Raw genomic sequence first — 113738 nt, forward strand, 5'->3', positions numbered from 1 at the left:
CTATGCGATCGACGCGGGGCTGGTGATCAGCTGTATCGGTTATCAGACCCCGCCGATCCCCGGCGTCCCCTATGAGCACGGCCGCGGCCGCTTCGCCAACGACGAGGGACGCATCCTGCCCGGCCTCTATTGCGTCGGCTGGGCGCGGCGCGGGCCGACGGGGACGATCGGCACCAACAAGCCCGACGGCGCGCGCGTTGCCGAACTGGTGCTCGGCGACATCGGGCGCGGCGCGGGCAAGCCGGGGCGTCCGGGGCTCGACGCGCTGCTCGCGAGCCGCGGCGCGACGCCCGTGACTTTCCGCGACTGGCGGCGGATCGAGGAGGCCGAGGTCAGGGCCGCGATCGAGGGCGCGCCGCGCGAAAAATTCGTCAGTATCGAGGCGATGCTCGCCGCGATCGGGCGCTGAAGTGATTTCGAGTGAAATGAAACATTTCACGGCTCGGAAATCACGGAAAAACAAGACTCTAGAGTGCCGGTTTTGATTCCATCAAAACCGAACGCACTCTAGTCGGCGGCCTTGTCCGCGACCGGCGTCTCGATCGGCGGGTGACCCGCCTGCGTGTCGGCATAGGCTTCGACCATCTTCAGCACACGCAGCATGTTGCCACTCGTGATCTTTTCGAGGTCGGACCGGCTGTAGCCGCGCCGCGCCAGTTCGGCGAACAGCGCCGGATAGCCTGTGACATCCTCCATCCCGACCGGGGTGGCGTCCATCCCGTCGTAATCGCCGCCGATGCCGATATGGTCGATGCCGATCGCACCCTTGATATGGTCGATATGGTCGGCGGCGCGCGCGATCGGCACCTGCGGCGCCGGGTGCGCCGCGTCCCACGCCTTCAGCGCCGCCGCCGCACCCGCCGGGTCGCCTAGATGTTGCGCGTCGAACCGCGCCTTCGCCGCCGTCCGGTCGAGCCCGTGCGCGCGCAGCTCGGGATCGAGAAAGGCCGCATAGAGCACCACCATCACGATGCCGCCGTTCGCCTTGACGAGCGGCAGCACATCGTCGGGGACGTTGCGCGGATGGTCGGCGACGCCGCGCGCGCCCGAATGGCTGAACATCACCGGCGCCCTTGCGACCCGCAGCGCGTCCTTCATCGTCGCGGGGCTCACGTGGCTCAGATCGACGATCATGCCGATGCGGTTCATCTCGCGCACCACCTGCTCGCCGAAAGGGGTGAGCCCGTCGTGCGCCGGCGCGTCGGTCGCGCTGTCGGCCCAGGGTGTGTTCCTGCCGTGGGTCAGCGTCATATAGCGCGCGCCGAGCGCATACATCTGGCGCAGCACCGCGAGCGACGAGCCGATCGAATGCCCGCCCTCCATGCCGAGCATTCCGGCGACCTTGCCCGCCTTCATCGCTTGCTCCAGCTCGGCGGCGTTCGACGCGAGCATCATCTGCTTCGGGTAGCGCGCGATCAGCCGCTTCGCGACGTCGATCTGTTCGATCGTCTGCTGCACAGCTTCGGCTTCGTCGTCGTTCGACGGGACATAGACCGACCAGAATTGCGCGCCGACATGCCCCTTGCGCAGCCGCTGGAGGTCGGTGTGCATCGCAGCGCGCGGCGGATCGCCATCGGGCGTCGCGGTGTCGGTCGTATCGACGAAATCGAAATCGTTGATGACGTTATGCACCCGCCCGCGCAGCGCCCACGGCACGTCGTTGTGTCCGTCGAACACCGGCGCGGCCCGGAGCGCGGCTTCGGCCACCGCCTCGGGCGATTGCTGTGCTGCGGCGGAGCTGGCGAAGAGGGCGAAGGCGGCGAGGCCGGCGAGCTGATGAGGTCTTTTCATGGACGGCGAACCTAGCCGGTCGGCGGCGGCGCGCAAGCCCGCCGCCGCCGGGGCCGAGACCGACAGGTCGCGTCAATAGGATTCACGCGAAGGCGCGAAGAAGAATAATCTCGCACAAAGACACAAAGGCACAAAGAGGGCATCGAACAGCGCGCGCGACCCTGTCGCCGCAGGCGATTAACGAAGTGGCGCGTCGCGCGGGTCGCCCACAACAGGCCAGGCGCAATCCACCCTCTTCGTGCCTTCGTGCCTTTGTGCGAGTCCTCTTTTTCTTTCTCCTTTGCGCCTTCGCGTGAGACCGAAACGGCGCCTCAGGCGCGGCCCAACTTGACGTTAACGTCAATCGCGCGCAGCATCGCGCGCATGACAGCATTCGACGACTGGCGCGCCCGCTCTCCCTATTATGACGAAACCCACGACGCGCTCGCGCAGAGCGTCCGCCGCTTCGTCGAACGCGAGATCGCGCCCCATATCGACCGGTGGGAAGCCGAGGGGGAGCTTCCGCGCGAACTGCACCGGAAGGCGGCCGAGGCGGGCATATTGGGGCTGCGCTATCCCGAGCAATATGGCGGACACAGCGAGGGATTCGACAATTTCCACAGCCTCGTCGTCACCGAGGAGCTGGCCGCGGTCGGCGCGGGCGGGCTCGGCGCATCGCTGATGACGCATGGCATCGGCCTGCCGCCGATCCTCGCGCTCGGATCGGAGGAGCTCAAGCAGCGCGTTGCGCCGCCGGTGCTCGCGGGCGAGAAGATCATCGCACTCGGTATCACCGAAGCGGGCGGCGGCAGCGACGTCGCCAACCTCAAGACGACCGCAGTGAGAGAAGGCGATCATTATGTCGTCAACGGCGGCAAGATGTTCATCACCAGCGGCATGCGCGCCGACTGGCTGACCTGCGCGGTGCGCACCGGCGGGCCGGGCGCGGCGGGCATCTCGCTGCTGCTGATCGACATGGGCACGCCCGGCGTCGAGCGCAGCCGGCTCGACAAGATGGGCTGGCGCTGCAGCGACACCGCGGCGATCCATTTCAGCGATGTGCGCGTGCCGGCGGCAAACCTGATCGGGCCGGAGAATGGCGGCTTCATCGGCATCATGCGCAATTTCAATTCGGAGCGGCTCGGCATGGCGATGGGTTGCTGCGCCTACGCCCGCGTCGCGATGGCCGAGGCGGCCGAATGGGCGAAGAACCGCGAGACCTTTGGGCGTCCGCTCGTCGGCCATCAGTCGATCCGCATCAAGCTCGCCGACATGGAGCGCCAGATCGAAGCGACGCAGGCGTGGGTCGACCTCTGCGCGTGGCAGGTGAAGGAGGGCAAGGATCGCCCCGCCGACTTCGCGATGCTCAAGGTGCAGGCGACCCGGATGCTCGAGGCCGTCGCGCGCGAGGCAGCACAAATCCTCGGCGGCGCGAGCTACATCACCGGCAGCAAGGTCGAACGCATCTACCGCGAAGTCCGCGTCAACGCGATCGGCGGCGGCAGCGAGGAAATCATGCTAGACTTGGCCGGACGGCAATTATTCGGCGGAGGAAAGACGTGAACGAAATGACTGCAAGCTGGCCCGCCGAGGCCGAAACGCTTTTGGGCGACCTGGTGACCCTGCGCCGCGCGATTCATCGCGAGCCCGAACTCGGCCTCCAGACCCCCAAGACGCTCGCGAAGATCAAGGATGCACTCGCCGGGCTGCCGCTCGAATTGCGCGAGGGGCCGTCGACCACGGGGCTGATCGCGATCCTGCGCGGGCCCGCGAACGGGCGCACCGTGCTGCTGCGCGGCGACATGGATGCGCTGCCGCTGGTCGAGGATACGGGGCTCGACTTCAGCTCCGAGACCAGCGGTGCGATGCACGCGTGCGGGCACGACACCCATGTCGCGATGCTCGTCGGCGCGGCGAAACTGCTGTGCGCCGCGCGCGACCGTCTGCCCGGCACGGTGATGTTCATGTTCCAGCCGGGCGAAGAGGGGCATCATGGCGCGCGCTTCATGCTGGGCGACGGGTTGATCGACCCGCTCCCCGACGCCGCCTTCGCGCTCCATATCATGCCCAACGCGCCGCACGGCATCTTCGCGGGGCGCGCGGGGCCGCTGCTCGCCTCGTCCGACGTGCTCAACATCTCGGTCAAGGGCGCCGGCGGCCACGCCTCGATGCCGCAGGATACGATCGACCCGATCCCCGTCGCGTGCGAGATCGTCTCGGCGATCCAGACGATGGTGACGCGCAAAATCTCGGTCTTCGATCCCGCGGTCGTCACCATCGCGAAGATCGCGGCGGGGACGACGAACAATATCATCCCCGAAAGTGCCGAGATGACCGGCACGATCCGCACACTGTCGCCCGAACGCCGTGCGATGGTCGCGCGCGAGTTGAAGCGCCTCGCCCCCGCGATCGCCGAAGCGCATGGCTGCACCGCCGAAGTGCAGATCGAGGAAGGTTTCCCCGTCACCGTCTGCGACGCCCGCGCGGTCGCCTTCGGGCAGGGGGTCGTCGAAGAAACCTTCGGCGAGGACGCCTGGCTGACGATGGACAATCCGGTGATGGGGGCGGAGGATTTCGCCTATGTCCTCGAAAAAGTCCCCGGCGCGATGTTCTGGCTCGGCGCGAGCGAGGCGGGGAGCGACTGGCGAAGCTGCTGCGGCCTCCATTCGAACCGCATGGTCCTCGACGAGAGCGTCATGGCCCGCGGCGCCGCGCTCCATGCGGCGTTGGCAGAGCGGTTTTTGACTGAGGGGTTTGGATAGGAAATGATCTCACGCAAAGGCGCAAAGGCGCAAAGAAGGGAGCTTCAGCAGCGATGATTGTTAGCCACGCGCCGGACCCCTTCCTTGAAGGTCTCGCCACCAAAGTTGATGAGTAGTCCAAGCGGCAAATCCAGCAGGCGAAGATAGGTCAGGACCTGCTTTCCATGGAGCGGCGAAAGCCGCTCGACCGATTTTAGAGCAAATTGCGCGAAATCTGAATCATCCGCATCCCCGAGCGAAGACGAGGGGCTCGTTCGAGCAGAGCGAGAACCGCAGCGTCGCAGCCTCGACTTCGCTCGGCAGAGCCCCTCGTCTTCGCTCGGGGAAACGGTGCAGATTTCCGGCACGATGCTCTAGTTCAACGAGCAATTTCCCCTCGATCAGAAGGTCGGCGCGAAAGCCCTCGGGCAATTGCACGCCGTCATAACGGATCGGGATCGGCGCTTGCCGCTCGATAGTCAGCCCGCGGCGAGCGAGCTGATCGGCCATGATCGCTTCGTAAACCGATTCAAGCAGACCCGGCCCCAGATTCTTGTGGAGATGGAAGCCGCAGTCGACGGCCATGCGGGCCAATTCCTCGATCTCCAACACGCCCCCTTCTTTGCGCCTTTGCGTGAGATATTCTCTACTCGACCCTCACGGCACCAGCACCGTATCGGCCGCCTCCGGCAGCGTGTCGGGATAGTCGAGCGTGTAGTGGAGCCCGCGGCTTTCCTTGCGGTGGAGCGCGCTTCTGACGATCAGGTCGGCGCATTGCAGCAGGTTGCGTAGCTCGATCAGGTCGGTGGTGACGCGGAAGTGGCCGTAATAATCCTCGACCTCATCGGTCATCATCTTGATGCGGTGCTGCGCGCGTTCGAGACGCTTGGTCGTGCGGACGATGCCGACATAATTCCACATGAAGCGGCGGATCTCGGTCCAGTTCTGCTTGATGACGACTTCCTCGTCCGAATCGGTGACACGGCTTTCGTCCCACGCGCGGATCGCGGGCGGCGGTTCGAGCGCGTCCCAGCGCGCGACGATGTCCTTCGCCGCCGCCTCGCCGAAAACGAAGCATTCGAGCAGGCTGTTCGAGGCAAGGCGGTTCGCGCCGTGGAGACCGCTTTCGGTCACTTCGCCCGCGGCATAGAGGCCCGGCAGGTCGGTGCGCCCGGCGAGGTCGATCAGCACCCCGCCGCAGGTATAATGCTGCGCCGGCACCACCGGGATCGGCTGTTTCGTCATGTCGATGCCGAGGCCGAGCAGCTTGTCGTAGATGTTCGGGAAATGCCCCGCGACGAAATCGGGGTCCTTGTGACTGATGTCGAGATGGACATAGTCGAGGCCGTAGCGCTTGATCTGGTCGTCGTTCGCGCGCGCGACGATGTCGCGCGGGGCGAGTTCGGCGCGCGCGTCATAATCGGGCATATAGCGGCGCCCCGTCACCGGATGCCTGAGCAGTCCGCCCTCGCCGCGCACCGCCTCGGTAATGAGGAAATTCTTGACCTCAAGATTATAGAGGCAGGTCGGGTGGAACTGCATCATCTCCATGTTGCTGACCCGCGCACCCGCACGCCACGCCATCGCGATGCCGTCGCCCGTCGCGCCCCTCGGCGCGGTCGAGAATTGATAGACGCGCCCCGCGCCGCCGCTCGCGAGGATCGTCGCGCGCCCGACATGCGCGTGGACCTTGCCGCTCGCCTCGTCGAGCGCATAGACCCCCCACACGCGCCCCGACCCCGAGTAGCGCGCCTCGTGGCGCCCGGTGATGAGGTCGATGCACGCCTGCCCGGGAAGCAAGGTGATGTTCGGATGCGCCTCGGCGGTCTGGAGCAGCGCCGCCTGCACCGCCCAGCCGGTCGCGTCGTCGACATGGACGATCCGCCGGTGCGAATGCCCGCCCTCGCGCGTCAGGTGGAGCGCGCCTTCCTCCTTGTTGAAGGCGACCCCCATCTCGATCAGCCGCTCGATCGCGTGCGGGGCGTTCTCGACCACGAACTCGACCGTCTCGCGCCGGTTGAGCCCCGCGCCCGCGACCATCGTATCCTCGATATGGTTTTCGAAGGTGTCTCCCGCGTCGAGCACCGCGGCGATGCCGCCCTGCGCCCATGCCGTCGAGCCGCCCGTCAGATTGCCCTTGGCGAGCACGAGCACGCGGCAATGGTCGGCGAGGCTGATCGCGGCGGTCAATCCTGCGGCACCAGAGCCGATGATGATGACGTCGTGCTGCGCGATATGGGTAGGCAAGGCAGGTTCCTCTCGGCCTTCGAAGCGCGCACCTATACGCGAAAGCGGCGGCGGTTCAATTCGATGTGCGCGCTTGCCGCAGGGTCGTCCGCTCGCCTATGCCAAAGCCGTTTTGAGCGCAGCGTGTGCTCCCGCGAAGGCGGGAGCCCATCTCCCATCGGTTCCATTTTGCGCCGAGCGGAGATGGATCCCCGCCTTCGCGGGGACACACCGTCAGGAACAATCCGCGCATTTGCGCTGCCAATTGGGATGTCTCGATGCCCCTTTTTCTCCTGTTTTCCCGCCTCGCCCTGTTCCTCGGCCTCGCCGCGCTCGCCGCGCCCGCGCTCGCGGCGCCCGCCTGCCCCCTCGGCGCGCCGGGAACGACGCAGCGCGTCGCGGTCGCGGGCACCGGGCGGTCGATGCTGATCCATATCCCGGTCGGCGTGCGCCATATCCGCGATCTGCCGCTCGTTTTCCTCCTCCACGGCAGCACGAGCAACGGGCAGGAAATGCTCGACTATTCGGGACTCGCCGCGACCTCGGACCATCATGGCTTTCTGCTCGCCGCGCCCGATGCCGGCATTCCCGCGGGCAAGGGCTTCGTCTGGAACATCCCCGGCGTGCCCACCGTCACCGGCGCGGTGCCGGCCGCCGACGATCCCGACGACGTCGCTTACCTGACCGCCGCGATCGACTGGCTCGCGGCGCAAAAGTGCATTGATGCCGCGCGCGTCTATGCGACCGGCCTGTCGGGCGGCGGACGCATGACCTCGTGGCTCGGCTGCGTTGCGGCAGACCGCTTCGCGGCGATCGCGCCCGTCGTCGGGCTGCGCGCGGGCAATCCTTCGGCGGACGATCCGCAGCGCCCCGACCCTGCAACCTGCCGGCCGAAGAAGGCGGTTCCCGTCTATGCCTTTGCGGGCAGCGACGACACGACCAACCCCGTCGCGGGCGGCGGCGCCGGCTATTGGCAATATTCGATGGCGACCGCGCTCGCACGCTGGGCGGAACTCGATGGGTGCCGCATCGGCCCGCAGATCTTCACTGTCTCCGGCACCGCCGAAGAGCAAATCTATTCGAACTGCCGCGGCGACGCGCGCGTCGCGGGGCGGATCGTCGCGGGCCGCGGCCACGAATGGGTCGCCGACAATGAAGCGATGTGGACCTTCTTCGCGCGCTACCGGCGGTAGGGCGAATCTTACGCCGCGCTGCGCGTCAGGTTGAGGAACACATCCTCGAGGTCGGCCTCGCGCGTCGACACGTCGACGATATGGTGCCCCATCGCACCCACTGCGGCGAGCACCTCGCCGGCGTTCATGCGATCCTTGTTATAGCTGATCGCGAGGCCGCGTGTCCCCTCGCGCTCGATCTTGTCGAAAGCGGGATGCTCGGGCAGCATCGTCACATCCTCGTCGAGCGTCACCACGACGATTTTCTCGCGCGCCATGTCGACCAGTTCGCGCGTCGGCTTGTTCGCGATCAGCTTGCCGTGGTTGATGATCGCGATGCGGTCGCAAAGCTCCTCGGCTTCTTCCAGATAATGCGTCGTCAGCACGACGGTGACGCCGCGGTCGTTGAGGCCCTGCACATAGTCCCACAGCTGCTGGCGCAGCTCGATATCGACCCCCGCGGTCGGCTCGTCGAGGACGATGATCGGCGGCGAATGCACCATCGCCTTGGCGACGAGCAGGCGGCGCTTCATCCCGCCCGACAAGGTGCGGGCATAGGCATCGCGCTTGTCGGTCAGATGCACCGCGGCGAGCAGCGCGTCCGAAATCCGCTTGTCCTTCGGCACGCCATAGAGCCCCGCCTGATTCTCGAGCGTCTCGAACGGCGTGAAAAAGGGATCGAAGACGATTTCCTGCGGCACGATGCCGATCGAATATTTGGCGTTGCGCGGATCGGCGTCGATGTCGAAGCCCCAGATGCTCGCGTGCCCGCCGGTCTTGTTGACGAGCCCCGCGAGGATGTTGATCAGCGTCGACTTGCCCGCGCCATTGGGGCCGAGCAGTCCGAAAATCTGGCCGCGCGGCACGTCGAAGCTCACATCGTCGAGCGCCTGCTTGCCGCCTGCATAGATTTTGGAAACGGAGTCGATGCGGATCGCGGCTTCGGTCATGGCGGCTCTCATAGCGGCGGCGGCGGCGGGACGAAAGAGGCTCGCGCCTTTCGGGTGTGCGGCCCCCGCGTTAAACATATTTTTGCGCCTCGCCGCTAGCAGGGGCAGCGTGAGGACCAGACACAGCAAAATCCCGCAGCGCCTGCTGCACGGCATCGCCGCCTGCGCGCTTCCGACGGCGATCGCCGTCGGCGCGCCGGCCCATGCCCAAACGGCAGCCAATGGCGACGCCGAGGCGATCGTGCTGCGGCCGCTCTCCTTCTTCAAGGTCAACGACCTCGACTTCGGGAGCATCATCGCGTCGAACACCGCGGGCACGGTGCGTATCGCGCCCGACGGCACCCGCAGCGCGAGCGGCGGAGCAGCGCTTGCAGGCGGCAACGCCGAGCCTGCGCGCTTCGCGGGGCTCGGCACCTACAACCGCCAGGTCAATATCGCGCTGTCACCGCACAACATCTGGATCACCGGGCCCGGGCAGCGGATGCGCGTCCGCGATTTCGAGATCGGCAGCACGCCGACCGCGATCCTGTCGACCAGCCCCGTCCGCTTTCGCATCGGCGCGCCGCTCGGCAACTATAATTTCCCGGTCGGCGCGACGCTCTACGTCAACGCGAATCAGGCCCCCGGCGACTATAGCGGGACGTTCACGATCACCCTGAACTACCTGTGACGGCCCCGCAGCGCAGGCTCTGTCCGCAGCCGATTGCCGAGGCGCGAGCCGCTTGCTATGGGCGCCTTCGATGACCCAGCCTGTCCCCGCCCCCGCGCCCGAAACGCTCCGCGTCACCCAGACCCGCATCGCCTGCGACGGCACCGGCGACGGGCTCGCCGATGTCGCGCTCGGCCACCCGCGCGTCTGGCTCGAAATCGACCCCGAAGACGGCTTCGTCGACTGCGGCTATTGCGACCGGCGTTTCGTCCTCATCGGCGGGGTCGCCGACCACGAATGAGCGCGTGAGCCGTCAAAGGTAAAGCGCGCCTTTACCATAGCCGTGCATCATCGACTCACCCGCCGCTGGCATAAGCTGTGCCAGACAGGAGCGGAATCGTGGGGATTCAAGGGACCAGCGGCCGCGGCGCGACGATACGCCGCCTCGCCTTCATTGCAGCGCTCGCAGCCGGCACCATCGCGGCGCCGGCGCAGGCGGCCGACCAGAGCAGCACCGCCAATGCGGCAGTGATCCGCCCGAACACCCTGATCAAAACCGGCGATCTCGACTTCGGAACACTCGCAAGCGGCGCGACCGGCGGCACGGTGACGATCGACCCGGTCACCGGCGCGCGCAGCACGAGCGGCAGCGTGACCCCGGTGGGCGCCGGCGAGCAGCGCGCAGTGTTTCAGGGAACCGGCGGCTTCCTGCTGCTCTTCGTCAGCGGCAGCAATTCGGCCACATTGGCGCGCGCCGGCGGCGGTGCCGCGCCGATGACCGCGACGCTGACCCGCGCCGCGACGACGAACGGCGGCGGCACCGCCTTGCTCGGCGCGAGTGCGATCTTGTTCCCGAGCGGCGTGCAGACCTATTATGTCGGCGGCACGCTGACCGTCCCCGCCAACCAGCCCGCGGGCGACTATAGCGGCACCTTCACGCTGACGGTCAATTATCTGTAGGTCCGGGAACGGGCGATTGCGGTCGTAAAGGTCCTCCCCGGCACGGGAGGGGGAGGACCGTCCGCTCCCCATCCCAATGCCTTCGTCCGACTACCGCCCGACAATCCGCGCACTCAATGACGAACGCCGTTTGCGCACACCACGGCACGCCCCTATATCGACCCGATGAACAGCCCCACCGATCCCCGCAGCTTCCTCTACCGCGCCGACGCGCTCGACCCCGATCTTGCGCAGGCACTTGCGCGCGACGCGCTTGCCAAGGCCGACGACGGCGAGCTCTATCTGCAATATCGCGCGACCGAGAGCTTCGGCTTCGACGACGGGCGGCTCAAGACCGCCGACTATTCGACCGACGCGGGCTTCGGGTTGCGCGCGGTATCGGGCGAGATGACGGGTTTTGCCCATGCGAGCGACATCAGCGCGCCGGCGATCCGCCGCGCCGCAGAAACGCTCGCGCTGCTCGACCCGGCCAAGGCGCCGCCCGCCGGGCCGCCCGCGCGCACCAACCGCCATCTCTACGACGAGGCGAATCCGCTCGACCTCGTGCCCTTCGCGAAGAAGGTCGAGCTTTGCCAAAAGATCGACGCCGCCGCGCGCGCCCGCGACCCGCGCGTCGCGCAGGTGTCGGTCGCGCTCGCCGGCAGCTGGTCGGTGGTCGAAATCGTCCGCGCCGACGGCTTCCTCGCCACCGACATCCGCCCGCTCGTCCGCCTGAACGTCTCGATCGTGGTCGAGGAGAATGGGCGGCGCGAGAGCGGCTATTTCGGCCTCGGCGGCCGCTATATGTACGATCATCTCTTCGAAGAGGGTCAGTGGAACCGCGCGATCGACGAAGCGCTGGCGCAGGCGCTCGTCAACCTGCGCGCGGTCGATGCGCCCGCGGGCGAAATGACCGTGCTGCTCGGCCCCGGCTGGCCCGGCGTGCTGCTCCACGAGGCCGTAGGCCACGGGCTCGAGGGCGATTTCAACCGCAAGGGCACGAGCGCCTTTTCGGGCCGCATCGGGGAGCGCGTCGCCGCGCCCGGCGTCACCGTGATCGACGACGGCAGCATCCTCCAGCGGCGCGGTTCGCTCAGCATCGACGACGAAGGCACGCCGACGCAGGAGAATATCCTGATCGAGGACGGCATCCTGAAGGCCTATATGCAGGACCGCCTCAACGCGCGGCTGATGGGGGTCGAGCCGACCGGCAACGGCCGCCGCGAGAGCTTTGCCCATGCGCCGATGCCGCGGATGACCAACACCTTCATGCGCGGCGGCGGCGACGATCCCGCCGAGCTGCTGAGCCGGGTCAAATCGGGCATTTTCGCAAAGAGCTTCGGCGGCGGTCAGGTCGATATCGTCTCGGGCAAATTCGTCTTTTCCTGCACCGAGGCCTACAGGATCGAGAATGGCAGGCTCGGCGACCCGATCAAGGGCGCGACGCTGATCGGCGACGGGCCGAGCGTGCTCACCAAGGTGACCGGAATCGGCAACGACATGGCGCTCGACGAGGGCATAGGCGTGTGCGGCAAGGGCGGCCAGAGCGTCCCCGCGGGCGTCGGCCAGCCGACACTGCTGGTCAGCGGGCTGACGGTGGGCGGCACGGCGTAATATTCGCTTTCGCGACGCAAAACGGGGGAGTGTGATCGACGTCATTGGCTTGGCGCTCCCGCCGCGCCAGCGTATAGGCGCATAACGACAACAACAGATTCGGGCCGCACATCCGCCGGAGCTTTCCGGCCACAGGGGAGGATTGCATGCGCTCGATTCTGCGACTGGTTTCGCTTTCCGCTCTCGCCGCCACGCTCGCCGCCGTTCCCGGCTCGGCGCAGAGGACGACGGGGCCGAAGGAACGCTATGAAATGGATGCCGCGACCGCCTCGGGCTTCGCGGCGATGACTGCGGGCGGAGGAAAGCCGGGGCTCGGCAGCGCGATGGGGATGATGTTCGGCGGCGGCCCCGAGGGGAAAGTCGTCCATACGCTCGACCTCCGCCTCGGCTCGAACCAGGCGCCGTCGAACCCGCCGGTGCGCGGCGAGCATTATTTCGAGCCGCAGGCGAAGCTCGGCAAGTCGGTGCCGCTGCTCGGCCCCGAGCCCGGCAAATATATGCCGCGCGAGGAAAGCGACGAAATGCCGCAGAATTTCGAGCGGCCCAAGGGGCGGATGCTGCTCTTCTGGGGCTGCGGCGCCAAGGCAGGGCCGGGCCAGCCCGTCATCATCGACTTTTCGAAGCTCGCGGCGGGGCAGATGCCGCCGAACCTCTTCACGACGACGGTGCCGCGTGTGCGCGAGGTTATGACAACGAACAGCAAGAGCTATGCCGCCTGGCCGAACAACAAGTCGGCAAAGGTGCCGCCCGCCGATGCCTCGCTGCTCGGCGCGCACCGTGTCGCGAGCAACGTCGGATCGGACATCAGCTTCACGCTCGCACAGGATTATATGCCCGCGCTCAACGCGCAGACCACGATGCAGGGCGACGGATCGGTGCTGCTGCGCTGGAACCAGCTCGCGCCCGCGACCGGCTATGTCGCCTGGGCGTTCGGCGGCGTGGACCGCGGCGACGCCGGCGGCGATATCGTCTGGTGGACGAGCAGCAACGCACGCGAATTCGGCGGCGGCCTGTGGGACTGGCTGCCGCCCGCGACGGTCGCGAAGCTCGTCGGCCAGAAGGTCGTGATGCCGCCGACGCAGACGAGCTGCGCGATTCCCGCCGAGGTCAGGAAGGCCGCAGGCGAGATGATGTTCGGCAATTTGAACGCTTTCGGCCCCGAGGCCAATTTCGCCTATCCGCCGAAGCCTGCGGGCAATGCCGTGTGGGACATCGACTGGACCGCGAAGGTCCGCTTCCGCTCGCACACGGCGCTGATGATCGGCGCCGACTTCGCGGGCATGGGTTCGGGCGGTGGTGACGCTGCGACGCCCGCCGAGAAACCCAGGAAAAAGAAGTGCAAGGGCCCGCTCGGCATCCCGCTGCCGCCCGAAGCCTGCTGAGCGCGCGGGGTATCGGACCGCAAAATAATCAGCAACCACTCGCTGCAACATGATATGCTCGCCGCAAGGGTGAGACCATTTTGCAAGGGAGTCGAACCATGCGTCCGATAATCGCTGTTCTGTTGTCCGCTTCGCTGTTGGGAGCGTTGTCGGCACCCGCCGCGGCAAAGGAAAAGCTCACCGGCGAAGCGAAGTTGAGCAAGATGCTCGAGGGCCGCGTCGCCGGCGAACCGCAGGATTGCATCTCGCTGCCCGCCGCATCGAGTTCCGAGGTGATCGACAAGACGGCGATCGTCTATCGCATCGGCAGCACGCTGTGGGTCAATCGGCCGAGAAGCGGTGCCGAATCGCTCGACGACGACGATATTCTGGTCACCAAGCTCAACAGCACCCGCCTGTGCTCGATCGACACGATCGAACTGCACGACCGCAACAGCCATATGTACACAGGCTTCGTCTCGCTCGGCGAGTTCGTGCCCTATCGCCTTGCCGACAAGGACAAGCCCGCTGGCTAGATGTTTGATCCCGGCATTTGATGGTGCGGATTTAGGTTGAAGCGATCTGGCTGGGGTGTTCAGCATTTGCAGATATATTCGCATGGGGTGAGGCCTTGGGGAGTCTTCAGGCGTCGCCCGCCGCTCGGGCGCGCGTCGCGGGCCGGCGAAGCGGCGGCGATGGAAGAGGGCCGCAATTGGTGATAGGGCGGGAGCCGAACCTGCCGGAGCATCGACCATGGCCGAATTTTTCGACGCGCTGACCGACAAGCATATCGCCTTCATCGAGGCGCAGCCGGTCTTTTTCACCGCGACCGCGGCGGCCGAAGGGCGGATCAACCTGTCGCCCAAGGGCTATGCCGACAGCTTCAAAATATTTTCGGAGCGCCGGGTCGCCTATCTCGATCTCGGCGGGTCGGGGAACGAGACGCACGCGCACCTCGCCGCCGACGGGCGCATCACGATCATGTTCTGCGCCTTCGACCGCAGCGCGCTGATCCTTCGCCTCTATGGCCGCGGCCGCGCGGTGCTGCCGCAGGATGCCGAATGGCAGGAGGTCGCGCGCGCCTTCACCTTGCTTCCGGGCACGCGTCAGATTTTCGTGATCGACATCGACAGCGTGCAGACGAGCTGCGGCTGGGGCGTGCCGCGGATGGAGCTGGTCGAAGAGCGGGGCACGCTGCAGAAATATCACCGCCAGGCCGATCCCGCCGAATGGACCGAGAAGTTCAAGGCCCGCAATCGCAGCATCGACGGGCTGCCGACGCGCCCGACCGACCGCTATATCGCGGGTGAGACCGAAGGCGCCGACGCCTGATGCCGCTGGTCGAGCTGGTGCGGCTGCCGAACGGGGTCGAGGCCGAGTTGCTGCGCGGCCGGCTCGAAAGTGCGGGCGTCCACGCGGTCTGCTTCGACGCGGGGATGAACATCGCCGAAAGCGTCGGACTGATGATCCCCGTGCGCGTGATGGTGCTCGACGAGGATCTGGCCGAGGCGCAGGCGTTGATGGAAGAATTCGGCGCGGGCTGAATATCCGTCGTCATTGCGAGGAGCGAAGCGACGAAGCAATCCAGGGTTGCGTAAACCGCTCTGGATTGCTTCGCTGCGCTCGCAATGACGGGCATGGAGGCAACCCGGTTTCCTCCCGTTCGTCATTTGCATCGGAACAGCCGAAGGACAGTCCTTTCTCCCCATGATCAAGGTCGCCAGCTATAATATGCGCAAGGGCATCGGGCTCGACCGGCGCCGCGATCCGGGGCGCGTGCTCGCGGTGCTCGGCGAACTCGACGCCGACATCGTCGCCTTGCAGGAGGCCGACCGCCGCTTCGGCACGCGTGCCAGCGCGATTCCGCCCTATATGTTCGAAGAGCATAGCGACTATGTGCCGGTCGATCTGCTCGATGGTCGCGCACATGCGATAGGGTGGCACGGCAATGCCCTGCTCGTTCGCAAGGGGGTGGAGGTCGAGGAAAGCCATGCGCTGCACCTGCCGACGCTCGAGCCGCGCGGTGCGGTCGCGGCGACGGTGTGCGTCGATGGCACGCGGCTGCGCGTCGTCGGGATGCACCTCGACATTTCGGGACTGCGCCGCCGCCATCAGGCGCGCGCGATCCTCGATCATGTCGACGCGGGCGAAAATCTGCCGACGATTCTGATGGGCGACTGCAACGAATGGCGCAATCGCGGCGGCTGCCTCGCCGATTTCGGCACGGATCACCGCCTCGTCGACACCGGGCACAGCTTTCACAGCCGCCGCCCCGTCGCGCGGCTCGACCGGATCTTCGCCTCGCCCGAGCTCGAGCCCGTCGACGCGGGGGTGCATCAGAGCGCGCTCGCCCTGCGCGCGTCCGACCATCTGCCGATCTGGGCGCGCTTTCGGACCGAAACGCACAATGCCTAAAAATTGTGCAAAATGGCGCGCGCCCTGCCTATAAAGCGAACGATTCTTCGTCTATCAAGCTCGCTTACGTCATAAAATATTAATATTCGCAACCCGCTGCATCAATTGGCACGGCTGTTGCAGCGCAGCACGATGCCATTAGCAAAAGGGGGCATCATGAAGCTGATCCTGGCTATCATCAAACCGTTCAAGCTCGACGAAGTGCGCGAAGCGCTGACCGGGCTGGGTATCGCCGGCATGACCGTGACCGAGGTCAAGGGCTTCGGCCGGCAAAAGGGGCAGACCGAAATCTACCGCGGCGCCGAATATGCGACCAACATGGTGCCGAAGGTGAAGATCGAACTCGTGTGCGACGATGCACTCGCGCCGCGGGTGGTCGAAACGCTGCAGCAAAGCGCCGGAACCGGGTCGATTGGCGACGGCAAGATTTTCGTCCTCGACGTCGGTCAGGCCGTGCGCATCCGCACCGGCGAGACCGGCGAGGCGGCTCTGTAATGACGAAGGGGGAAAATATGACGTTCGCAAAGAAAATTGCGGCGAGCGCCGGGGCTGCCGGCCTTGCGCTGTTCGCCGCGCTGCCCGCCTGGGCGCAGGAAGCGGCCGCGCCCGCGGCCGAAGCCGCGGCGCCGGTCGCCAATCCCGGCAACAATGCGTGGATGATGACCTCGTCGCTGCTCGTCCTGCTGATGACCCTGCCGGGCCTCGCGCTCTTCTATGGCGGCCTGACGCGCACCAAGAACATGCTCTCGACGATGACGCAGGTCGGCGCCGCCGCCTGCCTCGCGATGCTGATCTGGGTGATGTACGGCTATGGCCTCGCTTTCGGCCCCGAAGGCAATGCCTTCATCAGCTGGGGCAAGTTCTTCCTCGCCGGTGTGACCCAGGATTCGACCGCCGCGACCTTCACCGACGAGGTGATCAGCGAATATGTGTTCATCTGCTTCCAGATGACCTTCGCCGCGATCACGCTTGCGCTGGTGCTGGGCTCGGTGGTCGAGCGCATGAAATTCTCGGCCGTCATGATATTCGGCATCGTCTGGCTGACGATCGTCTATTTCCCGATCGCGCATATGGTATGGGCGGGCGGCGGCTTCCTTTTCGAAGGCGGCATGTTCGGGACTTCGCTGCCGGCGGCACTCGATTTCGCGGGCGGCACCGTGGTGCATATCAACGCCGGCGTCTCGGCGCTCGTCGCTGCGCTGATCCTCGGCAAGCGCATGGGCTATCAAAAGGAAATCATGGCGCCGCACTCGCTGACGCTGACGATGGTCGGCACCGGCATGCTGTGGGTGGGCTGGTTCGGCTTCAATGCCGGCTCGGCGCTGGAGGCCAATGGCTCGGCGGGTCTCGCAATGATCAACACCTTTGTCGCCACCGCGTCTGCGGGCCTGTTCTGGATGCTCGCGGAGCGCCTCAACGGCCACAAGGGCTCGGCTCTCGGCTTCTGCTCGGGCATCATTGCCGGCCTCGTCGCGGTCACGCCTGCCGCGGGCAACTCGGGACCGTTCGGCGCCATCGTCCTCGGCGCGGTCGCCTCGGTCATCTGTTTCTATGCGGTGACCGTGCTCAAGACCAGGCTCGGCTATGACGACGCGCTCGACGCCTTCGGCATCCACGGCATTGGCGGCATGGTCGGCGCGATCGGCACGGGCATCGTCTATGCACCCGGTCTCGGCGGTCCCGGCGACGGCAGTGTCGGCATCGGCGCGCAGGTTGCGACGCAAATCGTCGCGGTGCTCGTTGCGATCGTCTGGGCCGCCGTCGGCACCATGATCGCCACCTACATCGCCAAGGCGGTCACCGGACTGCGCGTCAGCGAAGAGGTCGAACGCGAAGGCCTCGACCTCGGCGAGCATGGGGAGCGCGCTTACAATTATTGACGAGACAGGACACCCGCCGCCGCACTCTCTCCTCTTTCAAACGGGCGGCGGGGTCCTACCGAGGTTCCTCCTGCGAACCACTGAAAGGCCGGGACCGACCAGTCCCGGCCTCCTTTTTTGTGCAGTCGCGCCGTGAAACCGTTTGCACAAATTATGAGCAGCGGTGCCGCCAATTTAGGCCTTTTCATCATGACATTAATATGGCATTCATTGGGTCAACAGTTTCAGGAGGGGAGAGCCTGAAAGGCTGGGCCGGGACGCAAGTCCCGGCCCTCTTTTTTTGCCTTCACGCCCCGACGGCAGCGCAGACGCCGGAAAAGCGTGCGTTCGCAGCGCGGTCCGGACCCTCGGCGAATCTTTGCAGGTGCGAATCGCCGCGTGCGAATCATCATGTCCGCTTGCGGGAAGCGGCCCTGGAACGCAGACCATCAAGACGATGCAGAGCGCGGCGGCTTTCGGGTAATAGCAGCCGCGAAGCTGATGGAAGAAAACGGCGGAGGAATGCGGAGGCGGCGCGGCAAGCGAGCGACGCGCTGTGCCGCGGGTGCCGGTGAGATTTGTTTCGCGCGAAGACGCGAAGGCGCAAAGGGGGCGGTTTGCGGCCGCCAGGCCGCCTTTTCCTTCATCGCCGCGTCCACCGCAACGCGAAAAGGGAAAAGCCGCTTCGCGGCAAACGCGACATCTTCGCGTCTTCGCGCGAAACGAAAAATCCCGACCCGCCGGTGCCGACCTGCGCGCGCTGCATGCACGGCTTTTCGCGGCGCAAGATGCCCGAGCCGCCGCGCTCTTCACGGCTTGGCGACACGCTTGAGGAAGCGGGGGGATGCCTTACGCCAGCGCCATTTTGACGAAATCGGCCGCGCGCTCGCCGATCATGATGCTCGGCGCGTTGGTGTTGCCGCTGACGAGGCGCGGCATGATGCTCGCGTCGGCGACCCACAGCCCTTCGATCCCATTGAGCTTCAACGCCGGATCGACCACGGCATCGGCGTCGCTGCCCATGCGGCAGCTGCCGACGGGGTGATAAACGGTGTCGGCACGGTCGCGGATCAGCGCGTCTAACGCCGCGTCGTCGTCCAGATCGACCGGATGACGGTCAACCCCGCCATAGTCCGCCAGCGGCGGCGTCGCGACGATGCGGTGCATCATCCGCACGCCGGCGCGCAAGGTCGCCATGTCGCGGTCGTCGGTCAAAAAGCCGGGGTCGATCAGCGGCGCCGCGGCGGGATCGGCCGAGGCGAGCGTCACGCTGCCGCGGCTTTCGGGGCGCAGCACACAGGCGTGACACGAAAAGCCGTGCCCCTTTACCCTGGTGCGCCCATGATCCTCGAGCATCGCGGGCACGAAATGATATTGCACATCGGGCGCGGGCAGGTCGGGGCGCGATTTCCAGAAGCCCCCCGCCTCGGCGAAGCAGGTCGTGAGAATACCGGTGCGGTGCAGGCGATGCTCGAAAATCGCCTTCACCATCCGCCAGGTGCCGCCCAGGCTGTCGCCGAACGGCTCGGTCGAACGCGTTTCCCAGCTCGACACATAGTCGATATGGTCCTGAAGGTTCGCGCCGACCCCGGCACGGTCGCGCACGACCTCGATCCCATGTTCGCGCAGATGCGCCGCAGGGCCGACCCCCGACAGCATCAGGATCTGGGGCGACCCGAACGCGCCCGCCGACAGGATCACCCCGCCCGCGGCGCGCAGCGTTTCGCGCCTGCCGCCGCGGCGGATCGCGACCCCGACCGCGCGGCCCTTCTCGATCAGGATCTTCTCGACCAGCGCGCCGGTGCGGATGTCGAAATTGGCGCGCCCGCGCAAGGGTTCGACATAGGCGCGCGCCGCCGACCAGCGCTCGCCGCCCTTCTGCGTCACCTGATAGAGGCCGAAACCCTCGTTGTTCGGGCGGTTGAAGTCGGGGGTGCGCGGCAGTTGCAGCGCCGCCGCGCTCTCGACGAAGCGCCGGCTCGTCACATTGGGCCAGCGCTGGTCCATGACGTTGAGCGGCCCGTCGGCGCCGTGCCATTCGTCGGCGCCGCGCTCATTGCCCTCGCTGCGCTTGAACCAGGGCAGCACATCGGCATAGCTCCAGCCGGTCGCACCGAGTTCGGCCCATTGGTCGTAATCGAAGGCGGTCCCGCGAATATAGACCATCGCGTTGATCGCGCTCGACCCGCCGAGCCCGCGCCCGCGCGGCTGATAGCCGATGCGGCCGTTCAGCCCCCTTTGCGGCACCGTGTCATATTGCCAGTTCGACGCCTTGGGAATGAAGGGCATGAACCCCGGCGTCTTCACCCGAACGATGTCGTTCGTCCCGCCTGCCTCGACCAGGCAGACGCGCCGCCGCCCGTCCCCGGCAAGCCGCCCCGCCGCCGCGCTCCCCGCGCTGCCGCCGCCGATGACGATGATGTCGAACTGATCCATGATTGCGCTCTCCCTCGTCCCGCTGACATGAATGTCATCAATGCCGAGGGCAAGGGAGAAAGAGCTTCGCGCAGAGACGCAGAGAATTGATTCACGTGGAGACGCGGAGAGACGCGTTACCGCGAGGCGGCTTCTTTTCCGTTGGTCGCGCCAAGAGGAATCGGTGCAGGAAAAATGGGGCCTGTCGGCCCGCACAAGTTCTCCGCGTCTCCGCGTCTCCGCGTGAATCCTATCGTGCTTCTCTGCGCGCTCTGCGGCCTCTGCGCGAAATGATTCCCACGTCGCCCCCGCACGGGCTGGGGTAGCCGTCGGTGTTAGGCTATTTCTTTCTCCAGCGGCCCCCGCCTTCGCGGGGGCGGCAATTGTTATTCCGCCGCATCCTCCACCGCTCGCCCCGCGCGCCAGCGCGCCTTGATCATCGCGCTCGTCAGCCGGCTGCCGTCGTGGCTCCAGCCGGGTTCGCGCCACAGATAGGCGAGCTTGTGCCGCCACGGCGCGCGCCACACATCCTTCGCGATCCCGACCCATTCGTGGACCGCGGCCCACAGGATGTTGAAGCTGCCGAGCTGCCTGACGATGCCATAGCGCACCGGATCGTCGTCGCGTTCGGCGACGAAGCTGCCGAACATCCGGTCCCAGATGATGAACACCCCGGCATAGTTGGCGTCGAGGTAGCGCGGATTGACGCCGTGGTGGACGCGGTGGTGCGACGGCGTGTTCATCACCGCCTCGAACCATTTGGGCATCCGCCGAATCGCTTCGGTGTGGATCCAGAACTGATAGATCAGGTTGATCCCGGCGCAGAAGAACACCATCGCGGGCGGAAAGCCGATCAGGAAGAGCGGCAGGCGAAAGATAAAGCCCAAGCTGAAGAAGCCCGTCCATGTCTGCCTGAGCGCGGTCGAGAGATTATAATGCTGCGAGCTGTGGTGGATGACATGGCTCGCCCAGAACCAGCGCACGCGGTGCGCGCTCCTGTGAAAGACATAATAGGCAAGATCGTCGAGGATGAAGCACAGGACCCACGCCCACCACCATTGGCGGAAGGCGATGCCGATGTCGAACAGGCGGAACTGATAGACCCACAGCGCCATGCCGACGACCGCCGCGCCGACGAGCGCGCCCGCGACCTGGCTGCCCGTGCCGAGCATCAGCGAGGTCAGCGTGTCGCGCGCCTCGTAACGGCTCCTGTCGGCGCGCAGCGAGACGATCATCTCGACGATAAGGAGCAGGATGAAGGCCGGGACGGCATAGACAACGGGATCGGGCAGCTTATCCATGCGCGACGCTCCGCATCCGCGAGGCCCATACGCCCGCCTCTTTCCCGAGGTGCAGCGTGACCGCCCCGAAAGTCCGTTCGGGCATCCTCAGCGTCAGGAAATCCTTGTCGAGCCGTCCTTCGACTCCGGCATCGACGGGGCGCGCCGCGAAATGATTGCCGTGCGCGCGGATCAGCAGCATCCGCCCCTCGGCATTGCGCACGATCGCCGCGAAACCCGCGCGGTCGCGCGCGACCTCGACCCCGCCGAACCCCGTCTCGGCCTCGTCGGCGAGGCGGATCGCGTGCGCGTCGTCGGCGATGCGCGGATCGGCGCCGAGGCCCATTCGTCCCACCAGCCACGCGATGAAGAGCACCGCGACGAGCGATGCGCCGAGCTGGATCAGGACGGCTGTGGTCACCGCGTCCCGGCCAAGGCGTCCATCATCGGACGCAGCGCCGACAGGTCGTAGCCGCGCGCCGAGGCTGCGTTGCAGATCGCATCGAGATCGTCGCCCGCGCGAGCCCTTGCCAGCGCCCACAGGTGCGTCGAGCGCGTCCCCGAGCGGCAATAGGCGAGCACCGGCCCCGTCGCGTCGCCGAGCAGCGTGTCGAGCGCGTCGAGCTGCGCGTGGCTGAAGCCCGCATGGCCGACGGGAATCGCAGCATAGGCGAGCCCCTCGGCGGCGCAGGCGTGCGCGATGTCGGCGCCCTGCGGCGCTGCGGGGTCCTCGCCGTCGGGACGATTGTTGATGACGAGCGCATAGCCCGCCGCCTTCGCCGCCGCGACATCCTCGAGGCTGATCTGGGGCGAGACGCTGTAGCCGGCGGTCAGGGGACGAAAATCGCTCATGGCTGCGATGTATAGAATAGCCGGCTTTGCTGACAAGCGTGAAAGCGGCCCCGCGAGGACAAGCCATTGCCGTGGCCTCCTTTTTGTTCGCACGAAGCCACGAAGCCACAAAGAAGCTTTCCTGCCTCCGTTCGCCCTGAGCTTGTCGAAGGGCCGTTTTTCCAGCAGGCGGCGAACAAAAGAACGGTGCTTCGACAAGCTCGGCACGAGCGGATGAGAGAATTCTTTGTGGCTTCGTGGCTTCGTGCGAAAATACTTATTCTAGAACCGCCGGATCACGTCCAGAAACGCATCGCCCCACGCCTCGAGCTTCTTTGCGCCGACGCCGGGGATCGCCGCGAGCTCGGCGCGCGAAGCCGGGCGGTCGGCCGCCATCGCGCGCAGCACCGCGTCGTGAAAGACGACATAGGGCGGCACCCCCGCCTCATTCGCGAGCTCGCGCCTTACGCCGCGCAGCGCTTCGAACAAGGGATCGCCGACCGGGTTCGCCGCGGCGCGATCGGCGCGGCCGCCGCGGCGCGTGCGCCGCGCGGGCGGCTCGGCGATCAGCACCGGCACCTCGCCCTTCATCACCGCGCGCCCCGCGGGACCGAACATCAACCCGCCATGCTCGGTCGTGCTCAGCGCCTCGCGCGCCATCAGCGTGCGCACCAGCGGCTTGATCAGCCGCGCCTCGTCGCCCTCGACGATCCCGAAGACCGACAGCTTGTCGTGGCCTCGGCTTGCAATCCGCTCGTCGCTGCGCCCGGTGAGCACCGCCTCGACATGCCCGGCGCCGAAGCTCTGTCCGGTGCGATAGACCGCCGAGAGCAATTTCTGCGCGAGCACCGTCGCGTCGAGCTGTTTCGGCGGATCGAGGCAATTGTCGCAATTGCCGCAGCGTTCGGGCGGATGCTCGCCGAAATGGCGGAGCAGCAGCGCGCGGCGGCATTCGACCGTCTCGACGAGCGCGCCAAGCGCATTGAGCCGCGCGCGCTCGCCCGCAAGGCGCGCCTCGGGCAGCTCGCCAAGCCGCATCCGCGCGCGCGCGAAATCCTCGGCGCCCCACAGCATCAGCGCCTCGGCGGGATCGCCGTCGCGCCCGGCGCGGCCGGTTTCCTGATAATAGCTTTCGATCGACTTTGGCAGCCCGGCGTGCGCGACGAAGCGCACGTCGGGCTTGTCGATCCCCATGCCGAAAGCGACCGTCGCGGTGACGATCCCGTCCTCCGACGCCACGAAGTCGTGCTGCACCCGCGCGCGCCGCTCGGCGTCGAGCCCGGCGTGATAGGCGGCGACGCTGCGCCCCGTCGCCGCGGCGAGCCGCGCGGCCATCCGCTCGGTCCCGTCGCGCGTCGGGCAATAGACGATCCCCGGCCCCGGATTGGCGGCGATGAAGTCGGCAAGCTGCTTCGCCGCGCCGATCCGCGGGCTGACCCGATAGCGGATATTGGGGCGGTCGAAGCCCGCGAGCACCAGCCCCTCGGCGGGGATGCCGAGCTGGACGAGGATATCCTCGCGCGTGTGCCGGTCGGCGGTCGCGGTCAGCGCGAGGCGCGGCACCTGCGGGAAGGCGTCGAGCAGCGGACGCAAAAGCCGATAGTCGGGACGGAAATCATGTCCCCATTCGCTGACGCAATGCGCCTCGTCGATCGCGAAGAGCGCAGGCACGCGCGCTTCCATCAGCGCGCGAAACCCCTCGCCCGTCGCGCGCTCGGGCGCGATGTAGAGAAGGTCGAGCTGGCCGTCGCGATAGGCCTGGCGCGTATCGGCGAAATCGGCATCGACGCTGGTGAGCGACGCGGCACGAATCCCCGCCGCGCGCGCACCGCGCAGCTGGTCGTGCATCAGCGCGATCAGCGGCGACACGACGACGACGCAGCCGCCCAGCGCCACCGCGGGCAGTTGATAGGTCAGCGACTTGCCCGCCCCCGTCGGCATCACCGCCAGCGTGCGCTCGCCCGCCATCACCCGCGCGACGACGTCGGCCTGGCGTCCACGGAAATGGTCGAAACCGAAGGTCGATTTCAGAAGCGGGAGGAGAGCGTCGGCAGCGGACATCGTGCGGCCGCACTAGAGTGATTTCGAGTGAAATGGAACATTTCACGGCTCGGAAATCACGGCAAAACAAGAATCTGGAGTGCCGGTTTTGGTCATCGAACCCGGCACTCTGGCGGGGCGGGCGCCGAAGATGCAACCGCCCGCACCAACGAAAGAGCCCGGCGAATCGCTTCGCCGGGCGCCTTCGAATTCCGGTCTGTCCCGTCGCCTCAGTTGCGGGTGCTGCCCATCAGGCGGAGGAGGAACATGAACATGTTGATGAAGTCGAGATAGAGGTTCAGCGCCCCCATCACGACCGATTTTCCCACAAAGTCGGTGCCGCGGACGTGGAAATACATGCTCTTGATCTTCTGCGTGTCATAGGCGGTAAGGCCCGCGAACACGAGCACGCCGATCACGCTGATCGCGAGGCTGAGCGCGCTCGACTGCATGAACATGTTGATGACCATCGCGACGAGGATGCCGACGACACCCATGATCAGGAAGGTGCCGAAACCCGACAGATCCTTCCTGGTCGTATAGCCATAGAGGCTGAGACCGAGGAAGGCCGCGGCGGTCGCGAAGAAGGTCTGCGCGATCGACGCGCCCGTATAGACGAAGAAGATCGACGCCATCGACAGGCCCATGACGACCGCGAACGCCCAGAACAGGCCCTGCGCCGCCGCGGTCGACAGCCGGTTGATCCCGAAGCTCAGCACCATGACGAACGCCAGCGGTGCCAGCATGATCACCCATTTGAGGATGCCGGGACCGAACAGCAGGGCGGGGGCGCCCGACCAGTTCGAAAAGAGCAGCGCGACGATGCCGGTCAGCAGCACGCCCGACGCCATATAATTATAGACCGACAGCATGTACGACCGCAGGCCGGCATCGACGGCTCCCTCCGCCGGACGGGCGGTGCCAAAGCCGGACGCCGCCATATTGGGGTCGTTCCAATTAGCCATTTCAAATCTCCATCACCGGCCAGAACATACCGGCCGTGCGGACAATATCGGTGTTTTGGCGGCCGCTTTCAAGCGAAACCGGACAGCCGCGCGCGGGCGGGCTGGAATCGCGCGCGCGAGCGCCTATGCTGGCACCGCCATGTCCACGCATCGCCTGTTCGTCGCCCTGCGTCCGCCGCGCGCCATTCGCGCGCTGCTGACCGGTGCGATGCACGGCATCGCCGCGGCGCGCTGGCAGAGCGACGAGCAGCTTCACCTGACCCTGCGCTTCGTCGGCGAGGTCGACCGCCACCGCGCCGAGGATATTGCGGCGGCGCTCGGCACGCTGCACGGCCATGTGGTCGCGGCGCGGATTGCCGGCGTCGGGTTGTTCGAGCGGCAGGGGCGGCCGCACATGATCTGGGCGGGGATCGAGCCTGCCGAGCCGCTCGCCGCGCTTCACCGCAAGGTCGACCAATGCCTCGCGCGCGTCGGCATCGCCCCCGAAACGCGCGCCTTCGTGCCGCACATCACGCTCGCGCGCCTCAATCGCGCCGCGGGTCCGGTCGCGCCCTTCCTCGCCCTCAACGGCGATCTCGCGAGCCCGCCTTTCGTTTTCGACCATGTGATCCTGTATGAAAGCGAGCTGGCGCACGGCGGCTCGCGCTATCACCCCGTCGCGCGCTACGTGCTCGACGCAAATTCGGACACCAACGCCGAGGCGACTGCGCTGACGTCGTCCCACGTCGCCGCAAAGCCGTGATCGGCGCCATAATAGGGATCGGTCACGCTTTCCCCCGCGCGCCCCGGCACCAGATCGAGCATCAGCAGCAGCCGCGCGGTCGCATCGGCGGGGGCGATGGCGCGCGCGTCGCGCAAATTGGTCTCGTCGGCGGCAAGGATCAGGTCGAAGCGCCGGAAATCCTCGGGCACCAGTTGGCGCGCGCGCAAATCGCCGATGTCGATCCCGCGCCGCCGTGCCTCGGCCTGCGCACGGGCATCGGGCGGATGGCCGACGTGCCAGTCGCCCGTCCCCGCCGAATCGAGCGTCGCCGCGAAGCCCGCGGCGTCGAAGGCCGCGCGTGCCGCACCCTCGGCGAGCGGCGAGCGGCAGATATTGCCGAGGCACAGGAACAGGATCGCAGGGCCGTCCGCCGTTACGGCATCGCGGCGCGGAGGAGAAACGGGCAAAAGGTGAATCCTCTTTCAACTTGCGCGCACGTCGCGCTCTGCTAGCCATGGGCCCCGAGACGGACGATAACGGGTCAGGGAGAGGCTTGCCAATGGCGGATCGCGAATTTGCAGCAGCGCCGGGATCGGAAACGCCCGGCGCGCCGGTGGCCGCGACCCGCGCGACGCCCTATGCCTGGTACGCGCTCGGCATCCTGTTCCTCGTCTATGTGCTCAATTTCATCGACCGCCAGATCATCACCATCCTTGCGCCCGACCTGAAGCGCGACCTGGGGCTCGACGACGCCGACATCGGCTTTCTCTATGGCACCGCTTTCGCGGTCTTCTATGCGCTGTTCGGGGTGCCGCTCGGACGGCTTGCCGACGCGTGGCACCGCGTTCGCCTGCTGACCGTCGGCCTGTCGGTCTGGTCGGCGATGACCGCACTGTCGGGGCTCGCGACCGGAAAGCTGCAACTGTCGGCGGCGCGGATGGGGGTCGGGGTCGGCGAAGCGACCGCCGGGCCGGCGGCCTATTCGCTGATTTCGGACCTGTTTCCAAAGCATATGCGCGCAACCGCGCTCGCCATCTATTCGGCCGGGCTCTATTTCGGCGGCGGCATTTCGCTGATGATCGGCGGCTTCATCGTTCAGGGGTGGAACCGCACCTGGCCCGGCGGCGGCCCGTTCGGGCTCGTCGGCTGGCAGGCGGCGTTCATGGCGGTGGGCATTCCCGGCCTGCTCCTCGCGGCGTGGGTCGCGACCTTGAAAGAACCGGTGCGCGGACTCGTCGACGGCGTGCCGACCAAGCCCTCACCGACCCCGTTCAAGGGCTTTTTCGAAGAGCTTTATGCGATCATTCCGCCCTTCACCCTGCTCGCGGCGATGTCGCGCGGCGGCCGCGCTTTGGCGATCAATCTTGCCGTCGCCGCACTGCTGGCGCTGGGCGCGCTGGCGATGATCCGCGTCACCGGCGCGGCGCTGCAATGGTGGTGCATCGCCTTCGGCTATTACGCCGTCTTTTCCTGGGCGAGTTCGCTCAGGAGCCGCGATGCGCCGGCCTTTCATCTGATCTGGGGATCGCGAGCCTTCATCACGACGATCCTCGGCTATGGCACCGTCGCCTTCATGTCCTATGCGTCGAGCGCCTTTGCGCCCGTCTATGCGCTCGAGGTGCTTGGCGAAGACCCCGCCACGGTCGGTTTCTGGGTCGGCGGCATGGGGGCGCTGGCGGGCTTCCTCGGGGTCATCCTCGGCGGTCGCATGTCGGACTGGCTGCGCCAGCGGAGCGAAGCGGGACGCCTGCTCGTCGTGATGTTCGGGCTGCTCGCGCCGATCGTGCCGATCGTCATCGCCTTCACGACGAAACCGGAACCGGGGAGCGCCGACTTCATCCGCTTCACCGCCTTTGCCTCGCTCGCCGGGCTGCTCGCGTCGAGCGCGCTCGGCGCCGCGGCGGCGACGACGCAGGATCTGGTGCTGCCGCGGATGCGCGGCACCGCTACCGCGACCTTCTTCCTGTCGACGACACTCGTCGGGCTCGCGCTCGGTCCCTATATGGCGGGACAGGTGTCGGCGATGACGCACAGCCTGTCGACCGGCGTGCTGTCGACGCTGGCGATCGTGCCCTTCGGCCTCGCCATGCTGGTCATCGCCTATCGCCGCGTCCCGGCCGCGGCCGCAAACGTCGTCGAGCGCGCCCGCGCCGCGGGGGAAGCGATCTGAGGCCCTATTGGGCTGCCGGAACGTGGAGCACGCCGCAGGCGACGCGCCCGCCGCTGTTGCCGCTCGGGTCGGTCATCATGTCGTCGGGGCCGGCGTGGATGACGAAGGCGGCGCCGTCGGCGTCGAGAATGCCGTTCGCGCCGCTGAGCGGCGTGCCGACGAGCTGGATCGACGCCTGGCCGATCGTGCCATCCTCGACGACAAGGTTCGGCAGGTCGCCGTGATGCGCGCCCTGCGGATTGTTGCGGCCGTGCTGGGCGCCGGTCGGGTTCCAGTGGCCGCCCGCGCTGGAGAAATCGGGGGGCGTGCATTGGCCGGTGGTGTGGATGTGCATGCCATAGGTGCCGGGGGCAAAGCCGCGCGCGACGACCTCGATCGTCAGGCCGCTGCCGTCCTTGAAGATGTCGACGCGGCCGCGGTCGGCGCCGGCGGCGTCGGCGAGCTGCGCGGTCGCGTCAGGAACCGGGAGGGTGGTGACGGGCGCGCCGCCCGATTTGGCGCAGCCCGCGAGCGCGAGCGCCCCGAGCGCAGTCAATCCGAGAAAAATCTTGCGATGCGATGCGATCGTCATGCTCTGCTCCCCATTGCCGGTTGGACTCGCAGCGCCCGGCGAGTCCGATGCACGCCATGATGACGCGCTTCCGGTGCAGTTCCAAGGGCTAAGTGAAACAAGGGTTTGGGGCGCGCGGCGGGAGCATGAAAAAGGGGCCGCGAATCGCTTCGCGGCCCCGTTCGTCCGGTCGTCGGATCAGCGATCAGAAGACGCGGGCATATTGCTCGTTGCCGACGAAGCCGAGCTTGCCGACGCCGCTGCGCTTGATCACCGCCATCACATTGTCGACGACGAAATAACGCGCGAACGGATCGGGCTGCACCTGCAGCTCGGGCTCGACCGGCATCGCCTTGGTCTGTTCGAGATATTGCGCGAGCTGCGCAAGATCGACCGCCGAGCCATTCCAGGTGATCGTCCCGTTGGCGAGGATCATCACCTTGTTCTTTTCCGGATCGACATTGTTTTGCGAATCGGTCGGAACCGGCAGGTCGATCTTCACCGCGTGGGTCTGGACCGGGATGGTGATGATGAACATGATGAGGAGCACGAGCATGACGTCGATCAGCGGCGTCGTGTTCATTTCCATCATCGGTTCATTTTCGTCCCGATCGCCAACTGCCATGGCCATAGGATTATTCCTTCATAACTGAGCGGACCGACGCCTTAGAGGCGGCCCAGCGTGCCCGACCCAGGCGCGGGTTCGGAAATGAACCCGATCTTCTGGAAACCGGCATATTGCATCGTATAGATGACCCCGCCGATGCACTGGTACGGCGTGTTGATGTCGCCGCGGATATGCACTTCGGGGAAATTCTCTTCGGTAATATTCTGCGGGCCGCCGATATCCTCGAGCAGCTTTTCCAGCTTGTTCTGGCCCATTTCGAGCAGCTGGCGCGAATCGACCGGCGTCTGGCCCCAGAAAACCTCGCATGCGGTGCTTTCGGGGTTGGGTTCGCCGTCGCCGTCCGTGTCCGCCGAGCGCACCGAGATGTTGACATTCTCGGGCTTGGTGGTCGTCGGTTCGAAAACCACGTCGGGCAGCTTGAGGTTCACCGTCTCCAACACCACCGGAACCGTGATGAGGAAGATGATGAGCAACACCAGCATAATATCCACGAGCGGCGTCGTGTTGATGTCGGACATCGGGGCATCTTCGCCCTTGTTGCCTGCACTCATCGCCATAGGATTAGCATCCTGTCACAAAATTTCTGTCATGGCCCGTGAAGGGCGCACCGCGCCCGCCACGTCCGCGGACCCCGCGCCGGCCGGTTGCCCGAACGGCGCGGAGACCCGGAAAATCAGGCCTTCTTCGGCGCCGCGGCCGGAGCAGCGGCCTTTGCCGGCGCAACGCTCGGCTTCACCTGGCCGCCCGACATGATCGAGCCGAGAACGTCGTTCGAGAAGGTCGACAGACGGCGGGCGATCGCCTTGTTGCGGCTCTGCAGCCAGTTGAACGCGAGCACCGCGGGAACCGCGACGATCAGACCGATCGCGGTCATGATGAGCGCTTCACCGACCGGACCGGCGACGGTGTCGATCGAGGCCTGGCCCGACGCGCCGATCTTCACGAGGGCGCGCAGAATACCGATAACGGTACCGAACAGACCGACGAACGGCGCGGTCGAACCCACCGTCGCGAGGAAGGCGAGGCCCGAGTTCAGCTTCGAGTTGATGTGGTTCTGCGACCGCTCGAGCGTGCCGTGCATCCAGTCGTGCGCCTCGACCGGGTCGGTCAGCTTGTTATGCTCTTCGGCGGCGCGCAGGCCGTCTTCGACCACCTGGCGATAGGCGCTGTTCTTTTCGAGCTTCGCGGCGCCGTCGGCGAGCGTCGGAGCGCGCCAGAAATTGACGTCGACGGCCTTGCCCTGGTTGATCACCTTATTCTGCTCGAACAGCTTGGTGAACAGGATGTAGAGCGTGCCGACGAACATGATCAGCAGCACCAGAAAGGTCACCTGCGACACGATCCCGCCCTCGCACAGCGCCGGAACGAGACCATAGGGGTTCTCGCCTTCGCTCTTCACGCACATCGAAGCGGGCATGAGGGTCATGCCGACATCATGGCCACCCGCCGCAGCAGCGGCATTTGCGATCAGATTAAACATATTGGAAATTCCCTCTCAAAATAATCGTAAGATCAAAAACCGTGAAAATGGAAAATCGTAACCGTCGGGCGGATCACTTCGGGATCTGCCAGCGGATGCGATTGCTGTAGCTTCCCGTCGTGGGGTTGCCCGCCTTGTCCTTCGCCGGGTTGAACCGGGCGCGGCGCGAGATCAGCTTGCACGTCTCGGCATCGAGGTCGGCATGCCCGCTCGACGAGGTGATGTCGCACGAGGTCACGCGGCCATCGGTGCCGATGGTGACGCGGAAACCGGTCGTGCCTTCACGCTCTTCGCGCATCGCGCGCGCCGGATAGTCGTCGTTGGTCGCCCAGCGGCCCGGATTGCCCTTCGGCGACGCGGCGGCGCTGTTGTCGACGACCGGCGCCGGGGGCGCAGGCGGAACATAGATCGGCGGCGGCGGCGCGGGGGGCGCCTTCGGAACCGACTGGACCGTGTTCGTGGTCACCGGCGGCGGGATCGGCGACGGAGGCGTCACGACCGGCGGCGGCGGCGGCAGCTTATTGTCCGGCGGCGGCGGCGGCGGCGGCTCCTCCGGCGGCGGCGGCTCTTCGACGTCCACCACGTCCAATTTTTCGGCGATCTTCTTGACGATGCTGATATTCAACCCATTTACCAGGCCGTAGCCCAGCAATGCGGTAAACAGACCGACCAAGACAATCGCCACTACCCTGTTTTTAGGGTCGACATTATCACCATAAGCCATTCAGGGACGACGCTCCTTGCTAGATCATCCTGACACCAAATCCATGCCGACGGGTTCGGTTGCGCACATGCCCGGATGATTTCCGATGCGTTCCGCGAGACCCGGCGGTTAGCTTCCGGCTGTTATGTTCTTCCGGGCGCTTCGCCGGACGTCCTATCGCGGTGGCGACAAGTTCGCAAACCCTTTATCGGCGGTTAATGTGCGGTGCCCCATGATGGGGCTGATCCGCCCCCACGAGCCCAGACCGCGACAGAAAGTATATTGCCGATGCGCTTCCCTCTCGCCGCCGCCGCCCTTGGCCTTAGCCTTCTAAGCATTGGAATCCCGCCCGTTTTCGCGATGCAGGATGACGATGCCGCCGCGACCGGGGCGCAAAGTCCCTATAGCTATTCGGACCTCGCCGACCTGGCCGTCGCGGCTCCGATCGTCATCCGGGCGCAGATAAAAGACAGCGCCGGGGTCGAGTCCGAACGCGCCCCCGGCCTCGCCGCAGGGCATAGCCGCTTCTATGTCGAAGCCGATATTGTCAGCCTGATTCGCGGCTCGGCGCCGCTGGCAAAACGCATATCCTATCTCGTCGACCTGCCGCTCGACGCGCGCGGCAAACCGGCGAAGCTCAGGAAGAAGCAGCCCGTCCTGATCTTTGCCCAGCCCGTCGCGGCCGGCGGCAGCGGTTCGGCGAGCACCAGCAGCATCCGCCTTGTCGCGCCCGACGCACAGCTCGCGTGGGACGCCGCGACCGAGGCGCAGCTTCGGGCGATCCTGACCGAATTGGTGAAGCCCGGCGCGCCGCCCAGGATCACGGGCATCGCCAACGGCTTCCATGTCCCCGGCACCCTGCCGGGCGAAGGCGAAACGCAGCTGTTCCTCGACACCGCGAACGGCGATCCGGTTTCCTTGACGATCACGACGCGCGCCGACGGGTCGCGGCGCTGGTCGGCCGCCTTTGGCGAAATCGTCGAGGGCGCCGGGATTCCGAAGCGCAACACGCTTGCCTGGTATCGCCTCGCCTGCGGGCTGCCCAGAACGCTGCCGCTGTCGAAGCTCGCCGGCACCCCGGCCGCCGATCGCCAGAAGGCGGCATCGGATTATGCCGCGGTGCTGGGCGCGCTCGGCGAATGCGGGCGCACGCGCACGCCGCCGCCGGGCGCCTGATCGCCGCGGCCCGCCCGCCGGCTTTCGGCAGGCAAAGGATAAATAGCCCGCCCTCCCCTTGTATCGGCGCGAAAAGGCGATAGGGGCGCTCGCATCCGGGCCTCGCCCCTTTTTGCCAGCTTCGACGGAGTGCCGCCATGTCGCCCCATCCCGCCCCCAGTGCCGCCCGCGCCCCGCTTCGCGTCGCGCTCGCCGGAATCGGCGTCGTCGGCGGCGGCGTCGTCCGCCTGCTCGAAGCGAACCGCGACCTGATCGCGCGCCGCGCGGGCCGCCCGATCGAGATCGTCGCCATTTCGGCGCGCGACCGGCAGAAGGATCGCGGCATCAACCTTTCCGCCTATCGCTGGGAAGACGATATGGGCGCGCTGGTCGCGGCGGACGACGTCGATGTCGTCGTCGAGATGGTCGGCGGCGCCGACGGTCCCGCGCTGACGCTGGCGCGCCAGGCGCTCGGCGCGGGCAAGGCGCTCGTCACCGCGAACAAGGCGATGATCGCGCACCACGGCCTCGACCTCGCGCGCATTGCCGAACAGGCCGACACCCCGCTCAAATATGAAGCGGCGGTCGCGGGGGGCATTCCCGTCATCAAGGCGATCCGCGAAGGCGCGTCGGCAAACCAGATCGCGCGCGTCTATGGAATCCTCAACGGCACCTGCAATTATATCCTGACCTTGATGGAACGCGACGGCGCCAATTTCGCCGACGCCCTCGCCGCAGCGCAGGCCGAAGGCTTTGCCGAGGCCGATCCGAGCTTCGACGTCGACGGGATCGACGCCGCGCACAAGCTGTCGATCCTTGCCGCGCTCTGCTTTGGCGCGCGGCTCGACATCGACGCGGTTGCGGCGGCGGGCATCCGGAACGTGATCGCTGCGGACATCCGCGAGGCCGAGGCGCTGGGACACCGGGTGCGACTGATCGGCATGGCCGAGCGCGACGACGGAGCGAACGGCGGCGGCCTCTATCAGAATGTCCAGCCGTGCCTCGTTCCCGCCGACCATCCGCTCGCCTATGTCCCCGGCGCGCTCAATGCCGTCGTCGCCGAGGGCAATTTCGTCGGCCGCCTGTTTTTCGAGGGCGCCGGCGCGGGGGCGGGACCGACGGCTTCGGCGATCGTCGCGGACATCATCGACATTGCGCGCGACGAATATGGCCCCGCCTTCGCGATGCCGGTCGACGCACTCGACGAGGCGCCGGCGGCGGACGCGGGCGCGCGCGTCGGCAAACATTATATCCGCCTGATCGTCGAGGACCGCATCGGCGTGCTCGCCGAAATCACCGCCGCGATGCGCGATGCGGGCGTCTCGATCGAAAGCTTCATCCAGCGCGGCGACGAGGAGGGCGGCGGCGTCGTGATCGCGCTCGTCACCCACGAAGCGCCCGCGCGCGCGATCGACGCCGCACTCGCCCCGCTGCGCGCCTCGGCGCATCTGGTCGGCGAGCCGATGCATATGCCGATCCTGGCGCTTTAAGGGCATGACTGTCTTTGGCTGAACAGGCTTGTGTGCTCCCGCGAAGGCGGGAGCCCATCTCCCCGGCGCTTCCTTTTGAACCGACCGGAGATGGGTCCCCGCCTTCGCGGGGACACTCGGTCTTTTCAATCATAAGGACAATCAGGATCTATGGCGTTCCCGCGCCTTCTCCCTCCTCCGCCGTGGCGTCCGCGCCAGGCGCGGTGCGTTCCTTCGCCAGTTCGTAGAGCGGATTATATTCGGGGCCGGGCGGATAGCCCTTGCCGATCGAGATCCAGTTGTAGGGCAGCCGGTCGAGGCTCATCGCCTTTGCCTCGGCGCGCGGCAGCGGGGCTTCGGCCTTCTGCCCGACACCGGCGATCGCGCGCTGTTCGGGGGTCAGGCGATAGCGTTCGGTGTCGCTGCCGCAGACGGTGATCGAGCCGTCGTCGGCGGGTTTGCAGCGCTTGATCGGATCGACGAGTTCGCGCGTCCGGGCGATCGCCTCGTCGGCGTCGCGCACGGGTTGGTCGGAGGGCTGCGCCGCGGCGCCGGGCAGCGTCACGCCGCCGACGCACAGGAGCGTCACCAGTGCCCCGAATCGGACGAAGCCTTCTCGACAAGCGGCGCGGGCGACCATATGGCGCACCATGCCGGCCGGGCGGCACAAGTAAAGAGTGGAGAGCGGAAATGACGAAGAGCGGCAGCAATCTCGATCGCGTGCTCGTGCTGGAAATGGTCCGCGTCACCGAAGCCGCGGCGATCGCCGCCGCCAAGCTGATCGGCCGCGGCGACGAAAAGGCCGCCGACGCCGCGGCGGTCGAAGCGATGCGCGCCGCGTTCAACGACCTTTATATGGACGGCACCGTCGTGATCGGCGAAGGCGAGCGCGACGAGGCGCCGATGCTCTATATCGGCGAAAAGGTCGGCGGCGCGCCGGGCAAGGGGCCGAAGATCGACATCGCGCTCGACCCGCTCGAGGGCACGACGATCACCGCGAAGGCCGGCCCCAACGCGCTCGCCGTGCTCGCGATCGCCGAGGAAGGCTGCCTGCTCAACGCCCCCGACGTCTATATGGACAAGCTCGCGGTCGGCCCGGGCTATTCGCCCGACATCGTGACCTTCGACAAGAGCGTGCGCGAGAATGTCGAGGCGGTCGCGCGCGAAAAGGGCTGCGCGGCGCATGACATCATCGTCTGCGTGCTCGACCGCCCGCGCCACGAGGGCATTATCGCCGAGCTGCGCGACATCGGCTGCGGCGTCGCGCTGATCCCCGACGGCGACGTCGCCGGCGTCATCGCGACGACCAACCCCGAGACCAATATCGACATCTATATGGGATCGGGCGGCGCCCCCGAGGGCGTGCTCGCCGCCGCGGCGCTGCGCTGCGTCGGCGGCCAGTTCAAGGGCCGCCTGCTCTTCCGCAACGACGACGAGCGGCTGCGCGCGAAGAAATGGGGCATCGAGGATCTCGACCGCGTCTATGACCTTCAGGATCTGGCCAAGGGCGACGTGATCTTCGCCGCCACCGGCGTCACCGACGGATCGCTGCTGCGCGGGGTCAAGCACCGCCGCGGCGGCGTGCTGACCACCGAAAGCGTCGTGATGCGCGCTTCGTCGGGCACCGTGCGCTGGGTGAAGGGCGAGCACCGCATCGGCTGACGGCCTTCGGGCGGGACGGGACATTCGAATTTTCAGAAAATCCCCGCCGCCAGTCCTTCGGCGAGCGCCGCGCCCAGGTCGCGCGCTTCGGCGAGGCGGGCGGGCGGAATCGTCTTCGGCGCGAGGATCGCTTCGGGGGTCTGGGCATCGGTGTTCACGATCATCGGGTCGGCGACGCGCTTTAGCCGCCAGCCGGTCGCGATCCGGTCGAGCTGGCGCTGCGCATTCTCGCCGTCGCTGCCCGCGCAGATGATCGTCGCATAGGCGCGCCCTTCGAGGCGGCCGAGGCACGGGTAATAGCAGCGGTCGAACATCTCCTTCATCGCGCCCGACAGCGCGGCGAGATTTTCGGGGCCGACGAACAAATAGCCCGGTGCCGCGAGCAGGTCCGCAGGATCGACGTCCGCCGCCGGCATCAGCGACGCCGCATCGCCCGCCCCTTTCGCCGCCGCCGCGGCGAGCGCGCGGCTGCCGCCGGTCCGGCTGTGCCAAATGATAAGCAGCTTGCTTTTCGCCATCGCCAAATCCCCTATCGTGCCGGCGCAGCGCGGCGCGGCCCCGGCTTGCCAAGCCGGGGCGCGGGACGCAAGCTGGCCGAACCGGGGAGGATGCGATGAAACGCGCGTGGACGATGATGGCGATGTTGCCGTGGGCGGGCGCCGCCGCGGCACAGGATGCGGCGAGCGAGGCGACGCGAACCGCGCAGGCCGAACTGGCGGCGCGGCTGCCGCTCGACGACCCGCAGGATTTCGCCAACGCCGCGCGCGGCAAGATCGCCGAGATCAAGGACGGACTGATCGTGGCCAAGGACGGCAAGGTCATCTGGGACCGCCGCGCCTATGATTTTCTGAACGGCACGGCGGCGCCCGATACGGTCAATCCGTCGCTGTGGCGGCAGGCGCGGCTCAACGCGATCCACGGATTGTTCGAGGTCGTTCCGGACAAGATCTGGCAGCTGCGCGGCTATGATCTGTCGGTGATGACGGTCATCCGCGGCAAGACCGGCTGGATCGTGGTCGATCCGCTCTTGTCCGAAGAAGCCGCCGCGGCGGCGTGGAAGCTGTTCGCCGATACGGTCGAGGCGAAGAGTGGCAAACGACCGATCAAGGCGATCCTCTTTTCGCACAGCCACAGCGACCATTTCGGCGGCGTCGGCGGCATCGTGACGCCCGAGCAGGTGGCGAAGGAGAAGATCCGCATCATCGCCCCGCACGGCTTTTCCGAAGAGGCGACGTCGGAAAATGTCCTCGCCGGCGGCGCGATGAGCCGGCGCGCGCTCTATATGTTCGGGTCGATTCTGCCGCCCGGGCCGAAGGGCCAGGTCGACACCGGGCTCGGCCCCCGGCTGTCGGCCGGCACGATCGGCTATATGGAGCCGACCGAGACGGTCCCGGCGACCGGCGCCACGCTGACCATCGACGGATTGGAGTTTGACGTCATGGACGCCGGCGGCACCGAGGCGCCGGCCGAGATGGTCCTTTATATCCCCGCCTACAAGGCGCTGCACACGACCGAGGTCGTCACCCACAATCTTCACAATATCCTGACCTTGCGCGGGGCGCAGGTGCGCGACGCGCTGCGCTGGTCGAAGGTGATCGACGCGATGCTGCTGAAGTGGGGCGGCGAGGCCGAGGTCGCGCTCGGGTCGCATCACTGGCCGACGTGGGGCGCGGACAATGTGAAGGCGCTGCTCACCGATCAGCGCGATGCCTATCGCTATGTCCACGACCGCACGCTGTTCCTCGCCAATCGCGGCGCGACGCTGCACGAGCTCGCCGATCAGACGCCCGAAGCGCCGGTGCAGGGCCGCAACTTTTCGACGCGCGGTTATTACGGGACGCTCAACCACAATATGAAGGCGACCTATCAGCGCTATTTCGGCTGGTGGGACGGCAATCCCGCCAATCTGAACCCCCTGCCGCCCGAGCAGAGCGCCGCCAAATATGTCGCGCTCGCGGGCGGTGCCGACCGGCTGCTCGCGGCGGGACAGGCGGCGATCGCCGCGGGCGATTATCGCTGGGCGGCCGAGCTTTTGAACAAGCTGGTCTTTGCCGAGCCCGACAATGCGGCCGGTCGCGAGGCGCTCGCTTCGGCCTATGACCAGCTCGGCTATCAGGCCGAATCGGGGGCGTGGCGCAACTATTATCTCGCCGCCGCGGCGACGCTGCGCGGCACCGAAATCGATACGGTGTCGGGCAACGGGCAAAGCCGCTCGTTCATCAGCGCGATCCCGACGCCGGTCTTTTTCGATGCGCTCGCGACGCGCTTCGACGCCGCAAAGGGCAAGGCGCTCGCCGGCACCTTCCAGTTCGTGCTGCCCGACAGCAAGGAAGCGGTCGCGGTCGTCGTCGAGGGCGGGGTCGAATTCCCGCGCTATGGCGTCACCGATCCGGCGCCGGTCGCGACGATCACCGTCGACCGGGCGACGCTCGACGACGTGATGCTGGGCCAGGCGCAATTTCCGGCGCTGCTGCAATCGGGCGCGATCCAGATCGAGGGCGACCGCGCCGCCTTTCTGTCGTGGTTCGCGCTGCATCCGCCGGCCGATCCGCGCTTCAACGTGGTGGTGCCCTGAAGCCGGTTCAGGGCGTCCAGCCGGCCCAGTCTTCGAGCAGATAGCGCGCGATCGCGAGCGGCGGCGGCACCATGAAGGGCGCCTCCATATCGCCGCCGAGCGCCGCGCGCACCTCGGCGCGGTCGACCCACATCGCCGCCTCGATCTCGGTTTCGTCGAGCGTCAGCGCGGGGTCGGTGGCGACGGCGCGGCAGCCGACCATCAGCGACGAGGGAAAGGGCCAGGGCTGGCTCGCGACATAGGTGACGTCCGACACGCGGATTCCGGCTTCCTCGAAAAGCTCGCGCGCAACCGCTTCCTCGAGCGATTCGCCGGGTTCGACGAAGCCCGCGAGCGCCGAGAACATGCCCGGCGGGAATTGCCGCTGGCGCCCGACGAGGACGCGGCCGTCATGTTCGGCGAGCATGATAACCACCGGATCGACGCGCGGAAAATGCTCGGCGCCGCAGCCGCCGCAGCGACGCCCCCAGCCGGCGCGGAAAATCCCGGTCGGGGACCCGCACACCGCGCAAAAGCCGTGGCGCGCGTGCCAGTCGACGAGGCTGCGCGCGCCGCCATAGAGCGCGAGGTCCTGAGGCGACAGCAGCGGCAGGAGCCGCATCACTGTGCGCGAGCGCGCGTCGATGCGCGCGCCGCGCGGCGCTTCGCGCACGAAATAGGGGATGCCGCGATCGTCGCGGCCGAGCAGCATCAGTGTGCGGTCGTCGGCGGGATCGAGCGGCTCCCAGCGCAGCCCGCCGCCGTCGCCCGGCACGAAATCGACGCCGTCGAGCGCGAGGCAGCGCGCGCGCGGATCGACGCACGCCGCGGCGAACGCCTGCGGATCGGTGCGAAGCTGGTCGGCGCGGTCGAGCCACGCCCCGACAAAACCCAATGGATTGGGCATCAGCTCATCACATCCAGGTAGAAATTCTTGCCGAAATCGGCCTGAAACGGCAGCGCGTTCGACGGCATATATTGCGTATAGCCGCCCACGCGATAGCCGCGCCTGCGGTCGACGAAGCCCACCGTTCCCGCGGCGCCCGCCCAGCCGTAAAGCCCCTCGCCGGTCGGCGAGGTCGGCAGCGAGACGCGCCCGCCCGCACCGAAGCCTTCGCCGTCGATGAACGTGCCCTTGCGGTCGATGCTGTCGTCGATCAGGTTCGACATGGCGAGCCGCGCGGTTTCCGCTTTCATGATGCGCACGCCGCCCGTCGCGCCCTCGCCGAGCAGCATCGCGAGGAAGCGGTCATAGTCGCGCGCGCTCGAAACCAGCCCGCCGCCGCCATAAGGCACCGGCGGCTTGTCGAGATAGATCGAGCTGGTCGCGGGGTCGATCGGGATCAGCGCGCCGGCAACGGGCGCATAGTTGGTGGTCAGCCGCCCGACCTCGCTCGCGGGAACCTGGAACCAGGTGCTCGTCATGCCAAGCGGATCGAAAAGGCGCGCCTTGAGGAAGGCCTCGAACGGCTGGCCCGAGACCAGCTCGATCACCCGCCCCATCAGGTCGAGCCCGACCGAATAGCTCCAACGCGTGCCGGGCTCATAGACGAGCGGCAGTTCGGCGAGGCGGTCGGCAAAGGCCGCGAGGCTGGGCGCGGGCGTCGCATCGGCAAATCCGGGGATCGGGAACCGGCTGACCTGCCCGCCGAGGATGCCCGCCTTGTTATAGGCGTCGCGGATCGGCCCCTTCTGGATGATGCCATAGCCGAGCCCCGCGGTGTGGGTGAGCAACTGGCGCACCGTGATCGGCGTCTTTGCCGGATGCACGGCGGTGATCGACCCGTCGGGCGTATCCTGAACCTTCATATTGCGGAAAGCCGGAAGGAAATCGGCGATCGGCTGGTCGAGCCCCATCTTGCCGTCCTCGATCAGCAGCATCGCCGCCATCGCGGTGACCGGCTTGGTCATCGAATAGAGCCGCCACAGCGTGTCGGGGCCGACCGGCCTCGTTGAATCCATCGCCTGCGTCCCCGCGCCGAAATAGAGCGGCGCCTCCTGCCCCTTGCCGATGCAGGCGAGCGTGCTCGCAAGCTCGCCGCGGTCGACGAAGCCCGTGATGAAGGCATTGGTCGCCGGAAAGAGCGCCGCTCCGTCGGCGCGGAACGCAAAGGCCGCGCCGGGCAGAAAGGCCGCGGCGCCGCCGAGCGCCATGCCGCCGAGCAACGTCCGGCGCGAAACCATCCGATTCATTCCTTTCTCTCCCGCATCTTGTCGACGAGCTTGCGATAGAGCGTCGGCAGGCCCGCCGCGTCAAGCGTCGCGAGCGGCCACCATTCGCCTTCCGCTGCGGCAAGCGGGGCTTCGCGCCGCACCAGCGTCAGCCGAAGATCGAAATGGGTGAAGCCGTGATCGACCTCGGCAATCCCCGACTCGGCGGGCGGCATTGCCGCCCACTCGCCGCCGGGCAACGCGCGCATCCCGCCGAGCATGCCCTTCTCGGGACGTCGCACGAGCCACAACCGATCGTCGCGCTCGATCCAGTGGGCGATCCCGTAACGCTGCGGCTTCGCCTTCTTCGCAGGCTTGACCGGCAGGCGTTCGATGTCGGCGCGCCCGCGCGCACGGCAATCGGCGCCGACGGGGCAGCGGTCGCAGGCCGGAGCGCGCGGGGTGCAGACGCCCGCCCCGAGGTCCATCAGCGCCTGCGCGAAATCGCCTGGCCGATCCGCGGGGACCAGCGGCGCCAGTTCAGCCTTGAACGCGCGCTTGGCTGCGGGAAGCGGGGTTTCGATCAGCCGATGACGCGCGATCACCCGCTCGATATTGGCATCGACGACGACCGCGGGCCGGCCGAAGGCGATCGCCGCGACCGCGGCGGCGGTGTAGTCACCGACCCCCGGCAGGCTGCGCAGCCCCGCTTCGCTGTCCGGAAAACCGCCGCCATGATCGCGGACGACGGCGCGCGCGCAGGCGAGCAGGTTGCGTGCGCGGGCATAATAGCCGAGCCCCGCCCACGCCGCCATGACGTCGGCATCGTCCGCTGCTGCAAGGTCGGCGACCGTCGGCCAGCGCGCGGTGAAGCGCTCGTAATAGCTCGCGACCGCGGCGACGGTCGTCTGCTGGAGCATCACTTCGGCCATCCAGACGCGATAGGGATCGGGCACCCTTCCGCTTCCCGGCGGCACCCGCCATGGCAGCGCGCGCGCCGACCGGTCGTACCAGTCGAGCAGGCGGCCGGCGAAATCGTCGCACGCGGCATCGGGGGGCTCGGAAGTCTGGACGCTCACCCCCCGCCTATGGCATGGCGGCGCGCATGGCGAAAGCAGGCAGCGAGGATAAGCCCGCCAAAAAGGCGAAGGCGAAAACGGGGACGAAAATGGCCCCCGCGCGCCCCTATGAGCGTCCGCGCGGCGGCGAGCCGCGTGCGATCGCCGACCTCGTCCCCGAGATCGGCCGCGCCGCCTTTCGCAAGTTCGGCTTCATCCAGTCGTCGGTCGTCAGCCGCTGGCGCGAGATCGTCGGCGACCGGCTCGCCGACGTGACCCAGCCGGCGATGATCCGCTTTCCCACGGGGCAGAAGGCCGGCGGCACGCTGCACCTGACGATCAGCGGCGCGCACGCCCCGATGCTCCAGCATGTCGCGCCCGACATCATCGCCGCGGTCAATCGCTTCTTCGGCTATGCCGCGATCGCGCAGGTTCGCATGACCCACGGCCAGATCGAACGCGCGCCGCCCGTTCAGCCTGCCGCAATGCTGAAGCCCGTACCCGCCGAGCTGGGGGAGAGTCTGCGCGACATCGGCGACCCCGAGCTTCGCACCGTGCTCGAACGCATGGCGGCGGGGCTCGCGGCACCGCCGAAGCTCCCCAAGATCAGCTGAACGAAAGACCCGATGGCCCGTCCACCCGTCCACATCCCCAGGTATCTTCTCGCCGCCGTGCTGCTGCCGCTGTCGAGCATCCCGCTGCTCACCGCAGCCGCCCCTCCGGCCGCCACCGCCTGGTCGGCGACGATCGGCGAGAGCGGCATCGGCGCCTACAGCGTCGGCAACCCGCAGGCTAAGGTGAAGCTGGTCGAATATTTCAGCTACACCTGCTCGCACTGCGCCGAGTTCGCGAAGGAAGCGGGGGTGCCGCTCAAGGCGCAATATATCGACAAGGGCAGCGTCCTTTTCGAATATCGCAACCTGATCCGCGACCCCGTCGACATGACCGCGGCGATGCTCGCGCGCTGCGGCGGGGCGAAGGCCTTCGCCGCCAATCATCAGGCGATCTTTGCCGCGCAGCCGGTCTGGCTCGCCAAGGCCGCGAAGCTGACCAAGGAGCAGCAGGCGCCATGGTATCAGGGCGCGCTCGGCGAACGCACGGCGCGCATCGCCGCCGATGTCGGGCTCGACGCGCTGATGCGCGGGCGCGGCTATAGCGCGGCGCAGATCAAGGCCTGCCTTTCGAGCGGCGTTGCCGAGGCCGAACTGATGGGGATGACGAATATCGGCCTCAATGCCGACCGCGTGAAAGGCACCCCCACCTTCTTCATCAACGGCCGCCGCGCCGAAGTCGGTCATTGGCCCGAACTCAAAACCCTGCTCGACGCCGCGATCAAGGGCTCCTAATGATTCTGCATCGACGAATGTTTCCGGAGAATGACGTGAAGACCCAGCCCCTTCTGCGCCTCGCCATCCTGTCCTCGCTCGGCGCGCTCGCGCTCGCCGCCTGCGGCGACAGCAAGACCGACACCACCGAAGAGCAAGCGGTGATCGCCAAGGTCGCGCCGCCCGCCGGCAAGAGCTGGTCCGACGTCGTCGCCGTGACGCCCGAGGGCGGCCGCGTGATGGGCAACCCCGACGCGCCGATCAAGATCGTCGAATTCGCGTCGCTGACCTGCCCGCACTGCGCCGATTTCGCGACCGAAAGCCATGAAGAGATGAAGCGCGACTTCATCGACACCGGCCGCGTCAGCCTGGAGCTGCGCAACTTCATCCGCGACGGGCTCGACCTGACCGCCGCCGCGATCACCCATTGCGCGCCGGTCGAGCGCTATTTCCCGCTGACGCAGAGCACCTTTGCCTCGCAGGCGCAGATTTTCGAAGCCGCGCAGGCCAATCCGCAGGGCTATGAGGCCGCGATGAAATCGCCGCCCAGCGTCCGTTTCCAGCAGCTCGCCAAGGCGATGCAACTCGACCAATTCTATCAGTCGCGCGGGATGACCGGCGAACAGGTCAATGCCTGCCTCGGCAAGGTCGACGATATCCAGAAGCTCGAGGATGCGACCAACGAAGCGGTCAAGAAATATGACGTGCGCGGCACGCCGACCTTCCTGATCAACGGGCAGGTCACCGAGGGCGTCGCGACCTGGCCGCTGATGCGCGACCGGTTGCGCACGATGGGCGCGCGCTGACGCCGTCAGATTTGAAGCGCAGAGCGCGCGGAGAAAGAGTTTCACGCGGAGGCGCGGAGAAATCGTGCAGGCCGCGAAGCGGCCCTCCGCCCAGCGATTGGGCCAAACCGAACCGCGGCGAAAGAAGGGCCTTCGGCCCCGAATGCCTTCCTCCGCGCCTCCGCGTCTCCGCGTGAACCTTTCGACACCTCTTGCGACTCCCCCGCCCGCGCGGCATGACGGCAGCAAAGGGGGATATGTGACGCCGACGTTACACGGCCTGCGATTCGACCGACTGCACGGGGGGTTTTCGTGCAGATAAAGCGGCTGCGCCTCACCGGTTTCAAAAGCTTCGTCGAACCCACCGAGCTGCGCATCGAGCCCGGGCTGACCGGCGTCGTCGGCCCCAATGGCTGCGGCAAGTCGAACCTGCTCGAAGCGATCCGCTGGGTGATGGGCGAATCCTCGCCCAAGTCGATGCGCGGCGGCGGGATGGAGGATGTGATCTTCGCGGGCACCTCGTCGCGCCCGCCGCGCGATTTCGCCGAAGTCGCGCTGCACTGCGACACCGGGGGCGCGATTGTCGCCGGGCTGGCGGGCGAGAGCGACGGCGACGAGCTCGAGGTCATCCGCCGCATCGAGCGCGGCGCGGGCAGCGCCTATCGCGCCAACGGCCGCGACGTGCGAGCGAAAGATGTCGCGCTGATCTTCGCCGACGCGGCGACCGGCGCGCACAGCCCCGCGCTCGTCAGCCAGGGAAAGATCGCGGGCGTCATCGCGGCGAAACCCGCCGACCGCCGCGCGATGCTGGAGGAGGCGGCGGGGATCGCCGGCCTCCACGTTCGCCGCAAGGACGCCGAGCAAAAGCTGCGTGCGACCGAGACCAATCTCGCACGCCTGTCCGAAATCGTCGCCGACATGGAAGTGCGCGCGAACGCGCTGCGGCGGCAGGCGCGCGCGGCGGAGAAATATAAAAGGCTGAGCGACGAGATCCGCATCGCCGAGGGGCGGCTGATCTATGCGCGCTGGCGCGACGCCGCCGCCGCCGCCGATCAGGCGCGCCGCGACGCCGACGCCGCCGACGCCGCGGTGAAGGCCGCGCAGGACGAACTCGAAGCCGTGTCGAAGGCGCAGGCCGAAGTCGCGGCCCGCGTCGCCGCGGCGCGCAGCGAGGCGCAGGCGCAGCGCGACGCGCTCGCCGAGGCGACCGCGACGCAGGTGCGGCTCGCCGGCGAGGAGCGGGCGGCGCGGCAGCGGCTCGAAGATCTGGCGGCGCAGCAGGCGCGGCTTGCCGACGACCGCGCGCGCGAGGGCGACCTGGCGCGCGACGCCCACGCCGCGCTGACCGCGCTCGACAGCGAAGCCAAGGAACTGGCGCGGGAAATCGCGAGCCACGATGCCGGCAAGGCGGCGCTCGTCGAGGCGAGCCAGACGGCGCAGACGCGGCTGCGCGACGCCGAAGTCTCGCTCGCGCAGGCCCGGGCGAAAGCGGCGAGCGAAGCCGCCGATCGCCGCGTCGCGATCAACGCCCGCGACGCCGCCGAAGCGGCGGTGCGCCGCGTCGAGGGCCAGCGCGCGAGCGTCGAGGCCGAAGTCGCCGCGCTCGGCGACAGCGACGCGCTTGCCGAAACGGTCGAACGCAGCGCCGGCGCGGCCGCCGAGGCCGAGGCCGCGATTGGATCGGCCGAAGCCGCGCTCGAAGAGGCCGAAGCCGACCGCGAGGCCGCGACCGCCGCGCTCGCCGAAATCGACACCGCACTCGCCGAAGCGCGCGCCGCGCTCGCCGCGCTCGAAAGCGAGGCGGCGACGCTCGAACGCGCGCTCGCCGCCGCGCGGAGCGATGCGGCGCGCATTCTCGACCGGATCAAGGTGAAGCCCGGTTACGAAGCCGCGCTCGCCGCCGCGCTCGGCGACGACCTCGACGCGGGCACCGAGGAAGACGCTGCGCGCAGCTGGCGTGGGGCCGGGAAGGGCGAGGCCGACCCGGTGCTCCCCGCCGGCACGCGCGCGCTCGCCGAGGTCGTCGACGCGCCGCCCGCGCTGGCACGGCGGCTCGCGCAGGTCGCAGTCGTCGAAAGCGACGCGGGCCAGCCGCTCGCGGCCGGCCAGCGGCTCGTGACCATGGGCGGCGTGATGCGCCGCTGGGACGGTTTCGTCACGCGCGGCGACGGCGCAACCGCGAGCGAGCGATTGATGCGCCAGAACCGCCTCGACGCGCTGGCGGCGCAGCGGCCCGACGCCGAACGCGGGGTGCAGGCGCTGCGCGACCGGCGCGACGCAATGGCGGCCACACTCGCCGAGCGGACCGAAGGCGCCGCGACCGCGCGCAAGCGGCTCGCCGACGCCGACGAGGCGCGCCGCGCGGCGCTGCGCGCCGCCGATCAGGCGCAGGCGGCGCTCGACCGCCACCGCGACGCCGCCGCGCTGTTCGACCGGCGGCGTCAGGAGATCGCCGCGGCCGCGAGCGAAGCCGCCGAAGCGCTCGCGGCGCAGGAAGCGGCGCTCGCCGCGCTCCCCGACGAAAGCCTCGCCCGCGCGGCGCTCGACACTGAGGAACAAACCGCCGAAGGCGCGCGCGCCGATGCCCATGCCGCGCGCGACGCGCTCGCCGCGCACGAGCGCAGCCTTGCCGGCCTCTCCGAACGGCAAGCGGTCGTCGCCGCCGAGATCAAGAGCTGGAAGGCGCGCGCCGGCGAGGCGGCGCGGCGCGTGACCGACATGGACAATCGCGGCGACGCGCTCGCCGCCGAAGCCGCGAAACTCGCCGACCTGCCCGAAAAGCTGGCCGCCGAGCGCGCCGCCGCCGAGACGCGGCAGGCCGAACTGCGCGAGCAGGCGGCCGCCGCCGAAGCGCGCGAACGCGAAGCCGAGGCGGCGCTGCGCGAAGCCGAGACGGCGCTGACGACGATCCGCGAGCGCGTCGCCGCAGCGCGCGAAACGCGCGCCGGCGCGGCCGCGCGCTCCGAAAATGCCGAGCAGCGCCGGATCGAGATGGGGCGCGTGTCGGGCGAACGCTTCGAATGCCCGCCGCCGCTGCTGCCGCAAAAGGCCGGCTTCGCAAGCGACAGCGTCGGCGACACGGGCGCCGAATCGGCGGCGCACGACCGGCTGATCGGCGAGCGCGAGCGGCTCGGCCCGGTCAATCTGGTCGCCGCCGACGAACTCGCCGAACTCGACGCCGAGCGCGAGAAGAGCGCCGCCGAGATCGACGAGCTGCAACAGGCGGTGAACCGGCTGCGCGGCTCGATCGGCAATCTGAACCGCGAAGGGCGCGTCCGCCTGCTCGCCGCGTTCGAGGCGGTGAACGGCCATTTCCAGCGGCTCTTCACGACGCTGTTCAACGGCGGGCAAGCGCATCTGGAGCTCGTCGATTCGGACGACCCGCTCGAAGCGGGGCTCGAAATCATGGCGCAGCCGCCGGGCAAGCGGCTCGGCTCGCTCACCCTCCTCTCGGGCGGCGAGCAAGCCCTGACGGCCGTCGCGCTGATCTTCGGCCTCTTCCTCACCAACCCCGCGCCGATCTGCGTCCTCGACGAGGTCGACGCGCCGCTCGATGACGCCAATATCGAGCGCTTCTGCGACCTGCTCGACCGCATGACGCGCGAGACGAACACGCGCTACCTGATCGTCACCCACAATGCGGTGACGATGGCGCGTATGCACCGGCTGTTCGGCGTGACGATGGTCGAGAAGGGCGTCAGCCGCCTCGTCTCGGTCGACCTTGGCGGCGCCGAGGAACTGCTCGCGGCCGAATAATCAACCCGCGCTTCCCACCACCAGCATCGCCGCGAACACCAGCAGCCCGGCGAAGCGGTTGCTGCGAAACTTGGCGAGCGCGTCGGCGTGGTTTGCCGGATCGAGCGTTGCGACCTGCCCGGTCAGGTGCAAGGCGGCGGGGATGAGCGCGACGAGCACCAGCGGGTCGGGACGGACGTGCCACAGCGCCCCCGCCCACAGGGCGAGCGCCGCCGCATAGCAGAGCGCGACCCCGCCGCGGACATGGCGCCCCAGCGCGCGCGCGCTCGACTTGACGCCGACGAGCGCGTCGTCCTCGATGTCCTGAAGCGCATAGATGGTGTCGTAACCGATCACCCACGCGATGCAGCCGGCGTAGAGCAAAGGCAAAGCGAGGCCCTGCGATCCGCCGACCGCGATCCAGCCGACGAGCGCGCCCCAGCTGAAGACGAGCCCGAGCCACGCCTGCGGCCACCAGGTGATGCGCTTCATGAACGGATAGGCGGCGACGAGCGCGAGGCTTGCGAGCGCCACGATCTGAGCAGGCAAGGAAAGCTGCAGCAGCACGACCAGCCCGACGAGAGCGAGCAGCCCCGTCCAGGCAAGCGCCGCCTTCACCGGCACCGCACCGCTTGCCACGGGGCGCGACGCGGTGCGCGCGACCTTTGCGTCGAGGTCGCGGTCGACGATGTCGTTATAGACGCAGCCCGCGCCGCGCATCGCGATCGCGCCGAGCAGCATCCAGAAAAAGAGCGTCCAGTGGCTTCGCGCCCCGCCGCCGAGCGCGAGGCCCCAGGCGCACGGCCAATAGAGCAGCCACCAGCCGATCGGCCGGTCGAAACGCGCGAGCAGCGCATAGGGCCGCGCGCGCGCGGGCAGCAGCGCGAGAAAGCCCTGATGCTGGCTGTCGGGAGGATGGATCGCCGTCATCACGCGCGCGAGCGATAGCAGCCGCGGCGCCGGGGATAAATGGGCGATTGCGTCAGTCGCAGCTCGAAACCGCAGCGCCCGAAGGATTATAGATCTGCGTCAGATCGCGCGCCTCGCGGATGTTGAACGCCGCGGTCGAGTGCATCCGGCGCGGTCCGAGCCATTTGCCATAAAGCAAGGGCTGATAGTCATAATAGATTTCGACGAACATCACCGCCGTGCCCGCAACCGCCGTGACCTCCGCGCCCTCGGGTCCCATGCCGGAGAAGTCGGTGCCGGTTGCACCGTCGCCCGCGACGCCATAGGTGGATGCAACGCCGAGATCGCCATAGCAACGCTGCCAGTGAATCCATTGTCCACCCTCGCCGTTGCGCTCGAGGCTCGACAGGATGATCCGGCCGTGCTGCTGGAAATCGAGTTTTCCCGCCTGTTTTTCGACGCCCGCGAACACTTCGTTGATATCGGCCTCGCGGATTTGGGGAAGCGCCAGATTGCTGCCGGTCGCAATTCGGGAGGCGTTGTCGGCGGCGTTCAGGCCGATCTGGCTGATCCGTGTCTGCGTCAGCGTAAGATTCGCAATCTCCATCCCGCCAAAGCCGACAAGGACCAGAAAGGGAATGGCGAAAGCCATTTCGATGAGCACGGTCGCCGCCACGTCGCGCGCGAGGCGAGCGATCGCGAACCGGACGCGTCGACGAAGGTGAGCGAGGCGGGTCATAGACATTCATCCGGTGGAGCGTCGCTGCCGGTCGCGAAGGGCTGGTTGCGCAGCACCGTTGTAGAGGTCAGCGTCGTCGATTGCGGTTGGCCCAGCATCCGCCATACGGGCAGGACACGGTCGAAAGTCATCGACGCGGTATAGAGAATGACGTCGTCGGCACCGCCATTGCCCTCGCTTCCCCGATCGGCATCCCACTGGCCGTTGCCGTTGCTGTCGTCATAGCATTCGCCAACGTCATAGCTGTCATTGTGATTCGAGTCGGTGTAGCGCTCCTCGACGCCGACCTGATCGAAGCGATCGTAGCTCTTGCGACTGAACGTCACGACGGCATTCGAAAACACATTCTGCACCTGCTCGCGAACGCGATCGTCGAGCGCAGACGGATCGTTCACATAGGTTTCGATCGTCGAATCGCGCCCGGCCTTGCTGACCGCGCCTTGCAGCACCTGCTGCGCATATAGCTGCCAGCTATAGTCGAAGATTCCCATCAGGATGAGCAGGAAGACCGGCGCCGTGAGCGCGAATTCGACCAAGGCGACCCCGCGTTCGCTTTGGCGCAGCCGGCGCAACAGACGGATAGGCCGCGTCATTTCGACAGTCTCAGGCGCGAAATTTGCCGCGCAATCGACTGGAACTGCTCGGTGAGCTGCGCCGTATTCTTCGCCGCAAAGGCCGCGCCCGAGCTAGCGCAGCTGTCAAGCTGAGCATTGCTGTCGATACCGAAAGAGACAACCCAGATAGTGATGCCTTTCTCCCGCGCGCGCTCGCACAGTTGGAGAAAGCGGTTGTTGTGGCGGTCGTCGGAATCATTTTTGTCGGTGGCACCCGTTCGCGACATCGAGGCTTCGACTCCCTGATGCGACAGATAGTCGAGCCTGGTGTCCATCTGGCCATCGGTCATAAAGACGATATGGCGGTCGATCGGCCGGCCGCTTGCATCTACATTCTCGCTCGCGAACAGGCCGTTCGGCGAGATCAATCGGGCTCCCCAAGCCATGCCGACGTCGTGATAGGTCTGACCGGTCGGTTGCAGCTTGTCGATATAGGAATCGAAGCCCGCCTGGTCGACTTCGGTCTCCGAGCCGGCGGCCGCGCTGTCCACGACCTTCTTGAGCTTCATCGCCTTATAGGGGCAGGCCGACCGGCCGTTCATATCGTTTAAGGTCGACTTGGTCTCAAGCGGGGCAACCTGTCCGCGGTCATAGGTCAGGCCCGGAATATAGAGCTGCCATTTGGTCGCCTCGTCCGACGTCGGAACCATGTCGATGTCCATGTCAAAGGCGTCGTCGGGCGCGGTCTCGCTGGGGCCGAATGGCGTCGTTTTCCGTTCGATGATGCAACCGGACCAGGTGGCTGTGACGTTACCGCCGTTCGTGCCCGTATTCGCCGTTATCTGCCCGCCCGGCGCTAGTGATCCGACCGCGAAGCTGCGATCCTCGTAGCGATAGAAATATCGGCTTTTCGTTTCGCACACCCATTGCCGATTCCATTTCGGCCCCTGCCATCCGCACTCCTCGACATCCCTCCAGCCTATGCCGGTGCGCGATGGCAAAAGCGCCGATTGCGACAGCCACGAAGAGTCCGCCTTGCGCAGAATTTCTCCGACATTCACCGTCGCGCTATAGGGCACCACGCCGAAGCGAAGTTGGCCGTCGCCGATGTCAGCCCCCGCAAGCGTGGCGAAGAAACTCTTGGCCGCGGCGCGCAGGCCGACGATCTTGCTGTCCGTATCGCCGTCGTTGGTCCAAGCCATCGAACCCGTCACGTCGAGCACCATCATCACGTCGACATTCGAAATTTCGAGCTTGGCGCCGCAATTCACCGACAGGTTGAACGCGTCCTTGCCGAAAATATACATCAGCGCGGTCGGCAACGTCGCGCTCGCGACGCCGACGACATTGGATTTCCCGCTCGTCTCCGATGCGAAGCTGATCCCGCTGCTGCCATAAATGCCGTCGGGGAAGTTGAAGTTGAACATCTTGTTCGCTTCGGCCTCGGCGGCGTCGGTATAGGTGCCGCCGGCCATCGCGCGGCGGCCCGCGAGCACGCCCGCGTCGCACGCCTGCTGCAAGCGAAGCTGGGTCATATAGGCGCGGCCGATATCGACCGCCGAGCCGACGATACCAACGAGCGGCACCACTGCGGCGGCTGTCAGCATCAGGGCGTTGCCGCGCTGGTCGCGAAGAAGTTTCCCGGCGCCCGAGCGGAAGCGGCGAATGATGGTCCCACGCATGGTCACTGACCCCCTCTAGGACCAGGCGCGCGGCCCACTCAGATGCGCGTCTGGCACAATGCACCTAAGGCCAAACTGCTTACCAAATGGCTAATCGCCGCAGGGCAATAGTCGCCGCGCCGCACCGGATTCGGCCCAAAGCGGGACGGTTCGGCCGCACCGGCGAAACTATGGGCGCGCGGGCGTCCTTCTGCTATCGCTCCGCCATGCCCGCCACCCCCGCCTGGCCGCCCGCCAGCACCCCCCGCCTGTTCGTCGACCAGCCGCTCGGCCCCGACGCCGCGCCGGCGCTCGACGGCGCGGCCGCCCATTATCTGCTCAACGTGATGCGCGTGAAGCCGGGCGATCCGCTGTTGCTCTTCGACGATCGCAGCGGCGAATGGCTGGCGACCGTCGCGGACGCGAGCAAGCGCGCGCTGACCCTGCGCGTCGAGCGTCAGACGCGCGACCGCGAAACCGTGCCCGACCTCTGGCTCTGCTTCGCGCCGGTCAAGAAGGCGCGGCTCGACTGGATCATCGAAAAGGCGACCGAACTCGGCGTCCGCCGCCTGCAACCGGTGATCACCGAGCGCACGATCGTCGAGCGCGTCAAGCGCGAACGGCTCGAGGCGCAGATCGTCGAGGCGTGCGAGCAATGCGGGCGCACCGCACTCCCCGAACTCGCCGATCCGGTAAAGCTGCCCGCGCTGCTCGCGGACTGGCCCGCCGGCCGCGCGCTGCTGTTCGCCGACGAGGCGGGCGGCGCGCCACTCGCGCGCCTCGACGCGCCCGCGCCCGCGGCGATCCTGACCGGACCCGAGGGCGGCTTCACGACCCGCGAGCGCGAGCTGTTGCTGCAAGCGCCCGCCGTCCGCCGCATGACGCTCGGCCCGCGCATCCTGCGCGCCGAGACGGCGGCGATCGCCGCGATGGCGGCGTGGATGGCGGCGCACGGCGACTGGCGGGCGGCCGGCGAAGGCGCGGATGCCGGGGCGGCCGACACCATTTGAGGCGGCGATCGAATCCCCCTCTGGTCAGATGCGCCGCCGCTCCCTAAATGGCGCCATGAGCACGCGAACGGTTTCGGATCGAGACGATCCCATCATCGAAAGCCGCGACCAGCTCGCGGCGCCCATGATCAAGGGGGAAAAACCGCGCGAGGCCTGGCGCATCGGCACCGAGCACGAAAAATTCGTCTATCGGACGCGCGACCACCGCGCCCCCTCATACGACGAGCCCGGCGGCATCCGCGACCTGCTCATGGCGCTCACCCGCTTCGGCTGGGAGCCGGTGATCGAGGGGGGCAAGGTGATCGCGCTTTCGGGCAGCGACGGCACGGTCAGCCTCGAACCCGCGGGCCAGCTCGAACTTTCGGGCGCGCCGCTCGAAAATCTGCACCAGACCTGCGCCGAGACGGGGCGCCATCTGAAACAGGTGAAAGAGGTCGGTGCCGAACTCGGGCTCGGCTTTCTGGGTCTCGGCATGTGGCCCGACAAGACGCGCGGCGAGCTGCCGGTGATGCCCAAGGGGCGCTATGACATCATGCTCCGCCATATGCCGCGCGTCGGCTCGCTCGGGCTCGACATGATGCTGCGCACCTGTACGATCCAGACCAACCTCGACTATTCGTCCGAAGCCGACATGGTGCAGAAGTTCCGCGTCAGCCTCGCGCTCCAGCCGCTCGCGACCGCGCTCTTCGCCTCCTCGCCCTTCACCGAGGGCAGGCCGAACGGCTATCTTTCCTATCGCAGCCATATCTGGACCGACACCGACCCCGCGCGCACGGGGATGCTGCCCTTCGTGTTCGAGGACGGGTTCGGATATGAGCGTTACGTCGACTATATGCTCGACGTGCCGATGTATTTCGTCTTCAGGGACGGCAAATATATCGACGCCGCGGGGCAGAGCTTCCGCGATTTTCTGTGCGGCGAACTCCCCGCGCTTCCCGGCGAATTGCCGCGGCTTTCCGACTGGACCGACCATCTCTCGACCGCCTTTCCCGAGGTGCGGCTCAAGAGCTTTCTCGAGATGCGCGGCGCCGACGGCGGGCCGTGGAACCGCATCTGCGCCCTCCCTGCGCTGTGGGTCGGGTTGCTCTATGATCAGAGCGCGCTCGATGCGGCGTGGGATCTGGTCAAGGGCTGGAGCATCGCGGAACAGCAGGCGCTGCGCGACGCGGTGCCCAGGGACGGCCTCTGCGCCCCGGCGCCCGGCGGCGGCAGCGTCGGCGATCTCGTTACCCAAGTTCTCGACATCGCCGCGCAGGGCCTTGCGGCACGCGGCGAGGTCAATTCGATGGGCGACAATGAGGTCGGCTTCCTCGAGCCGCTGCGCCGGATCGCCAAGAGCGGCAAATCGCCGGCGCACGACCTGCTCGACCGCTACGAAGGCCCGTGGGGCGGCGATCTCTCTCATATTTATGAAGAATTGAGCTTCTAGGCCCGTTTCGGCGAGTCGCTGCGGTGCAGCAATTCTGCAACACTGTCGTCACGAAACTCAGCGGCGGCGCGCTCGACCGTTGACCGCGCGGCGCGCGCGCGGCAACGCCGGGGCATATTCTCAACTTCACCGCTTCGCTTTTCAAAGGATATGCCATGCGCCATCTTCCTTCCGCCCTTGCTATAAGCTTTGCACTCGCCGCCGGCTGGACCGCCCCCGCCGCCGCGCAGGACGCGCCCGCCGCCGAAGCGGGCGGGCTCGGCGACATCATCGTCACCGCGCAGCGCCGCGAGGAGAATCTGCAGGACGTGCCGATCGCGGTCAGCGTGCTCGCGGGCGACACGCTCGGCGCGATCACCTCGACCGGCGCCGACATCCGCGCGCTCGCGGGCCGCGTCCCCAGCCTCAACATCGAAAGCTCCTACGGTCGCTCGTTCCCGCGCTTCTATATCCGCGGCCTCGGCAACACCGACTTCGACCTCAACGCGTCGCAGCCGGTCAGCCTCGTCTATGACGACGTCGTGCTCGAAAACCCGATCCTCAAGGGCTTCCCGATTTTCGACCTCGACCGCGTCGAGGTGCTGCGCGGGCCGCAGGGCACGCTGTTCGGCCGCAACACGCCGGCGGGCATCGTCAAGTTCGACACCGTCAAGCCCGGCAAGACCGGGGGCTATGCCCGCGTCAGCTATGGCCGCTATGGCACCAGCCAGGTCGAGGTTGCGGCGGGCGCCGCCGACGACAGCGGCTTTTCGGTCCGCCTCTCGGGCCTCTATCAGCACCGCGACGACTGGGTCGACAATATCGCGACGACCAAGAGCGACGACCTCGGCGGCTACGACGACATCGCCGCGCGGCTCCAGCTGCAATATGAAAATGGCCCCTTCACCGGCCGCGTGATCGGCCAGGTGCGCGTCTATGACGGTTCGGCGATCATCTTCCGGGCGAACACGCAGGTTCCGGGCAGCAACCATCTCGTCGGCCTCGGCGGCGCGGGCACCGAGTTCGAGCGCGACAAGGTGTGGCAGGACGGGATCAATTTCCAGAAGCTCAATACCTACAACGCCGGGCTCAACCTCGAATATGATTTCGGACCCGTCACGCTCTATTCGATCACCTCTTACTGGAACGGCAATTTCCGCAGCCGCGGCGACATCGACGGCGGCTTCGGCGCCGTTTTCCTGCCCGAATCGGGTCCGGGGCTCATCCCCTTCCAGGCGCAGAGCCAGGACAATGTCCCGAGCCTCGACCAGTTCACGCAGGAAATCCGCGTCGCCTCGAACAATAACGGCGGGTTCGGCTATCAGGGCGGCGTCTTCTACTTCAACGAAGACCTCGACATTTCGAGCTATGAATTCGGCGGCCCGACCGACGCGACCCCGTCGGCGATCGCGATCCAGCGCCAGGAGAGCGAAGCCTATGGCATCTTCGGCTCGCTCAACTATGCGTTCGACAATGGCCTGACCTTGCAGGCCGGCGCGCGCTACAACCACGACACGCGCGATTTCGTCGCGTCGCGCCCGGTCGAGACGCGCCCCGACTTCGTCGTCAACCCGAACACGCCGGTCCCGCCGCAGGCGGCCAAGGTCAAGGGCGAGCTGGTGACGTGGGACGCGAGCGCGACCTGGGAAACGTCGAACGATGTGACGCTCTATGCCCGCGTCGCGCGCGGCTATCGCGCACCGTCGGTGCAGGGCCGCCTGACCTTCGCGCGGACGATCTCGACCGCCGATCAGGAAGAGACGATGTCGTATGAAGCGGGCATCAAGACCGCGTTCCTCGACGATCGCGTGCGCTTCAACCTCACCGGCTATTATTTCGACACCAAGGATCTGCAGCTGACCGCGGTCGGCGGCACGTCGAACGTCGCGAGCCTGCTCAACGTCGATGCCAAGGGTCACGGGATCGAGGCCGAATTGCAGGCGGCGCCGGCGCGCGGGCTGACCTTCAGCGTCGGCGGCGCATGGAATGTCGCCGAGATCGACGACCCCAATGCCTTCGTCGCCGGCTGCGGCTCGGCGACGCCTTGCACGGTGCTCGACCCGGTGCGCGCGGGCAGCCCCGGCATCTATTCGATCGACGGCAACCAGCTGCCGCAGTCGCCGAAGTTCACGGCCAACTGGACCGCGGGCTATGAAGTCCCCGTCGGCAATGGCGCGCTCTATGCCTTCACCGACTGGTATTACCGGTCGAAGGTGCAGTTCTTCCTCTATCGCTCGGTCGAATTTTCGGACGACGAGATGATCGAGGGCGGGCTGCGCGTCGGCTATCGCACCGACCGCTATGATTTCGCGGCCTTCGTGCGCAACATCACCGGCGACGCCTCGCCGACCGGCGGTATCGATTTCAACAATCTGACCAGCTATGTCAACGAACCCCGCATCTGGGGCGTCGAGGCGGGCGTGAAGTTCTGACGAATGAAAAGCCCCTCCTCTTCAGAGGAGGGGCTTCAGGAATCCTCACGCCACCGGCCCGACGCGCGGATCGGGCTCAAGGCGGATCAGCGGCACCGTGCGCCCCGTCAGCTTCGCGAAGAATCGCGGCACGGGTGCATTGGCCTGCGCCCAGTTCCAATAGGCCCGATAGGCGGGGTCGCCGAGGAGGTGCTTCTCCTCGGTCTTCGCGCGCCAGTAATAGACACCGCTGACGAGCCCGAGCAGCACCATATTGCGCAGCGCCTCGACCCAGCTTCCGCTCGTCACGAGAAAGGGCATCGAGCCGACCCACCAGCTCAGATTCTTCGCAATATAGGCGGGGTGGCGCGTGAGGGCATAGGGGCCGTGGGTGATGATGCCGCGGTGCGTCAGGTTTGAAAAGCGGATGCCGAACGCCATCGTCGCCCACGCATAGACGGCGATCAGCAGGGCGAGCACGATGCCCCAGATCGTCATCAGCGTCTCGTGCCCCTGCAGCCAATAGCCCCAGTCCGCGCCGCCCACCTGATAGTCGAGCGGGCCGCCGTTCATCAGGATGAAGGGCGGATAGCAGATCAGCGCCGCGACCCACGCCATGCCATAGGGATTGGCGGTGCGGATATGCGCGTCGAGCGGCTTCAGGGTCAGGATATAGCCGACGGTCGCGATGTGGACATCGACCAGATAAAGCAGGTTGATCGTCCACAGCCCGGTCATATAGGGATTGGCGAGCACCTCGCTCATTTGCACCGCGACGAGCGCGGAGAAATTCCCCGGCACGATCGACAGCATGAAGGCGGTGAAGAAGCCCTTCACCGTCCACGCGCGCAGATGGTGCGCGATCGCGCGGGCATCGACCGGTGCCCCCGGTGCGATCAGCCAGCGCCCGAAGGCGTAGCAACCGTCGCGCGGCTCGATCATGCGCCGGTCGAGCCACAGCATATAGGGCACCGACGCGAGCAGCAGCCACGGCGCCGCATGCGCGAGCAGGCTCATCGCAAAGGCATAGGGGCCCTGCCAATAATAGCGCATCACGAAATAGGCGAAGGCGATCAGCGCCCAGGTCGCCCACAGGCCGGCGAGCTTGGTGAAGCTGATGTCGAGTGTTTCGCGCCACGGCCGGCGCCGCGACCAGTCGATGCCGGTGGACGGATTGCGATGCACCTTGTCGACGAACACCGACCACAGCACCATTGGCAGGCCGCAGGCGAGCACGCTCGCGACCGCCGAGGCCGGCCCGCTCATCGGCCCGCGCCCGCCCCAGTCGATACCGAACGCGCCGGCGATTTGGGGGGCGTAGCGCGCGATCAGCAGATAAGCGAAAAGCCCGATCAGCCCGACGAGGCCGACCCCGGCGCTGACCGCCGAACGCGGCCGCGCGCGCCGCTCCGGATCGGCGTCGGCGGCGGGAAGGGATGCGGCTGTCGATGGATGCGTCACGCGGTCGATCTAGTCGAAAATGGTAAGCAAGGCGTCAATGATAATCGGCCGATTCGCCTACCTCTTTTTCGGCGAAAAAGCCGCCATTCTGGCACTGTTCCACCGTTCATCGCGTGCATGGTTCGACTCACCCCGACTCGCCCCTTCAGGATTCGCGCTTCACTGACACCGCTGTTAAGTGCGCTTCCCAGTCGGGGCGGAGGGGCTCCAACAAAACAACGAGACGGGGTCGTAGCTTGTCTTCGCAATCGACGGGTCTGCGCCATTGGCGGCAGCGCTTCAATGCGCTGTTTCAGGACCATGAAATTTTTATCCGCACGCACGGTCATGTGCGTTTCCTGCGCATCAGCGCTGTCTGGCAAAAGCGCGTCGCGCTGATCGCGGGGATCGTTCTCTTCGCGTGGGCGGGCGTCACGCTTTCGGTGTTCGTCAACCAGCTGCTCACCGCCGGCGAGCGCGCCGAAGTCGCGCAAAAGGAAGCCGCGGCAGAGGCCGCCGAAGCGCGCATCGCCAAATATCGCGACCGCGTCGCCGAAATCGCCGCCGACCTCGACGAGCGCCAGGCACAGCTCGAGGATTGGCAGAAGACCTATTTCGGCAACGAGGCGCTCCCCGAGGGCGCCAAAACCGACGCCGCCGCGGCCGAAGCCCCCAAGCCCGTCGAAACCAGCGCGATCGACCCGCGCCTGCCCCCCGAGGCGCAGGCGCTCGCGCGCATCGAGGCGCGCCAGGAATCGCTCGCCGCGCGCCTGCTCGCCGCGGTCGATGCCCGCGCGACCAAGGCCGAAACCGCGGTCGCCGAACTCGGGCTCGATCCCAAATCGCTCGTCCGCAAGGCCAGCATCGGACAGGGCGGTCCCTTCATTCCGTGGCGCGGGCGCACAGGCCGCGCGGGCGCGCTCGGCAAGAGCTTCGCCGCGCTCGAAGGCGCGCTCTTCCGGGCTCTGTTGCAAAGATTGGCGGCAGTCAGAGGTAGGCTGTCGCTCTGCGCCGATCAGGCGGCTGCTGCGAAATGGTGGTTGAGCATGCCCATGGCCTCCGTCAGCGCCGAGGGCCCAATGCCAAAAGCTCTCTCCACAAGGCGCACCTCGCCCCTGATGCCGGGCTGCAGGCACCAGGGGCGAGCCTGTCCTTTGCGCAGGGCTCGCATGACTTCGAATCCCTTGATCGTGGCATAGGCCGTGGGGATCGATTTGAAACCGCGCACCGGCTTGATCAGTATCTTGAGCTTTCCGTGATCGGCCTCGATCACGTTATTGAGATACTTCACCTGCCGGTGGGCCGTCTCCCGGTCCAGCTTTCCTTCGCGCTTCAATTCGGTGATCGCTGCACCATAGCTCGGCGCTTTGTCGGTATTGAGCGTGGCAGGCTTTTCCCAGTGCTTCAGGCCTCGCAGGGCCTTGCCCAGGAACCGCTTCGCTGCCTTGGCGCTGCGGGTCGGCGACAGGTAGAAATCGATCGTGTCGCCCCGCTTGTCGACTGCCCGGTACAGGTAGGTCCACTTGCCCCGCACCTTGACGTAGGTTTCATCCAGGCGCCAGCTCGGATCAAAGCCACGCCGCCAGAACCAGCGCAGCCGCTTCTCCATCTCCGGGGCGTAGCACTGGACCCAGCGATAGATCGTCGTATGGTCGACCGAAATGCCGCGTTCCGCCAGCATTTCCTCAAGGTCGCGATAGCTGATCGGATAGCGACAATACCAGCGCACCGCCCACAGGATCACATCACCCTGGAAATGGCGCCACTTGAAATCCGTCATCGTTCCGTCCGTCCAATCTCCGCCAAGCATGCTCAAGCTTCACGATTTTTGCAACAGAGCCGGCAGGAGGAACAGGAGGGTGCATGCTTGGTGATAACGGCAATTCCGGGAGTACCGGCGGCTGATCTGTCTGGAGCGGATTTGCTCAAAGCGTGGCCGTCAATGGGGCAGCAACTTGGCGCTGTTCACAGCCTATCGGTTGATCAATGTCCGTTTGAGCGCAGGCTGTCGCGAATGTTCGGACGCGCCGTTGATGTGGTGTCCCGCAATGCCGTCAATCCCGACTTCTTACCGGACGAGGACAAGAGTACGCCGCAGCTCGATCTTTTGGCTCGTGTCGAACGAGAGCTACCGGTGCGGCTCGACCAAGAGCGCACCGATATGGTTGTTTGCCATGGTGATCCCTGCATGCCGAACTTCATGGTGGACCCTAAAACTCTTCAATGCACGGGTCTGATCGACCTTGGGCGGCTCGGAACAGCAGATCGCTATGCCGATTTGGCACTCATGATTGCTAACGCCGAAGAGAACTGGGCAGCGCCAGATGAAGCAGAGCGCGCCTTCGCTGTCCTATTCAATGTATTGGGGATCGAAGCCCCCGACCGCGAACGCCTTGCCTTCTATCTGCGATTGGACCCTCTGACTTGGGGTTGATGTTCATGCCGCCTGTTTTTCCTGCTCATTGGCACGTTTCGCAACCTGTTCTCATTGCGGACACCTTTTCCAGCCTCGTTTGGAAAGTTTCATTGCCAGACGGGACTCCTGCAATCGTCAAGGGATTGAAACCTATAGAAGACATTGCTGATGAACTGCGCGGGGCCGACTATCTGGTATGGCGCAATGGGAGGGGAGCAGTCCGGTTGCTCGGTCGTGAGAACAATCTGATGTTGCTCGAATATGCCGGGGAGCGAATGCTCTCTCACATCGTTGCCGAGCACGGCGACTACCAGGCGACCGAAATTGCAGCGGAACTAATGGCGAAGCTGTATGCCGCATCTGAGGAACCCCTGCCTTCTGCCCTTCTCCCGATCCGGGATCGCTTTGCAGCTTTGTTTCAGCGGGCGCGCGATGATCAAAACGCAGGTTGTCAAACTGACTACGTCCACGCGGCGATTATAGCCGATCAAATGATGAGCAATGCCTCGGAACTGCGTGGGCTACATGGCGATCTGCATCATGAAAACATCATGTTCTCCAGTCGCGGCTGGCTGGTGATAGATCCCGTCGGTCTGGTCGGTGAAGTGGGCTTTGGCGCCGCCAATATGTTCTACGATCCGGCTGACAGAGACGACCTTTGTCTCGATCCTAGACGCATTGCACAGATGGCGGACGCATTCTCTCGTGCGCTGGACGTCGATCCGCGTCGCCTGCTCGACCAGGCGTACGCTTATGGGTGCCTTTCCGCAGCTTGGAACGCGGATGGAGAAGAGGAGCAACGCGATCTAGCTATCGCGGCCGCGATCAAGCAGGTGCGACAGACGTCATACTAGATATCAAGCGACTTCTCCTATCCCCTGGGAACACATCAATCTTACCGGAGAATATCGTTGGCCAAAGCCTTAGCGTAGGATTTCGCCCTCTCCCGCAAACGACCCCATTTTGTCGCAAAAATCAGGAATTTCGCGACAAATTGATCGCGCCCCGGAATGCGAAGCCCCGCTGTCGGCCATTGTCTGAAGTTCCTCACGGGCAGGCGCTTGATACTTTACTAAGCATTTCCTCCAATTTCTGAATGCGTCTGCTCAAAGACGGTTGGCCAACGCCAATAGCCTCTGCCGCTTTGCGAATGCTACCTGCCTCGCAGACAGACAGAAAACACTGCAAGTCAGATATACAAAGAGGTATGCCAGAACTCGGTTCCCCTGCACCTAATTTAAGGCGTCGAGACACGATGCAATCCCGCAACAAATACTAACTCCACCCCGTTGCTGCACGACTGGGGAGGGTGGCAGGACGCGACGACTCTAGCTAGGAGATGCGCCACGTCACCGGAGCGAGTGGCGCGCGCTCTGAGTTTCGCTGCCACGATCAAACGACCCCGAGGATGACCAAGGCCAGCACCACTTGGACGACCCACCCAAGGGCGAAGGTCAATGTCCGAGCGACCGGGATACCCAGCGTGTAGACGACAAAGTGCGCCAGACGGGCGAAGAAGTAGAGCATGCTGAGTGTGATCGTGAGGCTGGAGGACAAATTCAGGGCGACGACTCCCAACACCAGAGCCGCGAAGATCGGAAAGTTTTCCATCGCGTTTTGATGGGCCGCCGTCGCGCGCTGCGCCCAGTCCGACAAGGGCTTATGCTCAGGGTTCGGATTTCCCAGCGATGCTGGTATCCCGATTACGGCAAAGCGGTTCAAGACATAGACCATCCAAAACAGGGCGGTCATGAGGCCAGTTGCGGCCATCCAGTGGATTTCAGTCATTATTGTTTCCTTTCGATGACGAGATCAGCCTGAAATGCGGGTCGCTCTAGCAACCCGCTTTCAGGGCGGCGTGTTATTCGGCCGATCAGGTGAGATGCCCCAAGTGGCCCCGCTTGGCCCAGATGCGACAGCCTGACGGGGATTGGATGGGCAATTCTTCCCCAGCCGGGAACCGCAGCCATGTGCCCGCGCCGCATAGGGTGTCGCCGTAAAGCAGCTCCCCTTCGATGACGAAAATCTCTTCGCCGGAAAGATCGCCGCGGTCAGCCCAATTGGTTCCTGGCGCAAGCCTCTCTGAAACGACCGTCTCGGACGCATCCCGATGGAGCTGCGCGCGGGTCAGACCGTCCGTTCCGGTTGGCTCATATGCGAGGTCATCAATATGCTTGTGGACGGTCTGGCGATCATCTTCTTGGAACTGGCGCAGCTTCACAAAAATTGTGCATCCATCCTTCGTGAAGGGCGCGTGCTTGCTGCCCGGAGGGTTGCGCACGTAACACCCGGTGCGGAAATCTCCGTCGCCATCAGAAAACACGCCTTCAAGAACCAGATATTCTTCGCCCATGTCATGGGTGTGTTCCGGAAACGCACTTCCCGGCGCATAGCGGACCACCGAGCTTGCCCGGGCAACTTCGGCCCCGTCGCGTTCCAGAAAACGGCGGTCAACCCCGGCTGTCGGAGAAGGCGACCACTCTTGTTCAGCAGAATGAACGATGGCCGGTTGAGAAAGATCAGTGTTTACACTCTCTGGTACACTGTACGTCATGATGAAGTCCTCAGAATTTCTCAGTCGCAGGGCGCATGTCGAATTCATGTGTCCAGGCTTTGGGGGATTGATTGACCAGCTGCAGATAGGCCGTCGCGATCGCGTCAGCGTCGAGACAATCTTCTTCCTTGATGTTGAAGCGTTCCTGGGCTTGGGGTCCCCAGATGATGCCATCGAGCACGGAATGCACGACGTGAATCCCTTGCGGGCCAAATTCGCGGGCAAGGGACTGTGCCAGGCCACGCAGCGCGAACTTCGCTGATGCGAAGGCTGCAAAGCGCGGATTGCCTTTGAGAGCCGCTGTTGCGCCGGTGAAGATCACTGTGCCGCTACCTGCAGAAACCATGCCGGGCAGCACGGCCCGCGCCGTGATCATTGCACCGAAGCAGGTCGACACCCAAGACGCCTGGAACTCCTCTGGTGTCAGTTCCAGAAAGGGTTTCGGGATGAGCTGCATCGCGTTGTAGATCAGCACCGTTGCAGGGCCATCCTGCCCGTCAATCAGCTCAATCGCCTTTTCGACACGCGCCTGATCGCTCAAGTCGCAAGGCAGGTGGGTGTAAGACGCGCCGAGGTCTTCTCCCTCAAGGCTGCTTTTCCGGGATAGGCCGTACACGTTGTAGCCATCCGCGATCAGCGTCTTTGCAATCGCTGCTCCAAAGCCCGGCGCCATACCGGCAATGATCGCAGATTTCTTTTGTTGTGAATCGTTCATGTTATTTCTCCTTGATCAGTTTCAGGCCTTGGCGCTCGGACGTTCAGAGACGCGCGCGTGCCACGCCGCGAGACGCGTGCAGTCAGCCGGGATCGAAATGCCAAACAGACCCGCAAAATCGACACCGCAGAGCGCCGTAATGTCGGCAAAGGTGAACGTGTCGCCAGCGACGAAGTCCCGTCCCTCCAGCTCTTGGTCCAACCAGCGCATGGTCTCTTCAACGCGAGGTTTGTTCGCCTCGCCCCATTCTTTATTGCGATAGCGATCCGCCTCGCCCAAACCGTCAGTGGCGTGATGGAAAAAGGTCGTGGCCGCCCCGATCAGGCCTTCTTCGACCCGCCGTTGCCACATCGCGACCAAAGCCTGGTCTTTCGGTGTTTTGCCAAGCAAAGACGGCTCAGGCTGCGTAGCCTCGAAGTAACGGGCAATCGCAACAGCCTCAGATATGACCGCGCCGTCGTCGAGCTCGAGGCAGGGTACGGCTTTGAGCGGATTGAGCTTGGTGAAGTCCTCACTGTACTGCTCGCCTTTGAACATACATTCCCCAAGTGGCATGCCGTCTGACGTGAGTTTCGCCTGAATCCGACCGCAGGACAATCATTTTCCGTCCCGAGCGGCGTCGTCGGGCGCGCAAGGCGCTGAGACAGGGCAGATCGGCCCGCGAAGCCGCCGTGTTGTGCCCTGGTGGCGGTGTTTTTCAGCGCAGCGGACAGACCCATCCTGCCGTTTTCGTTCAGTTTGGGCGTGGATGGCGGTCATGCGCATAGCGGAGGCGCTCGCAATCGGCGGATGGCGGCGAGGATGGCGCGGACCATCGGACCGGTGACGGCCACCTCGGCCAGCTGGAAGGTGATGGCGCGGGCATGGCGGACGACACGTGCCCCGATCTTGATCAGCTTCAGTTGCAGGCTGGTCAACGACCAGTCGGCCATCGTCTCGGGCAACTCGATGCAGCGCAAGAAGATGGCCAGGTTGTAGGCCAGCGCATGCAGTTGCAGTCGCACCTCATTGTCGCGGAACTTCCGGCATGACAGCCGCGTCCAGTGGAAGGCATATTTACCTTCCTTGATGTGCTGCTCGGCGGTGCCGCGCTGGTTATAGAACCGCACCACCCAGTCGGGCTCCATCGGCAGGTTGGTGACGATGAAGCCGACACGCGGGAACAGTTCGCCCGGATGCCATTCGATCTTGGCGATCACCCGGCGTTCCTTGTCCCAGGATGCCGCCTGATACTCGAAGTCTTCGTAGAAGCGCTTGACCTTGGTCAGCGAAGGTCGCCCGACAGGGCGCGTCAGCCGATGCGCGATCTTCTCGCGCAGGACGTTGTTCGCAGGCAGCCGGATGGCGTAGAAGAATCGGGCTTCTTCCAGCCGCTCATAGATCGCGGGGATCGCGTAGGCGGCGTCAGCCCGGAAGAACCGGCCGCAAAGGTCGCGCTCCGCGTAGCGGGCGATGACGGGGTCGAGAACGTCCCGCCAGCCATCGGCGCTGTGGACGTTGCCATGGCGCAAGGCGCAGCGCTCCAGCATGCCGAACTGGTTGAACAAAAAGTTCGGGTGATAGCAGGTGCAGTCGAAATGCCCGTTCCAGGCCGCGCCCTCCTGATCGCCATGGGTGGGGCTGACCGAACTGTCCATGTCCAGAACGATGTACTTCAGCCCGTTACGGTCATGGAACCGGTCGATCCATTGGCCATTCAGGTCGGCCAGCGCGGCACGGTTCTCGGGCTGTGCCAGTGTCTCGGTCTCGAACCGTCCCATCTGCGAGGCCGAGGCCGCTTGCGCATCGACAGCCCTTCCACCCACGACCTGGCGCATCACCGGATCGAGGGCCAGGCGGTCGGCGTCGTTCACATCCTCGTATCCGGCCAGTCGCCCGAACACCGATTGCCGGAACAACCCGTCAAGCCGGTGGACCGTGTTCTTGCCGCGCCGGGTGTCGCGCAATGCTTTTGCCGCCAGATCGGACAGCCCGAGCGCGTCATCCAGCTCGCGCATCACCAGCAGGCCGCCGTCGGAACTGAGCTGCGCACCTCGGAACTCCACATGCACCCGGCGGTCGAACTCGACCCGATCTGCCCGCTTCGAACCCGCACCCTCTGGGTGATCCATCAAACGCGCCCCTCACGGCCATCAACACCATGATTTATATCGGAAATATTGAGATCCTGACAGCAAAATCAGCGATTTACTTGGGGAATGTGGGTACTAACTTGTCTGTAAAGTTTGGCTACTCTCACTGAATGGTGCTATCATGCCTGCCGCCCACTCGAACCGCTGGGTTCTTCTGGTGACCGTCGCCGCCGGTCTCCTGCTTATCGTTCTGGACAATTCGGTCCTCTACACGGCCCTGCCTACCCTGACGCGCGAGCTTGGCGCGACGGCAACGCAAGGGTTGTGGATCATCAACGCATACCCCCTCGTCATGGCCGGCCTGCTGCTCGGCACCGGGACGCTGGGTGACAGGATCGGTCACCGGCGCATGTTCCTCATCGGCCTCGTGCTGTTCGGTGTCGCGTCGATTGTGGCGGCCTATTCGCCTACAGCGGAAATCCTGATCGGGGCGCGGGCCTTTCTGGCGGTCGGCGCGGCGGCGATGATGCCCGCGACACTCGCCCTCATCCGCGTCACCTTCGAGGATGACCGGGAACGCAACATCGCCATTGCGATCTGGGGGTCGTTGTCGGTCGTCGGCGCTGCGCTCGGACCGATCATCGGCGGTTTTCTGCTCGGCCATTTCTGGTGGGGGTCGGTGTTCCTCATCAATGTGCCGGTAGTGGTCGCTGCCTTCATTTCGGCGCTGATCGTTGCGCCGAAGGTGGCCGGCGATGCGACCAAGCCTTGGGACGTGGTGTCGTCGTTTCAGGCATTGGTGGCGCTGTCGGCTTTTGTGATCGCGATCAAGGAATCTGCCCATGCCGGGCAGTCGTGGGCCGTCCCCGCTATTTCGCTGCTGGTTGCCATCCTCGCCGGAGCGCTGTTCGTCCGCCGGCAACTGCGCCTGCCGTTCCCGCTGCTCGACTTCTCGATCTTCCGCAATGCCGCGTTCACATCGGGCGTTCTAGCGGCCGCGTTCTCCCTGTTCGCCATCGGCGGTGTTCAGCTTGCTACGACGCAACGCTTCCAGCTCGTTGCGGGCTTCACGCCGCTGGAAGCCGGGATGCTGGTTTCGGCGGAGGCGCTCGGATCATTGCCGACTGCGCTGCTCGGTGGTGCATTCCTGCATCGTATTGGCCTACGTATCCTTATAGCTGGCGGGCTTGCGGCGGGATCGCTGGCGGTCCTGCTTGCGACATGGGGCATCACTCATGGCCTTGGCTGGCTGATCGCCGGTCTGGCGCTGACCGGTGCCGGCGTAGGTGCAACAATGTCGGTGGCATCAACGGCTATTGTGGGCAATGTGCCTGTGCATCGCGCCGGCATGGCGTCGTCGGTCGAGGAAGTGTCCTACGAGTTTGGCAGTCTGTTCGCTGTCACAATTCTCGGAAGTCTTTTGGCCTACCTCTATACGGTCAACGTCGTGTTCCCCGCCGGAACCTCGGAAGCGGCCCGCGACAGCATGGCGTCGGCGCTGGTCTTTGCCAACGAGGCGGGGGCCGATGGTGTTGTCGTGCGTCAAGCGGCAGGAATCGCATTCGACCACGCCTATACGGTCGTCATGTACGTGGCGGCGGGTGTTCTGGCCGTGGGTGCCCTGATCACCGGCATCCTGTTGCGGCGCTACGGTCCCGGCTCGCAATCGTCAGCCTATCCCACACAACACTAAGGAAGCCGACATGGCGAGAGCCAGCAAGCGCCTCGAAGTGCTTGAAGCCATTGTGAGCATCATCGAGCGTGACGGCCTCACCGCCGTCACCCTCACCGCCGTCACCCTCGACGCCGTAGCGCTCGAAACCGGCATGACACGCGCCGGCCTTCTGTATCATTTCCCGTCGCGCGAAGCCCTGATCCTCGCCACCCATGAGCATCTGACTCGCTCATGGGAACAGGAGCTGGAAGCGAGCGCCGGCAACACCTCGGACAGGGCGACAGACGCCGAACGACACGCCGCCTACATCAACACCTGCGCAAGAGCTGCCCGGCGGGTCGAACTGCTGCTCATGCTGGAAAGCTCCGACAATCGGCAGCTTGGCGATCTGTGGCAACAGGTCATCGACCGCTGGGCACCTCCTGCGCCGATTGGAAACGACGCTGCCGAGTTGGACAGGTTCATTTCGCGCCTTGCCGCCGATGGGCTGTGGATTCACGAGGCGCTGTCGTCGCGCCCGCTCCCCGAGCAACTGCGCAAGCGTATCGCGGCGCGCCTCGTCGCGATGGCCGCCGGACCTGTTGAGGCGGAAGAAAACCTCCCGAAATAACTGGTGTCCCCCCACAACCCTACTGCGCCGGTGCTGCCGGCGCTTTCACGGTGATGGTGCATTGCTGATCTGAACCGGCCGTGCGCGCGGCCTCGGCGCATTGCCCGATCGCCTCGGCATTGTCGCGCACGAGCTGCGAGGAATCGGCCACGCCGCGCCAGCTTCGGGGATCGGCCACCCGCATCATGGTGACGCCGGCGTTCCATCGGTCCTGACCTATGACGGTCGCCGCAACATGGGTGTCGGCCGAGAAGGGCAGGAAACGCGGCAACAGCAAAATCAGGAATATGCCGACGAACAGCCCGACAAGGCCGGCCATCCATATGCGGAAATCCTGACTTTTCCGGTCGTAGGCGCTTTTCGTATGAGCGGCGAGGTTCCGGCCGGCGCGCTCGAGGTCGGACGCCTGCCGCTCGAGCTGCTGCGCGGCGGTGCGTATCAGGGCCTCGCCGCTGCGCTCGAGGAGCGCCGCATAGTGTGTCGCACCCTGCCGGAGAATAGGCGATTGCTCTACGCCGTGCAGCCGCTCCGCAACATTGTCGAGCGCCTGCACGAGCTGGGCGAGCTGGGGCTTGTAGTCCTGCGCCGGCTCGATCTTTTCGAGCTGGTCGAAAGCCGCTTCCAGCCCGCGCCGCATCACGGTCATTTCCGCGCCGATCTGCGCGCCCTGCGTCTCGATCGTGCGCCGGAGCGCGTCGAACGCGGCGGCCGGGTCGCCGGCGTCCTCGTCCAGTGCTTCCGGCTCGATTCCTTCCCTGTCGTCGTCCAGCTCCGCCATATTCTCCGTGCCTACCTTCCCAAACCGATGCCCCGGCTAAGTTGCCGGCTGCGTGACATTTCCTCTTGCAGCTCGTGGGCGATGCTCTGCCCCCGGCGCTGCTGCTGCCCGATTCCGAGTTCCTGACGGCGATTGCGCAGGATGGAATCTACCTGCGGGTCACGCTCAAGGCTCTTGGTCATGCCGTTCATCTGGCTTTCGACCTTGGCGCGGGCATCGTCGTGCTGCCAGCCGCGAAGCTCCCGGCGCTGGCCCTGTAGCTCCTGCCAGCGTTCAACGAACCGCTCGGCCCTGATATTCGGGTCTTGCAGCGCCGCGTTTTCGCGCTTCATCCCGTCGATAACCTGCGCGACACGCTCCCGGCCGGAAAGCTCGGTCATGGCGCGCACCGTCGCCGGGTCGTTTTGCAACGTCGAGCGCAGCAAATCTTTCATGCCGCCCTGCACCTGGTCGAGCTGCCGGCCGGCATCGCCTATTTCCTGCCGCTGCATGTCGAGGACCGGCAAGCCCTCGCGCCGGTGCTGGTCGATCGACTGATAGGCCCGCGAATAGCGGTCAACGGCGGCCTCAAGCGGCGACTGCCCCCGCGCCCGCTCGGCCAGCCGGTCGGGCGCAGGCGCCTGCCGCAAGCTCCCTTCCCTTTCCGGCCGCTCTGTGCGCTCCTGTGAGGGGGCAGGACGCGCATTGAGCTTGAGGCCGGCGAACATACCGCGCCGCTGCTTCTCGGCCTGCTGCGGCCGTTTCTGGTCGATCTGCGGGCCGTCCGCGCCGGCGCGGTCTGGCTCGCGGCTCTCGGGCGCGGCGCGGCGGCCGAGTTTCAGGCCCTCGAACGGCCGTTGGCGCTGCTGTCGATCGCCGGCGAGATCCTCGCGCGGATCTGCACGAAGATCCTGCGCGAGATCCGCGCGAACTTTTTGCGAGGATCTCCGATCAAGGGCATGATCCCCGGCCGTCGACTCCCGTTCCGCACGTAGCCCGGTGCGCTCGGCCGGAATCTCGATCTCGCTGCGGACGCCCATTTGCTCCGCGATCCCGCGCCGCTCGGCAAAGTCGCGGGTATAGTCGAGCGTCGTTTCCTTCACGCCCGACCGCGACAGGCGGCGCTCTAGCTGGCTATAGGCCAGCTCGCCGGCGTCCTGAACCTTCCATGTGTTGCGGTGCGTCTGCGTCCCATCCGGCAAGGTGACGGGGGTGGAACCCTCATGCTGTAGGCCGATCTTCTCCCCGATCTCGGGCGCGGCCTCCTTCATGGCGCGCTCAAGATCGACGCCCCATAGGGTGCGCTGCTCGCCCTTGTCGTTTTCCAGCGTCACGAAATAGCTGTCGGACTTCTGCGGGTCATGCTCATAGGGCGCGGCCCCATGCTCGACCAGCCGGCCGGCATTGGTGAACTCGTCCTGTGCCGCGTAGAGCTGCACCCCGTCACGATGCCGGGTCATGGCGACATAGGTTAGATGCCGGTCCATCGTCCCCGACGCCATCACATAGGCGCGGTCCACCGTCGCCCCCTGATTTTTGTGAATCGTCGTCGCATAGCCGTGGTCGATCGCCTGATAATCGCCCATCGGCACGGAAACACTATCGCCGCCCCGGCCGTCGAGCGTGGCAATGATGCGGCCCGGCTCGACATGATCGACCGTGCCTAGCATCCCGTTTTTCACGCCAAGGTCGCGGTTGTTCTCCAAGAACACGATGCGGTCGCCGGGCGCGAACTCCCGCTTGCCGTCATTGGTCTGGAAGGTCAGCGCGCCGGCGTCCTCGCCCTGCGCCAGCTCGCCCCGGTCCTGTAGCTCGGCCCGGATCGCGTCGTTGATGGCGCGAACATCGGCCCGGCGATGCGCCATCGCTACGCGGGTGCCGTCCGGGCGCTCGTCGCGATCGGCAAGGTAGTCGCGCACGATCTGGCCCCGCGCGTCCTCGCCGGTTTCGGCAAAGCTGATATTGCCGCGATCCCGATAGGCCGCCAGCCCCTCGGCCGTCCGGTGCGTGGCGAAGTCAACCGACGCCTCCCGCTGCCAGTCCACGCGCTGCCGGCGAATCTCGGACAGCTCGGCATGGCCGATTTCCTCCGTGATCGCCCTAAACGGTGCGCCCGCCCCGATCGCCTGCAACTGCTCATGGTCGCCTACAAGGACGATCTTCGCCCCGCGCGCCTCGGCCTCGCCAACGAAGCGGGCGAGCTGGCGGCTCCCGACCATGCCCGCCTCGTCGATCACGAACACGTCGCCGCGGCCGAGTGTGCCGCGGTCGTTCTCCCAACCGCGGGACCATGACGCGAGGGTGCGGCTCTGGATGCCGGAAGATTCCTCCAAGCCCTCGGCCGCCTTGCCCGACAGCGCCGCGCCGTGGACCTGATAGCCCTCGGCCTCCCACGCCTCGCGCGCGGCCGCGAGCATGGTGGACTTGCCAGCGCCGGCATAACCGACAACGGCCGCGATCCTCTCCGGCCCGGTGATATGCTCGATCGCCCGGCGCTGCTCGTCCGACAGCCGGGCGGAAGCATCGCCGGCGCTGCGCTGAATGGCGGCGTCCTGCCGATCTATCGCCCGCTCGACATGCCGGCGATCGACGCCATGACCATGCGCGCCGTGCATCCGCTGCGCGCTCTCGATCATGCCGGATTCGATCTCGACCATTTCCCGCGTCGAATACCGCGCAAGCTCGATCTCGCCCGTTGCCGGGTCCGCGCGCTCGGGCTGCAACTCGACCAGCGCCGGCGAGGCCATCACCTTCGCAAAGGCGCTCTGGAACTCCTGCGGGTCGTCGTTGATGTAGCGATGCAGCGCCCGCGCAACGTCGTGCCGGTCGAACACGCTCTTTTCGCCGGTGATGAGGGTTAGAACCTGCTCGGGCTTCTCTCGGATCAGCTCGGCATTGCGCCGGGCCGCTTCCTCGTCCAGCCGCGACCGCGACACGTCGAGGCCGCGCCGCTCCATCTGCGTGGCATGGACGCCCATATGCTCGGTCGGCGCGATCTCTAGCCCGCGCTCCATGTGCGAACGATGGTCAATGCGAATATCTAGCCCGGCCATCGCAAGGCGCTCGTTGGCGATCCCCTCCCACCTCTGGCGAAGGTCGCGGAGCTGCATATCGGTCGTCGGCAGGTCGTGCGCCAACAGCCATTTGTTTTCGCGCTCAAGATAGGTCTTGTCGCCTAACCCGCCCTCCGTCACCTGCCGCGTGGTCATAAGCAAATGGGCATGGTGATTGCGAACGTCGCTCGCCTCGTGCGGCGCATGAATGGCGAAGTCCACGGCCGCGCCGTAGCGGTCGGCCAGCTCCTGCGCCATCTCCCGCGCCGCCTCTAGCCGCTGCTCGGCCGAAAGCTCATGCGGCAAGGCAATCTCGAACTCCCGCGCAACGCGAGCGTCCTTCCGCTTCTCGGCAAATTCGGCGGCGTTCCACAAGTCCGACCGATCCCGCGCCCAATCGGCGTTCACGCCTTCCGGCAAGACGATCTCGGCATGTTCAACACCCTGCTTGGCCGTGTAGTCGTGCGTGATCCCGTCGCGCTCGTTGGTCAGCTTCTCCCCGGCACGATAAGCCATTGAGGCGACGGCGCTACGGCCACCCGCCCGCGAAACTGGCTTCATGCTGAAATGGTAGATTGCCAACCCGTTGCCTCGATCCCGTTTCCGCCTTTCCCGCCAGCCTCCAAGCTGGCGGCGCGCTGAGTTACGCAGTAACTCGTAAGTGCGCCCTTCTCAACTCAATCGCTACGCTCTTTCGCTGATCGGTGTGGCGCTCGCGGCAAGGTCGATGCAATGAACTGAGGCCGGAATTGTGCTGCAAAACCGCTGAAAACTCAAGCGCAACAGGCAAACGCTGGAAAAGACGGTCGGGAATGATAGTCTAGGCGAACAACCGGAAAAGGAGATTTGAGGAATGGCGCGCAAAACGATCGAACAACGCTTGGCCGAACTGGATGCGCAGCGCGCCACGCTCAAGGCCCGTCTGTCGAAGCAGGAACGCGCCAACGACACGCGCCGCAAGGTGCTGCTCGGCGCGCTCGTCCTGCATCGCCTCGAACACGGCAAGGATGAAGAATTTTCCCGGCGCTTGGGCGAATGGCTCAAGCGTGAGCTGCCCGACTTCCTGACGCGCCCCGGTGACAAGGAACTGTTTGCCGACCTGATCGACAACGCGCCGGCCGGGGAGACGACAGGCAGCGCCGGGGGGACGGCCGCATGAGTCAGGCGAGACTTGCATGGGGTGCGTTCAAGAACATGGTGCGGCAGGCCGCGCGTGATCCGCTATGGGCGTTCGTCGCTCTGCTCGCCGCACCTTTCCGCATCTGGAAACCGCTTCTCGGGCTTCTGTTCCTCCTTGTTATCGTCCTGTTCGTCGTCGGCTTCGGCGGCCGCTTCGCTCTCGAACAAATCGGCTTTCGCGTCGGCTCGGTTCCGGTTCTCCTGCTCGATCTCGTCACGCTGCTGGTGCTGCTGGCGCTCGCCTTCCGCTTCCTCACCAATCCGCTGATTATCCATTTCGGGGATATGGACGGCGAAACCCACGGCTCGGCCCGCTTCGCCACCGACAAGGAAACCGCCGCCCTCGCCCGCGCCGATTCCGGCCTGCTGATCGGCCGCGACGGCAAGACCGGAAAGCTCCTGCGCTATGACGGCCCGGCCCATCTGCTGACGATGGCACCGACGCGCACCGGCAAAGGGGTGGGAACCATCATCCCCAACCTGCTCACCGCCGACCGCTCCGTGATCTGCATCGACCCCAAGGGCGAAAATGCCAAGATCGCCGGCCGCGCCCGCCAGCAATTCGGCCCGGTCCATGTCCTCGACCCCTTCGGCGTCACCGGCCAGCCCTCGGCCGCCTTCAATCCCCTCGACCAGCTCGACCCGGCCGGCCTCGATGTCGCGGAAGATGCAAGCACCTTGGCCGACGCCCTCGTGTTCGATGAACCGGGCATGGCCGGCGAAGCGCATTGGAACGAGGAAGCCAAGGCGCTCATTGCCGGCCTGATCCTCCATATTGCCGCCAGCGCGCCGCGCGACAGGCGGAACCTCGCCACCCTGCGCGAATATCTCACCCTCGCCCCTGAAGCCTTCGCGGCGCTCCTGAAGGACATGCAGGCATCAACGGCCGCCTCCGGCCTGATCGCCCGCGCTGCAAACCGCCACCTCGGCAAATCCGACCGCGAGGCGGCCGGCGTCCTCTCGGCCGCGCAGCGCCATACCCATTTCCTCGACAGCCCGCGCATGGTCGCCGTCCTCGACCGATCCGATTTCGGCTTTGCCGATCTCAAGCGCCGCAACGTCTCGGTGTTCCTCGTCCTGCCGCCCGATCGGCTCGCCACCTATTCCCGCTGGCTGCGCCTGCTCGTCGCGCAAAGCCTCACCGACATGGCCCGCGATCCCGCCAAGCCGGCCGTGCCGGTCCTCTATCTGCTCGATGAGTTCGCCGCCCTCGGCCATCTGGCCCCTGTGCATTATTCGGACACAGATTCACGGTAGCCGCGTAACGATCAGGAACGATTGGCCAGTTTGAGCGGCATTAGCCCATCGGCGTCGAGTTCGATTCCATCTGACCAGACATAGTCGCCGGTGAGATTGATCCGGTCCCAGCCCAACGGAGAAAGTTGCGAAATCAGAGTGGGATCGAGTTTTGTCCCGCGCTTTTCCAGTTCGGCTAAGGCGCGACCGAGATAGCGGCAGTTGAAAAGAATGATGGCGGCAGTGACAAGATTGAGGGCGGCGGCTCGCATTTGCTGGTTTTCCAGGCCACGATCGCGAAAGCGTCCGAGCCGGTGAAACGCTACCGCGCGCGCTAGGCTGTTGCGTGCTTCGCCCTTGTTGAGTTCACCGGTGACGAGCTGGCGAAGCGCCGGGTCCTGAAACCATCGCAGCGTGAACAGCGTGCGCTCGATGCGTCCGACCTCACGCAGTGCGGCGGCAAGACTATTCTGTTGCCGGTAGGCCCCATCGGAAGGTTTCTTCGTAGAACCACGCTAAGGTGAGAACGGCGGAGCAATATTCGACCACGGTAGCGGCGGGATAGTCCTGCTGCGGGCGGCGTAAAAGTCGTCCACCTTGAAGCCTTTCTGCCGAGTCAGGGAGGTGTGGGGATCTACAGCGTGGAACTTTATCTTCAGGTCCGTCTGGCTTGCGCGGATGGCATGAGCCAACGGGCGGCGGCGAAGCGTTTCAATGTGTCGCGCGATACGGTACGCAAGATGCTGTCGTTTTCATCGCCGCCGGGTTACCGGCGCCAGTCCGTACCGCAGCGCCCGAAGCTGGACGGGTTTGTGGCGATCATTGATGGATGGCTTGAGGGTGACCGCAGTGTCCCGCGCAAGCAACGCCATACGGCGAAGCGGGTATTCGACCGTTTGCGCACCGAGCATGGTTTCACCGGCGGCTATACGATCATCAAGGATTACATCCGGGAGCGCGAACAGCGCAGCCGGGAGATGTTCGTGCCGCTGGCGCACCCTGCGGGAGATGCGCAGGCCGATTTCGGGGAAGCGCTGGTGGAGATCGGCGGGGTGGAGCAGAAGGCCTACTTCTTCGCGCTCGATCTGCCGCACAGTGATGCCTGCTATGTGCGGGCCTATCCGGCGGCGGTGGCGGAGGCCTGGGTGGACGGACACGTGCATGCCTTCGCGTTTTTCGGCGCGGTACCGCGCTCGATCGTCTATGACAACGATCGCTGCCTTGTGGCGAAGATCCTGCCCGACGGCACGCGGCAGCGTGCAACATTGTTCAGCGCTTTCCTGTCACATTACGTGATCCGCGACCGCTATGCTCGCCCGGGCAAGGGGAACGAGAAGGGCAATGTGGAGGGGCTGGTAGGCTATTGCCGGCGCAACTTCATGGTGCCGATCCCGAAGTTCCCGACCTGGGAGGCGTTCAACCTGTGGCTGGAGGAGCAATGCCGCGAGCGCCAGCAGGACAAGGTGCGCGGGCAGAGCGAGACGATCGGTGAGCGGCTGCAGCGCGATCTTGCCGCCATGCAGCCTCTGCCCGCTACACCCTTCGAGGCCTGCGATCAGAAAGGCGGGCGGGTCTCCTCGCAATCCCTGGTGCGCTACAGGACCAACGATTATTCGGTTCCGGTGGCCTGGGGCCATCAGGAGGTCTGGATCAGGGCCTATGTCGATGAGGTGGTGATCGGCTGCCGCAGCGAAGTCATCGCCCGTCATCCTCGTTGCTATGCCCGCGAGGAGGTTGTCTTCGACCCGCTCCATTATCTCCCGCTGATCGAGCAGAAGATCAACGCATTCGACCAGGCTGCGCCTTTGCAGGGCTGGGACCTGCCCGAAGCGTTCACGACACTGCAGCGGTTGATGGAAGGGCGCATGCACAAACATGGCAAGCGCGAATATGTGCAGGTACTGCGCCTGCTGGAAACGTTCACCCTCGCCGATCTCCAGGCGGCGGTCGAACAGGCCATCGATCTTGGCGCCATCGGCTTCGATGCCGTCAAGCACCTCGTCCTGTGCCGGATCGAACGCGTACCGCCCAGGCTGGACCTGGACGTCTATCCCTTCCTGCCACGCACCACGGTCGAGAAGACCTTTGCCAGAGCCTATCTGAGCCTGCTCTCCGACCGGCAGGAGGCCGCATGAGCGATCAGGCCCCGGAGATCCTTCTCGCTCACCATCTCAAGGCGCTCAAGCTGCCTACGTGCCTGCGTGAGCATCACAAGCTCGCGCGGCAATGTGCCGCTGAAGGCGTCGATCATATCCGCTTCCTCGCCCGCCTCGTCGAGATGGAAATGATCGACAGGGAGCGTCGCATGGTCGAGCGGCGCATCAAGGCCGCGCGCTTCCCCGCCGTCAAAAGCCTCGACAGCTTCGACTTCGCCGCCATCCCCAGGCTCAACAAGATGCAGGTGCTCGAGATGGCGCGCTGCGAGTGGATCGAGCGGCGTGAGAACGCCATCGCTCTGGGGCCATCAGGCACCGGAAAGACGCACGTAGCGTTGGGGCTCGGACTGGCAGCATGCCAGAAAGGACTGTCGGTGGGCTTCACCACCGCGGCAGCGCTGGTCAGCGAAATGATGGAGGCCCGCGACGAGCGCCGTCTTCTGCGCTTCCAGAAGCAGATGGCCGGATACAAGCTGCTCATCATCGACGAACTGGGCTTTGTGCCGCTCTCCAAGACCGGCGCCGAACTGTTGTTCGAGCTGATCTCCCAGCGTTACGAACGCGGCTCCACCTTCATCACCAGCAACCTGCCCTTCGACGAATGGACCGAAACCTTCGGATCTGAGCGTCTCACAGGCGCGCTCCTCGATCGCCTGACCCATCACGTCAGCATCCTCGAGATGAACGGCGAAAGCTATCGCCTCGCGCACAGCCGGGCCCGCAAGGCCAAAACCAGACCCTGAAAATTACACCAATGCCGGGGGGAGTGGCCCTCGGGCTACGCCCTCACGCCACTACCCCCGGCATGTAACACGATGGCCTGGTTTTACGCCGCCGAATGGCCGACTTTTGCTCCGCCGTTGACACACGCGCCGCAGCCTGCCATCAGGTTCTAAAGCGCAGCGAGCGTTCCTGCTCGCATGGCTGATGCGGTCTGTTTCGGCCGTCAAAACCATTGAGGAGATAAAGGATGAAAAAGATAAGTGTACTGGCGCTAGGGGAGACTGTCTTCACTAAACTGGATAGCCGGACGTTTTTGCCAGCCATGGAAGGCGTGGGCGCGGCGCCGGTTGTGGGCGACTTTACGAAGGGTGCGCATGGCACACTCATTCGTCTTGATGCCGGTGTCCGGCTTCCGCTCCATCATTACACCGCTCCGCTAACAGGGATTGTGATCAGTGGCGCAGTGGCGCACCCGGTCCCTGGAAACGCAAAGACCAACGATACGCTTGGCCCGGGGGATGTCTTTTCCTTCGCGAAAGACGAGCCCCACGAGACGAACAATATGAGTGATGACGAGCCCGCGCTGTTCTTCATCTTCCAGGATTCGCCTTGGGTGTTTGAGCTGGACTGAGCGCAAAACCCAAGGGCGCGGACGCCGGCAGCTTGGGCCTGATCTTCATGGTCCATGGCCAGGCGATACACAGCTGCGCTCCTGGGGCTGATGAAATCAACCGTAGGATATGGAGCTACTAATGAGACTTACAAAGTAAGCGGTGCTCTGCTCCCACCTTTTGTGCATAGCTCTGATCTGAGATTCTGCGTTTTTTGTGGATCTGGGATTGGAGTTTATCCATGGAGCGCTCAGCGGAGTTTATCACAGATATAGATCTGCTTAGTCCCAAGGGGCATCGTCGCTGGCCGGATGCGCTTAAGGCTCGGATTGTTGCCGAGACGCTGGTGCCTGGCTCGAGCGTTGGATCGGTTGCGCGGCGGTATGACTTGCGTGCGAACCACCTGTCGGCATGGCGAGCGATGGCGCGGGCGGGCAAGCTGGTTTTACCCGCATTGGCCGAAGGTCCCGGGACCGAATATCCCGAGTTTGCACCTGTGGTTATGCGCGAGGAGATTGATAGCGATCCGGCGTCACCTGTGAGCGGCATGCTGGATATCCTGTGTGGTGGCGTTACGGTGCGATTGGACGCGGCCACCCCGGCGCGGCGGATCGCAGAGATTGCACATGCTCTGGGCGCAGATTCATGATCTTCCCCACCAACAGGGTACGGATTGTTGTCGCGACGAAGCCGGTAGACTTCCGTAAAGGCCATGATGGGCTGGCGGCACTGGTGAAGAACGAGCTGCACAAGGATCCGTTCACGGGCACGGTGTTTGTGTTCCGGTCGAAGCGAGCAGACCGGCTGAAGCTACTCTTCTGGGATGGGACGGGTCTTGTGATGGCCTACAAGCGGCTGGAGGAACATAGCTTCACCTGGCCTGATATCAGGGACGGCCTGATGAGCTTGAGCCATGCGCAGTTCGAGGCGCTGTTTGCGGGGCTTGATTGGCGGCGGGTTCGGGCGTTGTCGGTGCGGGTACCTATGGCGGTTGAATGACTGCGACACGATGAATCAGAGCCCTCTTTGGCGGAGCAGAAACAGGCCGGATTTGCTATGGTTTTGCCATGCAGAATACGGTCGATCTTCCCGATGATATTGATGCGTTGAAGGCCATGATTTTGGCCTCGCAGGCTGAGGTGCTGGATCGGGACGCGCTTCTTGAACATAAGAATGCGCTCATTGAACGTAAGGAAGACTGCATCCAGAGGCTCGAGAAGCTGGTTGCCGACTTCAAGCGAGCCCTGTTCGGCGCGCGTTCCGAGAAGGTCGATCGGGAACAATATGAGCTGTCGCTGGAAGATATCGAGACGGCCATGGCGGCGGTCCATGCCGAGGATGAGGCGCTTGACCCGTCCAGGTCACGCCCGGCCAAGACCCGGAATGCCAATCGCGGTTCGTTGCCAAAACATCTGCCGCGCGTCGAGGAAGTGATCGAACCAGAGGCCTCGATCTGCGGCTGTGGTGGTGATCTTCATTGCATTGGTGAGGACGTGTCCGAACGGTTGGATGTCATCCCGGCCCAGTTCCGCGTCATCGTGACCCGCCGTCCCAAATATGCGTGTCGCTCTTGCGAGGGCCGTATTGTTCAGGCTCCAGCGCGAGCGCGGTTGATCGAAGGGGGGCTTCCGACCGAGGCCACGGTCGCGCATGTGCTGGTCAGCAAATATGCCGACCACCTGCCGCTTTATAGACAGGCGCAGATATACAGCCGTCAGGGTATTGATCTTGATCGCTCGACGCTGGCTTCCTGGGTCGGCAAGGCGGCTTACGAGCTGAAGCCTGTGTTTGACGCGCTCACCTCTGATCTGAAGCGATCGACAAAACTGTTCATGGATGAGACGCGGGCGCCGGTGCTGGACCCGGGGCGCGGAAAAACCAAAACGGGTTACTTCTGGGCACTGGCGCGTGATGACCGGCCCTGGGGCGGTGAGGATCCGCCCGGTGTTGCCTTCACCTATGCGCCGGGGCGATCGGGCCGATATGCTGATGACATCCTCAGCGGCTTTACCGGCATCCTGCAGGTCGATGGCTATGCGGGTTACAATCGATTGTTGAAGCGCAGCGAGCAACCGATCCAGCTCGCCTATTGCTGGGCCCATGCGCGGCGCAAGCTCTATGAGGTTGCGCAAAATGCAACCGCGCCGATTGCCGAGGAAGGGCTCCGCCGCATTGCGGCCCTCTATCAAATTGAAAAGGACATCGCAGGCTTGAGCGTTGAGGCCCGTCTGGCAGCACGACAGGCTCGATCAAAACCACTGATCGCCGACATGGAAACATGGCTCGCCCATCACCGTGCCCGCGTCTCATCCAAGGCGCCGCTTGGTGAGGCGCTCAAATATATTACCAAATACTGGGACGGGCTCTGCATGTTCCTGACCGACGGGCGCGTCGAGATGGACAACAACAGCGTCGAGCGCAGCATCCGGCCAATAGCCATCAATCGGAAGAACGCACTTTTTGCAGGACACGACGCCGGAGCAGAAAACTGGGCGACCATCGCATCACTCGTTGAGACCTGCAAACTCAACGACGTCGATCCACAGGCCTGGCTCACTGACGTCCTCATCAGGATCGTCAATGGCCACAAGCAAAGCATGATCAACGACCTGCTCCCTTGGAATTATCCCGTCAAGGTGTGACCGAAACATCGCTTACCTTACAAAATCAATTCTGTTTGCTGTGATCGCCTTGATTGTTCATGCGATCGCGCCGATTGCCATGGCGGAACAATCGAAAGAGAAACCGCAGATCTCTCAAACGGAGATCTTCGCCATCTACGATCAGGTGAACGGTTTCGACATTGAAACAGCCGCTCTCGGCGCCGTTAAAGGTCAGGACACCCAAGTGCGCGAGCTCGCTGTGATGGTTCTGCGCGATCATTCCGCTGTTCGTCAGTGGGCGCGAGACATCGCTGCCGCCGAAGGCGCCGAATACAAAGTGGACGCTAAGAGCGAGGGCGCCGTCGGCCATAATGAGGCCATGGCGAAGCTAAAGTCTCTTTCCGGCACAGAGTTCGATCAAGCCTATCTCGCTCATGAGCGGGTATTTCATACAAACGCAATCGCGGCGATCAGAACGGCACTGCTTCCGGCATCGACAAGTGAGACGTTCAAGGCACATTTGGAGGCTGTGTTGCCCGGCTTTGAACATCATCTGGCGGAGACCATTCGAGTTGAAAGGGGTGACTACACGAAAGTGACGTATCTGCACGGAAAGGGCGAACGGATAGCGAACGTCACGCGGCAAGTAGGGAGTTGACGGCGCGCAGCGGTCGCAAGGCGTCCGGATCGGGTTGATCTTCAACATTCCAGCTATAGTCACCGGTCAGCGAGATATGCTCCCAGCCCAATGGCGCGATGTGGCGTGCGATTTCGTCGGCTGTGCCGATGTCCGCCAGCGCCATTTCGAGATAGCGAGTGTTCCACAAGATGATGGCGGCGACGAGCAGGTTGAGGCCGGAGGCGCGATAGGTCTGGTTCTCGAACCGACGATCGCGCAGTTCGCCGAGCTGGTTGAAGAAGAGCGCGCGGGCGAGCGCGTTGCGGGCTTCGCCTTTGTTGAGGCCCGCCTGGGTGCGCCGGCGCAGGTCGATGTCGCGCAGCCAGTCGAGCATGAAAATGGAGCGTTCGAGGCGGCCCAGCTCGCGTAGTGCGAGGGCCAGTCCGTTCTGTCGCGGATAGGCGGACAAGCGGCGCAGCATTGCCGAAGCAGTGACGGTGCCGGTGCGGATCGACGTGGCGAACCGCAGCAGTTCGTCCCAATGCGCCGCGACATGACCCAATGCGATCGGTTCGGCCGTCATGCCGGCAAGCAAGGGGCCGGATTCTTGGCCGGGAAGGAGGTGTAAACGACGCTCCTTGATGTCGCGCAGGCGCGGCGCGAAGCGGTAGCCGAAGAAGGGCATGAGGCCGAACACATGGTCCGATGCCCCGCCCGTATCGGTGTAGTGCTCCTCGATCGTCAGGCCGGTCTGGTGATACAGCAAGCCATCCAGCACATAGGGCGCTTCGCCAGCGGTCGCCGCGATCACCCGACTTGCGAAGGGGTCATATCGATCCGAGACATGGGTGTAGAAGGCAACGCCTGGTTCGTTGCCGCTGCGCGCGTTGATGTCGCCGATCGCGGCCCCACGGCCCCCGGCATGAAATTGCTGTCCGTCGCTCGACGAAGTGGTGCCGTCTCCCCACAGCGCGGCGAGCGGCATGGCGCGATGGGCGTCGATCAGCCTTCCCAACGCTTCGCCATAGGCGGCTTCGCTGATGTGCCAGTCGTGAAGATGGGCGAGCTGACGCAGACTTGCGCCCCGGCAGGTTTCCGCCATGCGTGTGAGGCCGAGATTGATGCCATCGGCGAGGATGACCGTGAGCAGCGCATTGCGATCGTCGGCTTCCCGGCCCGAACGACGATGGATGAAGCATTCGCTGAACCCGGTCCAGGCATCGACCTCCAGCAGAAGATCGGTGATCTTCACGCGCGGCAGTCGATCATAGGCGGCGCGACGGGCAATCTCGGTGGCGGGCGGTGTTGCCGCCTTCAGCGGCGAGATGATGAGACCGTTTTCGTCAAGCTTAACCTGGGGCAGCTCCCCTTGCCGTGCAAGGACCGTTACCTGCTCGATCGCCGTGTCGAGCCTGGTGCGCCGTTCCTCGATATGGCGCTCGAAATCCGTTTCGATGGCGAGCGGCAACGGCCCCTTCTCGCGCAGCGCCGCAAAGGTCGCCGGCGGTATGAGATAGCTGTCGAAATCGCGAAACTGCCGGCTTCCCGCGACCCATATATCCCCGGCTCGCAACCGCTCGCGTAGTTGCGACAAGGCGCATAGTTCATAAGCGGCACGATCAACGATGCCATCCCGCAGGACGAACGGGCGCCATGCGGGCGGCACAAAGCGTAGCGGCACGCGATCAGGCAAGCGCCGTTTGCCGGTCCGATATAGCTCCGCGATGATGGCCAGCGCTGACAGGAGCCCCTGAACCGCGCCGGCGCCGCGAAACTCGAAGGCGTTGAGAAAAGCGCCGACAAAGAGCTTCACCGTCCGATGCCGCTCGATCAATTCGGCGGTGCGATCGACGGTTTCCGGTCGCCCGAGCACTTCGGCCTGCTCGACGGCCACGGCGAAGTGCTGCCAGTCCAGCGCCTCGATCTGCGCCAGAGAATCCACGCCCTTGCTGCGCGCGTCGATGAGGAGGCGGCAAGACCCCGTGAGCGTCCGGAGGTGGCCTTGCAACTCGCGCACCGTCTTGAGGGCTTTGTCGCGGGTCCGGTTCTCGGCGCGGCGCGCCATGCTGCCCAACAGCTTGTCGAACATCGTCAGGGTGGCGTCGGTCAGGCTTTCCTCAAGCCGGATGCCGGTTGCCGCCAGCGTCGCATGGCGGCGCAGGGCATTGAGTTCGCCAAGGTGCTGGGGTGTGATGCGGCTGCCTTCGTCCGCCAGCCTGTCAAAAGTCAAAGCCGGGATCATGTCGGCACGGGCGCGATCGAGGCCCAGCGCGCGGATATAGGCGAGCCGTTCGATCAGGCGCAGGATGTTGCGCGCTGCCGGCGATTGTGGCGCATTGCGCATCCAGGATAGCCATGTCGCGACCTGCCCCGGTCGTCGGGCCAGCAAATCGTCCAGGCCCTGAAGGGTGTCAGGCAGCAGGCCATTCGTGAGCACTTCATAGGTAAGCTGTTCGGCTTGCTGGCGCGCCCGCCGCAGCACCGCTTCGAGAATCGACGGAGAAGGCAGGAGGATCTGCAGGCGCCGGAGTTCATCGACGATGACGTCTGCCATCTGGCCGGGGTGTATGATGGTCTGCGCGATTGGGACCGAGAAGGCGACAACTTCACGGAAAGCGTTGCGGTCAAAAATCCTGAACCCGTGCGATCGTCGGATTTCGACGAGATGCTCGCGACGGGTCTGGTCCCGATGGGCATAATCCGCGAAGGCTGCCGGCGCGACGCCGAGTTGCTGCGCCACATAGGCGAGCACAGGAGCGGGCGGGACTTCGCCCGCTTCCAGCGCACGGCCAGGCCATCTCATATATAGCATGAGCATCGCATAGCCGAGCCGGGTGGCATCGCCGCGACGGCGGCCGACAATTTCCAGGTCGTCGCTGGTCAGCGTATAATGACGCGCGATCTCGCGCTCATCGAGCGGCGCGCCATAATGCCTCGCCCAGATTTCCAGGCTCACCAGTCGCCGTCTCGCCAAGCATCATCTCCTTCGCTTTGCGTGTCCGTCAGACGGTCCTCTGGCGGCCAGCAGGAATATGTCCGTTAACTCTGGACCTATAACGGCGATTCGGACAAGATCAGATAATGATGGGAAAACGGACAGGATTGGGCTGCATGTGGCGCTGATCGGCTATGCGCGCGTCTCGACGGCAGACCAGAAGCTCTCACTCCAGCTCGACGCGCTGAACGCTGCCGGTTGCGATCGGATATTCGACGATTATGCATCTGGAGCAAAAGCCGATCGGCCCGGCCTGGCCGAGGCGCTCAACTATCTGCGTACCGGCGACACGCTGGTGGTCTGGAAACTCGATCGTCTTGGGCGTTCGATGAGCCACCTGATCGAGAAAGTCGGCGAGCTGGCGGCGTGCGGCGTGGGTTTCCGCTCGCTCACCGAGCAGATCGATACCACCACGTCGGGCGGGATGCTGGTATTCAACATCTTCGGCTCGCTTGCCCAATTCGAGCGCGATCTGATCCGGGAACGCACCCATGCTGGCCTGCGAGCCGCGCGCGAGCGCGGTAGTCAGGGCGGCCGCCGCCCTGTCGTCACTCCCGACAAGCTGCGCAAGGCGCGGACGTACATCGCAGCGGGCCTAACTGTTCGTGAGGCGGCGGCTCGGCTCAAGATCGGGAAAACCGCCCTGTACAAGGCTCTGGAAAGCGCATGAAACCGCTGCCGATCCAGAACTCGTGGGTGCTGGTTACAGGGGCCTCAACCGGTTTGGGCAGGGCGTCAGCCCTCCGTTTGGCGGCATCGTACCAGGCCAAGCCCCTGATTGTTGGGCGAAGGCTCGACAACTTGCGGGAGCTACAATCTGAAATTGGCGAGCGGTTTAATGTCCCGTGCGAGATCATAGTGGCCGATCAACGTGAAATTGAGGGCAGGGAGAAGATCGCGGCCAAGGTTATAGAATTGAAAGTCAATGCGGCTTTCTTGGCTGCCGGGCTGACGAGCGCCGGTCCGTTTGATGCTAGCCGTGCCGACGCCTATGCCGAGGTGATTGGAACAAACGTAGCCGGCTTCACGGATTTGCTGGCCCGCCTGATTGCGATCTTCCGGCAGCAGCCGTTTGAATCCTCAATAATCGCAGTGTCGAGCCTGGCGGGCGAAACATCCGTACCCTTCCAAGCGGTCTACGGCGCGTCGAAAGCCTATGTGAGTACCCTCATGCGGGCACTTTCCGTCGAGCTTGCCGGGACGGGTGTGAGCGTTGGGTCTTTTGCACCCGGTGGCATTGACACCGATATGGCTGCCCTCAGCGATTTGAAGTGGGGGAAGTTTGGCTTGATGGACGTTGATCGCTGCGCGACCCTTGCCGTCGATGCTCTGGTTCATCGGCGATCCTTCGCCATACCGGGGATGGGCAACCGGCTCACATACTTGGCCAGCAGGGCTCTACCTCGATCGTTGATGAGCCGGCTTGCGGCCCTCCCATATCGGCGCCCGCAATGATCGACACATGCTCAAAGGATAGGTTGAACACGCCGTTGAGTACCTACAGGTAGCTTCCGCTGGCATTGTACCGGATTTGTTCGCCCTTAGCGTGCAGATACGTTACTTTCGTGTAGTCACCCCAATATGGGCAGGCGGTGGATTTCGTGCCGCGTGCCGGGCTGCACACGATCACGCGCGAGCAAATCCGCGCCGTGATGGCGCAACATGGTATTCGCGTGGCGGAGCTGCTGGGGCCGGGGGACCGGGGCCATGCCGATCATTGGCATCTGGCTTTCTATACCGGCGATCAGACTCGGCCGCTCGATCGCGCTCAAATTGTCGTCGCCAGAGCGGAACGCGGGGTAGGGGGCCTAACCTCGGCGGCCGTGCAGCCGATGGCCAGCTATGAGGCTGCGCCAGCTCCACAAGCCCGCGTCATGGCGGCTCGGCCGAACGCCGCGCCTATTTCCGTTGCGGTGAATTTCCGGCGCGACATGCTGCATCCTTCGCCTACCGATCCCACGGCGGACCCGCGATTTATTCCGCGCACAATCACCGCCAGCAATTGAAGCGACGGCGCGCTAGGCGCTCAATTCGGCAAGCCGGTGTGGGCGCTGATCCCCATCCCGGCCAGCTCCTCAATGAGCCAGTCTCGAAAGTCCGAAATGGATTTCGCGCCTTCGGCCCTCAAGGCGGCAACGTCTTCCTCTTTGAAACTCCAATCGTCCTTGCCGATGTGGCGCAAGGCGCGCCAAACGCAATGCTTCTGATAGCTGTAGATCGCGCAACGGAGATACCCGCGAACGATCTTTTCCATAGCCGCATCGTCATTGCGGTGGCGATCTAGCAATGCGTCAAGGTCGGCTACGGACGGATTGGGATCAAGCATGGTCGGCCTCGATCTGTAGGGCGAGCTGGGCGAGGCGATCGGGAGCAAGCAAGTCGTCGGCCGCAAGGTCGATAGCGAAGGGTTCGCCGGGTTCGGGCGGCCGTCGATCGGCGGCGAAAGCGGCAAGATAGGGTTGCGCCGCGTCGGTTTCGATCCAGCGCCAGAAGGCAGGCCCTTGGCCGAATAGCCCGGCCTCGAACATATCGAGCCGGGCTTGCGCGAAATCATCGCACATTAGGCGAAGTGGATCACGGCCGATTCAGTGGTCCGCCCCTGCGGGCGCACGACAATATCGACCTTGCAGCCAAGCCGGGTGAGCATGGCTAGAAGCCGCTCAACCGAGACGCTGCGGAACTGGCCTCGCAGGATGCGCGACAATTCCGGTTGGGTAGATCCCGTAACCTTGGCGGCGGCGATCTGCGTCAACTTCCGCTCCTGCATGGCCTCGGCCACACGGGTAACGAGCTGGGCTTTCAAAAGGTGGGTGTCGGGGTCGGCAAAGCCTAGATCGGCAAAGACATTGCCGCTGCCTTCCTCAATGATTTCGTCCTGTGCGCTCATGCTGTGCCTCGCGGGGTCTGGTGTTGCCGGTGATGCTCCTCGGCGGATTTCAGCCGCGTTCGGATCAAATCCATATCGGCCTGCGGCGTGGCCTTGCCCTGCTTGGATTTCTTCTGGAAGGCGTGCAGGACATAGACCGCCTCCGCGAATTTGACCGTATAGACCGTGCGGAACGTATCGCCTTGGTGGTCGTCTATGATCTCGACCACGCCAGCGCCGCCAAAGCCCTTCAACGGCTTAGTGCTGGCGTGCTGCCCGCCTTGCTGCGCAAGGTGCAGGGCATAGCCCATTACGTCCTGCACATCGTCCGGGAACTCCCGAAAATCGCGCTTTGACGATGCCACCCATCGAACCGGCCGTTCCGTATCCATCGCGGCTATTATGCACAAATATACATAGCCCGCAAGCGGAAATTATGCGCGTATGTGCATATTGCCAGCTCGCTATGCCGATTGAGGCGACCGCGATCGGGGCGGCTCAATCGAGCGCCCTGCGCGACGAATGTATCAACGCCGGGGATGCAGGGCCGTAATTTTATGCTAGAGGCCCGGCGCGGCCCACGCCCCCCAATTTGTGCGGCCGTCCACTTCCGACGATGGCCCGCAAGGACTAGCCATCGTCGGAAGACCAACAAACAATCTAGCCGATGCCACGCGCCGCCCCTGTCCGGGCAGGCGAGGGCTGCTTGCCGTTGTAATAAAATTACTGCTCAATCTGGCCCTAGTTGCGCGTGCAATTTCCCTATTGTTGAGTCATCGTCCTCCCTACAGCGACCGAAAGGAGGACTAGGCTATGGTTGATTCTTCCAATATCTATCGAGAGCAACAGAAAGCGGTTGCCCTAGAGTTCATGGAAAAAGCTCTTGCGATACTCGTTGAGGTCGATGATTCAGCCGCAGATTGTTATCTGCAACAATCAATAGATACGTGCATGGCGTCACCGCGCATGACATTTCCCGAAGATGAATTTTGGGATTGTGTTGATGAATTGCCACATTTGACCGATCGCGTCTTGTTCCTGCATCGGCAGAACGGGGTCGGTACATAGAACGGACCCAGATATACGCTAAGGTTTCGCCGGACCTTCGACGGCGTGCATCTGGCGAAGCGGCCTGAGGGCGGACGATGGCGCATCGGGGTCGGTCCAAAGATAATCGCCGGTGAGGTTGATGTGCTGCCATCCGAGCGGCGAAAGGTGTTGCAACAGGTCCGGCGGGACCGACCGGCCGAGACTGGCAAGATGCATGCGGGCGGCTTGCAGGTAGGTCGTGTTCCACAGGACGATAGCACCGGCGACGAGGTTTAGCGCGCTCGCCCGATGGGTCTGGGCTTGCAGGGCGTGATCACGGATGCGGCCGATCCGGTGGAAGAAGATGGCGCGTTTCAGAGCATTTTCGGCCTCACCCTTGTTGAGTTCGCGGGTTGCGCGGCGCCGCTGTTCGGGCTGCTCGATCCAGTCGAGTGTAAACAGGGTGCGCTCGACGCGGCCGATCTCGCGCAGTGCCAAGGCCAGGCCATTGGCCCGTGGATAGGAGCCGAGCCGTTCCAGCATGATCGATGCACTCACGACGCCGGTGCGGATCGAGGTGCCCAAGCGCAGCACGTCGTCCCAGTGTGCGGCGATCAGGGCCTCGTCGATCCTGCCCGCGACCAGCGGCGCGATATCTGGGCCAGGTTCGATTCCGTTGAACAGGTGAAGCCGGCGCGCGGCGATGTTAGGGATGCGCGGCGCGAACCGGAATCCAAGTAGATGGCATAGCGCAAACACATGGTCGGAAACGCCCCCACCATCGACGTGATGCTCCTCAATGTGCAGATCGGCACCATGATGGAGCAGCCCGTCCAGCACCTGCGCCGCCTCGCTTGCGGATGCGGAGATGACGGTGGAATGAAACGGCGCGTAGCGATCCGAGACATGGCTGTAGAAGGAGACAGCAGGCTCCGCCCCCTTGTGCGGATTGACTGCGCCGGTCGCCTGAGCACGGCGATCAAGCAGGAAGTTCTGACCGTCCGAACTGGACGAGGTCCCGGACCCAAACAGGGCGGCGAGCGGCGCGGTGTGCTGGGCATTGACCAACCGGGCGAGAGCCCTACCGTAGGTTTCCTCGCGTAAATGCCATGAGGCGAGCCAACTGAGTTGGCGTTGGGTCACGAGATCGCAGGCTTCTGCCATGCGCTTATGGCCAAGATTGGTCGCATCGGCGAGCACCGCCGTCAGGATAGCGCGGGGTTCATCGGCAACCCGACCGCTTTGCAGATGCGTGAAGCACTGGCTGAAACCGGTCCATCGATCGACTTCAGCAAGGAGATCGGTGATGCGGATCGCGGGCAGATGGGCGTAGAGCGGCGCAAGGGCGCTATCCGCTTCATCCGGCGTGACCGCCTTCAACGGCGAAATCCGCAGCTTGCCAAGGCTGAGTTGTACGTCTTCCAGCGCGTCCGTCTCCGCCTTCCGCTCGACCTCTGCCAATCTCCGGGCGAGACGGGTACGCCGTTCGTCCAGCCAGGCACTGGCCGTATCGGGTGCCGGGATCGGCAAAGGGCCGGCTGCGCGCATGGTGGCAAATACCGGACTTGGAATAAGCTGTTGCTCGACGGCACGATAGCGTCTGCTTCCCTCGACCCACATGTCGCCGGCACGAAGCCTGTCACGAAGCTCGACTAGGACGCAAAATTCATAAACTCTGCGATCGGGAATGCCGGGGCCGATCGCGCGACGCCAGGCCTGCCGAATGAAGGCAACTGGTGTATCCGGCGGCAGTTTTTTCAGGCGACCTAGATGAAGGTCGCGCATGATAGCGACTGCTCGCGCGAGCGTATGGCAGGCCGGGACCGCTCCGAACGTGAACGAGGCGATGAACAAGGGACCGACCTGTCGGAGAACGGGGTAGTTGGTTGCGGCGACGGTAACGGGATCGACGGCATCGGGGCGGATCAGCTTGCGGGCTTCATCGACTTCACGGCCAAGATCATCCCATCCAACTACGGCCTCGACCGCGGCGCCGATGTCGCCGCCCGACACCTTGGCAGTGAGCAGGGCATCGCCGAGCCGGGCAAGTAGCCGGATCTTACCGTTGATGTTGCGCCGGTCGCGCTTGAGCGCTGTGTCTGCGCTGTTCTGCTCGCGCCGAAACATCTGACCCAGCAGGCGGTCGAACATCAGCACCGCATCGTCGGTGAGCGTGACGATGGTTTCGAGTACGGTTGCCGCCAGCGTCGCACGGCGCCGCGTTGCTTGCAGCGTTCGGACATGTTGCGCCGTCAGCCGAGCCCCTTCCTGACAGAGGCGTCGCAGGCGTTCAGGATGTATGCCTGCCGCGATATCGGGATCGATCCCAATATCGCGCAGCAGAGCTAGCCGCCGGATGATGACGGCGAACGTCTTGCGACCGGGCTTGCCGGGCGGCTGCCGCACCCATCCGAGGCCGCTGAGGTTCGTGCCGGCGTGAGGCAGAAGAAGGGCATCAAGCAGACGGCGTTGCCCAGTCTCCAGCCCTCGGGTCAGATGCTCGGCGACATGGCGCTCGGCGTCGAGCAGCGCCTGCGCAACCATCCGTTCGACCGAACTGATGCCAGGTACGATGATGCGCCGTCGTCGGCACTCGCCTAGTAGCGACCGTGCCAGCCCAGCCCCGCTGGTCGTCGTCAGCGCAATCGGCAGCAGCCATTCCTGCAACGCCGCTCGCAATGGCCGGCTGAACTGTGTGAACCCAAAGCCCTCGCGCAGCGCATCGAGCTGTTCGTACCGGGTCGGGCCGCGCGTCGCATAATCGGCCAGGGCTCTGTTGCAAAGATTGGCGGCAGTCAGAGGTAGGCTGTCGCTCTGCGCCGATCAGGCGGCTGCTGCGAAATGGTGGTTGAGCATGCCCATGGCCTCCGTCAGCGCCGAGGGCCCAATGCCAAAAGCTCTCTCCACAAGGCGCACCTCGCCCCTGATGCCGGGCTGCAGGCACCAGGGGCGAGCCTGTCCTTTGCGCAGGGCTCGCATGACTTCGAATCCCTTGATCGTGGCATAGGCCGTGGGGATCGATTTGAAACCGCGCACCGGCTTGATCAGTATCTTGAGCTTTCCGTGATCGGCCTCGATCACGTTATTGAGATACTTCACCTGCCGGTGGGCCGTCTCCCGGTCCAGCTTTCCTTCGCGCTTCAATTCGGTGATCGCTGCACCATAGCTCGGCGCTTTGTCGGTATTGAGCGTGGCAGGCTTTTCCCAGTGCTTCAGGCCTCGCAGGGCCTTGTCCAGGAACCGCTTCGCTGCCTTGGCGCTGCGGGTCGGCGACAGGTAGAAATCGATCGTGTCGCCCCGCTTGTCGACTGCCCGGTACAGGTAGGTCCACTTGCCCCGCACCTTGACGTAGGTTTCATCCAGGCGCCAGCTCGGATCAAAGCCACGCCGCCAGAACCAGCGCAGCCGCTTCTCCATCTCCGGGGCGTAGCACTGGACCCAGCGATAGATCGTCGTATGGTCGACCGAAATGCCGCGTTCCGCCAGCATTTCCTCAAGGTCGCGATAGCTGATCGGATAGCGACAATACCAGCGCACCGCCCACAGGATCACATCACCCTGGAAATGGCGCCACTTGAAATCCGTCATCGTTCCGTCCGTCCAATCTCCGCCAAGCATGCTCAAGCTTCACGATTTTTGCAACAGAGCCAGCCAGCGCGATCCCGGCCGGAACCGTCAGTACGCCGTTCGTCGCGAGAGACATAGCAAGGAGGATGACCGCTACGCTGGAGTGCGCGGCCCAGGTCAATATCGCCCCAATCAGGACGATGAAGACGATATGCGACGAAAGGCCGACCAGGAAGTCCCTTGCTCCCTGCGTCGCGGTGAGCGGCTCGACTATCGTCAGGAACTGGTGAAGGGCTAGCAGGATGAGGCCAAGGCCGATGAAGACACGACCGAAATCCCGGGCTCCCGCGCGTGTCCGCCGGAAGAGCAGGTATCCGATAAGCACCAGGATCGGCGCGGCGAGCGACACGTCGAACGAGAGCAGTTGAACGATGAGGGTGGTGCCGACATTCGCGCCCAGCATGATCGCGAGGCCCTGCCCCAGGGTCAGCATGCCGTCGGCCGCGAATCCCGTCGCCATCAGTCCCGTAGCCGTGCTGCTCTGCAGCAGCGCCGTTATCCCCAGTCCGGCGGCGAACGCTGAAAATCGATTTTGCAGGCGGTGTGCCAGGAACGTGCGCAGCTGCGGGCCAAGCGCGCGGAGCACCCCGCTTTGGACCATATGAACACCCCAGAGCAGTAGCGCTGCCAGTCCGGCTAAATCCAGCAGGGTCAATGTGATACTCGTTGTTCGTCTCCGTTGCGATTGCCGTTCTCGTGACATCCCTATGCCATCGATTGCCCTGTGTCATGACGTTGCACCGGTATGAACATCGCGCGCCCGGTCCTCCGGTGCGGGTAGGCATCGACGCGTTAAGGGCGCGCAACGTTGAGAACACCACATATAGGTTGAGGTTGTCAGCCTAAGACCGGTGCCCCTCAGTCCTCCGCGCCCGTGTTCGATTTTTGCGAACACGGTGTTCGAAGCAGCCTCAGGCAGTTCGTTTCAACTAGCTGGCATCGGCTCAGTCTGCCGCAGATCGCGAACGACACACTTATTCATCGCGACTGTTCTGTTTCAGGCAACTCCGAGATCGCAAGCCGGCGCCCTGCATCGGTTCCGAAGTGCCGATATCGTGCCGTCCGAACCATTCAATGCGACGTCCCGTCTTCAAGACAATGGCGTTGGAAACAGCTCGTCTTGGCTCGCCCGGGACGGACTTGAAATAGGATCGATAATGCGACGGTCTCTCCTGCCTTCCGGTTTCTCCCTCACCGCCATCGCGCTGGTTGCGCTCTCCAGCAGCGCGAATGCCGCGACCTGCGACGGAAGCAAGGACGTGCTGCTCCTTCACGGAAAGGTGCTCACTGTCGATAAGAATAATAGCGTGGCCCAGGCCATCGCCATTCGTCACAACCGGATCATTGCTGTCGGAACCGATCACGAGATCATGGCGCTCCGGTGTGAAGGAGCTCGCATCGTCGACCTCCACGGGCGTACCGTCATCCCCGGGCTGACCGATGCGCATATCCACGCTATTCGTGGCGGCCAGAGCTTCGATTTCGAGGAACATTGGAACGATATTCCAACGCTCGCGGACGCCCTAAGGAGCCTCTCCGACGAAGCCGCAAAGCGACCTGCCAACCAGTGGCTTCTTGTCGGCGGCGGCTGGCATCCCGACCAGTTCAAGGAAGGTCGGGCACCGACATCCGACGAACTGACGAAGGCGGTCCCCGACCATCCCGCGATGGTCGAGTTTCAATATGATTGGGCGGTCCTCAACCGGAAGGGCATCGAGGCTCTCGCCCTTGCAGGGCCCTCGCCCACGCTACCCGCCGGCGTGACAGTTGAACGCGATGCGGCTGGTAGGCCGACCGGGATGCTGCGGGGTGGGATCGGACCTTTCTCCAATCTGCTCGCGCAGCTCGCCAGTATCAGCCGGGAAGACCGCAAGGCGTCACTGGTCAAGTTCCTCGCGCGCTTGGGTCAGTACGGGGTAACGGGCGTCGTCGATGCCGCCGGCGGCGGCTCTGGCGAGGAGGTGTACGATCCCGTCATCCAGCTCTGGCAGGAGAACCGCCTACCCGTCCGCGTCGCATACCGGGTCTCGGCGCAAACGCCGCAGAACGAGCCGGCATGGTATCGTCAGACCCTCGCCTATATGCCGCCAGCGTTCGGGGACGATAAACTCCATTTCGCCGGGCTCGGCGAGATCGTCGTTTTCGGGATGAACGACGCGACGCGGTTGACCCCCGGGTTCACTCCTTCGGCCGAGGCGGAGGATCGCTTCTACGAGATAGCGCGTTGGGCCGCCGCCCGAGGATACATGCTGGAAATTCACGCTTATACCGACGATGCGGCAAATCACATTCTCGACGTCCTGGAGCGCGTCGCAAAAGCACATCCGATCGACAAACTGCGCTGGGACATCGCGCATATCTCTACAGGGACGCCCGAGACCTTCGCACGCATGAAAGCGCTTGGGTTGGCCTACAATATCCAGCAGAACCTCTATTTCGAGGCGCCGCAGCTCAAGGACGACCCCAGCACCGCCACCACCGTGCGGTTCGATCCGCCGACCAAGCTCGCGCTCGATGCCGGACTGATTGTCGCCGGCGGCACCGACGCGACCCGCGTGTCTCCCTACAATACGATGCTTGCGATCGAATTCCAGATCGACGGCCGCGCCATTGCTGGCGCAGCGCAGCGCGATGCGAATCTTGCCATATCGAGGGAACAGGCCCTTCGCATGTACACGATCAACTCGGCCTGGCTAGTTCGCGACGACGACAAGCGTGGATCGCTCGAGGTGGGCAAACTCGCCGATCTTGCGGTGCTCGACAAGGATTACCTGACGGTGCCGGTCCGGGAAATCGGCTCCATCCGGTCGGTGCTGACCATGATGGATGGAAAAGTGACTTACGCCGCCGGCCCCTATGCAGCACTTTCGGTGCCCGACCGAAGCAGCGACTGACGAGTGCGATGGGACTCGAACGGCCGGGCGGGCTCCCAATGCCCTCTCCTTCCTCAGTTCCTGACGAGACCTGTGCAAAGCTCGTCAGCGCAATCGGGACGAACGATTTCGGCCCAACGCTACTTGCGTTGCTCGAGTCCACCTGCGGCGCCGACCATTGCGCCGCGTTGACCTTTGATCAGAGCGCCACGCGTCGCATCATCGCGTTGAGTTCGGATGGATCGGACTCCGCCTACAGGAGCATCGAGCTCTACATCGACCGCAACTATACTGCGCGGGACAAGGCGATTTTGGAAGCCCGGCGATCTGGCTGCGGGAGCCCCCCTTCGTTCGCGATTATCGACACCGATACGATTGACGATACCGAATTTCGAGACGTGATGTATCGGCGCACGAATATCTGCCAACGCGCGCTAATTGCGACCAATGCACTCGACCAGGGATTTGCCATCTCCGTTCTTCGCACCCACCGTGCCGGACCATTTCCCCAGTGTGCTGCTGACTGGCTTCAATCGCATGCAGGCTTCTTGGTCGCATGCATCAGGAAGCACTACGAGTTCCAGCTGGCACTCTCGCGCGCCGTGCCAGATCTGTCGTCGCTGCCGGAAATAGAGCATGTGATAAGCTCGTCGAGCGTTCGGCTGCCGAGGCGGGAGCTGCAAGTCGCCGCGCGCACGATTTATGGAGTCACCCAACTCGGAATAGCGCTCGAGCTGGGCATCGGAGAAGAGAGCGTCGCAACCTATCGCAAACGAACTCTCCAAAGGCTGCGGATCGCAACGCGGCACGAGCTGCTTCACTGGTATCTGAAGCTTTGGCAAGGGCACACCAACTTGGGATGACCCGGCGGCTTAGCCCTCCCCTCCTCGCCTGACCTGCACCACTTGGACTTCCATGTCACTGGTCACCCCGATCCTGTGTCCCTGGCGGCCCAGACCTGATTGTTTCACCCCACCGAAGGGGAGGTCCCTGGTGGTTCCGACATGGTGGTTCACCCATGCAAACCCGGCATCCAGCCGCGCCGCGATTGCGGCCCCGCGATCAAGATCCTCGGTCCAGACAGATCCCGCCAGCCCAAAGCGCGTGGCATTTGCCCGTTCAACTACCTCATCGACATGATCATAGACCATGATCGGCAAAACGGGCCCGAATTGCTCCTCGTCGACAAGGCGCGCCCCGGCGTCAATCCCCGTCACGATGGCCGGACTAACAAAATACCCCGGCCGATCCAGCCGCTTCCCTCCGGTTGTAATACGAGCACCCGGATGCCGCTCGGTTTCTGCGAGGAGCCCGAGAACCCGGTCGAGTTGTGCACTATTCTGGATAGGTCCGACTTCGACCCCAGGCTCGAATCCGTCACCGATTTTGCACTGATCAGCCATCGCAGTCATGCGGTCCGTCACAGTCTGCAATTTCGATCGCGGAACAAAAAGCCGCTTTACCGCCATGCAGATTTGCCCGGACAGTCCAAACGCCGCCCAAAAGAGCTTTGGAATTGCTTCGTCGAGGTTCGCATCGTCGAGGACAATCGCGGCATCATTGCCGCCTAGCTCGAGGGTCAGCCGCTTGAGAGTCCCGGCTGCCGACATCATCACTTTGCGGCCAGTCTCGATCGACCCGGTGAAATTGATCTTGTCGATCCCTTCGTGCCGGCTCATCCACGGACCCAGCTCATCGGATCCAGCTATGACGTTCAGAACGCCAGGCGGGGCACATTCGTAGAGATGCTCTGCCATCCTTAGGGTCGCCAAAGGCGTGAACGGAGACGGCTTCAGAACAAGCGCGTTGCCGGCAAGGATCGCCGAGGCGATTTTCGGAGCCGCGAGCACGAGGGGCATGTTCCAAGGCGTGATCGCCCCGACCACGCCCATGGGCTTGTAATGAACCTGCGAGCTTTGCCCCGGTATCTCATGGATCCGCTCAGGCCCGATGTCGATCGCGCCAATCTGCAACATGAAGGCGGCAGCGCGTTCCACTTCGGCATTGGCAGCAGCAAGTGGCTTTCCTTGTTCCAGGACAAGAAGCGTCGCGAGCTCATCTTTTTCATCCAGAAGGCGCGCCGCCATGGCCTCGATCACCTGCCGGCGCTCCTCAACCTCCGTTCGCCGCCATCTGGCGAAGGCATTTCGTGCGCTCCCAACCGCATGATCCAGGAGTGCTTCGTCGGCGCGGGGCGATCGCGCGAAGCTTTGCTCGGTTGCCGGATTTATGATGCCAAAGCTCATCGGTGCGGGCATCAGTTCGCCATTCACGACCTGGTAGAATGGCGCATCCAGGCGCGCGACCGAGGAGATGGACGTCGAGAAAGACGGCGCGGCCACCTACTTGCCGCCCGTCACAAGAAGGGTTTGGCCCGTCATGAAACCCGCGTGCGGTCCTGCCAGGAACAGGATAGGGCCGACCACATCGTCCACCCTCGCGATACGCCCCATCGGAACGCCCTGTTTGAAGATCTCCGGGTCCGCTGCGGAATCTTCATATGTCGAGCGTCCGGTACCGCCCTGGTGAAAAGGCGTGTCAACCGCGGAAGGCGCGACGGCATTTACGCGAATGGAGGGCGCGACCTCGATCGCGGTCGCCTGTGCGAGCATGAGCAATGCCGCTTTCGAAACCGCATAGGGCGCATGTTGCGGCACAGGCCTCAGGCCCATGGCGGATGCGACATGGACGATCGCGCCGCCTCCTGCCTTGGTGAGCAGGGGTAGCGCCGCTCTTGTGATCAGAATTGCCGAGCGCAGATTTCCACCGATGATCTCGTCCCATTCCTCGAGCCCGATTTCATCGACCGGCGCGAGCCTATTGCGGAAGCCCACAAGGTTCACCAGGACGTCGATTCCATCGAAGAGCGTATCGATTGCCCTGAACGCTTCCTGCACACTGCCCTCGTCCGTCGCATCTATTGCTCCGGCATGCATGCCCGGGAGGTGAGGCTTGCTCGCTATTGAGGTAGCTAGGTCGAGCGCGGCAACCTGGAGCCCGAGGCCAAGGGCGACATCACTCAGGCGGTAGCCGATGGCACCGAAGCCTCCGACGATCACCATGCGGGATCCCCTGGGCGGAGCCAGTCGAGAATAGTCTGTCACTGGCGCAAATCCGTAAGGCTAAGCGAAGATGGTTGCGCCCGGGGCCAGCTGCGCCCGCGAGCCCTCCCCTCGTCGAATTTTCTCAAGCGCACGTCTTGCTCCTGCCAGGGCTGTTGGTCCGCTCCATCATCCCGTTCCCGGACAACCAGTCTGTCCCCGGTTTCCGGGACAGACATCGGCATGATCGCAGTCTCTTTTGCCGAAGATCGGTGTCGTTGAGTGCGCACGAACGGCGAATGTGTCTGCATTAGAGGTCAGCCTCACGGGCGAACGCAGGAGGAGCTAGCGAAATGGGGCAATCGAGCCCATTATCGGAAGGCGACGCCAACAATCGGCGTCGCCTTCGCGACGAGCTTGCCGCGCTCAATTGCGCGATCCACCAGCCTGACGATCCGCCACTTTTCACCCGCGAGCCCGCCTCCCCCATGCGGCCGGTTCACTGGAAATGGGGGGATCTTGCCGCTCTCCTCGAGACGCTCGGCCACGAGCTCGATCTTGAACGGGGCGGCAATCGACGCACCCTTCGGTTGACTAACCCCGGCTTGCCCTACGGCACCACGCCCACATTCTGGGGTTCGATCCAACTGATCCTCCCCGGGGAGGTCGCGACCGCGCATCGACACGCAGCGTCTGCCCTTCGCTTCATCATCAAAGGCTCCGGGGCATTCACTACTGTTGAGCGCGAGCGCTATCCGATGAATGAGGGCGATCTCGTCCTTACCCCGAACTTTATGTGGCACGACCATGAGCATCGCGGTGAGGCGCCTATGATCTGGCTCGACGTGCTCGATATCTCCCTCGTTCGTTCGCTTCACGCGACGTTCTTTGCCCCCTTCGAAAGCGACCTGCAGCCCGTCAGCAAACAGCCCCAGCGCTCGTTCCAGCTTTTCGGCAGCGGCATCATGCGTCCACCGTCAGCATCGACCAATGGTTCGAACCCGCTCCTCGTCTATCCGGTGAACCGGGCAATGGCGGCACTGCAAGCCGCTGGCGAACTGGATGGGGATCCCGATCTCGGCACGGTCCTTGAGTATCAGAACCCGCTGACCGGAGGCCCCGCCTTAACTACTCTTACGCCGGCACTGCAAGCGCTGGCGCCAGGTCATGCCACCCGATACCGCAGGATGACCGCGTCGAGTCTCACCTATGTCGTTGCCGGAAAGGGTACGAGTGAAGTCGGTGAAAGTCTGTTCGACTGGGGGCCGGGGGACTTCTTCGTGATCCCTCCTTGGGCCTGGCACCGGCATCAGAACCTTGGGGGCCATCGGGCCGTCTTTTTTACGGTCAGCGACGCCGCCGCGCATCAGGCGCTCGGCCTATACCGTGAAGAGCGACATCGCGGTTCAGGCCGCCCCGGAGGCCGCTAATATGAAAATCGCTGTTTTCGACGAGAGCCGGGTCGGGTTAGTCATCGACAACCACATCCATGACGTAACAAGGGTCGTTCCGGGAGCGGGCCATGGGGATGGGCCCGATGACTATGTGAACAGGATGATCGCCGACTGGGCGAACCTCCGGCCCAAGCTCATAGACGAAAGCGAACGGGCCGCCCCAATCCCGCTCGAAAGCGCCTTGCTTGATGCGTCTAATCCGGCGCCAAGACAGATTGTCGCCGCCCCGACCAATTATCGAAAACATATGGTTGAGATGGGCGACCTCGCAGTCACTCCCAAAGGGAAAACTGCCGCAGAGCAAGGCGTCTTCTTGAAGGCCCCATCCTCCATTACCGGTTCCACCCGCGGTATCGAACTGCCTCGGGGGTCGACGAGGCGCTTCGACCATGAGTCTGAGTTGGCGGTCGTTATCGGCCGTGAAGCCCGCAATGTCGGTAGGGCGCAGGCAATGGACCATGTTTTCGGCTATACCTGCTTGATCGACGTAACGATGCGGATTGACGGAACGCGCTCGGAAGAGCGGTCGATGCGCAAATCCTTCGACACCTTTACTCCAATCGGCCCATGGATTGTGACCGCCGACGAAATAGCCGATCCGCACCAACTCAAAATCGAACTCTTCGTCAATGGCGAGAAGCGGCAATCTGCTAGCACCTCGGAGATGATCGTTGGTATCGCCGAACTGATCGAGATCGCGTCCTCCGTCATGACGCTTTGGCCCGGCGATATCTTGGCGACCGGGACCCCGGAAGGAATTGGTCCTCTTGCGGCTGGCGACATTGTAGCGGTAGAGATAGAGGGCATCGGCGCACTGCGGCTGGCCGTCAGAACCAGCGATCAGCAGCCGCCGTGGCTCTTCTAACCCCCGTGATGGCACCCGCCCTGTGCAGCCCGGACTGTATGGCACCTAGCCTCCGCGCTTTTCGATCATTTCGGCTTCTGCGCGAAGGTCGTCGGGAACAGAGAGTGCATCGTCTGGTGGTCGCCCGGAACCTTGAAGGGTTCATTCCTTACAAACCCCAATTTTCGCACCCGTTCCGCTGCTGGCCTCGCGTCAACAGTTTCGAACCAACGTTTCAGGTTCGGATAGGGGGCCAGTGCGTCAGCTTCCCCCTTACGAATTCTGGGAGCGCGGTCGATCCAGCCCCAGGCGGACATATCGGCGATCGTATAGTTGTTGCCGACGATGAAGTCGCGCGCCTCTAGGCGGTCGTCCAGCACCTGATAATGTCGCTCGGCCTCTCCCCTGAAGCGCTTGATTCCATATTCATTGCCCTCGGGCGCGATGAACTGGAAATGCGTCGCCTGCCCCGACATTGGTGCCAGCCCCGACGCTAGAAACAGCAACCAAGAGAGCAGTCGGGGCCGGTCGTCCTCTTCCCCGAGATACTTTCCCGTCTTCTCCCCCAGATAAAGGAGGATGGCCGTCGAATCGAAAACACTGACCTCCTTGCCGCCGGGTCCATCGGTATCGACAATGGCCGGGATCTTTCCGTTAGGATTGATAGCGAGAAACTCCGGCGCGTGCTGATCACCCTTTCGTATATCGGTGGGTACGATCTCATAAGGCAGCCCGGCTTCTTCCAGAAAGAGTGCAACTTTTGCTGGATTGGGGGTTGGGTGAAAGTAGAGGCGGATCATGAGGAGACCTCCAGGTCAGTTCGAATTTCTGTTTCCGGATCGCAAGGCGTCTTGCCGGCGGCGTCCAGGAAGCGGCGCTCTTCGTAACGCGACACCAGCTTTAGGGGCGGAATCCCCGCGCCGTGCCTCGCGCATCAAAGTCACCGCACCGGCTTGCTTGGTTGCGTTGCGACGAAGTCGGCCACCGCTGCAGCCAGCTCCGGCTTCAGTCGGGGTACAATGATCGACATGAGCTTGCCGCGATGACCACGAATTTGCTCCCAGTTCCGCAGCTCATTTTCGACATAGGCCGGATCCTGCGCGGCAAGGTTGGGAAAGTCAGGCCGGATTCCGGTTGCGGTCGCGCGATGACACGCAGCGCAGGCCGGCAGGTCGTCATCGGCTCGGCCATGAAGGAATACCTGTTCGCCCAATTTCACGCGGGATGGATCGCGCGCCTTTGACGGTTTTCGCCAGATTTCAGCGTACCAGGCGGCGACATTCGCCCTGTCATCGTCGGAAAGACTCCGTGCGATCGCCGCCATCACCGCGCTCTTGCGGTGATTGGGGGCTCCAGGGGGCGCTGCGAATGCCACGAGCTGTTTTTTCAAATATTCAGGATATTGTTCGCTGAGGCTCGGAACGCCCGGCGCGCCGTCTGCGCCAGGCCCTCCGTGACAGGCGGTACACTTGGCATCGGCGACCAGAGCGCCGAGCTGGGGGTCGCCACCGAGGTTGCGATCGTCCGTCGGGCTGGATTGCGAGCAGCCCGCCAGCGCCGCTGCAGCGAACAGAACTGCCCACGTCTGCCGCATCACCCCACCCGATAGTTGGCGGGCTTGTCGGCAACCACGGGATTACTAAGGACGCCCAATCCCGAAATCTCGACCTCGACACGGTCGCCTGGCCTCATGTGGACTAGTCCGGGAGTCTTGAACGGGCCGTACTGGCTGGAAAGGTCACGCCCCTCAACATCATCCTCCGCCGGCGGCAAGGCGCCCGGCGTACCCATTGCGATCATGTCTCCTGGGTGCAGCCGATAGCCCTGCGACAGATAGGCGACCGTCTCGGCGACGCTTACCAGCAGATCGTCCAGGCCCGACCGCTGCCGGACAACGCCATTCACGCGCGTCTCGAGGCTCTGCTTCGCCGGATCGCCAAACTCGTCCGCGGTCATCATCCACGGTCCGTAGCTCCCCGAAGCTTCGAAGTTCTTGCCTAGACCAAATTGGCGGTTGTGAATCTGATACTCGCGGACGGAGCCTTCGTTGACGATTGTATAACCGGCCACGTGGTCGAGGGCGCGTTCGACAGGAATATGACGTCCAGGCTTTCCGATCACCACGCCGAGCTCGCCCTCATAGTCGAAAGCGCGCGCTACGGATTCAGGAGGCGCAAGGAGCGCCTCACCGCTTCCGACATAGGAGGAGGCAATCCGCAGGAAGAGGTGCGGATACTCGAGCGACGTGGTCAGGCCGGTCTCAGCGATGTGCGTCTTGAAGTTGAGCGCGAGCGCCCACAGTGCATTGGATCGCCCGAGAAAGGGGCGGAGCCTTACAGCTGAGAGCGGCCGACCTGGCCCCGCCGCGGCGAGGAGGCTCCCGAGCCGACCTAGAGCGCCATCGAGGCCCAACAGACCCGAGATATTCGACGGTAGGTCAGGGGCGAGCGATGCGACCGAATGAAAGGTTCGCCCGTCGGCCGATACGCCAAGGGCACGCTCGGTGGTTGCATCTTCATATGCGAGGAGCCGCATCGTATTTCCCTTTACTTGTTGGCGGATCCGATCACGGCATTCAAAGCCGCACTGATCACCGCGACATCGACCGCGGAAGGTGCGCCGCTGGCGCCGATCGCACCAACCACGCGGCCATCGATCTTGATCGGTAGCGAACCCGCCGCGGGTAGCATCGGGGCGCCATATCCCAGTGAACCCGCATTGCCCCATACCTGGGGGTTCTCCTGAAAGCGTTGCGCGAGGCTGTCACCCGGCTGTCCACCTGTTGCCGCTGTGGCAAAAGCCTTGCCGCGCGCGATCTCGATCGTGACTGGGCCTGCACCGTCCATCCGTGCGGAAGCGACAAGGTGGCCTGCGGTATCGACTATGGCGAATGAGAGGGCATGACCTACCCTTTCCGCCTCGGCGATGCCCGCTTCGATAATATTCCGCGCCATCCGGCTGCTCACCAGATACTGAACGATGCAGGTCGTATCGGATTCCATGATCAAATCTCTCCATGACGAACGGGTAAGAGTTTCGAGGAGCGCCCAAGCGCCGAGGAAGCGAGCACCCCGAGCAGGGCGACAAAAGCAAGTGTGGTGAAAGCAGCCGTGACCGAGGCGCCGAGTCGCAGCATCTCGCCCACCGCGATCGGACCGATAACCGTTCCGACACGGCCGACGCCGAGCGCCCATCCGACGCCTGTCGACCGCGCGGTGGGCGGATAGGTGCCGGCTGAAACCGCGAGCAAGGTGCCGCCAGCTGCCGAGGTGGCGAAGCCCGCGCAGATAGCGAGCACGGCAAACAGACGGGGCGCGTCCGTCAGCAAGCCTAACAAGGCGATCAGGCTTCCGGCCGCGACAAGGCTCGCCACGAGTGCACGGGGCGCGTCACCGCGGCCGAGCAGGAAGCCTACCACCAATGTTCCGACGATGCCGCCGCCGTTGATCAGTGCGAGCATCGAGGCGGCGTCGGGCCCGCTCCAGCCCGCGCGCTGCAAAAGACCGGGGAGCCAGAGTGCAGTGACGACGATCGTGGACCAGGTCATGAACGACGTAATCCAAAGAAGGACCGTCGTTGCGCGGATTTCCGGCGTGAACAGCGCGCTCACCGGGGCCACTTGCTCGTGCGCCACTTCCCGTGATTCCGGAAAGACAAGCGCGATCCATGCGAGTACTGGAAGTGGCGCTATGGCGCCGATGACGAAGATCGCATGCCACCCATGTGTCGGCAGTATTTGACCGGTCGTGAATGCGCCCACCATGCCGCCGAGCGGAACCGCGGCCCAAAGCATGGTAACCGCTTTTGCTCGCAGTCTCTGCGGGGTGAACTCACCAACCAGGCTGATGAAATTCGGGCTCGCGCCGCCAAGCCCGAGCCCCGTCGCGACCCGGCTCAGCAATAGAATTGGGAGCGTGCCCGACAGAGCGGTTGCGAGAGTGCCGAGCGCAAAAAGCCCGGTGGTTACGAGCAGCATCTGCTTGCGGCCGAACCGATCACCGAGCGCGCCGAACAGGAAGGCTCCCACAAGGAACCCTACCTGCGAGGCGCCAAGCACCGAGCCCATCGTGTCAGGCTGCAGACCAAGCTCCTTAGCGATGGCGGGGATCGCCGGACCGATCGCTTGCGTGTCGAACCCGTCAAGAAACGCAACAACCGCGCATCCGATGACGACCCAGCGCGCCAGCCCAGTCTTCGCCGGCCCGGCGGCTACACCATCCGCCATGTTCAGGCGCCCGGCCGCAATGACCGGGAGATCTGCGCAAGCCGCGACGCGTCGAACAGCGCTTTGGGCAGCACCCCATGAACCGCCTTGGCGGGATTGTTCCGATAGACGCTGCCTGTTTGGTTCGAATATTGCGTGATCCGGAAGCTGCCGGAGATGCTCGCGAGCGCGTAGATGTCGGCCTCCGAAAGGCCGCTTGCGCGCGACAGCCAGGCCATCATCTGTTTCAGCGAAGCGATGAGAGCGTCATCTACGGTGTTGCCGTATCCGAGCACGATCCAGGCATCATGGGTCTCGGCGATCGGCGTCGTCAGAGGCACCTTTTTGTGCAGGATATACTGGATCCTCAGATCCTCCATTGCCGTCTCGATCGCGGTCTGGTCGACGACTCCGTCACCCTGCGCCGCATGACTGTCGCCAGTCCATAGCCGGCCTCCCGGAACTTCGACGCCGAGAAACAGCGAACTGCCCTCCTGAAGGTCGCGAAGCGAAATGTTTCCGCCATAGCGGCCGCTGAGAATGCCGCTCACCGGCTTGTCGCCGGCGGGCTGCACAGCCATGACCGCCTGGATCGGCGCGAGTGGTATGCGCACACCCGACGCAAATTGAGCGAAACGGCGCTCGGGGTCCATCTTCAGATAGTGGAGATAAGGTTTGTCAAAACCGTCTGGCAGCGCCCCCATACCATGCGGCCAGGAGTTCCAACCCCAGTCGATTGGCTTTAGGCGGATCATCCGGCACTCAATGACGTCGCCAGGCTCCGCGCCCTTGACCGCGACCGGCCCGATCAACGAATAGGGCCCGGCCGGGTAGCGCTTGCGGATCGGCTCGCGCGCATCGAAGGCCATCCCATATTTAGCCTCGTTCGCCCAATTCACCCAGGTATTCGGGTAGTGGACGATGTCGCCGCTTTCGATCTCGAGCACGATCGGCGTCGCCGGATCCATCTCACCCACTTTCACGGTCTGATGGGTTGATGGAAGCTCATGGACGCGTCCGGCAGGATGCGGCGCCGCCGCATGGCCCGTCGCTCCTGCGAATGCGGGTGAGGCTGCGGCCTGGACAAACATGGCGGCTCCGGCGCTCCCGGCAAGGATCGCTCTGCGGCTGATCCCACGTCGGTCGAGCTCTGCGCCGAGCGCGTCTCCATCGACTCCGTCAACCGCATATGCCCGATCGAGATTCTGCGCTGCTTGGTGGGCGGCCAGGTGCCGCGGACACGGATCCTGCACGGGACAGCAGCAATCGATCAACTGCGACATTATCATCCTCTCCTTTGCGGATGCCTTTGGGCGCGACGCCTTGGTTGGCTCGCCTGTCGCCCTTCTTGCGGGAAAGCGCCCGCTTCGTTGTTACCGAATCATCCGCTTTTCCAAACGGACACCAAAGATCGGACTCTTCGATCAGAGAGAGGACAATGAGGCATCCTCCTTGCACGGAGGGCCAGCTACCGTTCGGGACCAACCGGAGATTCCCGACATGTTGAAGATATGGGGCCACCCGGCCGCGCCGAACGTAGCAAAGGTCCTCTGGACCTGCGGTGAGCTAGGACTCGAATTTGAGCTCATCCCCACCGGGGGGCCGCATGGGGGTCTCGACAATCCGGAGTATCGTCGCCTCAATCCGAACGGCCGCATTCCAACACTGGACGACAATGGATTCGTCCTTTGGGAATCGCATGCCATCATGCGCTATCTCGCGCGACGCGAGCGGGCCGAGGAGCTCTATCCGGTGGAGGCGCGAAGCGTCGCCCGTGTCGATCAATGGCTCGACTGGCAAGGATCCCATCTTGCCCAGGCGGTTCGCGACCTCGTACGCATGACAATAAAGGCGACAACCCCGCCGGCGAAGGACGCCCTCGCCCGCGCAGAGGCCGAGGCAGACACTCACTTCGGAATGGTCGATGCGCTGCTTCAGGAGCAGCCCCACATCGCTGGCGATGCCTTCACCCTGGCTGACATTCCGATCGGCGTCGCTGTATATCGCTGGACGACACTTCCGGTTGCCCGTGCGAAGCTGCCGGCGCTCATGGACTGGTACGAGCAGGTCGTATCGCGGCCCGGAGCCGAGTTCCTCTCAGCCTGAAGAGGCCTCATCATCCTGATGGGTCTGTCGGCGGAATTCGCTTGGGGAGACTGCCATATGCTGTGCGAAGAACCTCGTGAAATTGCTGTGCGCGGCAAACCCAAGCTGGTCCGCGATCTCAACGAGCGTCTCTCCACCCATGCTCAGGCGCCGAGTCGCCGCCTTCATGCGCATGTGGTCGATATAATGCTGTGGCGAGGCGCCCACGCACCGCCGAAACTGCTCGAAGAAATGCGATCGAGATAGACCGACCATCCGTGCGATTTCGTCGATCCGCGGATTTTCGAAGGCATGCTCGTGGATGTAGTTGAGCGCCTTGCGGATACGAAAATCGATCGGTCGTCTGCTCGTCGTTGCCGTGCGCTCGACGTCTGCGGCGATATAGGCGCGGATCACAGCATCGATGAGATCAAGGATCATTTCTTCGCGGTCCGCGGCATCCACCATGCCCCTTGAAATCGCAGCTGCCAGCCGTTCCGCCTGGATCCGGACATTCTCCGTCATCTGCTCGCGTAGCTGCGGGAAAATAAGGCCTGCTCGAAGGCCCTGGGCTTCAAGAACCCGGTCGATCCAATCGGTTTCGATGATGAGCGACAGAATCATCGTAGGTTCGCCATCGTTGGCGAGCTTTAAATGAGGCACCCACGGATTGAAGAGCAACACCGAGCCGTCGTCGAGGGCCAAGGTCTCGGTGCCGGATTTAAAGAAAGTATCGGCACCGCCTAGCATGAAAATCATGTTGAACTGCTGATGGGCGTGCTCGACGAGTGCACGGTCGGTGATATTGACCGTCGCACGACCAAAGTCACCTGAGACGATCCAGATCGGGGTCTGTTGATGCGCCATGCATTTATCCCTTCCTGATCGGCGCCGTTTTTTCTTGTAAGCCTAGCTCCATCGCCAACCATTTCAACAATCCAATGCGATTAGGGCGATTTTCGGACAGTTCGGTAAGCGCCCGGAGTTCCTGTCTACAACGAACCCGACGAGACGACCCATAAGGCGGCCACAGCCTCGAGCGCCCACCCATAAGCCCGGCGATGAGGTGATGGAGGGAGAATGCCGATCATGCTCAACGCACAAATTGGGAGCCGCCGCACGAAGTTCTGCTCAACCTCGGCACTGCCGCTCGCGCTGGTTGCCCTCGGCTTGGCGCAGCCTGCTTTTGCGCAGGAGCAGCCGTCAGCGCCAGCCCCGTCGACCCAGGGGGAAAATGTGGCCGCGCCGGCGACCACGCAGCCATCCACCCCCGATATCGTCGTCACTGGCACGCGCGTTTCACGCACCGGCTATACAGCGCCAACGCCGACCACTGTGATCAGCACGGAGCAGATTCAGTCGGCCGCGCCGGCGACCCTCTCGGACTATGTAAATCAGTTGCCGGCTCTGGTGGGATCACAGACCCCCCGGGTTGCAACGACGAGCGCGGCCGCGACAGTCGGCGCGAACTTATACAACCTTCGCGCACTCGGCGCGAATCGCACGCTCGTCATGCTCGACGGCCACCGCGTCGTGCCTTCGACGCTCACCAGCAACATCGACGTGAGCCTCCTGCCACAGGCCCTCGTCGAACGGGTCGATGTCGTCACCGGCGGCGCATCCGCCGCATGGGGCTCCGACGCGGTTGCCGGCGTCGTGAACTACGTCTTGAACACCAAGTTCACAGGACTCATGGCGGACGTTCAAAAAGGCATTTCGACATACGGAGACGCGCCGACCTTCAAAGCCGAGCTCTCCTGGGGGACGAGATTTGCCGGGGGGCGGGGCCATTTCATCGTCAGCGGCGATTACCACGACGATGGCTCCGCGGGCTATGTGACCTCGCGCGATTGGTTCAACAGTGCCAAGGTTGTCGGCAATCCCGCTTATGCGGCGGACCATAGCCAACCGAAAAACCTTGTCGTGTCCGGCGTTGGGCTCGGCGTTGCGACGGACGGCGGCCTCATCACAGCAACGACTAAAGGCGGGGTGACCTCCTCGAGCGGCCCACTGGTGAACACGCAGTTCACGCCGGACGGCAATCCTGTTCCTTTCGCTCCTGGCTATCGGTCGGGCGTCCTTTCGTGGGGCGGCGACGCCCAGGATGTGAGCCAGATTATCCGGCTCGCGTCTCCCGTGAAGGGCGGCACCGTTTTTGCGCGCGCAAGCTACGACCTGACCGACAACGTCACCGCCTACGGCGAGTTCGGTTATGCCAACATCAAGAGCAAGATCTACGCGCGCGTCTTCGAGCGCGACGGCAACATCACGATCCGGCGCGACAACGCCTATCTCGATCCCGCGATCGCCGCGACGATGGCAGCGAACAACATCACGAGCTTCAATCTCGGCAAGATGTTCCTCGATTGGGGCCCTCTCGTCGGCCGCAACGACCGTGAGCAATATCGCTATGTCGCAGGGCTTCAGGGCAAGTTTGGGAACGGCTGGACCTGGGACATCTTTGGTCAGCATGGCCAGACAAATTTCGTCAGCGGCGATTATACGAATGACCCGCTCAACGCGAATTTCAACAACGCGGCCGACGCAGTGGTGAACCCCGCGAATGGCCGAATCGTCTGCCGATCGACGCTGACGAACCCAGGCAACGGGTGCGTCCCGTTCAATGTATTCGGAACGAACAAGACGCCCGAGGCGCGGGCCTATATCGAGGCCGCCCGTTCCCTTCAGCGCGTCACGATAAAGCAGGATGTCGTATCAGCGTCACTGCAGGGCGAACCCTTCTCGACCTGGGCCGGCCCCGTTTCGATCGCGCTGGGGGGCGAGTGGCGCCGTGAATCCTACCATGCCACCGCCACCGACCTCGATCAGCAGACCGCCTTCTTCGTCGGCAACTTCCAGCCGTCTAACGGCCACTACGACGTGAAGGAGGGCTTTTTCGAAACGGTCGTCCCGCTTTTGAAAGACAAGCCGTTCTTCCGCGAACTCGACCTCAACGGCGCCGTTCGGTACACAAGCTACAGCCTCGCGGGAGATGTTACGAGCTGGAAGGCGGGCCTGACGTGGGATGTCGATAGCCAGCTCCGGTTCCGCGGCACGCGATCGCGCGACATCCGTGCGCCCAACCTTTCCGAGCTGTTCCAGGCCGGGAATACGATGAACCAGACGATCACCGATCCGGTGAAGGGGACGAGCTACAGCATCCGCCAGTACGCCGCGGGCAATTCGAACCTCGTGCCGGAGAAGGCAGACACGACCTCGGTCGGCGTCGTTTATCGTCCCAATTGGCTCCCGGGCTTCGGCCTCTCGGTCGACTATTTCGACATCAAGATCGCAAAGGCGATCTACTCAAATACCTCGCAGGCCGTGATCAACCTGTGCAGCAACGCTCACGACATGTTCCAATGTTCGTTTGTCACAAGGGGCCCCGACACGGCGCCGGGGGTTCCCGGTCAGATCACCCAAGTTCAGCTGGTCCCGCTCAACATCGGCGGCGAGGGAACACGCGGTGTCGATTTCGAGGCGACCTATCGACGCAACCTCTCCGATATAAACAGCAATTGGGGTGGCACGCTCAACCTGCGAATGGTCGGCACCTATGTCGCGCACCGCACCGTGACCATTGGTGGCGTGACGACGGAATATGCAGGCCAGAACGCGAACTTCGACCTGAACTCGCAAGCGGTCCCAAGCTGGCGTTGGCTGGCGTCTGCGAACTACGATTCCGACCATTTCACGGCAACGCTGACCGAGCGCTTCATCAGCGCAGGCAAGATCAACAACGGATGGGTCGATGGCGTCGATATCGCCAGCAACCACGTACCGGCCGTCTTCTACACCGATCTCGCACTCGGGTTCAAAATCCCGACGTTCGGTAAAGGTGCCGAGGTCTATTTCGCGGTGCAGAATTTGTTCGACCGGGATCCGCCCGTGGCGCCACAATATGGTGCGACCGGTTTCATCAGCACCGGGACGAACGGATATCTCTATGACCTGATTGGCCGGCAGTTCCGCGCCGGGGTTCGCTTCCGCCTGTAGCGCAGGGTGCGCCCGCCGGCCTTTCGGCGGGCGCGTCCTCACCGCGTTTGCTGCGGATCCAGAAATGCAACGACTTCCGCCGCAAGAATGAGCGGGCATTCATCCATCGGATAGTGGCCAGCTTCGGGAAGAACGACGAGCCCCGCGCGAGAGAGCGAGGACAACCACGTCGTACGGATCAACTCCTCCGGTATCCCTTTGTCGCGTCCGCCCGCAAAGACCAACACTGGTTGTTCAATAGCAGACGCATCGTTCGCAAAATCGTCACCGGACCAGGACTCAAAATATGCAGCGAAGGCGCCTTGGTCGCTTATAGCTGCCGACCGCTCCGCTGCACGCTTGAGCCATGAAAGGGGAAGTCGCGACCCCGTTGTGAGGTCGAGAATGGCCTCGCGGATTTCGAGACTCGCGGCCGCCTGCTGAAAGTAGGCCCGTGTCGGCGGATCAAAGGGAGCAGCTCCCGCCCACACGGGCGTGATTCCGACAATTTTCTCGACCCGCTCCGCGGCCGTAAGCGCGAGCTTCAGTGCCGCCTTTCCGCCCATCGAATGACCGATTACGGAAAAGCGATCCCACCCAACCGCGTCGGCGGCGGTCAACGCGTCCGCCGCCATGGTTTCGATATCGAACGGTCCATCCGAGTCGCGACGCGAACCATAGCCTCTAAGGTCAAGCAGCAATAGGCTGAAGCGATCGGGATCAATGCCCGTCAGCATTGCATCGAACGCCGCATGATCGTTGAACCATCCATGGATGGCTACCGCGTGAATCGGGCCGCGCCCGTGCATTCTGTATGTCGCCATATGCCTCTCCCAAATTAATGCGCGGCGAGCATGGGCGGGCTCGGCGAGAGCATGCAATCCGGTCGCAGTCGATTGTCGGACTGATCGGTAAATCAGTGGAGCCCCTCATCAGTCGGATCCCGCCGGAACATGCAAATATGCCCCGGAAGCACAGAATCGCTCGCGGTCCATGTGCCGAGAGGACAGCAATGAGCGAGACGCCTGACATCATGTACATCCCGGGCTTCGGCAACCACGTCTCGACCGAGGCGGTGCCTGGCGCGCTACCGATTGGGCGCAATTCGCCCCAACGCCCGCCCTTCGGACTCTATGCCGAGGCCATCTCCGGTACCGCGTTCACGGCACCGCGCTCGGAAAACCGCCGCAGCTGGCTTTACCGCTTGAGGCCTACCGCGGATCACGCTCCCTTCGAACCCTATAGCTCAGCGCCACTATTTAATGCGGAGCCGGCTCCTGGCGCGCTCCCACCGAATCGGCTGCGATGGGGGCCCCAGCCGCTTCCCGACGTTCCGACCGACTTCGTCGACGGCATCGTCACGATGCTTGGCAACGGCTCCCCCGAGCAGCTCGAGGGCGTTGCGTTCCATGTCTTCGCCGCCAATCGAGACATGGTCGACAAGGTGTTCTACGATTCCGACGGCGAACTCCTGGTCATCCCCGAACAGGGTCGCCTGCTCCTGCTGACCGAGCTCGGCCGGATCGGTCTCGCTCCGGGACAGATTGCGCTGGTTCCGCGGGGCGTTCGCTTTCGCGTCATCCTCCCGGACGGGATCGCAAGGGGGTATCTGGCAGAGAATTTCGGGGCGATGTTCCGCTTGCCCGAACTGGGCCCAATCGGCTCCAATGGGCTTGCAGGCGCCCGCGATTTCGAAACGCCCGTCGCCTGGTTCGAGGATCGCGATACGCCGACCGAGGTTGTCCAGAAATATCTCGGCCGACTTTGGAGCATGACGCTGGACCATTCGCCGCTCGACGTCGTTGCCTGGCACGGCAATCTCGCACCGTTCCGCTACGATCTCGCCCGGTTCAACGTGATGGGAACGGTAAGCTTCGATCACCCGGATCCGTCGATCTTCACTGTGCTTTCGTCGCCTTCCGACACGCCAGGCCGTGCGAATGCCGATTTTGTAATTTTCCCTCCGCGGTGGATGGTCGCCGAGGATACCTTCCGCCCCCCCTGGTTCCACCGAAACGTCATGTCCGAGGCCATGGGCCTCATCCATGGTGTCTATGACGCGAAAGCCGACGGCTTTGTCCCTGGCGCGATAAGCCTGCACAACATGATGGCAGGGCACGGCCCCGATGTCGCGACCTGGGAGGCGGCGAGCGAAGCGGCACTGCAGCCGCACAAGATCGACGGCACCATGGCCTTCATGATCGAAACCTGCTGGCCCTACCGACCGACGGCGCATGCCCTCGCCACTTCGCAGCTCGACTATGACGCAGTCTGGGCCGGCTTTCCCAAAGCACAGGTGAACCGGCCATGATCGATGAAACCCATGACGCAAAGCTGACAAGCTGGGTTGAGAGCGCTCAGGGCCACGCCGACTTCCCGATCCAGAACCTGCCGCTCGGTATTTTCTCACGCGAAGGAGCCGAGCCGCGTCCTGGAACGGCAATCGGGAACCAAATACTCGATCTCCGAGGCATCGCTCACCTGCTTCCTCCGCGCTCGGGCACCGCGATCGCCGGCCCTACACTTAATGGCCTCCTCGGTCTGCCAGCCGATGAGCGTCGAGCGCTCAGGCAGCGTCTCTCCACGCTGCTTTCCGATACCCGCCATGCGGCAGCGCTCGGGCCGTACATGCACCCGGCGGCGGAGTGCATCATGCACCTGCCCGCTCGGGTCGGCGATTACACCGACTTCTATGTCGGCATTCATCATGCCACGAACATCGGCAAGTTGCTTCGGCCCACACCCCTCCTTCCAAATTATAAGTGGATCCCGATCGGTTATCATGGCCGAGCCTCGTCCATTCGAGTGTCCGGCGTGCCGGTCGTTCGACCGGTTGGCCAGCAGCGATTGCCCGACACGGTGGAACCGCTCGTTGCGCCCACTGATCGCCTCGACCTGGAGCTCGAACTTGGCGTTTGGGTCGGTGGCGGCAACGCTCTTGGATCACCGATTCCCATCAGCGAGGCGCATACGCATATTGCTGGTCTGACGCTCCTCAACGACTGGTCCGCGCGAGACGTTCAGGCCTGGGAATATCAGCCACTGGGTCCTTTCCTCGCCAAGAACTTCCATACTACGATCTCGCCCTGGATCGTGACCGCGGAGGCCCTCGAACCCTTCCGGGTTCCGCAAGCGCCGCGACCCGATGGCGATCCCCGACCCCTTCCGTACCTGTGGGACGCAAACGACCAGGCGCGCGGAGCGTTCGCGATCGAGCTGGAGGTCGCAATGACATCGGCAGCGATGCGTGATCAGGGCATCGAGCCACTTCGCCTCAGTCTCAGCGATGCACGCGCGATGTACTGGACCGCGGCGCAGATGGTTGCTCATCATACCGTGAACGGCTGCAATCTGATGGCTGGCGACCTTCTCGGTACCGGGACGATCTCGACGGCCTGTCCATCCGGCCTGGGGAGCCTTATGGAAATCACGGCGGGCGGCAAGGAACCCATCACGCTCCCTACGGGCGAGCAACGAACCTTCCTTCTGGATGGCGACGAAATCCTGATCAGCGGCACGGCCCGTGCCGAAGGCTTTGCGCCCATCGGCTTTGGGTCCTGTCGGGCGACGATCGTGTCGCACGCTTAGCGACGTCGCGGCCACGCCGTTCGAGATGAACGCGCAATCCAAATTTCAATTCTTCAGGCGAGGGCTACATGGCCGGGGCAGACACAAACTTGAAGCGAATGACTCCCCCCGAGATTTCGGCATTTGCATACGAGCCCGGGCCCATAAGGGTGATATGTGCCGCCGGCGCGATCGAAACGTTGCCCGATGAGCTGGCGCGGCTTTCGATTGCGAAACCGATGGTGCTCACGACACCATCAGGGGGGCGTCGCTATGCGGATTTACTCGAACGCCTCAAGGAGAATGGCGGAATATTGTACGGCTGGGCCGAGCCCCATAGTCCAGAGCAGGTGTCGCTGGCGGCCCTTGGGACGTTCCATCGAAGCGGCTGCGACGGGCTCGTGTCGATTGGTGGGGGCTCTACCACCGGTCTCGGAAAGTTCCTGGCGGCTGCTACAGGCAAACCGCTCATCGCCATCCCGACGACGCTCGCCGGATCCGACATGACACCAGTCTATGGTTGGAAGGCGGATGGCGTGAAGCACACCCGCATCGACCCTCGCGCCCAGGCCCGGACGGTCCTCTACGATGCCAACCTCTATCTTGGTCTACCGGCGGGAGAGCTAGTTCGCAGCGCGATGAACTGTCTGGCCCATCTGGTGGAAGCCCTCTACCCCGCCACTCCTAATATGTTCGCAGCCGACCTGGCGAC

At 64.6% G+C, this 113738-nt stretch carries 106 protein-coding genes and 4 pseudogenes (2 of these 110 only partly in view); 54 read left to right on the forward strand and 56 right to left on the reverse strand.

Annotated features, from left to right (window positions below):
• On the forward strand, positions 1-409 hold the final stretch of the coding sequence (locus tag KNJ79_RS17485; RefSeq protein WP_317152040.1) for an FAD-dependent oxidoreductase. It extends 884 nt beyond the left edge of the window; the window shows 409 of its 1293 coding nt (coding positions 885-1293); its start codon lies off the left edge, out of view; the stop codon is at positions 407-409.
• 98 nt (positions 410-507) lie between these two features.
• On the opposite strand, the gene KNJ79_RS17490 is transcribed toward KNJ79_RS17485, so the two are convergent.
• A complete protein-coding gene (locus KNJ79_RS17490) occupies positions 508-1791 on the reverse strand; it encodes a dipeptidase (protein WP_317152041.1) in 1284 nt (427 codons plus the stop codon).
• 363 nt (positions 1792-2154) lie between these two features.
• Here KNJ79_RS17490 and KNJ79_RS17495 point away from each other — a divergent pair, with 363 nt between their 5' ends.
• Together KNJ79_RS17495 and KNJ79_RS17500 are read left to right on the forward strand one after the other, a co-directional pair.
• Positions 2155-3333, forward strand: a complete 1179-nt coding sequence (locus KNJ79_RS17495) for an acyl-CoA dehydrogenase family protein (protein WP_317152042.1) — start codon at positions 2155-2157, stop codon at positions 3331-3333.
• A gap of 5 nt (positions 3334-3338) precedes the next feature.
• Positions 3339-4532, forward strand: a complete 1194-nt coding sequence (locus KNJ79_RS17500; protein WP_317153946.1) for a M20 metallopeptidase family protein — start codon at positions 3339-3341, stop codon at positions 4530-4532.
• Positions 4533-4576: 44 nt separating this feature from the next.
• Here KNJ79_RS17500 and KNJ79_RS17505 read toward each other — a convergent pair.
• The 3 genes and pseudogenes from KNJ79_RS17505 to nadB form a co-directional block, all read right to left on the reverse strand.
• A pseudogene (locus KNJ79_RS17505) lies at positions 4577-4729 on the reverse strand (GxxExxY protein); the annotation flags it as partial.
• A gap of 22 nt (positions 4730-4751) precedes the next feature.
• Positions 4752-5096 (reverse strand): GxxExxY protein, encoded by a 345-nt coding sequence (locus KNJ79_RS17510; RefSeq protein ID WP_317152043.1) that lies wholly within the window; start codon positions 5094-5096, stop codon positions 4752-4754.
• Between the two features lie 72 nt (positions 5097-5168).
• Entirely contained in the window at positions 5169-6758 is a 1590-nt protein-coding gene (gene nadB, locus KNJ79_RS17515) for an L-aspartate oxidase (RefSeq protein WP_317152044.1), read from the reverse strand.
• A 257-nt stretch (positions 6759-7015) separates the two neighbouring features.
• On the opposite strand from nadB, the gene KNJ79_RS17520 reads away from it, so the two are divergent.
• Positions 7016-7930: an alpha/beta hydrolase family esterase gene (locus KNJ79_RS17520; RefSeq protein ID WP_317152045.1), complete on the forward strand. Its 915-nt coding sequence runs from the start codon at positions 7016-7018 to the stop codon at positions 7928-7930.
• Positions 7931-7938: 8 nt separating this feature from the next.
• Here KNJ79_RS17520 and KNJ79_RS17525 read toward each other — a convergent pair whose 3' ends face one another.
• On the reverse strand, positions 7939-8859 hold the full coding sequence (locus KNJ79_RS17525; protein ID WP_317152046.1) for an ABC transporter ATP-binding protein: 921 nt from the start codon (positions 8857-8859) through the stop codon (positions 7939-7941).
• A 109-nt stretch (positions 8860-8968) separates the two neighbouring features.
• Between KNJ79_RS17525 and KNJ79_RS17530 the strand changes: the two genes are divergently transcribed.
• The 11 genes from KNJ79_RS17530 to KNJ79_RS17580 all read left to right on the forward strand — a co-directional run bounded on the left by KNJ79_RS17530 (position 8969) and on the right by KNJ79_RS17580 (position 17717).
• Positions 8969-9529, forward strand: coding sequence for a DUF4402 domain-containing protein (locus tag KNJ79_RS17530; RefSeq protein ID WP_317152047.1), 561 nt, complete (start codon positions 8969-8971; stop codon positions 9527-9529).
• A 70-nt stretch (positions 9530-9599) separates the two neighbouring features.
• Positions 9600-9809 carry a zinc-finger domain-containing protein gene (locus KNJ79_RS17535; protein ID WP_089215757.1) on the forward strand — a complete coding sequence of 70 codons (210 nt, stop codon included), beginning with the start codon at positions 9600-9602 and terminating at the stop codon, positions 9807-9809.
• A 98-nt stretch (positions 9810-9907) separates the two neighbouring features.
• Complete coding sequence (locus tag KNJ79_RS17540) at positions 9908-10468, forward strand: DUF4402 domain-containing protein (protein WP_317152048.1); 561 nt, start codon at positions 9908-9910, stop codon at positions 10466-10468.
• Positions 10469-10633: 165 nt separating this feature from the next.
• Complete coding sequence (gene tldD / locus KNJ79_RS17545; RefSeq protein ID WP_317152049.1) at positions 10634-12061, forward strand: metalloprotease TldD; 1428 nt, start codon at positions 10634-10636, stop codon at positions 12059-12061.
• Between the two features lie 146 nt (positions 12062-12207).
• A complete protein-coding gene (locus KNJ79_RS17550) occupies positions 12208-13443 on the forward strand; it encodes a hypothetical protein (protein WP_317152050.1) in 1236 nt (411 codons plus the stop codon).
• Between the two features lie 98 nt (positions 13444-13541).
• The gene (locus KNJ79_RS17555) at positions 13542-13958 is read left to right on the forward strand and encodes a hypothetical protein (RefSeq protein ID WP_317152051.1); all 417 of its coding nucleotides are present in this window, start codon (positions 13542-13544) and stop codon (positions 13956-13958) included.
• 217 nt (positions 13959-14175) lie between these two features.
• Positions 14176-14754, forward strand: coding sequence for a pyridoxamine 5'-phosphate oxidase family protein (locus tag KNJ79_RS17560; RefSeq protein WP_317152052.1), 579 nt, complete (start codon positions 14176-14178; stop codon positions 14752-14754).
• The gene (locus KNJ79_RS17565) at positions 14754-14966 is read left to right on the forward strand and encodes a putative signal transducing protein (RefSeq protein WP_089215763.1); all 213 of its coding nucleotides are present in this window, start codon (positions 14754-14756) and stop codon (positions 14964-14966) included. The genes KNJ79_RS17560 and KNJ79_RS17565 overlap by 1 nt, the downstream gene beginning before the upstream one ends.
• 163 nt (positions 14967-15129) lie before the next feature.
• Positions 15130-15837: an endonuclease/exonuclease/phosphatase family protein gene (locus tag KNJ79_RS17570; protein WP_317152053.1), complete on the forward strand. Its 708-nt coding sequence runs from the start codon at positions 15130-15132 to the stop codon at positions 15835-15837.
• A gap of 156 nt (positions 15838-15993) precedes the next feature.
• Entirely contained in the window at positions 15994-16332 is a 339-nt protein-coding gene (locus tag KNJ79_RS17575; RefSeq protein ID WP_003043080.1) for a P-II family nitrogen regulator, read from the forward strand.
• Between the two features lie 17 nt (positions 16333-16349).
• Positions 16350-17717: an ammonium transporter gene (locus tag KNJ79_RS17580; protein WP_317152054.1), complete on the forward strand. Its 1368-nt coding sequence runs from the start codon at positions 16350-16352 to the stop codon at positions 17715-17717.
• Between the two features lie 828 nt (positions 17718-18545).
• Here the strand turns inward: KNJ79_RS17580 and KNJ79_RS17585 are convergent.
• From KNJ79_RS17585 to KNJ79_RS17610, 6 genes are all read right to left on the reverse strand, one after another.
• Positions 18546-20132, reverse strand: a complete 1587-nt coding sequence (locus KNJ79_RS17585; protein ID WP_317152055.1) for a GMC family oxidoreductase — start codon at positions 20130-20132, stop codon at positions 18546-18548.
• A 365-nt stretch (positions 20133-20497) separates the two neighbouring features.
• Positions 20498-21412, reverse strand: a complete 915-nt coding sequence (locus KNJ79_RS17590) for a sterol desaturase family protein (RefSeq protein WP_317152056.1) — start codon at positions 21410-21412, stop codon at positions 20498-20500.
• Entirely contained in the window at positions 21405-21812 is a 408-nt protein-coding gene (locus KNJ79_RS17595) for a hypothetical protein (RefSeq protein WP_317152057.1), read from the reverse strand. The genes KNJ79_RS17590 and KNJ79_RS17595 overlap by 8 nt, the downstream gene beginning before the upstream one ends.
• A complete protein-coding gene (locus tag KNJ79_RS17600) occupies positions 21809-22243 on the reverse strand; it encodes a TIGR01244 family sulfur transferase (protein WP_317152058.1) in 435 nt (144 codons plus the stop codon). The genes KNJ79_RS17595 and KNJ79_RS17600 overlap by 4 nt, the downstream gene beginning before the upstream one ends.
• A 261-nt stretch (positions 22244-22504) precedes the next feature.
• Complete coding sequence (recQ, locus tag KNJ79_RS17605) at positions 22505-24283, reverse strand: DNA helicase RecQ (protein ID WP_317152059.1); 1779 nt, start codon at positions 24281-24283, stop codon at positions 22505-22507.
• Between the two features lie 209 nt (positions 24284-24492).
• Positions 24493-25227: a Bax inhibitor-1/YccA family protein gene (locus tag KNJ79_RS17610; RefSeq protein WP_089215770.1), complete on the reverse strand. Its 735-nt coding sequence runs from the start codon at positions 25225-25227 to the stop codon at positions 24493-24495.
• A gap of 139 nt (positions 25228-25366) precedes the next feature.
• On the opposite strand from KNJ79_RS17610, the gene thpR reads away from it, so the two are divergent.
• Positions 25367-25969, forward strand: coding sequence for an RNA 2',3'-cyclic phosphodiesterase (gene thpR / locus KNJ79_RS17615; RefSeq protein ID WP_317152060.1), 603 nt, complete (start codon positions 25367-25369; stop codon positions 25967-25969).
• Here thpR and KNJ79_RS17620 read toward each other — a convergent pair.
• Complete coding sequence (locus KNJ79_RS17620; RefSeq protein ID WP_317152061.1) at positions 25891-26397, reverse strand: low molecular weight protein-tyrosine-phosphatase; 507 nt, start codon at positions 26395-26397, stop codon at positions 25891-25893. The genes thpR and KNJ79_RS17620 overlap by 79 nt on opposite strands.
• A gap of 92 nt (positions 26398-26489) precedes the next feature.
• On the opposite strand from KNJ79_RS17620, the gene KNJ79_RS17625 reads away from it, so the two are divergent.
• The gene (locus KNJ79_RS17625; RefSeq protein ID WP_317152062.1) at positions 26490-28100 is read left to right on the forward strand and encodes a spinster family MFS transporter; all 1611 of its coding nucleotides are present in this window, start codon (positions 26490-26492) and stop codon (positions 28098-28100) included.
• 4 nt (positions 28101-28104) lie between these two features.
• On the opposite strand, the gene KNJ79_RS17630 is transcribed toward KNJ79_RS17625, so the two are convergent.
• The 5 genes from KNJ79_RS17630 to KNJ79_RS17650 all read right to left on the reverse strand — a co-directional run bounded on the left by KNJ79_RS17630 (position 28105) and on the right by KNJ79_RS17650 (position 31482).
• Complete coding sequence (locus KNJ79_RS17630; protein ID WP_317152063.1) at positions 28105-28671, reverse strand: superoxide dismutase family protein; 567 nt, start codon at positions 28669-28671, stop codon at positions 28105-28107.
• 184 nt (positions 28672-28855) lie between these two features.
• Complete coding sequence (locus KNJ79_RS17635; RefSeq protein WP_089215774.1) at positions 28856-29281, reverse strand: ExbD/TolR family protein; 426 nt, start codon at positions 29279-29281, stop codon at positions 28856-28858.
• Positions 29282-29316: 35 nt separating this feature from the next.
• Positions 29317-29835 carry an ExbD/TolR family protein gene (locus KNJ79_RS17640; protein WP_170935504.1) on the reverse strand — a complete coding sequence of 173 codons (519 nt, stop codon included), beginning with the start codon at positions 29833-29835 and terminating at the stop codon, positions 29317-29319.
• A gap of 116 nt (positions 29836-29951) precedes the next feature.
• A complete protein-coding gene (locus KNJ79_RS17645) occupies positions 29952-30758 on the reverse strand; it encodes a MotA/TolQ/ExbB proton channel family protein (protein WP_394357133.1) in 807 nt (268 codons plus the stop codon).
• 73 nt (positions 30759-30831) lie between these two features.
• Complete coding sequence (locus KNJ79_RS17650) at positions 30832-31482, reverse strand: energy transducer TonB (protein WP_089215775.1); 651 nt, start codon at positions 31480-31482, stop codon at positions 30832-30834.
• A gap of 339 nt (positions 31483-31821) precedes the next feature.
• Between KNJ79_RS17650 and KNJ79_RS17655 the strand changes: the two genes are divergently transcribed.
• Together KNJ79_RS17655 and KNJ79_RS17660 are read left to right on the forward strand one after the other, a co-directional pair.
• The gene (locus KNJ79_RS17655) at positions 31822-32637 is read left to right on the forward strand and encodes a hypothetical protein (protein WP_089215776.1); all 816 of its coding nucleotides are present in this window, start codon (positions 31822-31824) and stop codon (positions 32635-32637) included.
• 137 nt (positions 32638-32774) lie between these two features.
• Positions 32775-34106 (forward strand): homoserine dehydrogenase, encoded by a 1332-nt coding sequence (locus tag KNJ79_RS17660; protein ID WP_317152064.1) that lies wholly within the window; start codon positions 32775-32777, stop codon positions 34104-34106.
• Positions 34107-34254: 148 nt separating this feature from the next.
• Here KNJ79_RS17660 and KNJ79_RS17665 read toward each other — a convergent pair whose 3' ends face one another.
• The gene (locus tag KNJ79_RS17665; RefSeq protein WP_317152065.1) at positions 34255-34674 is read right to left on the reverse strand and encodes a hypothetical protein; all 420 of its coding nucleotides are present in this window, start codon (positions 34672-34674) and stop codon (positions 34255-34257) included.
• A 101-nt stretch (positions 34675-34775) separates the two neighbouring features.
• Between KNJ79_RS17665 and glpX the strand changes: the two genes are divergently transcribed.
• Positions 34776-35747 (forward strand): class II fructose-bisphosphatase, encoded by a 972-nt coding sequence (gene glpX / locus KNJ79_RS17670; protein WP_089215778.1) that lies wholly within the window; start codon positions 34776-34778, stop codon positions 35745-35747.
• A gap of 32 nt (positions 35748-35779) precedes the next feature.
• Here glpX and KNJ79_RS17675 read toward each other — a convergent pair whose 3' ends face one another.
• Positions 35780-36265 carry a flavodoxin family protein gene (locus KNJ79_RS17675; RefSeq protein WP_317152066.1) on the reverse strand — a complete coding sequence of 162 codons (486 nt, stop codon included), beginning with the start codon at positions 36263-36265 and terminating at the stop codon, positions 35780-35782.
• 95 nt (positions 36266-36360) lie between these two features.
• Between KNJ79_RS17675 and KNJ79_RS17680 the strand changes: the two genes are divergently transcribed.
• Positions 36361-38322 carry an alkyl/aryl-sulfatase gene (locus KNJ79_RS17680; protein ID WP_317152067.1) on the forward strand — a complete coding sequence of 654 codons (1962 nt, stop codon included), beginning with the start codon at positions 36361-36363 and terminating at the stop codon, positions 38320-38322.
• Positions 38323-38329: 7 nt separating this feature from the next.
• Here KNJ79_RS17680 and nudC read toward each other — a convergent pair whose 3' ends face one another.
• The 3 genes from nudC to KNJ79_RS17695 are packed head-to-tail and all read right to left on the reverse strand — an operon-like array spanning position 38330 to position 41531.
• On the reverse strand, positions 38330-39208 hold the full coding sequence (gene nudC, locus KNJ79_RS17685) for an NAD(+) diphosphatase (protein ID WP_317152068.1): 879 nt from the start codon (positions 39206-39208) through the stop codon (positions 38330-38332).
• Complete coding sequence (locus KNJ79_RS17690; RefSeq protein WP_394357134.1) at positions 39208-40494, reverse strand: serine hydrolase domain-containing protein; 1287 nt, start codon at positions 40492-40494, stop codon at positions 39208-39210. The genes nudC and KNJ79_RS17690 overlap by 1 nt, the downstream gene beginning before the upstream one ends.
• The gene (locus KNJ79_RS17695; RefSeq protein ID WP_317152070.1) at positions 40491-41531 is read right to left on the reverse strand and encodes an A/G-specific adenine glycosylase; all 1041 of its coding nucleotides are present in this window, start codon (positions 41529-41531) and stop codon (positions 40491-40493) included. The genes KNJ79_RS17690 and KNJ79_RS17695 overlap by 4 nt, the downstream gene beginning before the upstream one ends.
• Before the next feature lie 26 nt (positions 41532-41557).
• On the opposite strand from KNJ79_RS17695, the gene KNJ79_RS17700 reads away from it, so the two are divergent.
• From KNJ79_RS17700 to smc, 4 genes are all read left to right on the forward strand, one after another.
• Positions 41558-42124, forward strand: a complete 567-nt coding sequence (locus tag KNJ79_RS17700) for a DUF721 domain-containing protein (protein ID WP_317152071.1) — start codon at positions 41558-41560, stop codon at positions 42122-42124.
• Between the two features lie 12 nt (positions 42125-42136).
• Positions 42137-42856, forward strand: a complete 720-nt coding sequence (locus KNJ79_RS17705) for a thioredoxin domain-containing protein (RefSeq protein ID WP_089215783.1) — start codon at positions 42137-42139, stop codon at positions 42854-42856.
• Positions 42857-42891: 35 nt separating this feature from the next.
• Positions 42892-43641: a thioredoxin domain-containing protein gene (locus tag KNJ79_RS17710; protein WP_245836675.1), complete on the forward strand. Its 750-nt coding sequence runs from the start codon at positions 42892-42894 to the stop codon at positions 43639-43641.
• Positions 43642-43932: 291 nt separating this feature from the next.
• Positions 43933-47376: a chromosome segregation protein SMC gene (gene smc / locus KNJ79_RS17715; RefSeq protein WP_317152072.1), complete on the forward strand. Its 3444-nt coding sequence runs from the start codon at positions 43933-43935 to the stop codon at positions 47374-47376.
• On the opposite strand, the gene ubiA is transcribed toward smc, so the two are convergent.
• The 4 genes from ubiA to KNJ79_RS17735 are packed head-to-tail and all read right to left on the reverse strand — an operon-like array spanning position 47377 to position 51239.
• Positions 47377-48285, reverse strand: a complete 909-nt coding sequence (ubiA, locus tag KNJ79_RS17720) for a 4-hydroxybenzoate octaprenyltransferase (protein ID WP_317153947.1) — start codon at positions 48283-48285, stop codon at positions 47377-47379.
• Between the two features lie 52 nt (positions 48286-48337).
• Complete coding sequence (locus tag KNJ79_RS17725) at positions 48338-49003, reverse strand: TadE/TadG family type IV pilus assembly protein (protein ID WP_317152073.1); 666 nt, start codon at positions 49001-49003, stop codon at positions 48338-48340.
• Positions 49000-49596: a TadE/TadG family type IV pilus assembly protein gene (locus KNJ79_RS17730; protein WP_317152074.1), complete on the reverse strand. Its 597-nt coding sequence runs from the start codon at positions 49594-49596 to the stop codon at positions 49000-49002. The genes KNJ79_RS17725 and KNJ79_RS17730 overlap by 4 nt, the downstream gene beginning before the upstream one ends.
• On the reverse strand, positions 49593-51239 hold the full coding sequence (locus KNJ79_RS17735; RefSeq protein ID WP_317152075.1) for a pilus assembly protein: 1647 nt from the start codon (positions 51237-51239) through the stop codon (positions 49593-49595). The genes KNJ79_RS17730 and KNJ79_RS17735 overlap by 4 nt, the downstream gene beginning before the upstream one ends.
• A gap of 206 nt (positions 51240-51445) precedes the next feature.
• Between KNJ79_RS17735 and KNJ79_RS17740 the strand changes: the two genes are divergently transcribed.
• From KNJ79_RS17740 to KNJ79_RS17750, 3 genes are all read left to right on the forward strand, one after another.
• Positions 51446-52228: a 16S rRNA (uracil(1498)-N(3))-methyltransferase gene (locus KNJ79_RS17740; protein WP_317152076.1), complete on the forward strand. Its 783-nt coding sequence runs from the start codon at positions 51446-51448 to the stop codon at positions 52226-52228.
• Between the two features lie 55 nt (positions 52229-52283).
• The gene (locus KNJ79_RS17745; RefSeq protein WP_317152077.1) at positions 52284-53657 is read left to right on the forward strand and encodes a glutamate--cysteine ligase; all 1374 of its coding nucleotides are present in this window, start codon (positions 52284-52286) and stop codon (positions 53655-53657) included.
• A gap of 155 nt (positions 53658-53812) precedes the next feature.
• A complete protein-coding gene (locus KNJ79_RS17750) occupies positions 53813-56068 on the forward strand; it encodes a TonB-dependent receptor (RefSeq protein WP_317152078.1) in 2256 nt (751 codons plus the stop codon).
• Positions 56069-56113: 45 nt separating this feature from the next.
• Here the strand turns inward: KNJ79_RS17750 and KNJ79_RS17755 are convergent, their stop codons facing one another.
• Both KNJ79_RS17755 and KNJ79_RS17760 read right to left on the reverse strand, forming a co-directional pair.
• Positions 56114-57508: a methyltransferase family protein gene (locus tag KNJ79_RS17755; RefSeq protein WP_317152079.1), complete on the reverse strand. Its 1395-nt coding sequence runs from the start codon at positions 57506-57508 to the stop codon at positions 56114-56116.
• Between the two features lie 994 nt (positions 57509-58502).
• Positions 58503-59267, reverse strand: a complete 765-nt coding sequence (locus KNJ79_RS17760) for an IS6-like element IS6100 family transposase (RefSeq protein ID WP_001389365.1) — start codon at positions 59265-59267, stop codon at positions 58503-58505.
• Positions 59268-59330: 63 nt separating this feature from the next.
• Here KNJ79_RS17760 and KNJ79_RS17765 point away from each other — a divergent pair.
• Both KNJ79_RS17765 and KNJ79_RS17770 read left to right on the forward strand, forming a co-directional pair.
• Positions 59331-59921: pseudogene (locus KNJ79_RS17765) on the forward strand (APH(3'') family aminoglycoside O-phosphotransferase); the annotation flags it as partial.
• Positions 59921-60757: an aminoglycoside O-phosphotransferase APH(6)-Id gene (locus KNJ79_RS17770; protein WP_000480968.1), complete on the forward strand. Its 837-nt coding sequence runs from the start codon at positions 59921-59923 to the stop codon at positions 60755-60757. The pseudogene KNJ79_RS17765 and the gene KNJ79_RS17770, both read left to right, overlap by 1 nt.
• Before the next feature lie 193 nt (positions 60758-60950).
• Here the strand turns inward: KNJ79_RS17770 and KNJ79_RS22540 are convergent, their stop codons facing one another.
• The 6 genes from KNJ79_RS22540 to KNJ79_RS17795 form a co-directional block, all read right to left on the reverse strand.
• Complete coding sequence (locus tag KNJ79_RS22540; RefSeq protein ID WP_084511097.1) at positions 60951-61157, reverse strand: helix-turn-helix domain-containing protein; 207 nt, start codon at positions 61155-61157, stop codon at positions 60951-60953.
• Between the two features lie 138 nt (positions 61158-61295).
• Positions 61296-61691: an MAPEG family protein gene (locus tag KNJ79_RS17775; RefSeq protein ID WP_020820344.1), complete on the reverse strand. Its 396-nt coding sequence runs from the start codon at positions 61689-61691 to the stop codon at positions 61296-61298.
• 85 nt (positions 61692-61776) lie between these two features.
• The gene (locus KNJ79_RS17780; protein WP_084511095.1) at positions 61777-62457 is read right to left on the reverse strand and encodes a cupin domain-containing protein; all 681 of its coding nucleotides are present in this window, start codon (positions 62455-62457) and stop codon (positions 61777-61779) included.
• Between the two features lie 10 nt (positions 62458-62467).
• The gene (locus KNJ79_RS17785) at positions 62468-63172 is read right to left on the reverse strand and encodes an SDR family NAD(P)-dependent oxidoreductase (protein WP_031286494.1); all 705 of its coding nucleotides are present in this window, start codon (positions 63170-63172) and stop codon (positions 62468-62470) included.
• 21 nt (positions 63173-63193) lie between these two features.
• On the reverse strand, positions 63194-63709 hold the full coding sequence (locus KNJ79_RS17790; RefSeq protein WP_020820341.1) for a glutathione binding-like protein: 516 nt from the start codon (positions 63707-63709) through the stop codon (positions 63194-63196).
• 218 nt (positions 63710-63927) lie between these two features.
• Positions 63928-65283: an IS1380-like element ISKpn23 family transposase gene (locus tag KNJ79_RS17795; RefSeq protein WP_003168745.1), complete on the reverse strand. Its 1356-nt coding sequence runs from the start codon at positions 65281-65283 to the stop codon at positions 63928-63930.
• Between the two features lie 178 nt (positions 65284-65461).
• On the opposite strand from KNJ79_RS17795, the gene KNJ79_RS17800 reads away from it, so the two are divergent.
• Entirely contained in the window at positions 65462-66937 is a 1476-nt protein-coding gene (locus tag KNJ79_RS17800) for an MFS transporter (protein WP_317152080.1), read from the forward strand.
• A 10-nt stretch (positions 66938-66947) separates the two neighbouring features.
• Complete coding sequence (locus KNJ79_RS17805) at positions 66948-67529, forward strand: TetR family transcriptional regulator (RefSeq protein WP_020820338.1); 582 nt, start codon at positions 66948-66950, stop codon at positions 67527-67529.
• A gap of 19 nt (positions 67530-67548) precedes the next feature.
• On the opposite strand, the gene KNJ79_RS17810 is transcribed toward KNJ79_RS17805, so the two are convergent.
• Together KNJ79_RS17810 and traA are read right to left on the reverse strand one after the other, a co-directional pair.
• On the reverse strand, positions 67549-68307 hold the full coding sequence (locus tag KNJ79_RS17810; RefSeq protein WP_006473465.1) for a DUF6118 family protein: 759 nt from the start codon (positions 68305-68307) through the stop codon (positions 67549-67551).
• Between the two features lie 11 nt (positions 68308-68318).
• The gene (gene traA, locus KNJ79_RS17815) at positions 68319-71900 is read right to left on the reverse strand and encodes a Ti-type conjugative transfer relaxase TraA (protein WP_244910752.1); all 3582 of its coding nucleotides are present in this window, start codon (positions 71898-71900) and stop codon (positions 68319-68321) included.
• 292 nt (positions 71901-72192) lie between these two features.
• On the opposite strand from traA, the gene KNJ79_RS17820 reads away from it, so the two are divergent.
• Positions 72193-72498 carry a hypothetical protein gene (locus KNJ79_RS17820; RefSeq protein WP_020821017.1) on the forward strand — a complete coding sequence of 102 codons (306 nt, stop codon included), beginning with the start codon at positions 72193-72195 and terminating at the stop codon, positions 72496-72498.
• Positions 72499-72560: 62 nt separating this feature from the next.
• Here the strand turns inward: KNJ79_RS17820 and KNJ79_RS22570 are convergent, their stop codons facing one another.
• Positions 72561-72821 (reverse strand): hypothetical protein, encoded by a 261-nt coding sequence (locus KNJ79_RS22570; RefSeq protein ID WP_449464862.1) that lies wholly within the window; start codon positions 72819-72821, stop codon positions 72561-72563.
• Here KNJ79_RS22570 and KNJ79_RS17825 point away from each other — a divergent pair.
• A complete protein-coding gene (locus KNJ79_RS17825) occupies positions 72804-73775 on the forward strand; it encodes a type IV secretory system conjugative DNA transfer family protein (RefSeq protein WP_449464864.1) in 972 nt (323 codons plus the stop codon). The genes KNJ79_RS22570 and KNJ79_RS17825 overlap by 18 nt on opposite strands.
• 11 nt (positions 73776-73786) lie before the next feature.
• On the opposite strand, the pseudogene KNJ79_RS17830 reads toward KNJ79_RS17825, so the two are convergent.
• Positions 73787-74242 (reverse strand): annotated as a pseudogene (locus KNJ79_RS17830) (Tn3 family transposase); the annotation flags it as partial.
• 153 nt (positions 74243-74395) lie between these two features.
• Between KNJ79_RS17830 and istA the strand changes: the two are divergent.
• The 7 genes from istA to KNJ79_RS17865 all read left to right on the forward strand — a co-directional run bounded on the left by istA (position 74396) and on the right by KNJ79_RS17865 (position 80505).
• Positions 74396-75889 (forward strand): IS21 family transposase, encoded by a 1494-nt coding sequence (gene istA / locus KNJ79_RS17835; protein ID WP_025160924.1) that lies wholly within the window; start codon positions 74396-74398, stop codon positions 75887-75889.
• Positions 75886-76653, forward strand: coding sequence for an IS21-like element ISSsp5 family helper ATPase IstB (gene istB / locus KNJ79_RS17840; protein WP_007686288.1), 768 nt, complete (start codon positions 75886-75888; stop codon positions 76651-76653). Before istA ends, istB begins: the two co-directional genes overlap by 4 nt.
• Before the next feature lie 227 nt (positions 76654-76880).
• Positions 76881-77264, forward strand: a complete 384-nt coding sequence (locus tag KNJ79_RS17845; RefSeq protein WP_020817911.1) for a cupin domain-containing protein — start codon at positions 76881-76883, stop codon at positions 77262-77264.
• A 221-nt stretch (positions 77265-77485) separates the two neighbouring features.
• A complete protein-coding gene (locus KNJ79_RS17850; protein ID WP_020817912.1) occupies positions 77486-77893 on the forward strand; it encodes a transposase in 408 nt (135 codons plus the stop codon).
• Positions 77890-78243, forward strand: a complete 354-nt coding sequence (gene tnpB, locus KNJ79_RS17855) for an IS66 family insertion sequence element accessory protein TnpB (protein WP_020817913.1) — start codon at positions 77890-77892, stop codon at positions 78241-78243. The genes KNJ79_RS17850 and tnpB overlap by 4 nt, the downstream gene beginning before the upstream one ends.
• Before the next feature lie 68 nt (positions 78244-78311).
• Positions 78312-79886, forward strand: a complete 1575-nt coding sequence (gene tnpC, locus KNJ79_RS17860) for an IS66 family transposase (RefSeq protein ID WP_233345782.1) — start codon at positions 78312-78314, stop codon at positions 79884-79886.
• A 40-nt stretch (positions 79887-79926) separates the two neighbouring features.
• Positions 79927-80505, forward strand: a complete 579-nt coding sequence (locus KNJ79_RS17865) for a DUF4142 domain-containing protein (RefSeq protein ID WP_020817916.1) — start codon at positions 79927-79929, stop codon at positions 80503-80505.
• Here KNJ79_RS17865 and KNJ79_RS17870 read toward each other — a convergent pair.
• Positions 80483-83440 (reverse strand): Tn3 family transposase, encoded by a 2958-nt coding sequence (locus KNJ79_RS17870; RefSeq protein WP_031286087.1) that lies wholly within the window; start codon positions 83438-83440, stop codon positions 80483-80485. The two genes, KNJ79_RS17865 and KNJ79_RS17870, sit on opposite strands and share 23 nt — an antisense overlap.
• Positions 83441-83579: 139 nt before the next feature.
• Here KNJ79_RS17870 and KNJ79_RS17875 point away from each other — a divergent pair, with 139 nt between their 5' ends.
• From KNJ79_RS17875 to KNJ79_RS17885, 3 genes are all read left to right on the forward strand, one after another.
• Complete coding sequence (locus KNJ79_RS17875; RefSeq protein WP_317152081.1) at positions 83580-84131, forward strand: recombinase family protein; 552 nt, start codon at positions 83580-83582, stop codon at positions 84129-84131.
• On the forward strand, positions 84128-84916 hold the full coding sequence (locus KNJ79_RS17880; RefSeq protein ID WP_079640190.1) for an SDR family NAD(P)-dependent oxidoreductase: 789 nt from the start codon (positions 84128-84130) through the stop codon (positions 84914-84916). The genes KNJ79_RS17875 and KNJ79_RS17880 overlap by 4 nt, the downstream gene beginning before the upstream one ends.
• Positions 84917-85053: 137 nt before the next feature.
• Entirely contained in the window at positions 85054-85467 is a 414-nt protein-coding gene (locus tag KNJ79_RS17885) for a hypothetical protein (RefSeq protein WP_317152082.1), read from the forward strand.
• A gap of 20 nt (positions 85468-85487) precedes the next feature.
• Here the strand turns inward: KNJ79_RS17885 and KNJ79_RS17890 are convergent, their stop codons facing one another.
• Genes KNJ79_RS17890 through KNJ79_RS17905 form a run of 4 tightly spaced genes read right to left on the reverse strand, consistent with a single transcriptional unit; the run spans position 85488 to position 86719 of the window.
• The gene (locus tag KNJ79_RS17890) at positions 85488-85787 is read right to left on the reverse strand and encodes a hypothetical protein (RefSeq protein WP_013041567.1); all 300 of its coding nucleotides are present in this window, start codon (positions 85785-85787) and stop codon (positions 85488-85490) included.
• Complete coding sequence (locus tag KNJ79_RS17895) at positions 85780-86022, reverse strand: hypothetical protein (protein ID WP_013041566.1); 243 nt, start codon at positions 86020-86022, stop codon at positions 85780-85782. Before KNJ79_RS17895 ends, KNJ79_RS17890 begins: the two co-directional genes overlap by 8 nt.
• On the reverse strand, positions 86022-86348 hold the full coding sequence (locus KNJ79_RS17900; RefSeq protein WP_006964370.1) for a helix-turn-helix domain-containing protein: 327 nt from the start codon (positions 86346-86348) through the stop codon (positions 86022-86024). The genes KNJ79_RS17895 and KNJ79_RS17900 overlap by 1 nt, the downstream gene beginning before the upstream one ends.
• A complete protein-coding gene (locus KNJ79_RS17905) occupies positions 86345-86719 on the reverse strand; it encodes a type II toxin-antitoxin system RelE/ParE family toxin (protein WP_013041565.1) in 375 nt (124 codons plus the stop codon). Before KNJ79_RS17905 ends, KNJ79_RS17900 begins: the two co-directional genes overlap by 4 nt.
• 421 nt (positions 86720-87140) lie before the next feature.
• Here KNJ79_RS17905 and KNJ79_RS17910 point away from each other — a divergent pair, with 421 nt between their 5' ends.
• Positions 87141-87395, forward strand: a complete 255-nt coding sequence (locus tag KNJ79_RS17910; RefSeq protein WP_013041563.1) for a hypothetical protein — start codon at positions 87141-87143, stop codon at positions 87393-87395.
• Positions 87396-87413: 18 nt separating this feature from the next.
• Here the strand turns inward: KNJ79_RS17910 and KNJ79_RS17915 are convergent.
• The 3 genes and pseudogenes from KNJ79_RS17915 to KNJ79_RS17925 all read right to left on the reverse strand — a co-directional run.
• Positions 87414-90125 (reverse strand): annotated as a pseudogene (locus KNJ79_RS17915) (Tn3 family transposase); the annotation flags it as partial.
• 54 nt (positions 90126-90179) lie between these two features.
• Positions 90180-90944, reverse strand: coding sequence for an IS6-like element IS6100 family transposase (locus tag KNJ79_RS17920; RefSeq protein WP_015449415.1), 765 nt, complete (start codon positions 90942-90944; stop codon positions 90180-90182).
• Positions 90910-91638, reverse strand: coding sequence for a Na/Pi symporter (locus tag KNJ79_RS17925; RefSeq protein WP_317152083.1), 729 nt, complete (start codon positions 91636-91638; stop codon positions 90910-90912). Before KNJ79_RS17925 ends, KNJ79_RS17920 begins: the two co-directional genes overlap by 35 nt.
• A 502-nt stretch (positions 91639-92140) precedes the next feature.
• Between KNJ79_RS17925 and KNJ79_RS17930 the strand changes: the two genes are divergently transcribed.
• Complete coding sequence (locus KNJ79_RS17930; protein ID WP_317152084.1) at positions 92141-93877, forward strand: amidohydrolase; 1737 nt, start codon at positions 92141-92143, stop codon at positions 93875-93877.
• Positions 93878-93885: 8 nt separating this feature from the next.
• Positions 93886-94719: a helix-turn-helix transcriptional regulator gene (locus tag KNJ79_RS17935; RefSeq protein ID WP_317152085.1), complete on the forward strand. Its 834-nt coding sequence runs from the start codon at positions 93886-93888 to the stop codon at positions 94717-94719.
• Between the two features lie 9 nt (positions 94720-94728).
• On the opposite strand, the gene KNJ79_RS17940 is transcribed toward KNJ79_RS17935, so the two are convergent.
• Both KNJ79_RS17940 and KNJ79_RS17945 read right to left on the reverse strand, forming a co-directional pair.
• Positions 94729-96198 (reverse strand): aldehyde dehydrogenase family protein, encoded by a 1470-nt coding sequence (locus KNJ79_RS17940; protein WP_317152086.1) that lies wholly within the window; start codon positions 96196-96198, stop codon positions 94729-94731.
• Positions 96199-96918: an SDR family NAD(P)-dependent oxidoreductase gene (locus KNJ79_RS17945; protein WP_317152087.1), complete on the reverse strand. Its 720-nt coding sequence runs from the start codon at positions 96916-96918 to the stop codon at positions 96199-96201.
• 332 nt (positions 96919-97250) lie between these two features.
• On the opposite strand from KNJ79_RS17945, the gene KNJ79_RS17950 reads away from it, so the two are divergent.
• Together KNJ79_RS17950 and KNJ79_RS17955 are read left to right on the forward strand one after the other, a co-directional pair.
• On the forward strand, positions 97251-98327 hold the full coding sequence (locus KNJ79_RS17950) for a cupin domain-containing protein (RefSeq protein ID WP_317152088.1): 1077 nt from the start codon (positions 97251-97253) through the stop codon (positions 98325-98327).
• A gap of 1 nt (position 98328) precedes the next feature.
• A complete protein-coding gene (locus tag KNJ79_RS17955) occupies positions 98329-99216 on the forward strand; it encodes a fumarylacetoacetate hydrolase family protein (protein ID WP_317152089.1) in 888 nt (295 codons plus the stop codon).
• Positions 99217-99281: 65 nt separating this feature from the next.
• Here KNJ79_RS17955 and KNJ79_RS17960 read toward each other — a convergent pair whose 3' ends face one another.
• From KNJ79_RS17960 to KNJ79_RS17985, 6 genes are all read right to left on the reverse strand, one after another.
• Entirely contained in the window at positions 99282-99995 is a 714-nt protein-coding gene (locus KNJ79_RS17960) for a glutathione S-transferase family protein (protein ID WP_317152090.1), read from the reverse strand.
• A gap of 140 nt (positions 99996-100135) precedes the next feature.
• The gene (locus KNJ79_RS17965; RefSeq protein WP_317152091.1) at positions 100136-100789 is read right to left on the reverse strand and encodes a c-type cytochrome; all 654 of its coding nucleotides are present in this window, start codon (positions 100787-100789) and stop codon (positions 100136-100138) included.
• On the reverse strand, positions 100789-101730 hold the full coding sequence (locus KNJ79_RS17970) for a fumarylacetoacetate hydrolase family protein (protein ID WP_317152092.1): 942 nt from the start codon (positions 101728-101730) through the stop codon (positions 100789-100791). Before KNJ79_RS17970 ends, KNJ79_RS17965 begins: the two co-directional genes overlap by 1 nt.
• Positions 101731-101741: 11 nt before the next feature.
• A complete protein-coding gene (locus KNJ79_RS17975) occupies positions 101742-102197 on the reverse strand; it encodes a GlcG/HbpS family heme-binding protein (protein ID WP_317152093.1) in 456 nt (151 codons plus the stop codon).
• Positions 102198-102199: 2 nt separating this feature from the next.
• Entirely contained in the window at positions 102200-103420 is a 1221-nt protein-coding gene (locus KNJ79_RS17980) for an MFS transporter (protein ID WP_317152094.1), read from the reverse strand.
• 2 nt (positions 103421-103422) lie between these two features.
• Positions 103423-104682, reverse strand: coding sequence for an acetamidase/formamidase family protein (locus KNJ79_RS17985; protein ID WP_317152095.1), 1260 nt, complete (start codon positions 104680-104682; stop codon positions 103423-103425).
• Between the two features lie 217 nt (positions 104683-104899).
• Here KNJ79_RS17985 and KNJ79_RS17990 point away from each other — a divergent pair, with 217 nt between their 5' ends.
• Complete coding sequence (locus tag KNJ79_RS17990) at positions 104900-105505, forward strand: glutathione S-transferase family protein (protein WP_317152096.1); 606 nt, start codon at positions 104900-104902, stop codon at positions 105503-105505.
• Here the strand turns inward: KNJ79_RS17990 and KNJ79_RS17995 are convergent.
• Positions 105497-106351, reverse strand: a complete 855-nt coding sequence (locus tag KNJ79_RS17995) for a helix-turn-helix transcriptional regulator (protein WP_317152097.1) — start codon at positions 106349-106351, stop codon at positions 105497-105499. The two genes, KNJ79_RS17990 and KNJ79_RS17995, sit on opposite strands and share 9 nt — an antisense overlap.
• A gap of 213 nt (positions 106352-106564) precedes the next feature.
• Between KNJ79_RS17995 and KNJ79_RS18000 the strand changes: the two genes are divergently transcribed.
• The gene (locus KNJ79_RS18000; protein ID WP_317152098.1) at positions 106565-109480 is read left to right on the forward strand and encodes a TonB-dependent receptor domain-containing protein; all 2916 of its coding nucleotides are present in this window, start codon (positions 106565-106567) and stop codon (positions 109478-109480) included.
• 38 nt (positions 109481-109518) lie between these two features.
• On the opposite strand, the gene KNJ79_RS18005 is transcribed toward KNJ79_RS18000, so the two are convergent.
• Positions 109519-110283, reverse strand: coding sequence for an alpha/beta fold hydrolase (locus KNJ79_RS18005; protein ID WP_317152099.1), 765 nt, complete (start codon positions 110281-110283; stop codon positions 109519-109521).
• 188 nt (positions 110284-110471) lie between these two features.
• Here KNJ79_RS18005 and hmgA point away from each other — a divergent pair, with 188 nt between their 5' ends.
• From hmgA to KNJ79_RS18020, 3 genes are all read left to right on the forward strand, one after another.
• Positions 110472-111770, forward strand: a complete 1299-nt coding sequence (gene hmgA, locus KNJ79_RS18010) for a homogentisate 1,2-dioxygenase (RefSeq protein ID WP_317152100.1) — start codon at positions 110472-110474, stop codon at positions 111768-111770.
• Positions 111767-113047 carry a fumarylacetoacetase gene (gene fahA / locus KNJ79_RS18015; RefSeq protein ID WP_317152101.1) on the forward strand — a complete coding sequence of 427 codons (1281 nt, stop codon included), beginning with the start codon at positions 111767-111769 and terminating at the stop codon, positions 113045-113047. Before hmgA ends, fahA begins: the two co-directional genes overlap by 4 nt.
• Positions 113048-113196: 149 nt before the next feature.
• On the forward strand, positions 113197-113738 hold the 5' portion of the coding sequence (locus KNJ79_RS18020; protein ID WP_317152102.1) for an iron-containing alcohol dehydrogenase. It continues 478 nt past the right edge of the window; only the first 542 of its 1020 coding nucleotides appear in the window; the start codon lies at positions 113197-113199; the stop codon falls past the right edge of the window.

The organism is Sphingopyxis indica, assembly GCF_032879645.1.
GTDB classification, from domain to species: Bacteria; Pseudomonadota; Alphaproteobacteria; order Sphingomonadales; family Sphingomonadaceae; genus Sphingopyxis; species Sphingopyxis indica.

Excerpts from the sequence above, each read along its gene's own strand:
- KNJ79_RS17825 (WP_449464864.1), top strand. The coding sequence starts at position 72,804 with ATGGACGGCGAAACCCACGGCTCGGCCCGCTTCGCCACCGACAAGGAA.
- KNJ79_RS17655 (WP_089215776.1), top strand. The coding sequence starts at position 31,822 with ATGCAGGATGACGATGCCGCCGCGACCGGGGCGCAAAGTCCCTATAGC.
- KNJ79_RS17725 (WP_317152073.1), bottom strand. The coding sequence starts at position 49,003 with ATGACCCGCCTCGCTCACCTTCGTCGACGCGTCCGGTTCGCGATCGCT.
- KNJ79_RS17980 (WP_317152094.1), bottom strand. The coding sequence starts at position 103,420 with ATGGCGGATGGTGTAGCCGCCGGGCCGGCGAAGACTGGGCTGGCGCGC.
- KNJ79_RS17920 (WP_015449415.1), bottom strand. The coding sequence starts at position 90,944 with ATGACGGATTTCAAGTGGCGCCATTTCCAGGGTGATGTGATCCTGTGG.
- KNJ79_RS17600 (WP_317152058.1), bottom strand. The coding sequence starts at position 22,243 with ATGAGCGATTTTCGTCCCCTGACCGCCGGCTACAGCGTCTCGCCCCAG.
- KNJ79_RS17770 (WP_000480968.1), top strand. The coding sequence starts at position 59,921 with ATGTTCATGCCGCCTGTTTTTCCTGCTCATTGGCACGTTTCGCAACCT.
- glpX (WP_089215778.1), top strand. The coding sequence starts at position 34,776 with ATGACGAAGAGCGGCAGCAATCTCGATCGCGTGCTCGTGCTGGAAATG.
- KNJ79_RS17700 (WP_317152071.1), top strand. The coding sequence starts at position 41,558 with ATGGCGAAAGCAGGCAGCGAGGATAAGCCCGCCAAAAAGGCGAAGGCG.
- istB (WP_007686288.1), top strand. The coding sequence starts at position 75,886 with ATGAGCGATCAGGCCCCGGAGATCCTTCTCGCTCACCATCTCAAGGCG.
- KNJ79_RS17735 (WP_317152075.1), bottom strand. The coding sequence starts at position 51,239 with ATGCGTGGGACCATCATTCGCCGCTTCCGCTCGGGCGCCGGGAAACTT.
- KNJ79_RS17585 (WP_317152055.1), bottom strand. The coding sequence starts at position 20,132 with ATGGATCAGTTCGACATCATCGTCATCGGCGGCGGCAGCGCGGGGAGC.
- KNJ79_RS17790 (WP_020820341.1), bottom strand. The coding sequence starts at position 63,709 with ATGTTCAAAGGCGAGCAGTACAGTGAGGACTTCACCAAGCTCAATCCG.
- KNJ79_RS17565 (WP_089215763.1), top strand. The coding sequence starts at position 14,754 with ATGCCGCTGGTCGAGCTGGTGCGGCTGCCGAACGGGGTCGAGGCCGAG.
- recQ (WP_317152059.1), bottom strand. The coding sequence starts at position 24,283 with ATGTCCGCTGCCGACGCTCTCCTCCCGCTTCTGAAATCGACCTTCGGT.
- KNJ79_RS17520 (WP_317152045.1), top strand. The coding sequence starts at position 7,016 with ATGCCCCTTTTTCTCCTGTTTTCCCGCCTCGCCCTGTTCCTCGGCCTC.
- KNJ79_RS17535 (WP_089215757.1), top strand. The coding sequence starts at position 9,600 with ATGACCCAGCCTGTCCCCGCCCCCGCGCCCGAAACGCTCCGCGTCACC.
- KNJ79_RS17805 (WP_020820338.1), top strand. The coding sequence starts at position 66,948 with ATGGCGAGAGCCAGCAAGCGCCTCGAAGTGCTTGAAGCCATTGTGAGC.
- KNJ79_RS17705 (WP_089215783.1), top strand. The coding sequence starts at position 42,137 with ATGGCCCGTCCACCCGTCCACATCCCCAGGTATCTTCTCGCCGCCGTG.
- KNJ79_RS17760 (WP_001389365.1), bottom strand. The coding sequence starts at position 59,267 with ATGACGGATTTCAAGTGGCGCCATTTCCAGGGTGATGTGATCCTGTGG.
- KNJ79_RS17950 (WP_317152088.1), top strand. The coding sequence starts at position 97,251 with ATGGGGCAATCGAGCCCATTATCGGAAGGCGACGCCAACAATCGGCGT.
- KNJ79_RS17795 (WP_003168745.1), bottom strand. The coding sequence starts at position 65,283 with ATGGATCACCCAGAGGGTGCGGGTTCGAAGCGGGCAGATCGGGTCGAG.
- KNJ79_RS17845 (WP_020817911.1), top strand. The coding sequence starts at position 76,881 with ATGAAAAAGATAAGTGTACTGGCGCTAGGGGAGACTGTCTTCACTAAA.
- KNJ79_RS17970 (WP_317152092.1), bottom strand. The coding sequence starts at position 101,730 with ATGCGGCTCCTCGCATATGAAGATGCAACCACCGAGCGTGCCCTTGGC.
- KNJ79_RS17820 (WP_020821017.1), top strand. The coding sequence starts at position 72,193 with ATGGCGCGCAAAACGATCGAACAACGCTTGGCCGAACTGGATGCGCAG.
- KNJ79_RS17905 (WP_013041565.1), bottom strand. The coding sequence starts at position 86,719 with ATGGATACGGAACGGCCGGTTCGATGGGTGGCATCGTCAAAGCGCGAT.
- nudC (WP_317152068.1), bottom strand. The coding sequence starts at position 39,208 with ATGCCCAATCCATTGGGTTTTGTCGGGGCGTGGCTCGACCGCGCCGAC.
- KNJ79_RS17900 (WP_006964370.1), bottom strand. The coding sequence starts at position 86,348 with ATGAGCGCACAGGACGAAATCATTGAGGAAGGCAGCGGCAATGTCTTT.
- KNJ79_RS17575 (WP_003043080.1), top strand. The coding sequence starts at position 15,994 with ATGAAGCTGATCCTGGCTATCATCAAACCGTTCAAGCTCGACGAAGTG.
- KNJ79_RS17945 (WP_317152087.1), bottom strand. The coding sequence starts at position 96,918 with ATGGTGATCGTCGGAGGCTTCGGTGCCATCGGCTACCGCCTGAGTGAT.
- KNJ79_RS17965 (WP_317152091.1), bottom strand. The coding sequence starts at position 100,789 with ATGCGGCAGACGTGGGCAGTTCTGTTCGCTGCAGCGGCGCTGGCGGGC.
- tldD (WP_317152049.1), top strand. The coding sequence starts at position 10,634 with ATGAACAGCCCCACCGATCCCCGCAGCTTCCTCTACCGCGCCGACGCG.
- KNJ79_RS17775 (WP_020820344.1), bottom strand. The coding sequence starts at position 61,691 with ATGACTGAAATCCACTGGATGGCCGCAACTGGCCTCATGACCGCCCTG.
- KNJ79_RS17630 (WP_317152063.1), bottom strand. The coding sequence starts at position 28,671 with ATGACGATCGCATCGCATCGCAAGATTTTTCTCGGATTGACTGCGCTC.
- KNJ79_RS17910 (WP_013041563.1), top strand. The coding sequence starts at position 87,141 with ATGGTTGATTCTTCCAATATCTATCGAGAGCAACAGAAAGCGGTTGCC.
- thpR (WP_317152060.1), top strand. The coding sequence starts at position 25,367 with ATGTCCACGCATCGCCTGTTCGTCGCCCTGCGTCCGCCGCGCGCCATT.
- KNJ79_RS17555 (WP_317152051.1), top strand. The coding sequence starts at position 13,542 with ATGCGTCCGATAATCGCTGTTCTGTTGTCCGCTTCGCTGTTGGGAGCG.
- KNJ79_RS17935 (WP_317152085.1), top strand. The coding sequence starts at position 93,886 with ATGGGACTCGAACGGCCGGGCGGGCTCCCAATGCCCTCTCCTTCCTCA.
- KNJ79_RS17500 (WP_317153946.1), top strand. The coding sequence starts at position 3,339 with ATGACTGCAAGCTGGCCCGCCGAGGCCGAAACGCTTTTGGGCGACCTG.
- tnpB (WP_020817913.1), top strand. The coding sequence starts at position 77,890 with ATGATCTTCCCCACCAACAGGGTACGGATTGTTGTCGCGACGAAGCCG.
- KNJ79_RS17495 (WP_317152042.1), top strand. The coding sequence starts at position 2,155 with ATGACAGCATTCGACGACTGGCGCGCCCGCTCTCCCTATTATGACGAA.
- KNJ79_RS17690 (WP_394357134.1), bottom strand. The coding sequence starts at position 40,494 with ATGAATCGGATGGTTTCGCGCCGGACGTTGCTCGGCGGCATGGCGCTC.
- KNJ79_RS17985 (WP_317152095.1), bottom strand. The coding sequence starts at position 104,682 with ATGTCGCAGTTGATCGATTGCTGCTGTCCCGTGCAGGATCCGTGTCCG.
- KNJ79_RS17635 (WP_089215774.1), bottom strand. The coding sequence starts at position 29,281 with ATGGCCATGGCAGTTGGCGATCGGGACGAAAATGAACCGATGATGGAA.
- KNJ79_RS17625 (WP_317152062.1), top strand. The coding sequence starts at position 26,490 with ATGGCGGATCGCGAATTTGCAGCAGCGCCGGGATCGGAAACGCCCGGC.
- KNJ79_RS18000 (WP_317152098.1), top strand. The coding sequence starts at position 106,565 with ATGCCGATCATGCTCAACGCACAAATTGGGAGCCGCCGCACGAAGTTC.
- KNJ79_RS17590 (WP_317152056.1), bottom strand. The coding sequence starts at position 21,412 with ATGGATAAGCTGCCCGATCCCGTTGTCTATGCCGTCCCGGCCTTCATC.
- KNJ79_RS17955 (WP_317152089.1), top strand. The coding sequence starts at position 98,329 with ATGAAAATCGCTGTTTTCGACGAGAGCCGGGTCGGGTTAGTCATCGAC.
- KNJ79_RS17610 (WP_089215770.1), bottom strand. The coding sequence starts at position 25,227 with ATGGCTAATTGGAACGACCCCAATATGGCGGCGTCCGGCTTTGGCACC.
- KNJ79_RS17750 (WP_317152078.1), top strand. The coding sequence starts at position 53,813 with ATGCGCCATCTTCCTTCCGCCCTTGCTATAAGCTTTGCACTCGCCGCC.
- tnpC (WP_233345782.1), top strand. The coding sequence starts at position 78,312 with ATGCAGAATACGGTCGATCTTCCCGATGATATTGATGCGTTGAAGGCC.
- KNJ79_RS17850 (WP_020817912.1), top strand. The coding sequence starts at position 77,486 with ATGGAGCGCTCAGCGGAGTTTATCACAGATATAGATCTGCTTAGTCCC.
- KNJ79_RS17650 (WP_089215775.1), bottom strand. The coding sequence starts at position 31,482 with ATGGCTTATGGTGATAATGTCGACCCTAAAAACAGGGTAGTGGCGATT.
- KNJ79_RS17490 (WP_317152041.1), bottom strand. The coding sequence starts at position 1,791 with ATGAAAAGACCTCATCAGCTCGCCGGCCTCGCCGCCTTCGCCCTCTTC.
- KNJ79_RS17510 (WP_317152043.1), bottom strand. The coding sequence starts at position 5,096 with ATGGCCGTCGACTGCGGCTTCCATCTCCACAAGAATCTGGGGCCGGGT.
- KNJ79_RS17580 (WP_317152054.1), top strand. The coding sequence starts at position 16,350 with ATGACGTTCGCAAAGAAAATTGCGGCGAGCGCCGGGGCTGCCGGCCTT.
- KNJ79_RS17960 (WP_317152090.1), bottom strand. The coding sequence starts at position 99,995 with ATGATCCGCCTCTACTTTCACCCAACCCCCAATCCAGCAAAAGTTGCA.
- KNJ79_RS17640 (WP_170935504.1), bottom strand. The coding sequence starts at position 29,835 with ATGGCGATGAGTGCAGGCAACAAGGGCGAAGATGCCCCGATGTCCGAC.
- KNJ79_RS17525 (WP_317152046.1), bottom strand. The coding sequence starts at position 8,859 with ATGACCGAAGCCGCGATCCGCATCGACTCCGTTTCCAAAATCTATGCA.
- KNJ79_RS17550 (WP_317152050.1), top strand. The coding sequence starts at position 12,208 with ATGCGCTCGATTCTGCGACTGGTTTCGCTTTCCGCTCTCGCCGCCACG.
- KNJ79_RS17895 (WP_013041566.1), bottom strand. The coding sequence starts at position 86,022 with ATGTGCGATGATTTCGCGCAAGCCCGGCTCGATATGTTCGAGGCCGGG.
- KNJ79_RS17560 (WP_317152052.1), top strand. The coding sequence starts at position 14,176 with ATGGCCGAATTTTTCGACGCGCTGACCGACAAGCATATCGCCTTCATC.
- KNJ79_RS17880 (WP_079640190.1), top strand. The coding sequence starts at position 84,128 with ATGAAACCGCTGCCGATCCAGAACTCGTGGGTGCTGGTTACAGGGGCC.
- KNJ79_RS17675 (WP_317152066.1), bottom strand. The coding sequence starts at position 36,265 with ATGGCGAAAAGCAAGCTGCTTATCATTTGGCACAGCCGGACCGGCGGC.
- KNJ79_RS17785 (WP_031286494.1), bottom strand. The coding sequence starts at position 63,172 with ATGAACGATTCACAACAAAAGAAATCTGCGATCATTGCCGGTATGGCG.
- KNJ79_RS17930 (WP_317152084.1), top strand. The coding sequence starts at position 92,141 with ATGCGACGGTCTCTCCTGCCTTCCGGTTTCTCCCTCACCGCCATCGCG.
- KNJ79_RS17990 (WP_317152096.1), top strand. The coding sequence starts at position 104,900 with ATGTTGAAGATATGGGGCCACCCGGCCGCGCCGAACGTAGCAAAGGTC.
- KNJ79_RS17745 (WP_317152077.1), top strand. The coding sequence starts at position 52,284 with ATGAGCACGCGAACGGTTTCGGATCGAGACGATCCCATCATCGAAAGC.
- ubiA (WP_317153947.1), bottom strand. The coding sequence starts at position 48,285 with ATGACGGCGATCCATCCTCCCGACAGCCAGCATCAGGGCTTTCTCGCG.
- KNJ79_RS17975 (WP_317152093.1), bottom strand. The coding sequence starts at position 102,197 with ATGGAATCCGATACGACCTGCATCGTTCAGTATCTGGTGAGCAGCCGG.
- traA (WP_244910752.1), bottom strand. The coding sequence starts at position 71,900 with ATGAAGCCAGTTTCGCGGGCGGGTGGCCGTAGCGCCGTCGCCTCAATG.
- fahA (WP_317152101.1), top strand. The coding sequence starts at position 111,767 with ATGATCGATGAAACCCATGACGCAAAGCTGACAAGCTGGGTTGAGAGC.
- KNJ79_RS18005 (WP_317152099.1), bottom strand. The coding sequence starts at position 110,283 with ATGGCGACATACAGAATGCACGGGCGCGGCCCGATTCACGCGGTAGCC.
- hmgA (WP_317152100.1), top strand. The coding sequence starts at position 110,472 with ATGAGCGAGACGCCTGACATCATGTACATCCCGGGCTTCGGCAACCAC.
- KNJ79_RS17995 (WP_317152097.1), bottom strand. The coding sequence starts at position 106,351 with ATGGCGCATCAACAGACCCCGATCTGGATCGTCTCAGGTGACTTTGGT.
- KNJ79_RS17740 (WP_317152076.1), top strand. The coding sequence starts at position 51,446 with ATGCCCGCCACCCCCGCCTGGCCGCCCGCCAGCACCCCCCGCCTGTTC.
- KNJ79_RS17570 (WP_317152053.1), top strand. The coding sequence starts at position 15,130 with ATGATCAAGGTCGCCAGCTATAATATGCGCAAGGGCATCGGGCTCGAC.
- KNJ79_RS17660 (WP_317152064.1), top strand. The coding sequence starts at position 32,775 with ATGTCGCCCCATCCCGCCCCCAGTGCCGCCCGCGCCCCGCTTCGCGTC.
- KNJ79_RS17680 (WP_317152067.1), top strand. The coding sequence starts at position 36,361 with ATGAAACGCGCGTGGACGATGATGGCGATGTTGCCGTGGGCGGGCGCC.
- KNJ79_RS17890 (WP_013041567.1), bottom strand. The coding sequence starts at position 85,787 with ATGCTTGATCCCAATCCGTCCGTAGCCGACCTTGACGCATTGCTAGAT.
- KNJ79_RS17730 (WP_317152074.1), bottom strand. The coding sequence starts at position 49,596 with ATGACGCGGCCTATCCGTCTGTTGCGCCGGCTGCGCCAAAGCGAACGC.
- KNJ79_RS17780 (WP_084511095.1), bottom strand. The coding sequence starts at position 62,457 with ATGACGTACAGTGTACCAGAGAGTGTAAACACTGATCTTTCTCAACCG.
- KNJ79_RS17810 (WP_006473465.1), bottom strand. The coding sequence starts at position 68,307 with ATGGCGGAGCTGGACGACGACAGGGAAGGAATCGAGCCGGAAGCACTG.
- KNJ79_RS17645 (WP_394357133.1), bottom strand. The coding sequence starts at position 30,758 with ATGTTTAATCTGATCGCAAATGCCGCTGCTGCGGCGGGTGGCCATGAT.